Source organism: Terriglobia bacterium (assembly GCA_035712365.1).
Lineage (GTDB): Bacteria > Acidobacteriota > Terriglobia > UBA7540 > UBA7540 > SCRD01.
This window is the reverse complement of record DASTAW010000046.1, coordinates 1-85090: the sequence shown is the minus strand read 5'-3', so window position 1 is coordinate 85090 and position 85090 is coordinate 1. Positions and strand designations below refer to the sequence as shown.

Here is an 85090-nt window from a genome sequence, read left to right as displayed (position 1 = left end):
CCACTTCGGGCGGTCCCAGCCCACAACCGACGCAATCCGGAATTCAGGAAACACTACCAGAATCGTGTTGGCTCAGATGCCAGGGTAAAGCCGGAACTTGCATGGTTGACTTCCAGCCCATCCTGAAATGTACCCCCTGGCTGCCAATGAATGCAACTGTGATTCGGGCTTGCAGACCTCGTCGGTTCAGTTACGTCGGCAATGAAAGGCCGCGGACCCCAAAAGCGGGGACCGCACTACGAGCTTCGCTCAGGGCGGGCCTGGCCATGCCATGTGACCACAACACGGGCGAGAGCGCCCGTGCCACAATTGTGATAAACTGGTGCCACCGATGAAAAATGGGGCAAAAACAGACCGGAAATCCGCGGCTTCTTTTCCGGCGGGAAGCCTTGCGGCCTGGCCCTGCGGCCGCGATCAGCTCCCGGCCAGTCAGGAGCCGCCCTGGCACGACTCTGAGCTCAACCGGCGGGACTTCATCATGCTCACGGGCGGCCTCGGTTCGACAGGGGCTGCCCAATTCCGATTTTTGAAGGAGGTTTTCATGGGATCTTCACCTACCACAGCTAAAGGAGGCGCAATGCCTTTCACTCTTCCTGCTCTTCCATATGCAAGCGATGCATTGGAACCTTACATCGACAAAACGACAATGGAAATTCACCACGACAAACACCACGGGGGGTATGTCAACAACCTGAACAAGGCAATCGAATCCGTGTCCGATCTGTCCGGCAAGACCATCGAAGAACTTCTGGCCAACAACTGTGCGCTGGCGCCGGAGAATATCCGGACCGCCGTCCGCAACAACGGGGGCGGCCATGCCAACCACTCGATGTTCTGGACGATCATGGGGCCCAAGAAGGGCGGCCAGCCGAGTGGCGCGTTGGCGGAAGCCATCAAGAGCGCCTTTGGCGGGTTCGATCAGTTTAAGGAAAAATTCGGCGCCGCTGCCACCACGCGGTTTGGCTCGGGATGGGCATGGCTGGTGAAAAACAGCGCGGGCAAGCTGGACATCTATTCAACGGCCAACCAGGACAGCCCTCTTATGGAGGGAAAATTCCCCGTGATGGGACTCGATGTGTGGGAGCACGCCTACTACCTCAAATACCAGAACCGCCGGCCTGAGTATATTCAAAACTGGTGGAACGTGGTGGACTGGGCAGCCGTTGAAAAACGGTTCACCAGCGGAAGGTAATTCAGCATCGGGCGGCTCGGGTTACGGGGCAAAAGGCCCTGTAACCTGTTCGCCCTTCAAGATCGTCCAATTCAATTTGAAAGCCGCTGCTCGTCATCATGGCCAGGATTAACGAAATCCACGTGAACGGGAAGCGCCACGCGATTGACGCTGACGCGCAGGCCACTCTGCTGAGCGTGCTGCGTGACCACCTGGGGCTTACCGGGACCAAGTTTGGCTGCGGAGAAGGCCAGTGCCGCGCCTGTACGGTCCTGCTGGACGGAAAGCCCATCCACTCCTGCCTCACCCCGGTGGGCGACGCCGCCGGAAGACAGATCACCACCATTGAAGGGCTGGCGGAAAATGGCAACCTTCATCCCGTGCAGCAGGCATTTCTTGACGTGGAAGCCTTCCAGTGCGGCTATTGCACTTCCGGCATGATCGTGACGGCCGTGGCGCTTCTCCGCCAGGACCCCAACCCCAGCGAAAAAACCATTCGAGAATTTATGCAGGGCAACATCTGCCGTTGCGGAACCTATCCGCGGATTATGGAGGCCATCCGCAATGCCGCATCGGCCATGAAGAAGTCTCGCGCATGAGCACAAGGAAGGTTCCAGAAATCGCCATCGAGCCCGAGCGATACGAGCTGCGGGAGGCGCCGCTCCATCATTTTGAGCTTGACCGCCGCGACTTCTTCAAGCTCATAGGCGGCGGTGTCGCCGTCTTCCTGTTGTTGCCCAGGGGCCTGGCGCAGGAATCGGGCCGCAGAGGCTCTCGTTTTAGCGAGGCGCTGCCGGAGAACATCGGCGCCTGGCTGCACATCGGCGAAAACGGCGCGGTGACGGTTTATACCGGCAAGGCCGAAATGGGCCAGAACATTCGCACTTCGCTGACGCAGGCGGTGGCGGAAGAACTCCACGTGAAGGTGGGTTCCATCAGCATGGTGATGGGTGATACCGATCTCACGCCGTTTGACATGGGGACCTTCGGCAGCCGCACCACTCCCACCATGAACAAGCAGCTTCGCCGCGTGGCCAGCGTGGCGCGCGATACGCTGGTTGGGCTGGCCGCCAGGCAGTGGAACGTTCCGGCTTCGCAGTTGGTTGCGAAGGATGGCGAAATCCGTGAAAGCAACGGAGGCCGCTCTATCTCCTACGCCGAGCTTGCCCAGGGGCAGACGCTGGCCCGTGCGATTGTTGAAAACGATCCTCTGACTCCGCCGAGCGAGTGGACGGTGGCCGGGACGTCCGTTCCCAAAGTCGATGGCCGCGCGTTTGTGACGGGCGAGCACCAGTATGCTTCCGACATCCGGCGGCCCGGAATGATGTTCGGCAAGGTTGTGCGTCCGTCCGCCTACGGAGCGACGCTCGAATCGCTCGACGCTTCGAAAGCCCAGGCCATGCCCGGAGTCACGGTGGTGCATGACGGCGATTTTGTGGGAGTGGTTGCGCCAAGCGAATTCGAGGCCGGGCGCGCCGCCTCCGCCATCCGCGCAACCTGGAAAACTGTTCCGCAGCCTTCCAGCGCGGAACTGTTTGACTATTTGAAGTCACACGCCGAGCCGGGCGGCCGCGGTGAATATGAAGCCGGATCCATGCAGGCCGGGCTGGCCGCCGCCAAACACCGGCTGACAGCCACCTACACGATTGCCTACATCCAGCATGCGCCGCTTGAGCCGCGCGCCGGCGTGGCGGAATGGGAGAACGGCAAGCTGACCGCCTGGACCGGATCGCAGCGGCCGTTCGGAGTTCAGGAGCAGTTGGAAGAAGCTTTCCACCTTCCGAAAGGCAAATGCCGCGTGATTGTTCCGGACACCGGCGGGGCATACGGCGGCAAGCATACCGGCGAGGCGGCGATCGAGGCGGCACGGCTCGCGCGCGCGGCTGGCAAGCCCGTCAAGCTGGTGTGGACGCGCGAGGAAGAATTCACCTGGGCCTACTTCCGGCCGTCGGGCGTGATCGAAATCTCGAGCGGCGTGGACGGGCAAGGCCTGCTGACCGCCTGGGAGTTCCACAACTACAACTCGGGCGGCGCAGCTATCCGGACGCCCTACGACGTTCCCAACCAGCACATCCAGTTTCATGAAGTGGATGCGCCGTTGCGGCAGGGCTCCTACCGGTCGCTGGCCGCCACCGCCAACCACTTTGCGCGCGAATCCCACATGGACGATCTGGCGCACCGCGTGAAAATGGATCCGCTGGAATTCCGGCTGAAGAACCTGAAGAACCAGCGGCTGAAGTTTGCCTTCACGGCGGCCGCGGACGCCTTCGGCTGGAAGACCCGCAAGCCTCCAAAGGGGCACGGTTTTGGAATGGGCGGCGGAGTTGAGAAAGGCGGCTACGTCGCAACCTGCGCCGAAGTCGCCGTGGACCGTTCGAGCGGCAATGTTCGCGTGGTGCGCGTGACCAGCGCGTTCGATTGCGGCGCAGTGGTGAATCCCAACGGCTTGCGGAACCAGATAGAGGGAGCGAACATCATGGGCCTGGGCGGCGCACTGTTTGAGGCGATCGAGTTCAACGACGGCCGAATTACCAACGGCACGTTCACCCAGTACCGCGTCCCGCGATTCAGCGACGTTCCGGAAATTCAACCTGTCCTCATCGACCGCAAGGACCAGCCTTCCGCCGGCGCCGGCGAAACGCCCATCTGCGGGCTTGCTCCCGCCATCGGCAATGCCATCTTTCATGCCACCGGCAAGCGCATCCGCTCCCTGCCGATGGTCCCGCACGGGCTGAAGAAAGCTTAGGTCTGGCTCCCCGATCCACGACCCCGCAACGAAACGTCGCAGTCTTGGATGAAATTCGCGAGTCGTCATTCTGAGGTCGTCTTTTGACCGAAGAATCTGCTTCTTCGAACCGAAACGCGAAAAGATGCGGATTCCTCGCTGCGCTCGGAAAGACGTGGCCAACGAAACAGGCAAAGCAGGGTTGCCGAAGCTCTTAACCTTCCCTCAGGCTTGGGCCACGAGTTCCACGTCAATCGTGATCTTGACGTCGTCGCCGACCAGGATGCCGCCAGTCTCGAGCGCCTGGTTCCACGTCAGGCCGAAATCTTTGCGGTTGATCTTGGTGGTTGCGGAAGCGCCGATGCGGGTGTTGCCCCAGGGATCTTTCGTTGGCGGGGTCGGCCCCTCGACATCGAGCGTCACCTCGCGCGTGGTCCCGTGAATGGTGAGATTGCCCCGCAGTTTCAGGCCGTCCGGGCCGTTTTCTGCGCCCGTGGATTTGAAGGTGATAGTGGGATATTTCGCCACGTCGAAGAAGTCGGGACTCTTCAGGTGGTTATCGCGGTCGGGCTCCCGCGTGTTGATGGTGTTCACGTCAATGGCGGCTTCCACGGAGAGTCCTGCGCTGGGATTGTCCTTATCAAACAGGGCCTTGCCGCTCACCTTCGTAAACTCTCCTCTGATGTTTGAGATCATCATATGGCGCACGGAAAACTGCGCGTTGGAATGGGCAGGGTCGATATTCCACGTTGTGGTTCCCGGCTTCACCGCCGGAGCTTGCTGGGTCTGTGCCATTTTGCACCTCCTGAAGCGTAAGATGCACAGCAACGAATATCGTTACAACGAATATCAGACGAAAATAAAATTACTCTTCGGTCGATCGCAATTTGTCCAGCAGGGAGGAAAGCTTCCTGAGGTCCTGCTTCGGTATGTGCTTGAAAAGATTGCGGTGCAGCTCAGTGATGGGCTTGTCCAGCGAGCCCAGCAGGCGAAGCCCCCCAGGCGTTATTCTTGTCGTTACCACGCGACGATCACCTGTGCTCCGCGAGCGGGCAATCAGCTTCCGTTTTTCCAGCCGGTCGAGCAACCGGGTGATGTCGGGATCATGGGTCACCATGCGCTCCGCCGTCTCGCCGCAGGTGAGCCCCTGGCGGCCGGCCCCGCGCAGGATTCGCAGGACGTTATACTGCGTCGCGGAAAGGCCCGAAGCCCGCAGCAGCTTTTCAACGGGCTGCGAGAGGGCATCGCCGGTCTTCAGGAGATTGAGGTAGACCTCCTGCTCGATGCTGGTGAAAGGCGCCTTCTGCCTGATCTCGGCCTGGAGTTTCTTCGCCACAATTTCAATATAGTTGTTGCAACGAACATTTTCAAGAGATGTTGCGATGGCTGCGCGTTATTGGCGTGCGGTTCAGCGGTAATGGCGGTCAAGTTCGGAGGCGTAGCGGCGTCCGACGCGGGCGGCATTCTGCTCTAGCCACTGCGGGAGCGGCGTGGTCCCAAGCGGCGGCTGGTGAGAAATCAGGAGGTTCGCCATCAGCCCCTCGATCTCTTCCCGGGTCAGGATCACATCGCGGACCGCCAGGCCCAGCAAACGAGTCATCAAGTAGGCCAGCGTGGGATGGACATGAGCTATCCGCACGCGGCGCCCGATCGTCCTGGCGATAAGCTGAACGAGTTCGTTGAAGGAATAGGTCTCGGGACCGGCGGCGTCAACGGTGACATTTTCCAGCTTTTGGGCGGCGTCGGTCGCAATCTGCGCCAAGTCTTCCACAAACACTGGCTGCAGCTTGTAGTCGCCTGAACCCGGAACGCCGAAAACCGGCAAATGACGGACCATCCAGGCAATATTGTTGATTAGAATATCTTCCAGACCGAAGACGACTGTGGGCCGGATGATTGCCCAGGAAAGCGCCGACTGCGCGAGTGCCTCTTCCAGGATCGCCTTGCCGCGGTAATATGCGAGCGGGGAATCCGCGGAAGGATTGGCAATGCTGACGTGGACGAACTTGTCGACGCCGGCTTCCTCCGCCGCACGCATGAGCAGGCGGGTGTTGGCGACGGTATTTTCAAATGAATGGCGGCCATACGGAAACCTGACCCAGTAAGTGTTGTAGACCGTCGAAGCGCCTTCAAGCGATTTTCGCAGTTGATCGGGCTGGTCAAAATGGTAGGGCACGACTTCGATTCTATTGCCAAAAGGATTGGCCCGGCCGGGATGGTTCGTCAGCGTTCTTACCTGCCGGCCCGCGGCCAGCAGCCGGTGGGTGATGTACTTGCCGGAATAGCCGGTGGCGCCCGTGACTACGTCCAGTTCGCTCATAAATTTCACTCCCTAATCTTTCACAAGTTGACCGATCGCCCACCCGGCATGCTCGCGGACGGTGGGATCGCGATGGCGTGAAAGCTCCTCGATCCTCGGCAGAAAGCGGCGGTCGCCGGAATTTCCCATCACCACGCAGAGATTGCGCAGCCAGCCGCGATACTTGGGCCGCTTGATGGGCGAATGCGCGAAGGCCCGGCGGAAATCCTCCTCACTCACTTGCGCCAGCGCCGCGATCGGAGGGTTGAAAAGAGAAAAGCTCCGGGCTGAGGATGGCGATTGACGGTCCTCACAGGCCCTGTTGGGGGGAACGCCGCCGGTCCCTGCCTCGGCGCCGTCACAGGAAGATGAAAGGGTTACAGCAAGAGGCTGAAATTCGGGCAGGGTAGTTGTCGCTGCGCCGGCACGGCCAAGGCCCTTTTCCGCTGGCTGACGGCTAATCGCTGAACGCTGGCTGCCCGATTTCTGACTCCTGACTTCTGTCTCCTGTCTCCTATTCCAGGGACAGACATCCTGGCAGATGTCGCAGCCGAACATGTTGGCGCCAATCTTCTGCCGATACTGCTCTGGGATGGGGCCTTTCAGTTCAATGTTGAAATAGGCGATACAGCGCGAGGCGTCCATCACATAAGGTGTGGTCAGCGCTCCCGTCGGGCAGGCATCAAGGCAGCGCGTGCAGGAGCCGCAACGGTCCGGAGCGGGCAGGTCCGGTCCAATCGCCAGGCTGGTGAGCACCACGCCGAGGAAAAACCAGGAGCCCTTCACCGGGTTAATCAGGCAGGTGTTCTTGCCGGTCCAGCCAATGCCGGAATAGCGCGCGAATGCCCGCTCGACGATGGGCCCCGTGTCAACGTAGACGCGTGTTTCCGCGCCGGGCTCGAGGCTTTCGATCGCCTGCCGCAATTTTTCCAGCCTGAGGCGCATGGTCTCGTGATAGTCCTGTCCCCAGGCGTATCGGGAGATCCAAGCGCGGGGGCCGGCGGCGCCATCAAATGGCATTGATGACGCAGGCTTTATTTCATCCACCGAGGGACCTGCGGAGGCTTCTGTTGAATAGGGAAAGGCGGCATTATAGATGAGGCCCACGCAGAGTACCGATTGAGCGGTGGGTAAAACGAGCCGCGGGTCGTGGCGCCTGGGGTTTTCAAGATAGCGCATCTCGCCGCCGTAGCCCTGTTCCACCCACTGGCGGGCAAACTTCAAGTCCTCCCAGACACCCACGGGAGCGACGCCGACCAGGTCAAAGCCTGTTTCGAGAGCTTTTTGTTTCAGCAGATGTTTGAGCGCCATTCTTTGTTTATCTTATCCCATGAAAACGCATCCCGCCGCCAGCCTCTCTTGGGAAGCGCGGAACCGCCACTTGGCTTGAGAAGGCTTTCAGTCATCAATAGGGTTTCCTGGCGCCTTTGCGCCTCTGCGTGCCACGCCTTTGGTTTATGAGAGCTTTCTCTCGCAAAGACGCCAAGGCGCAAAGTAAGACTGCAATGGCCCTTCAGTGGTCAAAGCCGGACGCTGATGAGGCTGAGTGGCAGCTTCTGGAGAGTGCGCACCGGCATCAAAAACGCCGATAGTGGGTCCAAGGCATTGAAATTTAAGGGGATTTCTGCTTTCCGTTTAAGCTGCCATTATGGCCGTCCAACCCCTTTATGCCGCATTTCGGCACAAAGTGCTTAGCGGGAGCGCCGGTCCTTTCCTAGAATTCAAGCTGTGAGGCTTGGTATCGAGAATTGCAGGGTCGACGCGCGGGTTAGCTGAGAAACGTAGCAATGTGGTTTGTGCTGAGGCTTTGGAGGCCTTGGATCGATCAAGGCCGGATGAAGAATGCACCTGCGTCGGCCACCAGGCAGCGACGGATTTTGCGAGAGTTGTTTTCAACTGCGGGAACGGAATCTGCGGCTGGATGACCTCGCCGAACGTGAGAGGAAATTAACTCCCTGCCCAAGGTTTGGCGGGTGGGTAAATCAAAATAAAGGGGTGTTGCATTATGCCACGTATTCGAGGTCAACGAGCCATGAAGTATTTTGACCGGACAATCACTGCGACCGCCGGCGCTTTGTTCGATGGCATTCAGTTTTTCAATAAGTACAAGCCTGCTCCGGCTTTTACGCCCAAATGGTCGGACAAGCCGATGCTGAAATCCTGGCAAAAGACCAAACCGAAGCTAGGCTGGCCGCGGGAAACGGATTCACTTTGCCCCGGCTGCGTGAAGGAAGCTCGAGCGGCCATTATTTCAGGAGAAAAAGACTGGCACGACCTCCTGAACACCAAGGTCGGCGAGATTAAGGCGCAAATTATCGAGCGCGACGGCCAGGTTTGGATGATTAAAGATTGCCCCGTCCACGGCCATTTTGAAGACATCATGGCGCTCGACGTCAACTTCCTGAAGTGGATTGAGCAGAATTTCCCTGGGCGCGACATCCGGGCCCACAATGACAAGGACCTGCACAACCATGGCTCCAGCACCATCCGCCACGGGCGCGGTTCCGTCCTGACGGTTGACCTGACCAACCGCTGCAACATGATGTGCGATCCTTGCTTTATGGATGCGAATCAGGTCGGATTTGTCCACGAGTTGAGCTGGGAAGACATCAAGGAAATTCTGGATAACGCCACCAAGATCAAGCCGCGGCGGCAGATGTCCGTGCAGTTCTCAGGCGGCGAGCCGACCATGTCGCCCTACTTCGTTGATGCCGTGCGCTATGCGCGTAAAATTGGCTTCAACAGCGTCCAGGCGGCCACCAACGGCATCGAGTTCGCCAAGAACAAAGAATTTTGCCGTCAGGCGTTTGAAGCCGGACTCCGCTATGCCTACCTGCAGTTTGACGGCATCGGCAATGACGCCAACAGCCACCGCAAGGTGGGCAACCTGTTTGACGTCAAGCTGAAAGCCATTGACAACATGCACGAAGCGGGAATTGAAATCATCCTGGTCACCACGCTGGTGAACAACGTGAACAACGACCAGGTGGGCCCCATCATCAACTTTGCCCGCGAAAACCCCAAGAAAATTGCTTTTATCTCCTTCCAGCCGGTTTCTTTTACGGGGCGGGATGAAGACATAACGCCGGAGCGGCGGGCCCGGCAGCGATACACGCTGTCGCACATGGCGGCGGACGTTAAGAAGCAGGTTGGAATTACGGAACCGACCCGCGACTGGTTTCCGCTGTCGCTCATGGGTTCGTTCGCCGATTTTGCGGACCTCGTCCACGGTCCGGAGGCGCAGTGGGGCCAGGTCAGTTGCGGATGCCACCCCAACTGCGGCGTGGGAACGGCGCTGATGATCAACAAGGAAAACAAGGAATGGGCGCCGGTGCCGCAGTTCCTCAACATTCCGGGCCTGGTCAAAGACATGCAGAAAATCACCGATGCCGGCCGCGGCAAATGGCTTTCGAACCTCATGATGGGCCTGGCGCTGCTGAAGAATTACAAGCCCTTCGGAGCGCCTCCGAGCCTGGCGCTGGTGGACATCCTGAAGAAGTTTGACAAGTCGTTCGCTCTGACTGGCGAAAAGCGCGCCGACAAGGTTTACGGAGCTTCAAGCCCCAACCGCACCCTCGAGGACACGATGAAGCGCCGCTCCGATCCCTGGAACTTTCTCTTTATCGCCGGTATGTGGTTCCAGGACCTGTTCAACTACGACTTCCGCCGCACCGAAATGTGCATCATTCCTTACGCCACGCAGCAGGGTGAAATTTCCTTCTGCGCCTACAACACCGGAATCGGATGGCGGAACATCATCGAGAACATGCACAAGAACGCGACGGTGGCCGAGTGGTACAAGTCCCACGGCAAGCATGAAATCTACGCCGCGGGAAAGAAGGTCAGCCTGTCGGAGTTTGATCACTCTTTGACCATCAACGCCGAGGACGCTGCGCGGGTCCGTGAGCGCGACCATGACATCCCGATGACAGCGGCCGAGGAAGAGCGCGCGCGGCGCAAGGCCGAATGGGAAGCCAAACAGGCCCGGGCATACTACGAGGAGGTAGTCCTCAAGAAGCCCAAAGTCGACCTGGTACAGATTGGCAGCGCCAACCAAACCAAAGACACCGAAAAGGTTCCCGTGTAGTTTCTTTCCGTGGGGAGTTGAGGCCATCAAGGCCGCCTGCTCGGAGGACGACAGGCGGCCTTTTTGTTTTGATCCCACTTCCCGCCTGGAGCGAGGGCTGTTTTGCTGTTGATCCAGGTCCCGGCCTTGTTCACGTCGCAGAGTTGCGGTACCATAGAGTGGTTCTCCGAGCCTTTGGGAGCTAAAGAGCATCCAACAATCCATGCCCCTTAGGCCGGCAGGGTGCGCGGAGAAATCCGGGCGCCTCCCGTATTTGGAAAGGGGAACGGGCCTACGCCGAATACGGGTAGGCGTTTTTATTTCTGTAGGCTAGCTTACGAGTGCGCCTGGAGCCTTCGGCAAGCCTCGCAGAATTGATGGCGGAAGTTTATGCTGAAAGACAGTTACGGCCGCGACATCCACGACCTGAGAATTTCGGTGACGGACCGCTGCAACTTCCGGTGTGTTTACTGCAAGTCCGCCGACCCGAAGAACTATTTTCCCCACAAGGAGTTGCTGGACTGGGACGAGTTCCTGCGGCTGGCGCGCATCATGACCGGGCTGGGCATCCGTAAGGTTCGCATAACCGGCGGAGAGCCGCTGCTGCGCCCCGGCATCATCGGTTTTCTCTCACAGCTTGGCCAGATCGACGGCGTTCAGGACCTGGCGCTGACGACCAACGGATATCTGCTGGCCGAGATGGCTTCCGACCTGGTCCGTGCAGGCGTGCGCCGCGTGAACGTGAGCATGGATTCCTCTCATCCGGAACGGTTTGCCGCCATCACGCGGACTCCGGGTTCGTATGAACGGGTGATGAAAGGCATCGACGCTGCCGTGGAAGCTGGTCTCGATCCGGTGAAGGTGAATGTGGTGCTGGTGCGTGGATTCAACGAGGGCGAGGTCCTGGGTTTTGCGGAGCTTGCCAGGACCAGGGGCCTGATCGTGCGGTTCATCGAATTCATGCCGCTCGATGCCGATCACAAGTGGAACCGATCGCTGGTGGTGACGGCGCGCGAGATTTTTGAGACAATCCATCCCGTCTTTCCTCTGGCCGAGACGCCGCGCCACGAAGCGAGTGATACGGCCCTGCGTTACCGATTCAAGGATGGGAAAGGGGAAATCGGCGTTGTTGCTCCCGTTTCGATTCCGTTCTGCGGGCAGTGCAGCCGCATCCGCCTGACGGCTGATGGCAAACTGCGAACGTGCCTGTTTTCGCTGGAGGAGCATGACCTGGGAGGCATGCTGCGCGGCGGGGCAGGAGACCCCACTATCGAGGAATATATCAAGTCTGTTGTTTACCAGAAGGAGCGGGGCCATCGCATCAACGAGCCGGATTTTGTTCAGCCGTCGCGGACGATGGTTTACATCGGCGGATAAGTGCTGCAGTTGGCTCTGCGCCGCATCTTTACTGTGCGCTCGTTCAGCGGCGGCAGGGTGCTAAAATAGAGTTTCAGACGGGTCTCTTATGGCGACAAGCACCTTGAATTTATTACCGGAAAATTACGTGGAATTGTCCGATCTGGAGCTGGACGATCGCATCGCCCGGGCCAAGGCAGAGATGGGTCCGCGCGTGGTGATCCTCGGGCATCATTACCAGCGCGACGAAGTCATCAAGTTTGCGGATTATCGCGGCGATTCGCTGAAGCTTTCGCGCCTGGCCGCCAGTCGCAAGGACGCTGAATACATCGTGTTTTGCGGTGTTCACTTCATGGCGGAAAGCGCGGACATCCTGCGCAACGCGCACCAGATGGTGGTCCTGCCCGACCTCAAGGCCGGCTGCTCGATGGCGGACATGGCGGACCTCGAGCAGGTGGAAGTCTCGTGGGACGCGATTGCCAGCCAGACCCGCGGCAAGGTTGTTCCCGTCACCTACATCAACTCGACTGCCGCCATCAAGGGATTTGTGGGCCGTCAGGGCGGCGCCGTCTGCACTTCGTCGAACGCCCGAAAGGTTATGGCGTGGGCGCTCGAACGCGGCGAGAAGGGCCTTTTTATTCCAGATGAGCATCTGGGAAGGAACACCGCATATCGAATGGGCATTCCGCTCGACGAAATGGCGGTATGGAACCCGCATGAAGAAATGGGCAGGCTGACGGACCGGGAGATTCGGCATGCCCGCGTGATTTTGTGGAAAGGACATTGTTCTGTGCATCAGCGCTTCCTGCCGCAGCACGTCGATCGCGCGCGCAAAGATCATCCGGGCATCCGTGTGATTGTCCACCCGGAGTGTCGCTGGGACGTTTGCGAGGCGGCGGATGAAGTCGGCTCGACGGAGCTTATTATCAGGAAGATTGAAGAAGGCGGCCCGGGAAGCAAGTTCTCGGTAGGAACAGAAATCCACCTGGTGAAGCGGCTGGCGCAGGAATATCCTGACCGGTTTGTGATGTCACTGGACGACTGCGGATGCCTTTGCAGCACCATGTACCGCATTTCGCCGCAGCACCTGTGCTGGGTGCTCGAGAGCCTGATGGCCGGGCAGGTGGTGAATCGGGTTGAAGTGGACGAAGAAACCCGGCGCTGGGCGCATCTGGCTCTTGATCGAATGCTGGAAATTGTGTAGTGATTTCGTGGCTGTAATCATTGCGGGATTCAACGCGCAGACAGACCGGGAGGGGTTCACCGCCGATTGGAGCGGTGAGCATCAGGATACCATTCTATGTCAGAGAAGTATTTCAGCCGTCACGAGGCAGAACAGCTTCTGCCCATGATCCAGGAATTTCTGAAGGTGGCGCAAGACCACAAGCAAACCGTGGATGCCGCACAAGTGGAACTCACCAAGGCGGCGTCGCGAATCATGGTCCTTGGGGGATCGTATCCTCCTTATTCAGATCTTGTTAGGAAGAAAAATGAGCGCGACCATGCTTCCGAAAGAATCGTGGAGACGATCTCAAAAATTCAGGAAACCGGCTGCCTGGTTAAGGACATTGACGAAGGCTTGATCGATTTTCCCAGTATCATTGAGGGTCAGGAAGCTCTCCTGTGCTGGAAACAGGGAGAGGTGCGGATCGAATACTGGCACGGGTTGGAAGACGGGTTTGCAGGGCGCAAGCGCCTGGAATCGGGTTCTACTCAGGAACCGCCTTCAGGACCGACACGCGTCCAGTAGTCTGCGCCGTTTTTATCCACAGAGAAAGGGAGACTGGCATGCTGCAGCCATTGCGGAGTGAGTGGGTCAGGAAACGGACTGGCCCCATCGTGACCCAGATGCATTACGCGCGGCAGGGCGTGGTGACGGAAGAAATGGAATACGTGGCCAGGCGCGAAAATCTTTCGCCCGAGCTGGTCCGGTCGGAAGTCGCGCGCGGGCGCATGATAATCCCTGCCAACGTCCGGCACGTCGAGCTCGAGCCGATGTGCATCGGCATCGCGGCGAAATGCAAGATCAACGCCAACATCGGCAACTCTGCAACCACGTCGAATCTGGAAGAAGAACTCGAGAAACTCCACGCCTCCGTCCACTTCGGAGCCGACACGGCCATGGACCTCTCAACCGGCGGCGACATCCACGCCATCCGCGAATCCAACCTGCGGCACAGCCCCGTGCCCATCGGCACCGTGCCCATTTATGAGGCCCTTTCGCGAGTGAAGCAAGTGCGCGACCTCACGCCTGAGATCATGCTGGAGGTCATCGAGGAGCAGGCCGCGCAGGGCGTTGACTATATGACCATCCACGCCGGCGTTCTGCGGGAATTCATTCCGCTGACGCGCCACCGCATCACCGGCATCGTCAGCCGGGGCGGCGCCATCATGGCCCAGTGGAGCGCTGAGAACAATCAGGAAAACTTCCTCTACACGCGCTTCGAGGACATCTGCCGCATCTTCCAGAAGTATGACGTTTCGTTTTCGTTAGGCGATGGCTTGCGGCCCGGGTGCCTGGCGGACGCCAGCGATGAGGCGCAATTTGCGGAGCTCAAAGTTCTGGGCGAGCTGACGAAAAAAGCCTGGGAGCATGACGTCCAGGTGATGATCGAGGGGCCGGGGCACATCCCGATGGACCAGATCAAGCTCCAGGTGGACAAAGAAATGGCGCTTTGCCATGAGGCTCCGTTTTACACGCTGGGGCCGCTGGTTACCGACATCGCCCCCGGCTATGATCACATCACCTCCGCCATCGGAGCGGCCATGATCGGCTGGCACGGAGCTTCCATGCTCTGCTACGTGACCCCCAAAGAGCACCTGGGCCTGCCCAACAAGAATGACGTGCGCCAGGGCATTATCGCCTACAAGATTGCGGCCCATGCCGCTGACGTGGCCAGGAAACGGCCCGGCGCCCGTGATCGCGACGACGCTCTCTCCTACGCGCGTTTCCTTTTTGATTGGAACAAGCAGTTTGACCTGTCACTGGACCCCGAAATGGCGCGCTCCATGCACGACGAAACGCTGGGCGACGAATATTACAAGGATGCGGCTTTCTGCTCCATGTGCGGCCCCAAATTCTGCTCCATGAATACCACGCAGGTGATGGAGAAACACCTGGGCCTCGATCAGAAAGAACGCGAGCAGAAGTTTGCGGAACTGATGGCCAAGGTTGGACGTTGAAGTCATTCGGGATGTCCGTTTTCGCCTTGCGCGAGGAAGGCGTTCTATTGGTGACTCACGAGCTTGACATCTGATGAATTGGAAAGCATTATAAGTCGAGGGAGGAAGGCGATGGTTCTTAGTCCGAGCAGCTTGGCGTTGACTCTAGTCGAGGACGCGCCCGAAAAGATTCTTGAGGAGCGAGTCCGAGGCGAAGGTGACAACATCAGGAGGGAATTGGCGAAAGGGGAGAGTTACACGCTCAAAGACAACCAGGGGAATGTCTTTATTATCCAACCGAAACCAACAAAGGGTAAGCATTAGGCCCGTCTAAATGCTTGCACTGATAGCATCTTTCGCTATCATCACCTACTTTCTTATTCCCGGCGCCCTTTACCGGACACTAATCGCCTTATTCATTCCACCAAGGAATTTCCAGCGGAGCCGTACGGACGACATCCGCTTTGCTGTTCTCGCCGGTATTGTGCCACTCGGACTCTCAATTTTCCTGGTGACTACGATCCGATGGACTGCCTCCCACCCGTTCTCTTTCCCCGGTGATTCCGCAGTACAAAGGTTGGCTGATTACCGGACTGTCTTTGACGCCGCGTACAGCGAAAAGTTGTTTGATGCAGACCCCTACAGGTTCTGGCATGCTTTCAACCACGTCATTCGTCACCAGGCAAGGATACTGTCATGGTATTACCTGGCGCTCATTCTGGAGGCAATTGGTCTAGGGGTCTGCAGCAAACGACTATGGTTGTTTACCCGGGAATCCAGGGTTGACGTGGCACGGTGGAATCGATTCGGGAGATGGTGCGCACGCCATTTTGCTGACCATGTTCTCGTGCCCCAAATATCGGAGTGGTACCTGCTCCTGTCTACGGCAGCATTTGCGCCGGGTGTCGCTAAGCGTGTTCATCTCGACGTTTTGCTCCATGAAGACAAATTGTATCGGGGCACAGTCGCCAGCGGCTCATATTTTCTCGATAGGGACGGCAGCCTGTCGGGACTTATGCTTGTGAACGCCAGTAGATTTGATAGGCAGAAGTACCTGAGTGATGGACAGAAAGGCAGCCAGTCGAAGGTGGAAGCTTACTGGAAATCAATTCCGGGTGCGAAGTTATACGTTCCTTTCCGTGAGGTTTCGAACCTAAATATTCGCTACGAGTCTCCGGCACCTGACATCCTGAGAAGAATCATTGAGCGGGCGCTTTCGGACCGCGGCATTAAAGCCACAGTCGCGACAGAAATACCGTCTTCTCCGACGGAGACCGGGACAACCGCTGTTGACAGCAGCTCATAAATGCAGATCCAATTCTAGCTGATCGAAAAATACAGCGTAGGGGGAGAGCATCCTTCCTACCAGCCGCGGAAGTACAGCACGGCCACCACACTCGAAGCCGCCAGGCAGTAAATTCCAAACCAATACCAGCGCCCTTGCTCCAGCCAGCGTGAGAGCCATTTGAGCGCCACCAGGCCGGCGATGAAGGCGCAAACCATTCCCAGCAGGCTGGGAGCGAGGACCGAAACCAGACTGAGCTGTCCTCCCGCATGGGCGTCGGCGCGCATAAGCCGGTGAAATTCGCGTGCAATTGCCAGCGGCGTTATGGCCACGACAATGGCGAAGCTGAAAGACTCCACCGGTCTGCGGTCGCCGCCGGCCAGCAGGCCGCCCGAGATGGTGGATCCGGAGCGGGAAAATCCCCGAAAAGGTATGGCGATGCCCTGCAAAACGCCCATGATCGCAGCCTGAGTCCAATTGACTTCGCGCGCGCCTTCACCCGATTTGGCAACGGGGCCCCTCGCCTCGCGCAAGCCGGCCCAGAGGATCAGAATGCCGACGGCGGCAAGAGCGGGAGCAATCCAGTTCAGTTTATTAAACAGGGCTTCGATCTCCGCGGGTTGGGCGCCATGGCTCAGGATGTGCCCCACCAGGATCATCAGCGGGAACGCAACCACGCCGCTCAGGAAGCAAGCCACGAACACCATGCCCACGAATCGCCAAAAGGCCGCCCACGATGAAAAGAAGGTGTCAACCCACTGCCGCCAGAAATAGACGATGACGGCGAACATGGTGCCCGTATGCAGCATCACCAGCAGCAGGGAGTTGGCGGGAGTGGACATGTCTTCATGGAGCAGTTTGGCGACGACAATAACGTGGGCCGAACTGGACACTGGAAGGAGTTCCGCCAGCCCTTGAACAGCGGAGAGAATCACGACGTAAAGCCAATGCATGGAAGTGTGTCCTTCCGAGGATGCGCGCAGGAGAGGTTTTTAGGCCTGTTCGCCGGCCAGGGAGCCGGTCTTGCGGGGGCTGCCGCTTGCCCGGACCCGGAGGGCGCGCCGGTCTCGGAGCCTTTGGCTGCAGGTGAATACCCGCGCAGGCGGCAGGTTGCGCCAGATGGTGCGGGACTGGATGGAACCAAAATACTCCTGCAGGAACGGCAGAGAGGAATGCCGGAGCACCTTCCCGTTTTCCCAACGCACGCCATGCACGTACTGGTACTGAGTGTAGACGCTGCGTTCGTCCATGAAAGGGGCGAGGGCTTCTTGCAGGATGCGCTGGCGATGGTCTGGCATAAAGCGGAGTGAAAGTGAAGACACCACGGCATCGATTCGGGTCAAACCGCGCCGGCGCAACTCAACTCCAAGATTTTCTGCCGGCGCGTTCACCAGCACCAGCCGCGGATCCGGAAAGCGTTTTTCCAGATGGCTGATGAATTCGGGGTTAATCTCAAATGCCAGGAGTATGGCCTCTGGCGGAAGGGTTTCCAGCAGGACCCGTGTGATGGCCCCGGTGCCTGCCCCGAGTTCAACCACCGTCTTCGTGTCGTTCACCGGCAAGCCATCCAGCATGGCGCGGGCGAGGCGCCGCGAACTCGGAGCGACGGATGCGATGTTCTGAAAATCACCCGCGGCTTCCACAGCGAAGGTCTTGAAGCTTTGCACCCCCTTCACTGCCTCGGCAAGCAAACTCCTACAGCCCGCGATGTTTTTCATCATGACTTCAAGCATAGTTAACTCTTCCCGTGAGTTACCTCTTCCAGAAATCCGCCTTACGTTGGCGTTGCTTCTCCCAAGCTGAAACATGATACCACCTGATGGGGCCATAATGGCAAACGTGCAACAGAAACCGTTTTTTTGTGGTTCGGCTGGTGGTTATAATCGGCGTTCGGTCCTGGATGCGTGAGTTGCATACGCGACTTGTGCCATTCTAATGTCTGGGGACCCGGCGGACGGACGATCATCAAGTTCTAATCGCGCAAGGGCCTTCGGCCCCCGACATCACATACCTATACGTATGGCGGAAGGTGCTTATGACGAAAAACCCGGATGAAGCTCGAGTTCGAAACGAGTTTGACCAGTGGGCGGCAGCCGGCCGCGGTGAGGAGATGGAGGACCACCACCTTCCCATCACCGCCCCTGTGTTGCCGCTGATGGACCTGAAACCGAACGACCGCATACTGGATATTGGATGCGGCAGCGGCTGGCTGTGCCGATTGCTTGCGCGGCTGGTCCCGGAAGGTCGCGTTGTGGGAATTGATCTTGCCCCCGAGATGGTCCGTCGCGCCCACGCCTCCAGTGGTGAATACGCAAACCTCAATTTCATGGAGGGCGCTGCCGATAACATCCCATGTGGCGACGGTTCGTTCAGCAGGATTATTTCCATCGAGTCCGCTTATTACTGGCCGAATCCCGCGGCATGCGTCGGGGAACTGCATCGCGTGCTTGCTGATGGGGGCAGCGCCTGGATTCTCATCAATTATTACCTCGATAATCCGCACGCGCACCAGTGGGGCGCGATTCTCAATGTCCCGACGCACCTGCTTTCAGCCGAACAATGGATGGCCCTCTATCGCGATGCTGGATTCGTTGACGTTCGGTTTCGGCAGGTCCCTGACCCGACGCCCGTCCCCGACAACTATACCGGCCGATGGTTTCGGGACGCCGAGCAGATGAGGAGGTTCCATGAGCTCGGGGCCCTTCTGCTCCACGGCACGAAGCCGAAATCACCTGGCGCCGTGGGAGCCTGAGGTCCCGGCCGCGTCGTTCGCCGTCCGGCGGCCCTGTGATGCGCCGCCGGCAGGAGTTTTCCATTGCTGGAGAAATTGGGCGAGCGGACCGCTGCACATCGCCTCCTGACAGGCGCAATGCTGGCGACTGCCACCTATGCTGTTTTCTCGGGCTCGCTGGCCAATGGCTTTGTCTATGACGACAATCCACAAATTTTGCAGAATGCATTCATTCTGAATTCCAGCCTCTGGAAACAGATCTTTACGGGTTCGGTGTGGTCTTTTCAGGGCGGCAGGACAAATTTTTATCGTCCGCTGCAATTCGCCTGCTATTGGATTCTCTACCGTATTGGCGGGCCGAACCCAGCGGTGTTTCACCTTCTGAATCTACTGCTGTACGCCGCCTCAGTGTGGCTGGTGTACCGGCTGGGACGGTGGCTTCTTAATGATGAGGCCGGTGCGGTAGCCGGCGCTGCGCTCTGGGCGCTGCACCCTGTCCACGTGGAAGCCGTGGCGTGGATTTCCGCGCTTCCTGACGTGGGTTTTGCATTCTTTACCCTTCTTGCCCTCCTGAGTTTCCTGCAGGCTGAGCAGGGCGGCGAGAAACGCCGCCTCTATCATTTGTTCGCAGCTCTCTCCTTTTTCGTCGCCCTGTTCTTCAAGGAGATGGCGCTGACTTTCCCTCTTCTTCTGCTGGCTTACTGGTTCTTTCTCGGCAACTCGGAAAGCTGGATTCGCCGTGCGCGGCGCTGGGCTCCCTACTTCGCGGCCACCCTGGTCTATCTGGCGGTGCGCTATCTGGCGCTGGGCTACTTTACACAAGGCGGACATCTCTGGACCGTGCCTCTCCGCGTTGCCGAGTCTGCCGTTGGGCTGCTCGGGCAGAATACAAAAATCCTGTTCTGGCCCTCTCACCTGAACGTCTTCCGAATGTTTTACCTGGGTCCCAGCTTGCATTCACCCTGGCCCTGGATCACTTTACTGTGCCTGGGAGGGACCGTCTGGCTCCGCAAGCGCGAACCCGTCCTGGCTTTCCTGATCGCCTGGTGGCCAGTGACGCTGCTGCCGGTGCTGGACATCCGCCAGCTCAGCTTCCCTCTGCTGGCAGATCGCTTTCTCTACTTTCCATCAGTCGGTCCATGCCTGGCCGTGGCTTATTTGCTGCTCGGCTGGAATCCGCGCAAAATGCGGTGGAACATCCTCAATTGGGCCTCCAGTTGCGCCTTTGTTCTGGCAATGTTGTTCTGCACTTTCCAGACTATCCGCGCTATTCCGCGCTGGCGTGACAACAACACCCTCATCGGCTATTCGCTGGCCCAATCGCCCGATTCCCCGCTGCTGCACATGGCCCGAGGGGTCGTGCTCGAATACGAGCACGGCGACCTGAAGGGCGCGTTGAACGAATACAACTTCGCCAGGCAGTTGAATCGGAGGAGCTCCTGGCCCTTGAACCTGGACCATGATTACTACCTTGCGGTGGGGCGGATCGCCCTTCGGACGGGAAGCAGGAAGGAAGCGATTGAGGATTTCAGCAGGGCGCAGAATGCCGCGCCCGACAGTTCTCAACCGAGCGACGCTCTGGGCGCGGTTTATTTCCCTCTGGGCGATTATGCAGCCGCGGCGAAATATTTCGAGAGATCGGTGAGATCGAACCCTCAGGATGTCATGGCGCGCTTCTATCTGGGCGCCTGCTGGATGAAGCTTGGCAACTACCAGCAAGCCGCTGCGGAATTCCATGCCGCGCGCAGGATTGTGCCGGACTACTGGCAGGCCTATCAGGCTGAAGCTCGCGCGCTTGAAGCGGCTGGGCAGTCGGCCGCCGCCCGGCAGGTCCGCAACGCGATCAAGGGGATGTAGCCTCACAGGTACAGACGCGGCCCTCGTGTTCACGCGGATTCCCTTTACACGCTGGTGTAAGTTTTGTTTCCGGCAGTATAATGAGGGCCGAATTCGCTGGCCCAGGATGGCGGTGTGCAAGGGAAGCGGCCGGCTGGAGCGGTCCTTAAGGCAGGGACGGGCATAGTATCTTTGACGCAAGCTTCCGCAGAATTTTTTCAAGAATAAATCGACAACAGAAGCACACAGAGAGGACCTCTCTGGATTTCGAATATGGGGGGAGCTATGGCTGAGTTTGTGACCGTGGCGAAGTTGTCCGAGCTGGATCCTGGAATCGCGAAAGCTGTTGAGGTGAATGGTAAGGCGATCGCCGTCTTCAACGTGAACGGAACAATATTTGCCACAGACAACACCTGCCTTCACCAGGGCGGGCCGCTGGGAGAAGGGATGCTGGAGGGTAACGTGGTAACGTGTCCCTGGCACATGTGGCAGTATAATGTTTGCACAGGCGAAAATCTGGAAGACAGTCTGCTGAAGCTCGACACCTATCCCGTCCAGGTGGAAGGCGATGACATTAAGGTTGCTGTCTAGCGTGGCTCCCGCAGAATCCGAAATCCATCACTAAACGCATGCCTGAACTCCCGGAAGTTGAAACGGTCTTGCGGGGACTCCGCAAGCGCGCGCTGGGACGGCGTATTGTCGAGGTTGAGGTCCTGCACGCCGGTGTTATCGCCGGTGACGTTGAAGACTTCATTGCGAACATCAAAGGAAGGACCACGGTTGCCGTCCGGCGCAAAGGCAAGGTTCTGGCTGTGGAGCTGGCAGGCCCCGGCGCATCGGGAACGAATTATCTTGTTCTCAGGCTGGGGATGACCGGACAAGTCACGATTCAGCCGGTTGCGGCGCCGCTCGAGCCCCACACGCACGTCCGAATGCTTTTCCACGGCGGAACGGAAGAATTGCGTTTTCGCGACGTACGGCGCTTTGGCCGGCTGCGCTGTTCGACGCGCGAGGAACTGGATGCCCTGCTCAAGGGCCTTGGCCCGGACGCGCAGCAGGCGACGGAAGAGGAATTCCTCGCGGCCATGCGCGGCCGGCGCGGGGCCATCAAGAGCTGGCTGTTAAACCAGCAGGGCGTTTCCGGCCTGGGAAATATCTATGCGGATGAGGCCCTGTTTGAAGCCGGTATTCATCCTCTCGCCCAGCCGGATCGGGTTTCTCCGGCCTCGGGACGCCGGCTGTATCGCGCGATGCAAAAAGTTCTGAAGCGCGCCGTCAATCTTCAGGGGACCACCTTTCGCGACTACATCAACATCGAAGGCAGACCGGGAAATTATCTTCAGCGGCTGCGCGTGTACCAGAAAACCGGCGGACCTTGCCCTCGCTGCGGAACGACCATTCGGCGCATCGTGATCGCCGGACGCAGCAGCCACTTCTGTCCCCAATGCCAGCGGCGTCCCCGTTACACAGCGAAGATGCGCGGCCTGCGAGGCCCGGCCGGGAGCCGCTCTTGAGCAGCATTCACGCGGCATCTTGCGCTCCACGGGCAGTTTGGATGACGCGCTGCTTTGCGAGGCGCTGAAAAAATCCGGTTGCCATTCACGCGCACATCCGCTATGGTAGGCACCTCTGCCGGAGACCTTCGGGGGCGGGAATGCTGTTCAAAACTTTCAGCGCTGCAACATTTGGGATTGAGGCTTACCCGGTTGAAGTGGAAGTGGACATCTCCGCCGGCAAGCCGGAATTCACGACCGTCGGGCTGCCCGACGCCGCGATCCGTGAAAGCCGTGAGCGCATCAAGGCGGCCATCAAGAATTGCGGTCTCGAATACCCATTCCAGAGCATCACGGTGAACCTTGCCCCCGCAGACGTCAAGAAGGAAGGCTCGGGTTTTGATCTGCCGATTGCGCTGGGCATCCTGGGAGCAAACAGCGGCTCCCTGCTCAATAACCATCTGAAGAGTTACATTTTTCTCGGCGAACTCTCTCTCGACGGCGGCATTCGCCCCATCAAGGGCGCACTGTCAATTGCCGCCATGGCCAAACAGAAGGGCATCCGCACGCTGGTGGTGCCGGTGGAAAATGCTCCGGAGGCGGCAGTGGTGGGCGACGTTCAGGTATACGGCATGCGCTCACTGCCCGAAGTGATTGATCTCATCAACGGCGCACGCGAGTTCAAGCCCACCAAAGTCAATACCGCGGAGATGCTGGACCACGCCGGCAAGTACAACGTGGACTTCCACGACGTCAAGGGGCAGATGCACGCCAAGCGCGCCATCGAAGTCGCCACCGCCGGAGGTCACAACATTCTGATGATCGGGCCGCCGGGGGCAGGGAAAACGATGCTGGCCAAGCGCATCCCGACCATTCTGCCGCCACTCACCTTCAATGAGGCCATCCAGACCACCAAAATCCACAGCGTGGCCGGAGTGCTGGATTCCGGCATGGGCCTGGTGGGCGTGCGGCCGTTCCGCGCCCCGCACCACACCATTTCAGACGCCGGCCTGATTGGCGGCGGCGCCGTGCCACGCCCGGGCGAGGTGAGCCTGGCGCACAACGGGCTGCTGTTTCTCGACGAGCTTCCGGAATTTGCCCGCAACGTGCTCGAGGTGATGCGCCAGCCGCTTGAAGACGGCTCCGTCACCATTTCACGAGCGGCGATGTCGCTGACGTTTCCGTCGCGCTTTATGCTGGCCGCGGCTATGAATCCCTGCCCGTGCGGATTCTTCAATGATCCTTCGCGCGATTGCTCCTGCACGCCTCCCATGATCCAGCGATACGTCTCAAAAATTTCAGGCCCACTGCTCGATCGCATCGACATCCACATTGACATGCCGGCGGTGAAGTACAGCGAGCTGCGGCAGAGTTCGGGCGGCGAAAGCTCCGAGCAGATTCGTGAACGCGTCGTGCGCGCCCGCCAGCGGCAGTTGCAGCGCTTTGAAGGCGAGAAGATCTATTGCAACGCGCAAATGAGCCCCAGGCAGATCCGGAAATACTGCAGCCTCTCGGCCGATTGCGACCGCTTGCTCGAAAGCGCCATGACTCGCCTGGGGCTTTCCGCGCGCGCCCACGACCGCATCCTGAAAGTCTCCCGCACCATCGCCGACCTCGACGGCGCCGAATCCATCGGTTCCGCGCATGTTTCGGAAGCCATCCAATATCGCTCGCTCGACCGCAATTACTGGGCGTGAGACGAGGCCGTATCCGCGTCACTGCGTGCGCGCTTACGGTTCGGGCCTTCTCGACTTTGGAAACTCAGCGGTTTTACCCTTGCGCCTCTGCGCCTTTGCGAGAGGAGTTTTTGTGTTTTAGCAATCGCCATCCCTTTGATCGTGTGGCATTTCCTGTATAATGAATGGTTGATGTTCTCTTCTCTCCTGGGCGAAGCGGCCAGGAAAATCACTTTAGACGCGTTTTCAGACGGAGGCTTTTAATGGCGGAACACATGGTCCAATGCGTGAAATTCCAAAAGGAGTTGCCGGGCCTTGATGAGCCGCCCTGGCCGGGAGAACTGGGCCAGCGCATTTATGACAGCGTGTCTCAGGAAGCCTGGAAGCTCTGGCTGGAACACCTGAAGATGCTGATCAACGAATACCGGCTGGCTCCCGCCAACCCGGAATCGCAGGAGATTATCGCCCAGCAGATGGAGCAGTTTTTCTTTGGCGAAGGCGCCGCGCTGCCCCCGGGGTACGTCCCACCACGAACAAAGGCGTAATCAGGGAATTGTAGTAGCTTCGGCCTTAGCCCGGATCTGCCACTCTTGATTTTGCGCCTCCCTTCACATTACCGGGAGCGCGGAACTCATTACAAAACGCATTTTCTGATGGGCGTCGCGCAGCGCCCGCTCAACGAACTCGGGTGATGGACCGCGCGCAAAGATAAATCCGGGATAGCTCGTTCCCTCTGGAAGGGGTAGGAGCTTCTGGTTCGGCTGGGCCGTAATGATGATGTCTTCCACGCCTGGTGTCTTGCGCGCGTCTTCGATGCCTTCGACTTGCTGAAAAATACCTGTCCTGGGTACGGGAACCATCATCACTCCTGACGCAGCCTCCTCGCGCCGAATGGCCTCGACATCTTCTCCGAGTGACAACCGGATAATCAGTTCTTCCAGCGAAATATTCTCGTCGGCTCCGAGCGCGTGGAAACGCAGCGCGCGCGAGCACAACCCGCCGATGGAGCGCGCAGCCACTTCCAGAATCCACGGCCCGCGACGGTTGATGCGCAGTTCGGCGTGCAAGGGGCCGTGAGAGAGGCCCAGCGCCTCGACCGCGCGCCGCAACATTTCCGTGATCTCTGCCTGCGTTTCGAGCGAAAGCCGTGAGGGCGTCACGTAGATGCTCTCTTCAAAATAGGGGCCAACCAGCGGGTCCGGCTTGTCAAACATGGCCAGCACCTTCAGCCGGCCGCGATCGACAACGCCCTCGACGGCGATTTCTTCTCCCTCGATGTATTCCTCCACCTGCACATAGTTGCTGGTTTCTTCGCGCTTCACCTGGACGTCCGGCGAGTGCAGCAGTGTTTGAATCTGTTTGAATGCGCCGATGAATTCCCGCGCGTTGTTGGCGCGAATCACTCCGCGGCTTGCGGAGAGAGCCAGCGGCTTGAGGACGCAGGGGAAGCCAATGGGCGCGACTCCAGGCCTCACGATTTCTTCCGGGTCAGCGCCGATGGCGAAGCGGGTAAAACGCGGCACGCTGAGCCCGCCTTCCGCCAGGCGCTGGCGCGAACGGTATTTGTCGCGGCAAATGTCGGAGCTTTCGGGGCCGTGGAACGGCAGCCCCAGCGTCTCCGCAGCTCGAGCGGCGGTGGGAGGCGTCGCATCGCCCAGGGCCACAATGCCATCCAATCGGTGGCGGCCTGCATATTCGACAATCTTCGCGGCGGACTCGCCGGGATTTTCAAACTTCAATGCCAGCGCGCCGTCCTGCCACGGATCGGCCAGCACGTGGCAGCGGTCGCTTCCGAAGGCGACGGCGAGGCCCAGCTTTTCGGCCGCCTGGACGAACGCGCGGGTCTGGTAGCCCGTGGTCGTCGTCAGCAGCAGCAATCGCCGCTTTTCGCCGCCTGGCGCAGATCGGACGGGCCTGGAAGCGCGTTGATTCATGGCGCTAAACTGACGCAAAGTTTCGCTTGTGCCCGTCGTAGAATTTCTCCATCCCGACGTTGGCGTCCAGGACTACGGGCAGCCGGCTCTGGAGATCGACAAGTGCGCGGGCCGGAACTGAAATCAGCACTTCTTCATTCCTGATGTCTGCAAACGTCCGGGCGCCCATGCACGCCATACTAATGGTCGCGTCGTTGCTTTTCATTGACGCGGGAATCACCGCGCAGGCGGGCCTTCCGAGCATCCGGCTTTCATGTCCCATGCCCCACGATGCGACGCCGCTGGCTTCTGAAATCAGCATCGCCTGAAAAGGCGTGGCTATCAGAAGCGCGACGTCAGGCTGGATTTCGGCAAAATCTCTCAGCGGGCCGTAGACGACCACGTTGTGCTTCTTTTCCACTGCCGGAACGTTGCCGGCTTCGGCAGCTTCGAGATAGGAAATCTTTCCCATCATTCCGATCAGTTCCATGGCCTTTTCTGAAACCGGCTGCGGGACCTGGAATCCCTGCGTGATGGCGCCGATGGGGCAGTTATAATGGTCCGCCGCCGTGGCGTAGAACAGTTCGCGCTCGGCCGCCCTCCAGAAAGTGCATGCCGAAGGAACGGCCTGGTCATAGTGCTTGACTCCGCGGGGAGCCTGATCAAGAAACGCAATTCCAACAGGTGTGCGGCTCAGCTTCAACTTTTGTACGAGACTTTCTGCAAATTGTGCGTACGCCAATGGTCCTCTCTTTCGTGGTCCCTGCGTTTAATCCGGCAGGATTGTTAATTTGTTTGAAATCCATTTGTGTTGCGGGCCTTGTCAGATAACGCCTTCGCCGTGATGCAGGGAGGCCAACTGGTCTCCGGTCGGCTCGGCTCAGCAATACCAGGGCTCGGTGAGATACGGAATCGCGGCACGGTCCAGCCGATTCTCATCCGTCACGGCCGGCGGCGCGACCCCTGCGGCTGCGTAGGCCATTTCCGCAACGCGTTCAAAAATCTGCCGCCGGGCTGCCTTCTGCTTTCCGCCTTCGTGAACAACGCTCTGCACTTCTGCGCACAACTCATCCACCCGCGGATCAGCATTGGACCACGGATAGACCAGCATCTTTTCGTCGAACCGTCCGACCGTCTGGGCAATTTCCGGAAGCTCCAGCAGCCGCGAGCCCGCAGGAATCAGCAGGCGAATGCCAAGCTGGACGGGCGCGACGTGATCGGCCAGGCCGAGCTGGTGCAGGCCGGTAATAAAGCCGCAGTAGGTCTCGATCGTGGTCCAGGGCGTGAAGGCGACAAACGTGGGCGAGATCGCCAGGCCCGCCTGCCGGCACAACTCGAGCACGCAGACAAAATCCTGGTACGTATGCCCCTTCTCAAGCCTGACGAGAACTTCGTCATCGAAAGATTCCACGGCGGTGGTCACAAAGGCGCATCCCGTTTCCCGCAACTCGGGCAGGCACTCGGAGTGCTTCAGCAGATGCTCCACTTTGATGGTGACGTCGTAAGTGATCGCGGGGTGCTCCTCGTGCAATGCCGTGACGATCCGCATGGCGTGGCGGATGCCGTTGAAGAAATCGGGATCGCCAAAGGTGATGTGCTCGGCTCCCATCGCCACCTGCCGGCGAATATCTTCAAGCACCACCTCCGGCTGGACGATGCGAAAGATGCCGTTGTAAACCGGGACGATTGGACAGTGGCGGCAGCGATGTTTGCAGCCCCGGCTGGCTTCCGTATAGCCCGCGACCCGGGCTTTGCCGTCGGCTCCCACAAGTTTCGCGTAGCGGCTGAGCGGTGGAAGGGATTGCCGGTCCGGCGCCAGAAAATTCTGCCGTGCCAGAGAGATGATGGGTGGCTGTTCGTTCGTTTGCAGAATTTTCCCGCTTCGCAAACTCTCGAAAATTGCCACCAGGCCTTCTTCAAATTCACCGCCCAGAATGGTCTGCGCTCCGAGCTTCCGCAGCAATGCTTCATTGACAGGCGCATAGAGGCCGAAGCAGCAGATTTGGGCGCGCGGGTTAAGCTGTCGCAGCTTAGGGAGGACCTGCGCAGCCAATCGCGTCGCCGTGTGCATCGGCACATGGATCGCGACAAAATCGGCTGACCTGACCGCCGCTTCATCGAGCGACTGGCACGAGAGATCGAGACAAGCGACCTCCGAGCCGGCGCGCCGCAGCCAGGCGGCAGGCGACGCCAGCCCAAAAGGCTGACGGCCAAGCTCGTAGGTGGAGATCAGTACGCTCTTCAACGTCGTGAACCAACTTGATGATGCGATTCAGAGGATTTGCCCAAGAAATCATCTTATCAGTCGCTGCGACGATCCTCAAAGAACTCCGGATGGCGGGTAGTGTCTCAGTTTGAAAGATCCGCCTTGGGTGGAAAGCGGACCTCCGGTTATTGGTCACACCGACGATGCGACGCGCAGATCGTGTCCAACCTCATTGTGCGGAACGTCGGCGCAAGCTATTCTGAAGAATCTGGGGTGGAGATTTTGTACCATGGCAAAGCTCGTGTATGAATTGAACCAGTCCCTGGACGGCTACGTCGACCACATGAAAATGGGGCCGCCCCGTCCAACTCTCTTTCGTCATTTCATAGAGCGGGTGCGCGGTCTGACGGGCATGGTGTACGGTCGCCGCATGTACGAGGTAATGCGTTATTGGGACGATGACCTTCCGGATTGGGACGCGGAGGAACGCGACTACGCGGCGGCGTGGCGGAGCCAGCCGAAGTGGGTTGTGTCGCGCTCGTTGAAGTCGGTCGGCCCCAACGCCACACTTGTCGGGAATGACATCGAGGCGGTGATACGCGGGTTGAAGGCCCGGCTAGCTGGGGAGATTGAAGTTGCCGGGCCAAACTTGGCAGGAAGCCTAACCGACCTTGGTCTTATTGATGAGTATCGGCTCTACCTCCACCCCATCGTGCTTGGTCGTGGCAAGCCATTCTTTGCAGGCCCCCGGCCGCCGCTCCGCCTTGTGGCCAGTGATCTGATTGCCGAGGACGTGATTAGGTTGACGTACGTTCCTGCTTAATCGCGCGACTCGTCCGACGGACTGCGACGGCTCGTCAGGTCCGCTTTGGGTCGAAACCCGAATTTCAAACTGAGACACTACCGCATGGGGTGCAGCTTTGCGGAGCCATCAATGTCTCCTCAATGTCTCCTCCGCATCGGTCGACTTGTATCCGGTTTTGTGGTTGTGTTGATCGGACTTGATTTTTTTTCGTTCTGTCCATAGCATAAAAATGAGTGGCGCTTTGCGTCCACAATGTGCACGCAGGCGCTGATTTGGGTTATGCCTCAGGCGCCGTAAAGCCTGGGTCGCTTTGCAGTCTGCCCGAAAGGGCCATCTGATTTCCGTTTTCGTGGGCACGCCGATTTTTCTGAAGTCCGGCCCGGATGCGAAAATCCCTGAGATTGGGACGGTGATTCGAACCTGGCCCCATGGTGTGCTGGCACGCGGTGTTCCGGCGCAGACAGACAATTTTGGTCCTGCCTGCGTAAATGATGCCGGTTTCGCCGAATCATACTCGAAGTTGGAGAAAAAACTCATGACGCTTCTTCGTACACTTGCTGCCACTGTTTTAGTGTTTGGATCAATTGCGTATGCGGTTACGTTGTCGTTTGCTGCCAGCACTCCCAACGGCGGCGATATTTTCAGGGAAAAATGCTCGATGTGCCACGGGATTGACGGCACAGGCTACTCCGCCATCAAGACCCCCAATTTTACGGATGCCAAATGGCAGGCGGCGCATTCCGATAAGGAACTGATGAACGCCATCGAAAACGGCGTTAAGGGCACGGCGATGGTTTCCTTCAAGGACAAGCTCAGCCAGCAGGAAATGAAGGCTGTACTGAAGTATATCCGTTCGCTCGGCGCCGCAAAGAAGTAGCCAACAGCTTTAAGTTGCGCCGGAAATGGCGACCGGCCGGCGTCAATCTCCAAACCCCTCTCCGAGAGACGGGTGGATCGCCGATTCATAGCCATTCTTTGTGATCATCGCGCTGGGCGCCTGGTGGCTTTTTGATGTCGCCTGAATGGGGGTCCTCCAGAGTTCGCGGCCATCCTGCTGGCGCCGAGTGCGCAATAGTCCTATGATGAAGATAGTTGGCATCCTCAATATTTTTCTCGGACCCAGTAAAGAGGTTCTGTAATGGGAAGGAAGTACAAGCAGCAGGGCTACATGGACTCTTCTGATGGCGATCAGCGCGCGGGGCGGCCACAGCAGAAGAAGCCTGAAACATTCGGCCCACGGACCCCCAACATGCCGGGCCAGCGCTCTGTGTGGCGTTGCGCTTCCTGCGCGGCGCTGCTGCCGGCCGGGATTGACCCGCAGGACAAGTGCCCCAGTTGCGGCGTCGAACTTCACAGTTGCAGGCAATGTACGTTTTTCGATACGGGCAGCCGCTTCGAATGCACCAGGCCGATAACCGCGCGGATCCCGAAAAAGGAGGCCCGCAATGAATGCTCCTTTTTCGCCCCACGAACAACGATTGAACGAGAAACCTCTTCCTCAAAGCCGCTTGATGCCCGGGCAGCCTTCGAGAATCTCTTTCGGAAATAGAAGCCAGGAAATCGCGTTTTTGTCCCCGCCAACCGGAAGGCCGATGCGTCCGCCAAACACGAAGCGGTCCTGCCCAGAAATGCGCTGGCGTGCGGCCTCGATGATGGCAACCGCAGCACGATTTTGATTTTTCCTCCCATCGAAATTGCATAAACGCGCGAGCGGCCAGTGCTGGCGCGCCCGACGATTCGGAAGCCGTATTGCGCACCTCGGAATCCAGAATGGACGGAGCGGCGAAGGCGCGGCGTCCCGCCCCGGCATCCTCCAGGAGCAGCGAAAATTACAAAACCGGCGCCGCTCAGAGCAAAGCAGATGATGATCTTTGGTCCGTTTCAGGCGGCCCGCTGCATGAATAGGAAAAATCTATCAAATACGTCTAAACTTTCTACTTTTCTAATGGTGTGGAGCTTGTTACAACGTACATATGGGCGGCGCGCTTGCGGCCCATGGGAGAACATTCAACTTGGAGGATAAGCTTATGCGATTGACACTGCGCAGGATCGGTTGGGGAATCCTGGGGACCCTGTTTCTGATGACTCCGCTTTTTGCTTCCAGTGCAAAGGAGGAAGCGAAGGCCGGCAACACGCCGGCTTACAACTGGGCGTATGCTGAGGAAGCTTCCGGGCTGCTCCAGGAGATCCGGTCGCTTTCGTCCAAAGCGGCTGACAAGGCAGACCTGTTGAATTTCGCTTCGCGGCGAAATTCGCTCGACTGGAGAAGCCACGCTGGGCATCTCGGTGAGATCAGCACGCACATCAACGCGATGGGCGACAAGCTGGATCGCTTGCAGGAGATTCAGAGCATGATTGCGCCGTGGCAGCAAGAGGCCGTTGAGCGGGTGGTGCCAACTGCGGCGACCCTCGCCGGCCACACAGAAGAGGCCATTGCTTTCCTGAATGAGCACCAGATCAGGCTGTGGACGCCAACCTACACCGACAGCATCAAGGCGATGTCGGAACATGTGGAGGAGATCAACAGCACGGTCAGCTCGTTCCTGGACTATGGAAAAACCTCAGATCGGATGAAGGGCCTTGAAAACCACCTCGAATTCACCGGGGCGTAACCCGGATTTCATCGGGAACCACATCGCAGCGAATTGATACTGGCAGGCACGGGTCCGGCCAGAAGGGGCAAATCGGCAGAGGTCAAAGAATTACAGGTGATTTGCCGAAAAGTTGGCGATGTGGTTCCCGCAATTTTGACCTGGCAGTACGCTGTTCGGGGCGAAGCAGCTTTTCGTCAGATGCGAGTTCTTCCTTCCGACGGCAGCAACACGCGGTCGATTGGGAGGAAGGGATGGCGCGTGGCAGTTTCCTGAATTGACCCCGAATATTCCCGTGCGCTTGACCACGGCCAATCTTCCGCTCGCCGAACCAGCCCCGCCTTTACCGGATTCAGGTGAATGTACTCGACCTTCGCGTTGTATTCCCGCACGGCGCGTAAAGCGCGGTCGAAGAATCGCCCCTGCCAGAGTCGGCCCGTTCGCTTTCGGCTCCCGTTGACTCGCAGCGTCGAGCCGACCTTGATGGCTTCCATCACCCGCGAGATGGTCAGCGGATGACGCGGGAAAATGATCGCGTGCCAGTGGCCGGGAAGAAACACCCACGCCGTCAAAAGGAACCCGTGCTCGTTCCGGCGCTCACTCACCACTCGGGCCAGTTGCTCGAATTCAGGTTCGCTGAGCGGCCCGCAATCCCGGGCCAGCCGGCAAGAGACAAAGAAAAAGCGGTCCGACAATACCAGGCGGCCAAGACGCGACATGCCGCCCAGCGTAACGCGCCGCCCCATCCATTCACAACCCTAAAGCCGCAGAGTCTGAAACCCCACAGACTCTTCGCTACCCGCTGCACTGACCTACCTTCAGTCTTCGGGAAGCTGGATCAGCTCTTCCCAAGATGGCGCCAGCGCCATCATCGCCACTCCAAACAGCAGTCCTGGGCCTGCCATCATCTGGACTGCGGCGACCAACAAATGGATCGAATATGGCCTCGGCTCCATGCTCGTTGATGGGACAGTCTCCGGAGACGGCAGCGCATTCTCGGCGGTTGGTCAAAACAGCCCTGGTTTGCCACCCTCAATCAGTTTCCTTGACACGCAGGCAAACATTCTGGGGACAGTTGGCCTGCCGGATTTTGTGCAGGCGATGCTGCCTGCCGCTACCCCCGTCACCTCCACTTACCTGCCGGGCGCTCGCCTCAACAACTCCGGCAGCCTGGTCTATGTTCCCCTCGCTCATGGATTCGATATTTACGATGTCCATCATGGGAACCTGCGGGAACGCATTTCTCTAACTGAACAGATGTCCAACGGCGGAGGAACGCTGGGGGACCTCGTCAATAGAATTGTCCACAGCATGGCCATTGATGAGACAGGCGAACGACTATTTCTGATCACCCACAAGGGGCTCACCGTAGCCCAACTGGACTCGGCCCCTCTTTCGGTCGGGAGCGTAACGCCCTCGTCGGGCGCCGCAGGAACGCAGGTGACGGTTCGTGGAAGCGGCTTCGTTCAGGGAGCCACCACGAGCGCAAATGGAACGTCCGCTGCCGTCAGCTATGTGGATGGTAGCACTCTCAACCTCACACTGCCCTCGCTGCCGGCAGGAGCGGTCCAGATCAAGATCACGAACCCGGACGGACAGAGTTACACGCTCGACGACGCGTACACCGTCCAATGAGGCGGAATATTCATTCCGCCAGGGCGGCCGTGCAGCATCGCGGCGTTTCCGAAGCGTCCGGTAATCACTTATCCCATCGCCTTCATTCCCCGTTTGCTGGTCAGATCTCGCTGCTCTGCTGAGTAATGGGCGGCCAGCAGGAGTGAGCTCGGCTTCGTTTATGGTTGCTGGTCAGCTCTCCGCGTTTTGCTGATGGCCCGGGGGCCAGCAGGCGGACTCTGCCCGGGAAGCGGATCGCCGCCAGACTGCGGAGAATCCGGAGTCGCGCGCTGCACCCTGAGAACATACTTTTCCGAGCAAATCCGGGAAGCGAGCATCTCGCCGCTGGGCCTCGCATCGGGGCTGGCGGGCTTTGCAATCTAGCCTTGTTATATAGGCTATACAGATGGAATAAGGCCCCAGATGGGACGTATGGGATTTTAACCATCCAAAATCGAATTTTCGATAACTCGTTTATAATCCTCTATATAATAAAATATTTGCGGGTCCGAAATCGGTCCTGCCGGAATTTGTGTCTGATTCTGGCACACCGGGCAAAAATTGCACTGTATGCCCAGTCCCTGCGAGCGCATTTCGATTCCGGGTCAGGCCTCGTGTGTTCGACGCATTGGGAGGGCGGCAAATCCATCCCCAAGGTCAGCCGCACCCAGCAGATGAAACAGGATCATCGCTTGTTGGCGGGGATAGGATCGTTCATCTTTGAGTATCCCGTAATCTCCCGTGGAAAAACCAAAGCTCCCGTCGGCGCGTTGCCGCGCGAGCACTCGATCAAAACATCGTTGGGCTGATTCGTCGGTCGTGTCGAGTCCCAGGAGATGGGCCTGGTGAAGCGCCGCGCCGAGTGCCGCCGTGTAGTAATTGACCTCAGGGCCGCCACGTTCGGCGCACGCGCAGTCGTTCGCGCACGAGCCGTTCAGACACACACCGCGCCGCAGAAACTGGAACAGCCTGGCCAGAATGGGCATCGCCCCCATCCCTGGACGCAGCCGCTCGGAACGACACAGGTGCAGGAATTGGTGGGCGTTGTATTGAAAGCACAGGTAATGGTCTCGTCCCTTCTCGAGAGGACCATCCACAATGTACGGAATCTCTCCGTCCCGCAACTGGACTGCGCCGATGAACTGGAGAAGCGGCGGCACGTGCTCAAGAAATCGTTCATCCTGGGTGGAGTGCCACAAGCGCAGAAAAAACCAAACAGCAATGACTGAATTGTTGGGCACCTTGCCCCGCGGCTTATCGAAGTAATTGATGGCCTTTCCGGGGGTGTGAGGTTGGAAGCCAATCCTGCCCGCAATGAATTCGTAGGAGCGGATTGCGGCGTGGAGGAGTTCCGGCCGGGAGGTGCGAGAGTAAGTCGCAAGCAGCGCAGTCGAGCCCCAGATGCTCTCCAGCGCCGCGATCAAGTGGCGCCGCTCGGGCAGTGGATACGGCCAGTAACCTTCCGCTGATTGGAGCGCCAGGGTTGCCGTGGTGCTCTCAAGCGCAATGTCGCGGAAGCTGCGCATTCCGGTGGCCTCGTAAAGCATCCAGTTGGCGAGCACCCAATTTCCCTGGGACTGCGTGAAGATATAATCGTCCCCCCACGGAAAGTAGTCGAGGGCGCTCTTTGCAAAGCGCCAGAGGCGCAGGTTGAATCGCACGCCGGGGTCGGGGCCGTGCAGCAATCCATCGGTGTAATGTCTCTTAGCCAGGAATTGGTGGAGGCTTAGGGACGCCCCAAGTAGCTGATCACGAGTTGCCATATTTCGGAGTCAAGATGATGGATTTTGGGCTACCCGCCTTCGCCTTCCTTAAACTTGAAAGGGTCGATTATCTTCCCTGGAGTCTGCGGACTCTCATGCCTGCACATACTGTGCGAAAGGCTGCATTTCTCGCCCATATGGGACCCGCTTCTTAGTCGCCAGATCGAGCACTCGATGAAGGGGCTGCAACCTCCCAGGCATCTGTCCGGGCGAGGTTGTGGGTTCGCCTCCAGTTCACATGTGGCATGATGGCCTTCTCGTCAGCCCGGTCACGGTACTTGAGGGCGACCTGCAGCAGGGAGTCCAAGAGGGCTTTGGAGAGCAGATGCGGCCGAAGCCCAAGATCCATGAGCTTGGTGTGCCGGGCGTTGTAATAGTGTTGTTCTGCTTCTACCCTGGGATCTTCAAGATGCCGGATCTTCACCTCCAACCCCAGCTTTTCTCCGGCCTCCTTAACCAGTTGTGCCAGATCGAGGACCGAAAACTGCTCCGTAAACTGGTTAAACACACGATATTCGCCGGGCGCCGGCGAGTTCAGGCAGGCGATTTCAACGCAGCGGACCGTGTCACGAATATCAAGAAAACCGCGTGTCTGGCCACCCGCGCCATATACAGTCAGGGGATGCCCAATTGCGGCTTGCACGCAAAAACGGTTCAGGACGGTCCCGAAGACTTCGTCATAGTCGAAGCGGTTGATCAGCGCCTCATCACGATCGAGTTCTTCGGTCAGAGTCCCGTAGACCACGCCCTGGTTGAGGTCCGTCGAGCGCAGACCCCAGATCTTGCAGGCAAACATGATGTTGTGGCTATCGTGAACTTTGGAAAGATGATAAAAGGAACCGGGCTGTTTCGGATACGGCAGAAGGTCTTTGCGGCCGTTGTGATGAATCTCAAGAAAGCCTTCCTCGATATCAATATTGGGGGTCCCGTACTCGCCCATCGTCCCCAGTTTCACAAGGTGGCAGCCAGGGACATGGTCCTTCATCGCGAAGAGTACATTCAGTGTGCCGACAACATTATTAACCTGTGTAAAGACTGCGTGCTCCCGGTCGATCATCGAGTAGGGGGCAGACCGTTGCTCACCGAAATGGACGATGGCCTCGGGGTTAAACTCCTTTACCGCTTCGCTTAGGAAGCTGTAGTTTGTGAGGTCGCCCACAAATATCTGGATCGACTTTCCGGAAACATCTTTCCACGTCCGGGTACGCTCCTCAAGGGTACGGATGGGGGTAAGGGTAGGCGTGCCAAGCTCGTGGTCCCAAAGGCGACGAATAAAATTATCCACGATACCGACTTCGTGTCCCCGGCCCGATAAGTAGCACGAGGTCGGCCATCCGCAGTACCCGTCACCTCCCAGAACCAGTATTCGCATGTCTCCTCCTGACAACCTTAAGGCCCTGAAGGCCTTCCCGAGCTTTCTTAGATGAAGAGCGGAAGACCCCGCCAGGTGTCTCTAGATCGCCAGCTTATTGCTATTCGAATGGCGTCCTCCGGCCTGCCGCCGGAGAACATCGTCGAAAACGGCGACGACCTTCTCCGCCATACCCTGGATGGAATGTGGCGCCAGACGTTCCCGGCCGCGGCTGATGATCGAGTGGCGGCACACATGGACAAGCTTTTCAGCCACCGAAACCGCGTTTCGCGGCACGATGAAATTACCCTCGGCGTCTCCAATCGTCTTGACAACGTCCCCTACATCAACCGCGATGACAGGCAGGTTGACCGCCATCGCCTCCTTAACGGTATTCGGCCCGCTCTCGCATTCCGAAGCAATCACCAGCACATCCGCGGCATTGAAATAGAGGGGCATGCGCTCCTGGGGAACGCCGATAACTTGCAGGATTTCGATTTCCGGAACTTCAGGTCGCGCTCGCTGCACGGCTTCCTGGACCAGGTCGAAGCGCTTTCTCTCAATCTTTGGATCACAAGGGAATAGGACGTACTTTTTGGCTGGATTCAGATGCAGTGCTCTACGAGCTTCCATGCGGTCCATTGGCCTGAAAAGATCCAGATTTACTCCCACCCTGACAACTTGTGCGGCCTTAAGCCGCAGGCGGCGTTTCATCGCGTCGCTAATCACAATCACGCCCTCGACGAGGCGCCCCAGGATAAAGCTGGAGATTTGGAAGACCCGCCCCTTTAGCGTGATACGGCCATGCCGATCGAACTCGCCCAGGACATCGTCACCCATGAATTTCACCACGACCGGGACATCCCATTGGAACCGGGCGACCCAGCCTGACAGCCCGAAATGCGCGTAAATCAAGTCATAGGGTTCAGCCGCGACGCGACGCCGCACCTCGAAAATGCCTCGAATGTAATTGACTACGGACTCGCGGCCGTTGACGAAGAGCACGTCATAGTCCACGCCGAGACCACCCAAAGATTTCATCTGCGCCTGAATCGCCGCCCCGTAGCTTGGATCGGCATCGGTTGGCCAGAGGTTGGTTACGACCAGAACACGAAGATGGCGCGCGGCCTTGGCAAGGGCCTGCGGAACGCCTAAAGTTCCCGCTTGGAACATGCTCGTATTCTTACTTTAATACTCTTGAGGTGTCAAGGATTGGGGACCGGTATCGGCGCTCCCGACCCACAACGGCAGCGCGCATGAAAGGGAATTCGTCGTGACTGCCAGCCCGCCGGCATCGTATACTTGCGCTGCCCGGAATTGCAAAGCGCAGCCGCACGCTTGCCCCCGACTTGTGGCAAGTCATTTGAAGATGATCGTACCTCGCCTGATCAAAGCTATCGTTCCGTTACACGCCCGACAGGCCTTGCGCCGGATGGCCGTGCGTGCCCGCATCCGCGGAAAACCGTTTCCGTTTTCCGTTTCTCCCCCGCAATCCGAGACGGCTCTGGATTGCGTCGTCGCCTACAACAGATATGGCGCTTACTGCGTGCCGATTTCGGGCTTGCGCAGTTTCGCGGCCTTGCACGTGCTTGCTGGAGATGTGTGGGAGGCCGCCACACTCGATTTCATAGCAGCTCACAACGATGGCGGGGACATCGTACACGCGGGCGCATTCTTCGGCGATTTTCTGCCTGCCCTGGCCCGTGTAACGGGTCCCGGCGGCACGGTCTGGGCGTTTGAACCTCACCCTGAGAGTTATCGGTGCGCACAAATCACGATAGACCTCAACCAACTGACCAACGTCGAATTGGTCAATGCAGGACTGGGCGAGCAGCCGGGTGCGGCGGAACTTGTCACGCACGACCGGAGGGGGTCCGGGCTGGGGGGTACCAGCACGATGTTTCCTTCTGATTCAGACGCTCTCCATGCGGAAGGAATGCGCAGCCAGGAAGTCCGGATCGTAACCATCGACGGGACTGTTCCTGAGCATCAGCGAATTTCCGTGATCCACCTGGACGTGGAGGGTTATGAGGAGCGTGCTCTCACTGGCGCCTTGCGCACCATCCACCGATGCCGTCCGGTCCTTCTGGTGGAGACGCCCCCGTGCAATACCTGGGTGTCTGAACATTTGCGGCCGCTTGGCTACCGGATTTCAGACACGGTGCTGGGAAACACCATTCTGCGTTCCGACTGATTCAGCAACATCAACCTTATTCTTGTCAATCCCGGCGATGTTCCCTCATTAGCTTTCCGCCTGTTTCAGGAGCGAGCCAATCTGGGAAAGTTTAACGACTCGCAGGACGAGAAGTGTAACAAAGAAGGTCAGTACACCGGACCCGCACGCCTCGCACAAAAAAATGAAATTTCTTATCCCCGCCATCGGAGCGGCCAAACTGACGCGGAGGACCCACACAGGAAGCGCCGCCAGGGCAGAGGCTGTCAGAATCTTGAGCGCGTAGGCCGCAAGCGAGCTATCCAGGCTTTCCCTGACGCTTCCCAGGTTGCGCGCGTAGGCCATTGAGCAGCAGGCGGCGAGACTGGTCAACAGGGCCAGCGGTATCCCGGCCGTGGTCCAATGGAATACAACCACAAAGATAATGTCCAGCACCAGGTTCAGGCCAACCTGAACGGTCGCTATATAAAAAAAAGCCGTCGCTTCATTTCTTGCGAAGAGATAGAAATTCAGAATTCGGAGGCCCGCAAGAAACGGAAGGCTCAGACTGTAATAGAAAAGCACCTGGCCCATCAATATCGTTGCGTCGAGAGTGAAGTTGCCCCGCTCGAAGATCAGGCGGATGATGTTCGGAGAGAGTATCAAGCAGAGCACGACAGCGGGAGAAATCAACAGTAGCGTTATTTCAATAGCGTGGCGGAGTCCGCTGCGAACTTCCTCGCTCTCTTTGCGCGCAAACGCCCGGGAGAGCGTTGGAAGGGACGCCGTGCCCACGCTACCGGCCAGGAGGTCTGACAGGGTGGACATGATCTTTACGCCATAGCCGAGCGCGGTCAGCATTCCCGGCGGCAGGAATGAAGCGATTATCCGTTCGACCACTACCAGCCCTTGCCGTGCAAGCGCGGTCGTCATTTGCACCGTGCCGGCGCCGCGCAGGTTCCGAAACGACTCGCCCGAGCCCTTCAGCGTCAGCGAGTAACGCACGGGAAAGGCGGTGAGAAGGTAGGCCGCGAAAATCCCCAGTTGGATCAAATGGCCAGCCACGTACCCGAGTACGATGCTGTAAAACCCGTGGCGCCGAAAATCGAAAGCCACGAAGGCGATAACCGTGAGATTTCTGAAAAAGTTCCCCGAAGCCGCCACCACAAAACGGCGCTGACTGAAAAGGAGCGAGCGGATGACCTCCGCTATTCCAGCCGGAGCCAGAATCAGAAAAAGCCAACGGGACAACTGGATGGCGACAGAGGTTTCCTGCGGCGTGAAACCGGGCGCAATCCCCGTAATCAGCAATGGCGAAGCCAGCGCGCCAAGCGCGGAAATCCCGGCCAGGCCCAGAAGAACAACGTTTGTGGCGTAGCTGAATCCTCCCCATAGTTCCCGGGCGGAATGGCCGGTCGCAAGCGATGAAAAAAAAGGGACCAGCGAGAACTGCCCCGTCACCCGCAGCAGATTAGTGATGATGTACGGAATTGTGAAGGCAGCGTAAAACGTGTCAGAGCTTTTTGAAAGGCCCAGGTGGGCGGCGATGCTGGTTTCCACCAGGATGCCGGTCAGGCTGCCGAGGAAGGAAAAAACACCCACCACCACCGAACTGCGAAACATTTGGCGCTTGGCAGTCATGCACATCCAGATGGGACAGCCCGGCTTTGCGAGAGCGAAAGGTCAAACAGAGTGGACACCTCGCGTTCGCAATCAGTACACCGAAGGGTCTTCGCCGGCTGCGGTCTCGAGCTGTTCCACCACGAAAGGTGTTGAGACGACGAACAGAAAAACCATCAAGACGGGGGAAGTGCCGAAATTGAATTCAAAAAATCCTTCCACCACAAAAGCCACCCAGCCGGCGATTGCTCCGTCAATCAGCCACCGGCCGGCGCGGCATCGGCGACGGACTTTCCACATTTGCCAAAAGAGGGCCGCCATAAACCAAATCCATGCCGCGAGGCAAGGAAGTCCCCGTTCCGCCGCCAACTGGATGAAGTTGTCGTGCAGGTGGTCATGGAAACCCGCCGCGGGCGCCCGCCCGGGAGGAAGGTAGAGATCATACATCTGCGGAATGTTGTCCGGTCCCACGCCCACCCAGGGATGGGCCCTGATCATGTTCAGTCCGGCCTGCCACATCTCAAACCGGATGGAAAGCGCCGGATCGCGGGAGGGATGGAGAGCCAGCCAGAGACGCTGGTGCACCATGCGCGGGGCAAAAACGTAAATCACCACAGCAAGCGCGGGCAGGGCCAAGACCCACCAGGGCTTCCACCGCCACAGGAGATACACGAGGGCGAAGAAGCATCCCAGCCAGACTCCCCGCGTCAGGTTGAGGGCGATAGAAATGGCCACGATGATGGCTACCGCCCACCATCTTCGCCGCGCCCTCAAACCAAATAATAGAAAAGACGCCAGAACGATAAACACCAGCATCTGTTGACCGCCGAAGTTCATCCAGTCACCCATCAGCCCCGTAATGCGGTTCGAGATCATATAGGGGTAAACGTGATGCGGATGTTCCATTCGGACGGTGCGGTATTGATTGACGAACTGCCCCGCCGCAATCAGCGCGACGATCGCGGATTCAACAAATAGGCCCTTCCACAGCCAGACTATCTGCCGGCTGCTCGCGATCAGGTTCACCGCCAGCAGGATGATCAGGAACAAGACCAGCTTCCTGACCGCAAACCAGCCGACGGCCGTATTTGTGGCCCAGAAAACGGAGACCACGGTAAAAATGCAGAACAGCAGCATGGGCAGCTTGACGGGCGGAAAGGCGATGCGGGGGCGGGTGCGAAGCAGATGCACGGCATAAAGGAGCCCCGCAACGGCCAGAAAAGCCTGGGTGATGGCGATGGAAACCAGATAGGTGAGCACTGAAAGGCTGAAGAAGACCGATGCCCAGTGGGCGAGTCTGTTCCGCTGGGACTCGGCGCACACAGGACTGACAAGGCTGTTAATCTTTTCCACCCAAGAGTTGAGACTGTAGTCAAGTCGGGCGATAATTTCAAGAGGGAAAGCTGGTTAAGGCGCCTGAGGCCTGGGAAAACGCCTGTAACGAGGGGGGCGCTGCGTCGCCCTGGCGACTGGCCAAGTGGCTGAAAGTAAGTCCTTGTTTTGCCAGCGTTTCTTGACAGGCATCGGCTGCAAGCTATAATTGTAGTTTTGGACGAGTGAGGCCGAAGTGCTTATTAGTCTCCGCGAGCTGGAGCTTCACCGCGTAACGGTATCAGAGACCTACTTGCCGGGGGCCCTGGATTTTCAGGAGACTAAGTTCCGGCAGGCCGGGCCTTTGACGGTAAACGCCGAAGCCGAGCTCGCCGGGAAGGAAATTCGAGTTCGCGGGCATATCTCCGGAGCTCTGGAAGCCGCCTGCGACCGGTGCCTTGAGAAAATCCAGATACCTGTGGAAATCGATTTCGATCTGCCCTATCGGCCGATGGAAGAAATCGCGCGGGAAGAAGAGCTCGAAATTGGGGAAGACGAATTGAAGATCGGCTACTTTTCGGGCGACGGCGTCAATCTGGCCGAAGTGGTAAGGGAGCAGGCCCTCTTGTCTGTCCCTATGAAAGTGGTTTGCCGGCCTGACTGCCGTGGGATCTGTCCGGCGTGCGGCGTGAACCGCAATGCCAGGGAATGCGGTTGTTCTGCGCAGCACGAAGATTCACCCTTTGCTTTCTTGAAGAAAATACAGGTCAGCTAACTGCTGGCCGCGTGTCACCCGGCGTTGGCGTGTGGGCCGCCAACCGTTCCTGCCCGGAGCCCATGCGAAAATCGATCTAGCCTTGCAGCAAAGACACGACCGCAAGGCAACTTGATGTGAAGGAAATGGAAAGATGGCAAATCCGAAACGGCGACATTCAAAGGCGCGGCGCAACCGGCGGCGCGCCCATGACCACCTGAAGCGGCGGTCTCTTTCTGAGTGCCCCAACTGTCATGAATCGAAATTACCCCACCAGGCATGCCCGCGTTGCGGCCACTACAACGGACGGGAAGCAATGCTGGTGGACGAAGCGGCGTAACGGGGGGCCTGAGGCTGTTCCAGGCACCGCCTGGTCTCGCCGACTTGGACCTTTCATTCTGGTGGCCTCTATAGACCATGCGTGCGATTGCTGTTGATGCAATGGGATCGGACACGGCGCCTCTGCCTGAAGTCGAGGGTGCGATTCAGGCGGCGCAGGTCGGACAGGCGGAAGTCCTTCTGGTCGGCCCCCAGGATTTGCTGAATCAGGAACTGACGAAACGAGGGGCGAGCAATCTCAAAATCGAGGTCGTCCATGCCTCTGAGGCCGTCACCATGGAGGATGCGGCCGCCAAGGCTTTCCGTCGCAAACGGGACTCCTCGATCCGCGTAGCAGCGCGGCTGGTGCGTGATGGAAAGGCAGCCGGTCTGATCAGCGCCGGGAACACGGGCGCCGTGATGACCACGGCGAAAATCCTGCTGGGAACACTGGAAGGAGTGGACCGGCCCGCGCTGGCCCAGGTTTTCCCCTCTTCGAAAAATGGGAAGGCTTCCGTCCTGCTGGACGTGGGTGCGAATGTGGATTGCAAGCCGCTGCACCTTGAGCAGTTCGCCGTGATGGGTGAAATTTATTACCGCGTGATTTTCGGCGCTGAGCGGCCACGGGTGGGGCTGCTCTCAAACGGCTCGGAATCTCATAAGGGTAACGAAGTAACGCGCGAAGCGCTGGCGCGCCTGAACGAATTGAGTCTGAACTTCGTCGGCAACGTGGAGGGAAGGGACCTGTTTAACGGCCGCGTCGAGGTGATTGTTGCCGATGGTTTCATCGGCAATGTCGCGCTGAAAATCAGCGAAGGGATCGTCGATACGGTTTCAAGCCTTTTGAAAGAGTCGCTATCGAGCACCTTTTCGTCGAAAATGGGTTACCTGCTTTCGCGAAAGGCCTTCGGCCGGATGAAAAAGCGGCTGGATTACTCCGAATATGGAGGGGCGCCGCTGCTGGGTGTCAAGGGAGTTTGCATCATCTGCCACGGCGGGTCTAACGCCAACGCCATCAAGAACGCCATTCGCGTGGCTGCAGAATTTTCCGAAGGCCGCGTGAACGAAAAAATTGAGCGCGAACTGGCCCTCGCCTCGCTCAGCGGGAATTAAGAAGTTGTTTCAGGAGCCATAATGATTGCAACAGGGATCCTGGGCACCGGCTCAGCCTTGCCTAAGAAGGTGATCACGAACTCCGACCTGGAAAAGATGGTGGACACCTCCGACAAGTGGATCACCGAACGTACGGGCATCAAGGAGAGGCGCCAGGCCGCCCCCAGCGAGACCACTTCCAAGCTGTCGGTGAAGGCGGCGCGGAAAGCGCTGGATATGGCTGGCATCACTCCCGACAAGCTCGACCTCATTATCTGCTCAACCATTTCTCCCGACATGCCCCTGCCTGCCACCGCATCACTTATCCAGCGGGAACTCGGGGCTGCAACCTGCTGCGCCTTCGACCTGGCGGCGGCCTGCTCGGGTTTCCTTTTTGCGCTGACGGTGGTCGATCAATTCGTCAAAACAGGGAAAGCCAAATATGCGCTGGTGATCGGGGCCGAACTGCTTTCCCGGTACCTCGATTATCAGGATCGCGCCACCTGCGTGATCTTCGGAGACGGGGTGGCCGCAGGCGTGCTGGGCCCCGTCAATTCCTCTTCGGGGATTCTGGCTTCTGAGGTGCATACGAACGGCGCCTATGCGGACCATCTCTACATCCCCGCCGGCGGCACCGCCCGGCCGGCCAGTTGCGAAACGGTCCAGGCGCGGGAACACTTCATCAAGATGCGCGGCAACGAACTTTTCAAAGTGGCCGTTCGCAGCCTGGAAGAGGTTTCGCGCTGCGTGATGGAGCAGGCTGATGTTCAGCCCGGCGAGATCGATCTGTTTATCCCCCACCAGGCCAATCTCCGCATCACTGAAGCCGTGCGAGAGCGGCTGGGCGTGCCGGCTGAAAAGGTCTATTCAAACATCAATCGGGTGGGCAACACTTCATCGGCCTCCATCCCGATCTGCCTTGATGAATGCGTACGCAGCGGCCGCATTAAGAAGGGCGACCTGATTCTGATGTCTGCTTTCGGCGCCGGCGTAACGTGGGGATCGGTCCTGATGCGCTGGTAGCGGAGGCGGAAGCGGCAGGAACGGGCGGCGCAGGGGCGATTCACCAGGAACCGCCTGGCCCAGCAGGAGACTGGTTTTTGTCCGAAATAGCTTTTCTTTTCCCAGGGCAGGGTTCGCAGGCGCCTGGAATGGGCCTCGAACTGGCGCAACATTTCACCTCGGCCCGCCAAGTTTTTGAGGAGGCGGACGCCGCGCTGGGATTTCCGCTCTCGAAGCTGTGCTTTGAAGGTCCGGCCGAAGAATTGCAGTTGACGGCGAATACGCAGCCTGCCATTCTTGCCGTTTCGGTTGCGGCGGCGCGCGTATTGGAAGAAAAAGGCATCCGGCCTGGTTATGTCGCGGGGCACAGCCTGGGAGAATATTCGGCGCTGGTGGCGGCCCGCGCGCTGGACTTGACGGATGCGCTGCGGCTGGTGCGCAAGCGCGGCGAATATATGCAGGAAGCTGTTCCCATCGGCCAGGGAGCCATGGCGGCGCTGCTCGGCCTTGACTCGATCGCGGTGGATGCAGTTTGTCGCGAGGCGGCCGAAGACGAAGTTGTGGCCGCGGCCAATCTGAATTCACCGGCTCAGATTGTAATCGCCGGACATCGTGCCGCGGTGGAAAGGGCAATCGAGCTGGCAAAGGCCCGCGGAGCAAAACGCGCGGTGTTGCTGAACGTCAGCGCTCCGTTCCATTGCAGCCTGATGAAGCCAGCATCTGACCGGTTGGCCATGGATTTGGACGCCGTCGCCATCAGCGACCCGCGGGTCCCGCTGGTCAATAATGCCGATGCGGCCGTCGTTCGGAGTGCAGAGGCTGTTCGGGACGGACTCAAGCGGCAGGTAACTTCCCCTGTGAAGTGGACCGGCTCAATGCTGGCACTGAGACGGGAAGGCGCGGGGCTTTTTGTGGAGGCGGGTCCCGGTAAAGTGCTCTCGGGATTGATGCATCAGATTGACCGCGAAGCCCGGACCGCGCGTGCCGGTGACCTTGCGTCGCTTGAGGAAGCGGTTGGGGCAGTGCAGCCACAGTAAGGAATGCAAGGCCGGGCCGGAATGAACGTTCAGTCCCCCGGTTTTTCGCTAATGCCAGGCACGATGAACCTGAACGAGCGCATTGCCGTGGTGACAGGGGCTTCCCAGGGAATAGGACGGGCCTGTGCGCTGCTGCTGGCGGAAGCGGGCGCGGACGTCGCGCTGGCCAGCCGGAACATGGAAAAGCTGGACTCCGTGGCGCGGCAGATCGAATCAAAAGGGCGCAAAACGCTGGTGCTGAACATGGACGTTTCCAGCCCCGAATCCATCAAAGCCGGCATCAGCAAAGTTTTGGACACGTGGAAAAAGATCGATATTTTAGTGAATAATGCCGGCGTCGTGCGGGATAATTTACTTTTGCGGATGAAGGCGGAAGATTGGGACGCGGTGTTGCGAACAAACCTGGACGGGGCCTACCATTGCATTAAAGAGGCGCTGCCCGGCATGGTGCGGCAGCGATATGGCCGCATCATCAACATCACCTCAGTAGTGGCCCAGGCCGGAAATCCGGGCCAGGCGAATTACATCGCGTCGAAGGCGGGCCTGATTGGGCTCACCAAGGCCGTGGCGTCAGAAGTTGCGCGAAGGGGCATCACCGTCAACGCGGTTGCCCCGGGCTTTATCGCAACGCCGATGACGGACAAGCTGCCCGAAGAGGTCCGCCAAAAGCTGCTGGGCATTATTCCGGTGGGCCGAATGGGTACCGATATGGACGTTGCCTGCGGAGTGCGCTTCCTGGCATCTGAGGAAGCAGGATATATTACAGGCCACGTGCTGAACGTTAATGGCGGGATGTATATGGCCTGATGGCGGTCCGGGCCAGATCAGCGAGGAAGTGTTTTCGATAACGGTACGTGAGGGACGTTTTTGCTTGCCGCGCTGCGCCGTCGCCGTGCAGGCCCGGGAAGTGCAGAGCTTGACGCCCCTCCAGCCCAAAGTTAGAATAGCCAACCCCATGTAGGGTGAGGAGGATACATCAATGGCTTCGCCTGAAGAAAAGGTTAAGCAGATTATCGTTGAGCAGCTTGGAGTTGATGAAGCAGAGGTTACCCCCACAGCGCATTTCGTCGATGACCTTGGAGCCGATTCGCTGGATATCGTGGAGTTGGTGATGGCGTTCGAGGAGGCGTTCGAGATCGAGATTCCCGACGAAGACGCCGAAAAGATCCAGACCGTAAAAGATGCCGTCGATTACATCCAGGCCCATACCAAGCCAGCAAAGAACTGACGGCACAGGTCCACAGGAGGGCAAAACTTGGCGCGAAGAGTTGTAGTAACAGGGGTTGGCCTGGTTAGCGCGCTGGGGGTGGGGACCGAAGAAACGTGGCGGAATCTGCTCGCCGGGAAAAGCGGCGCCGCCACCATCACGCACTTCGACACCACAGGCTTTCCCGTCACATTCGCCGCAGAAGTCAAAGGGTTCGATCCGCTTCGCTTCATTGAAAAAAAAGAAGTGAAGAAGATGGGGCTGTTCATCCAGTTCGCCATGGCCGCCAGCGAGTTTGCCATGGAGCAGGCGGAACTGAAAATCACCCCGGACTTGGCGGAGCGGACGGGCGTCTATATTGGCTCAGGGATCGGGGGATTCGACGTCATCGAGCGCGAGCACACCGAGCTGATGAAGGGCGGTCCACGAAAAATATCTCCCTTCTTCATCCCCGCTTCCATCGTCAACCTTGCTTCCGGTTTTGTCTCCATCCGCTGGGGCGCCAAGGGACCAAATTCCGCAACCTGCACGGCTTGCTCGTCCAGCGCGCACGCGGTGGGCGATTCCTTCAAGTTGATCCAGCGCGGCGACGCGGATGTGATGATTTCCGGCGGCGCCGAAGCGGCCATCACTCCCATGGGCGTGGGTGGGTTCGCCTCCATGCGCGCGCTCTCGACACGAAACGACGAACCCGAAAAGGCCAGCCGTCCCTTTGACTGCAACCGCGACGGCTTCGTCATCGGAGAAGGAGCGGGCATCCTGGTCCTGGAAGAACTGGGTTTTGCCGTCAAGCGCGGAGCCAGAATCCTGGGCGAGATTGTTGGTTATGGAATGTCCGGCGACGCCTACCACATCACGCAGCCGTCGGAGAACGCTGACGGCGCCATTCGGGTGATGCGCAACACCCTGAAGGACGCCGGCGTAGAACCCCAGCAGGTGGACTACATCAACGCCCACGGGACCTCCACTCCTTTCAATGACAAGCTTGAAACCAAGGCCATCAAAGCCGTATTCGGAGAACGCGCCTACAGGTTCCCGGTCAGTTCCACCAAGTCGATGACCGGACATCTGCTGGGAGGAGCAGGAGGTCTCGAGGCTGGAATCTCGACGCTGATCCTGCGTGACCAGATTATTCCTCCAACCATCAATTACGAAACCCCGGACCCCGAATGCGACCTGGACTACGTTCCGAACCAGGCCCGGCGGGCGAAGGTCGATTTCGTGCTGTCAAACTCGTTCGGGTTCGGCGGCACCAATGCTGCTCTGCTTTTGAAGCGTTATTCTGAATAGCAGGACCGCACTCTCGCTGGATTGAAGTTTTCTCCGCGGAGAATTTTCCCCTCATGAAAATTGTTGTGTGCCTCAAGCAGGTCCCGTCCCGCGACGCTTTCCTCAAGGTGAATGCCGCCTCGACGTGGATCGAGGAAGCCGACATCAGCTACGAGGTGAACGAGCCTGACGTTTACGCGCTCGAAGAGGGACTGCGGCTGAAGGAGAAACTGGGAGGAGAGGTCATTGTCTGCACGCTCGGCCCCGCCCGCGCCGCGCAGGCCATCAAGGAGGCGCTGGCCAAGGGCGCCGACCGCGCCCTGCACCTCGATGACGCTGCTTTTGCCAACCTGGACGCGCACGGGACCGCCAAAGCGCTGGCCGCCGCCATCCGCAGGGATAATCCCGACCTGGTGCTCACCGGCCTCCAGTCTGACGATTTTGGGTATGCGCAGACCGGGGTCATCATGGCGGAAATGTTGAACCTGCCTCATTCAACCATCGTGATGGAGATCCAGGCGGAAGGCGAGCACCTGAAAATCAAACGCGAACTCGAGGGGGGCTGGTTCCAGTGGATTGAGATGCCGCTGCCTGCCGTGCTGACGATTCAATCAGGCATCAACAAGCCTCGATACGCCACGTTAAAAGGGATCATGGCGGCAAAGAACAAGCCGCTCCAAAAATTGACGGCGCAGGACCTGGGGCTCGATACTGACGCGCTCGAACCGCGCCAGATCATTTCCCGGGTCTACGTCCCACAGAAGACGGCGCAAACCGAATTTATCGAAGGCAGTCCGAAGGAAATTGCTGAGCGGCTGGTCGATAAATTGAAAAACGAAGCAAGAGTGATCTAACGTAGTGCGCCAGAAATCAGGGTGCATGCAGCGCCGTCCTTCAGGGCGGCACGTGCCGGTCCCGCTGGAGCGGGGCGGCGCTACATACGGAAGTGAATACGCCCGTGGCTGAAGAAATCATCGTCTACGCGGAACACCAGGATGGCAAGCTGGCGCGCCCCGCATGGGAGGCCGTGGCAGCGGCGCAACGGTTTTCCGCGGCGCTCGGGGCGAACTGCGTTGGCGCAGTCGTGGGGGAAAACGTCCGCAATCTCGCCGAAGAACTGGCCGGCGCCGGGCTGTCGGAGGTGTTGACTATCGAATCGCCGCAGCTTGCCCAGTACACGCCGGACGGCTACAGCGCGGCCCTCCGCCAGGTTGTCGAATTGCGACACCCTCGATTCGTTGTTTTCAGCCACACCTACCAGGTGCGCGACTTCGCTCCAAAACTGGCCGCTTCGCTCGATCGCGTCCTCATAGGCGACTCACTGGATTACCGCCTCGAAGGCGAAAGAATCATCTTTGTGCGGCAGGTATTTCAGGGCAAGTTTTCAGCCGACGTTGAGTTTCGAGGCGAACCGCCGTACTTCGTGTCATTCCAGGCGGGGGCTTTTCGAGAAGATTCCGTCCAGCAGGGTGTAGCCAGCGCAAAAATAACCTCGGTACCGATCGACATTCCCCCCGGGGCCGTTCGCACGCGGCCCCAGGAAAAATTCCGGGAGGCCAGGCAGGCGGTCGATCTGAGCCAGGCGGAAATTATCGTCGCTGTAGGGCGTGGCATCAAAAAGTCCGAAAATATGGTACTGGCCCGGAAGCTGGCGGAGGCTCTGGGAGCAGAAGTCGGCGCCTCGCGACCCATCTGCGATAGCGGCTGGCTACCCATGGACCGCCAGGTCGGGAGTTCCGGCCAGACCGTGGCTCCCAAGCTCTACCTTGCTCTGGGGATCTCAGGGGCCATTCAACACCAGGTGGGAATGAAAGGTTCACGGACCGTGGTCGCCATCAACAAAGACCGCGAAGCGCCCATCTTTGAGATCGCAACTTATGGAATTGCGGGAGACCTTTTTGAGATCGTTCCGCCGCTGATCGAAGAAATTAAGAAAGCAAAGGCGGGATGAATTTCCGCTACTTCGCCGGTACCCTTTCAAAATTTGTCCATCCAGCTTCGATCACTTTGCAGGCCCCGCAGTCGAATTTCCTCAACGACTGCCCGCGGCCGGTGATCAGGGGCGAGGACGCTCGTGGCACAACCCAAATGAATCACTATCGCTTTGCCGGCCCTTCTTCGCGTTTGTTCCAACCCTATGTTACGATGGAAAATTAGTTCTTACACAGGGCAGCGGTCAGTTTTTCCGCCCACTGGCGATCGAGACAGCCGGGACTCCATCGTATGGCAGAGCCGACGAACAAGCGGCCGCGTGTGCTGAGCGGCATGCGCCCCACTGGCAAGTTGCATCTGGGCAACCTGGTGGGAGCACTCCAGAACTGGATCAAGCTCCAGGACCAGTATGAAAGCTTCCATTTCGTGGCGGATTGGCACATGCTGACCACCGACTACGCCGACACCTCCGAGTTGCAGTCAAATATCCAGGAAATGGTGACCGATTGGCTGGCCGTGGGGCTCGATCCTGAGAAGGCAACCCTTTTTGTGCAATCGCGCCTGCTTGAGCATGCTGAGCTTTTTCTGATTTTCTCGATGCTGACTCCGCTTGGCTGGCTGGAGCGTGTGCCAACCTACAAAGAGCAGCTCGAAAACATTACCGATCGGGACATTCACACGTTTGGCTTTCTTGGCTACCCGGTCCTGCAAGCAGCAGACATACTGATGTACAAGGCCGATTGTGTTCCGGTAGGTGAAGACCAGGTACCGCACGTGGAACTGACGCGCGAAATTGCGCGGCGCTTCAACCACATTTACAGAGAAGTTTTCCCGGAACCGCAATTGCTGCTGACGGCGAGCCCGCGCTTGCGTGGGACCGACGGACGCAAGATGTCCAAGAGCTATGGCAACGCCATTTTCCTCTCCGATCCTCCGGATGTGGTCAACGAGAAGGTCCGGGGCATGATGACCGATCCTGCGCGCAAGCGGCGGTATGACAAAGGGAATCCTGACGTTTGTCCGGTGTTCGACCATCACAAACTCTTCTCACCGCCCGAAGTCATCGAGCGTGTGAATCGCGAATGCAGGACGGCTGAGCTCGGTTGCGTGGAGTGCAAGAAGCTGATGGCGCAATATCTGAACGAATACCTCGCTCCCATTCAGGAGCGTCGAAAAATTTACGAGCGCGACCCTCAAAAAGTCTGGGACGTGCTGGCCGCGGGCACCGATAAGGCCCGCCATGTGGCGCAGGAAACGATGGGCGAGGTGAGGGCCGCAACGAATCTGACCCATGAATGACAATCGTCCACCCAACCCGGATACTCCTGAAGAGCGCGCACAGGAAGATGCTCCGGAGGCCTCAAAGCGGACCACCCGCGCCGAGGTGCCCGCGCCTCCGGTGAAGCTGGAGGCTTATGAAGGTCCCCTGGACCTCCTCCTCGACCTTATCCGCAAGCAGAAGGTCAACATCTATGACATTCCCATCGCCAGGATCACGCGGCAGTATCTGGATTATCTTCGGCTGATGGAGGAATTGAACATTGACGTCGCCGGCGAGTTTGTCCTGATGGCGGCGACGCTGATCTACATTAAATCGCGGATGCTCTTGCCGCCGGACCCCACAGCTCCTGCCGAGGAGATGGAAGAGGACCCGCGCGCGGAACTCGTGCAGCGGCTGCTGGAACACGAGCAGTTCAAGAACGCCGCCGAGATGCTGAAATCGAAGCGGACGGTGGAGGAGGCCACGTGGTCGCGCCCCGGCATCGACGAGTTCACAGAAGCGGAAGATGAGCCGGGCCTCGCTGTCTCCGTCTTCGATCTGATTTCGGTTTTCAGAGAGATCCTTGAGCGGGCCAAAAAGCGTCCGCAAATCCACGTGCGGCGGGAACAGGTAACCGTTCGCGAAATGCTGGAGCACGTAAAGCAGGTGATGCGGGGCCGCTCCGGACCGGTCTCTATTGAAGACCTCGCGGCAGGATATGTGTGGCGGCAGGCGCTGATCGCGTTGTTGCTGGCGCTGCTCGAGTTGGTGCGGCTGCGGGCCATTCATCTTCGGCAGGACGAACTGTTTGCCCCCATCACCGCGGTGAAAAGTAAAAGATTTGAAGAGATCGTGGATTCGGTGAACGCCGCAGGCCTGGAAGAAAGTCTGGGCGAAATCTGAGACGGATAAAACATGCTGACGGACGAAACACTCAAAGCGTTGATCGAAGCCATCATCTACGTCGCGCCGGAGCCGGTGCCGCTGGACGCCATCGTCAAGTCTCTGGAAGGCGAGGAGCGCGAACGGGTGAAGGCGCAAATTGAACTCCTCATCCGGGAATATGGGCAGCCGGGCCACGGAATCGAGGTGCGCCACGTAGCCGGGGGCTACCGCTTCTCTTCCAAGCCCGAACACCACGAGGTGCTGAGGAAGTTTGTCAAAAGCCTGAAACCGCTCGTCCGGCTTTCCAGACCGGCGCTTGAAACCCTGGCGGTGATCGCCTATCGCCAGCCGATCACCGTGCCGGAAATCGAGGAAATCCGCGGCGTCGATTGCGGCGGAGTCATCCATACTCTACTGGAAAAAAAATTGATTGTCACCGCGGGGCGAAAGAACGTGGTGGGGCGGCCCATTCTCTACCGCTCCTCGAAGGAATTTCTGGTCCATTTTGGCCTGAAGGATACCAGCGAACTGCCAAGCCTGAAGGAGTTTGAAGAACTCGCCCGGCAGGCCCTGGGCCCTGACCTTTCAGAGGAACTGGGACCGCACGCCGGGACCGCTGCATCTGGCGCTGCCAACAGCGAAGAACCCGCTGAGAGCGACGAGGGCGCAGAGGCGAACAAGGCGGTGGGACCCGGACCGCCCACGGCTGGCGCGCCGGAGGAAGAAGTTACGCGCGCGGCCTCCGCCGACGCTCCGCCAGAAGATGACACAGCGGGTGAAGAGAACGCCTAGCCTGAGAAAATCATGTCCTGGCACAGATCAACCTATGCTTGAGCGGCTGCAGAAAATCGTTGCCGCGGCGGGCGTCACCTCTCGGCGCAAAGCCGAAGAACTGATCGTCCAGGGCCGCGTCAGTGTCAACGGGCACGTGGTGCGGGAACTGGGATCAAAGGCCGACGCTGGCCGCGACAAGATTCGAGTGGACGGCAAACCGCTGCCGAGGAGCCACGGCCACCTTGTGATTCTCCTCAATAAGCCCACCGGCGTGGTTTCAACCTTGCAGGATCCCCAGGGTCGCCCCACCGTCGTGAAGCTGCTCGAGGGCGTCAAGCAGCGCGTTTACCCCATCGGCCGGCTCGACTACAATTCTTCAGGCCTGCTGCTGCTGACCAACGATGGCGATCTCACCAATTTCCTCACCTCACGCGCCTCCAGGATTCCGCGCACCTATCACGTCAAACTGGAGGGCCAGCCGGCGCCGAAAGACCTCGCGCGCCTCGAGCGCGGAATCGTGCTGGACGGTCGCCCCACTGCGCCCTGCAAGATTCGCATGATTTCCGAACGCGAGAAGCCCTGGTATGAAATCACCCTGATGGAAGGCCGCTACCACCAGGTGCGTAGAATGTTTGAACGCGCGGGGCAGCGCGTGGCGAAGCTCAAGCGGGTGCGGCTGGCCTTCCTCACAGACCGCGGCCTCAAGCCCGGGCAGTTCCGGTATTTGAGCGCTTCGGAAGTTGAGCGCCTGAAGCGCTGGAAAACAGAAGCCGGCCGCGAGAGTGAATGCTAAAATTTCAGATGAAAGGACCGCTGCGGCTGGCGTCCTCACCCGCAAGGTCTGCGATCTTCTCCCGCTGTCATCCTTTATAATTGCTCTTCGCCGAACGACTGGCCATGCCACACCGATTTTCCATCAATGAACTGCTGCCTCCCTGGATCACGCGCCTTCGGCCTTATCCTCCCGGCAAGCCGATTGAGGAGGTGGAGCGCGAACTGGGCCACACAGCCATCAAGCTGGCCTCGAATGAGAACCCCTTGGGACCTTCCCCCAAGGCTTTGGAGGCCCTGCGCAATTCGCTTGACCTTGCCAATTTTTATCCCGACGGCGCGGGCTATTATCTGCGGCGGAAACTGGCGGAGTTCCAGCAGCTTGACATCTCTCAGATCATTCTGGGGGCAGGATCCACCGACCTGATTGAACTGGTGGCCAGGACGTTCCTGACGGCCGGCGACCAGGGCATTACCTCACAATCTGCGTTTTATATTTACCGGCTCGCCATCGAGGGGATGGGCGCCGGGCTTGTGCAAACTCCCCTGCGCGATAACGCCTTCGACCTGGCGGCCATCGCACGTGCAGTAACTCAGCGGACGAAAGTCATCTATATCGCCAACCCCAACAACCCCACCGGCCGCATGGTCACCGCGGATGACATGGACCGCTTTCTTGGATCGCTGCCGCCTCGCGTACTCGTCGTGCTGGACGAGGCCTACTACGAATACGTTCGCGGACCCGATTACTCCCACTCTCTCGATTACGTTCGCAACGGCAGAAACGTCCTGGTGCTGCGCACGTTTTCCAAAGTGTACGGGCTGGCGGGCCTGCGGCTCGGCTACGGCATGGGGAATCCCGAGCTGATCGAGGCCCTCAACCGCGTGCGCTCACCGTTCAATGCCAATAGCCTGGCGCAGGCAGCCGGACTGGCGGCCCTCGACGATCAGGAACACGTGGCGCATTCAGTGGAATCCAACGCCCATGAAATGAAGTTTGTGACTGAGGAACTGGCGCTTGCCGGCGTTCGTTACACGCCCTCCGTGGGAAACTTCCTGCTGATTGATACGGGCCGCGACTGCGAAGAGGATTTTATCCGTCTGCTGCATGAGGGCGTAATCGTCCGGCCGATGAAGCTTTACGGTTTCCCAACCTCGCTGCGGGTGACGATCGGCAGGCACGAAGACAACGAAAAATTCCTGGAGGGCCTTGCGCGTGTGGCCAAAACTTTTACGCTGAGGACGAAACGATAGATTTATGATGTAATGGCGGAGTTGCGGACGAACTAAAGGTTGCCCAGCGCAAGCTGGAGACTTGGCATGCCGGACACGATTCAGAACATTCTGGAAACCTGCAAGACGCTGGCCGTGGTCGGCCTGTCCTCCAGACCTTCGCGGCCCAGCTACGGCGTGAGCTTGTACATGCAGTCACACGGCTACCGCATCATTCCCGTCAACCCCAATGAAGATTCCGTGCTGGGCGACAAGTGCTATCCGGCGCTCGATGATGTTCCGGAAAGCTTCGACGCCGTTGTCATTTTCCGCCGCTCGGAATTTGTGCCGGAAATTGTGGAAAGCGCCATCCGCAAAGGCGCCCGGGTCATCTGGATGCAGGAAGGCGTGCAGCATGAAGAAGCCGCCCGGCGCGCCCGCGAAGCCGGTCTCGCAGTCGTCCAGGACCGCTGCATCTTGAAAGAACACGCCAAGCACTTTGTCAGCGAAGGAATTTAGGGCTGCCTGGCGAAAGCAATCTGCGGTCTCATTGCTTTGCAGCATCGGCGGAACACTCTCGCCGCCATCCGGCGGCTGTGCGGGGCATTACCGGTTCGCCAACACAGGAAACTGGTTTGCCTCGATCAGCCTCTTATCTGCCGTCACCAAGGTAAGTCCCAGTACGCGGGCCGTGGCGCCCAGAAGACGGTCGGCAGGATCGTGATGTGGCAAGCTAAGCTTGGCCGTCTCCAGAGCGATTTCGTGAGTGACCGGTGCTTCCCGAACGGGCATGGCGGATATCGCCTTCGGGACCCATTCCGTAACATCTTCATTCAGCGCAACACGCCCCTTGGCGGAAAGAACGGTGAGCTCCCACACACTCACCGGAGAAAGCCACAGCTCGTTCACACGGCCTCGCAGCGCACGTCGCACTCTTAGAGAAAGATGCTCCGGCGCAAGAATGCTCCACAGCCAGATGTGAGTGTCCAGCAGCAATCTCATCAGCGCAGAGCTTCCCAGTCACTCTCGTCGCTGGCAGGAGAAACGATGTCGCCCACAATGCGGCCAGTCCCGGCCAAAGAACCAAGCCAATCCTGAGATTTCCTTACTGGTGGCGGCGGGACAACCTCAGCAACGGGTTTGCCGAAGCGCGTAATCAAGACGGGTTTCTTCGTACGGCGGACGCGCTCAACCACGGCCAGGCAAGTTGCTTTGAATTTCGAGATGGCGATCTTTTCCATGCCAGAGTCCCTGCCGAAAGTGTACCATGGTCAATGACCATAGTCCAAATCATTTACCCTGCCGTTTCCGCTTCCACTCTTCAATCGCCTGCATTTTTTCTTTCAGCTTTTTTTCGAAGCCCTGATCGGTGGGCTGGTAGTAGCGGCGGCCTTTGAGATTTTCGGGCAGGCAATCCATGTCAGTAAGTTTTTCGTCGGCGTCGTGGGCATACTGGTAGCCCTTACCGTAGCCGATGTTGGCCATCAGCCCGGTGACGGCATTTCGCAGGTGCAGGGGGACAGGCTCGGCGACCGTCTTCTGCGCGTCGCTCTTCACCTCGCCGTAGGCCGTGTAGAGCGCGTTCGATTTCGGCGCAAGCGCCAGGTAGACCGCAGCCTCGGCCAGTGCCAGGTCGCCCTCCGGCAATCCCACAAAGTGCACGGCCTGCATGGCGGCAACGGCTACTTCCAGCGCCCTGGGATCCGCCATGCCCACGTCTTCCGACGCCATGCGGATCAGCCGCCGCGCAATGTAGAGCGGGTCCTCGCCCGCCTCGAGCATCCGCCCCAGCCAGTAGAGCGCCGCGTCAGCGTCGGAATTGCGCACCGATTTGTGCAGGGCGGAAATGATGTTGAAGTGTTCTTCGCCGGCGTTATCATAAAGCAGCACCTTGCGCTGGATGGCGTCTTCAATCAGCTTTTCAGTGATCGTGGGGCGTCCCTCGGCGTCGCGAGGCGCCGCGGCAACGGCAGCCTCAATGGTGTTATAGGCCGCGCGAGCGTCGCCGTTTGCGAACACGGCAATCTGCCGCAGCAATTCGTCGGAAATCACGACCTTCTGGCCGCCAAGCCCGCGCTCCTGATCGTGCAGGGCGCGCTGGAGCAAGGTCACGACCTCGCCGGTGGACAGCGCCGAGAGCATGTAGACCTTGGTGCGTGACAGCAACGCCGCGTTGACCTCAAACGACGGATTTTCCGTTGTGGCGCCGATCAGGACAATGTCGCCGCGCTCCACGTAGGGGAGGAAGGCGTCCTGCTGCGCCCTGTTGAAGCGATGGATCTCATCAACAAAAAGAATGGTCCGCCGCCCGTAGTGGCTGGTTTTCTCGGCGGCCGCCATCACATCCTTGATTTCTCGAATGCCGGAAAGCACAGCGCTGAAGCGCACAAAATCACTTTGGGTCTTGCGGGCCACAATCATCGCCAGAGTGGTCTTTCCTGATCCCGGCGGCCCCCAGAGGACCATGGACGCCAGCTCGTCGCGCTCGATCTGCTGCCGCAGCGGCTTGCCGGGCCCCAGGATGTGGAGCTGACCGGCGTATTCCTCCAGCTTTTCAGGGCGCATGCGGTCGGCCAGGGGGCGCCGGCCCTGCTCCTTGGTTTCCGAAGGCTGTGTTTCAAAGAGACTCATGGCTGATATTGGAATCTGCGTTGCCTCGCAACTTCATAAAGGAAAATCCCCGTTGCCATTGCGGCGTTCAGTGAATCGGCCTCGACGCGAATAGGAACGCGCAGGAGTTCGTCGGCCTCGCTGGAAATTTCTGCCGGCAACCCCGACGCTTCCTGCCCTACAAGCAGCGCAATCGAACCATGCAGGTTCGCGCTTGAGAGAGCAACCGTGCCGCGGGGGTCCGTGCCCAGAATGCGCACCCCGGAGTCCCGCAAAAGCTTCAAAGCGGGTCCCAGCTTCAGACCTGCGAATATTGGCATCCGAAAGATGGACCCAACGCACGACCGCACGGACTTGGGATTAAATGGATTCACTGTCCCCGCCATGGTGACGACGGCTGAAGCCCCAAGCGCGTCCGCGCTGCGGATGATGGTCCCCATGTTGCCCGGGTCCTGAAGTCCGCAGGCGACGATCAGAATTGTATTTCGGGACGCCGCCAACGCCTTGAGATCAACCGCGCCCAGCTCAACAATCGCCGCAACGCCCTGCGGCGTCCGGGTGCCGGCAATCTGACGGAAGAGCCGGTCGGGTATTTGGGCCAGCTCCGAATCTGCCGGAAGCAGGGCCAGCAACGCCGCGTACTTACTTGCCGCTTCGGCCGAAACCAGCACGCTGCGAACGGTGGCACGCGAACCCGGCTTGAGCGCCTCTTCAAGAAAATGTGGCCCTTCGCCGCAAAGCCAGCCATCGTGCGTAACCCCTTCTGCAAGCGCGCGGCGAAACACTTTGACCAGGGAATTGGTTGCGCTGGTCAGTTCCCGCAGTCTTTCGCGTACGGGTTGGTGCTGCGTTTTCATGGGTTTTTCAACAGAAGCTTCGCGCGCGGGGCGTCGCCTGGCCAAAATCTTCCCGCCGCATCCTGAATTGAGTATAAACCACCCGTCGAGACATGGAGCGGCCGGGGCCTCTGTCCAGCGTATCCTGTGATAGAATCGCGCGGCACTCATTTTCTGAACTTCGAGAACACCTGGAGGATCCGATGCGGAAAGCCGCGCCTTTGATCGTGATGCTCGTGCTGGCTGTGCCCGCCGTGGCCCAGAACTTCAGCGACTGGCTCGGACAGCTTCCTGAGCCGCACTCTTACGTCCTAAAGCGGGTATCGAGCTATGATCGGACAGGCGGAAATGAAGATTACCGCCACGTTAACCCGGGCCAGACGTTCACGGTGCTCGACGAACCCGGCCCCGGAGTCATCACCCACGCCTGGTTCACCATTGCGGACCCCGAACTCTATCATCTGAAGAAAATCGTCCTGCGCATGTACTGGGACGGCGAAACCAATCCCAGCGTGGAGACGCCCATCGGAGATTTCTTCGGCCTGGGGTTGGGTGACTACTTCACTTATCAATCCGTTCCGCTGGCCGTGGGAGAAGCCAAGGCGCTCAACAGCTTTTTTCCCATGCCGTTCAAAAGGCATGCTCGCATCACGGTCACCAATGAAGGCCACGAAGCCATTGACGCTCTCTACTTCAACATTGACTATCGCGCTTATTCAAATCCTTTGCCCGTAAGCACCCTCTATTTCCACGCGCGATACAACCAGTGCGCTCCGTGTACTGCTGTCGCGAGCAACGGGAAAAACCTCGAAGGCAAGGACAATTATCTGTGGGTGGATGCCAAAGGCCGCGGGCAGTTTGTGGGCGTCACCATGTCAATCCTGGAAAACAAGGACGGATGGTGGGGCGAGGGCGACGACATGTTCTTCATCGACGGCGAAAAGCGGCCATCCATTAACGGTACTGGGACGGAAGACTATTTCCTCGGAGCGTGGGATTTTGGCGGCCATCCTTTTGCTTACGGGCTATTCGGCGCGCCGGTCGTCGGCCCTGAGCGCCAGGGGGCCCGATGGTCCGTGTACCGCTTTCATCTCGATTCGCCGATACCTTTCACCAGGTCCCTGCGCGCAACCATCGAGCATGGCACGGCCAACAACCGCGGCGACAATTACTATTCCGTGGCGTATTGGTATCAGACCGAACCGCACGCTCCCCTGCCGCCGCTGCCGCCGGTGGAAGATCGCTTGCCGCGCATGCATTCCGCAAATCGGTAACCTGTTTTCGTGGTGGAATTCAGATAGAGGCATCCCACTCTGTGGGGCTGTGCCTGCGCGGCCCCTTGACAACGTTCAGCAGCGGTTTACCTGCAACCAGGCGATCAATATTTGCGGCCACCAATTCAAGGCGTTTTTGGCGCGTGCCCAGCATCCAGCCGGAAACATGGGGGGTCATCACCACGTTCGGCAGTTTGTGGAACGGGAAACGGGACGGGCGCGAAGGCCTGTCGGCTTTCGGGTAACGGTACCAGACGTCGATGGCGGCGCCCGCAATTCGGCGTTCTTTCAACGCGCGAAATAATGCTTCTTCCTGGACTACCGCGCCGCGCGCCACGTTGATGAGGAAAGCGCTGCGCTTTATCTGGCCGAACTCCCGCGGTCCAATCAGGCCGCGCGTCTCCTTGTTCAGCGGGCAGGCAAGAACGATGTAATCGGATTCCTCCAGAAGCTGCGGCAGGGCGGCCGGGCCTTTCCAGAAATCGACATCTCGCGGTTTTCGTTTGGGCGGATGGGCGCTAATCACCTTGATGGACATTCCCAACGCTCGGGCGCGCACGGCAACTTCGCGGCCGATGGTTCCGTAGCCGACCAGGCCGAGGCTCTTGCCAAGCACTTCCTCAGGGGGCAGTTCACCCTCTATCCATGAGCCGTTCCAGATACCCTTCCGAAATCGTGCATCGAGATTCAACAGGTCCCTGCGGAGTGCAAGGACCGTCATTACCACAAACTCTGCGATTGCGGGGCCGTGGAAATAAGCGTTCGCAACGGTGGTTTGAGGAGAAAGCAAATCCATCCGAAAAGCATCCACGCCGGCATTGGGCGCCTGCAACAGTTTCAGATTCCGGACGGCGCGCGCCATTTTTTCGGTGAAGAAGTGCCCCACCGCCACATCGGCGTTCGACAATTCCTTGAGCATCTGGGGACCGTCGCGATTGACCGGAAAGGCAACAATGGTTGAGGGGGCCTTTATGAGGGCCTTGAGTTGGTCCGCGGCTTTTGCGGCAACGTTGCCGACGAGGACCACCTTGAGACGGTGCTGCTTTATCTTTTGTCTTATGGCCATCTTGATTGCTGATCTTCCCGGCCCTGTCGATACCTGGGATTAACTCCGCGCGCCCTGCGCTTGCGTTCCTGGATTCCGCAGCCTGCACTGAGGCAGGTCCTTCACCCGGGAATTCACAAGGTGCCGGGGAAATTCACCGCGAAGGATCTGGGCCGCCTGTTCCGACACGCTGCGGCGCAAATCGGCATAAGCCTCAAAACTGCAGGAGCCGTAATGGCACGTCAACACAACATTGTCGAATTCGAGCAGCGGATGGGGAATATTGGGTGGCTCCGTTTCAAGAACATCGAGGCCTGCGCCGCCCAGCTCGCCGTCCGCCAGCGCCTCTTCCAGCGCGACTTCATCCACCACCGGGCCGCGCGCAGTGTTGATGAGGATGGCGCCTCGCTTCATCAGCGCGAAAGCGTCGGCGTTGATCAGCCCGCGAGTCTCAGAGGTTAGCGGGACGTGGAGAGACACAATATCGGCTTGGGGAAGCAGTTCCGCAAGCGGCATCAGGACCACCCTGGCGGCCTGGGCAATCTCCGGCGCCACGTAAGGGTCTGCAGCAATGACCCGCAGGCCTAAAGCTTGGGCCATGCCCGTGAGTCTTTGCGCAATCCGGCCGAATCCGACCATGCCCAGTGTTTGGCCCCTCAGCCGCCGCATGGGGAGCATCCTTTCTTGAATCCCAACAACCCACTTCCCCTGGCGCGTGAGGCGGTCGGCCAGAACGATCTTGCGCGTCACCGCCAGCAGCAACCCCAGGGCGTGCTCGGCCACCTCATCCTGGCAGAACACCGGCACATTCGCCACCACGATTCCCAGGTCGGTGGCGGCGTCGAGGTCAACCGAGTCCACTCCGATGCCGAGTCGTACGATCCCCTTCAACTGCGGGAGCTGCAGCAGAAATTCGCGCCGCATCGGGGCGGTGCTTGCGATCAGAACGTTGGCGGGCTTTGCCAGGGCGACGCGATCAGCCAGGCTACCCGCTCTGCCATAGTGAAGTGCGCCGCCAGCATCTCGGATCACTTTCTCATCGAGTCCGCAGACGGGGCCCTCTTCTCGCTCGGTGAAGACTACCAGACGCGGTGCTTTTGCGCTCACGCTCATACCTCATTGGATGAAAACAGTCATATAGAGTACGGGCAGGCAGCAGGTGATGGCAAGACAGAAATGACCTGGCAGACGGTTGGGCAGCAGATCGAGAAAGCCAAAATTATGGCAGGACGACGCCAGGGACCCGCGATTTCGGCGGCGCTATCCCGAAGCGCGTTTGCTCCCTGCAATCTGCTCTTCCAGGTCAGCCATGTTCAGCACAATCACCCTCCGTCGCTCCATTTTGATAATTTTGCGATCGACCAGGCGCCGCAGATTTCGGGAAACCAGATCGCGGACCGTGCCAATTTCAGCAGCGATCTGTTGGTTGGATTCCTCCAGCGGGAATTCGATGCCCCGCCGCGTCCGCGTTCCCGCAGTGAGCGCCCGGTCGCGCAGAAATCTCGCCAGCCTGTGGCTGACTTCCTTGAGCGACAACTCTTCCACCAGAGAGGCCATGTAGCGGAACCGCCACGCCAGCGAGCGTATGACAGCGAAAGCAACCTCGGAGTTCCGCCGGCACAGCTCAAGTAACTCCCGCTTAGGAAGAAAGAGCAGGCTGGAATCCTCGAGCGCCGCCGCGGAGGCCGGCAGGTTGCCACCATCAAAAACTGGAAGTTCCCCCACCGTCGAACCTGCTCGCTCGATCACCAAGACCTGTTCGCGCCCCGTGTCCGCCATTTTGAACAGCTTGATCGCCCCTGATTGCACGACGTACATGCCTTCGCAGGGGTCTCCCTCGGTGAACAGAAGTTCTTCCTTGTTGAGAAATCGGACGACGCAATGGCCGGCCAGACGGCGAAGTTCCTCTTCACCGAGAACGGCAAAGAAGGGGACACGCCGCAGCGTCGCGATGGCATCAAGCCCGGTCATAAGCACAATCACATCCTAATCTCGGCGTGCAAAAGCGGCAAGGTATTGTCCTGATCCGGGGTATAATGGCCAATTGGTTTGGGAGGGTGTATTCGCTCCTGCCCGGATGCCGACTTAAGTCGTCGCATTCTTCACGCGTGCCAACTAATTTAAATTAAGACGGGGTGCGAATCAGCGCCTCGGAAACAATTGCGGAGGAAGCTAGAATGGCTTATATAATCGCGGAGCCTTGCATCGGTACGAAAGACACCGCCTGCGTGGACGTTTGCCCGGTGGATTGCATCCACCCTCGCAAAGACGAGGCAAACTTTGAAGAATCGGAAATGCTCTATATCGACCCTGTGGAGTGTATCGATTGCGGGGCCTGCGTTCCGGTGTGTCCCGTTTCAGCAATTTTCCCTCAGGACGACCTGCCGGAAAAATGGCAAAGCTTTACGGCGAAGAACGCTGAATACTACAAGAAGTAGCAACGCACGGGCCCAGGCAACAAGGAGGGGCGCCATCGGGTGGCGTCCCTCCACCATCTTGATTCTCAGCGCAAATGCCCTCCTTCCAACGTCCAGCAACCCGCCAGCGACCTGGTTTCGATAGCGATTCTTGCCGTTTCAACCTATAATTGCCTCTGGGTTCGATTGCAGGCTCCCACGCTGCCCTTATCCTCGCATGTACCGACTGTACAGCATTTTGTTCAGCCTCGGCCTGGTCCTGATGGCGCCCTACTACATTTGGCGCCACAGGGGAAGAAAAGAGCTTGCAGCCTGGCGCGAGAGGCTGGGCAAGCTTCCCGCCGATTTCCGCCAGCAAGCCACGGGGGCAATCTGGATTCACGCCGTGTCGGTGGGCGAAACGCTGGCCGTCGCCGGCCTGGTGAAGCACCTTCTCGATCGCTATCCGGACCGGAAAATCTTTCTGAGCAGCGTGACGGCAGCCGGACGGGAAGCCGCCGAAAAAAAACTGCCACGCGTTGCCGGCCAGTTTTACCTGCCCTTTGACTGGAAGTGGGCCGTGCGCCGCGTGCTGCAGCAGATTCGCCCCTCGGTCCTTGTCATCGTTGAAACCGAACTGTGGCCCAACCTGCTGAAGACCGCCAGTGAGTCGGGGTGCAAGACGATTCTGGTGAACGCGCGTATCTCTGACCGGTCATTTCCCGGCTACCGGCTGGGCCGTCCTTTCATGCGCTGCGTGCTGGAGAACGTCACCCGAATCTGCGCCCAGACCGAGACCGACGCCGAACGTTTCAAGGCGCTGGGCGCCCATCCTGATCGCGTCGCCGTATCCGGTAATCTCAAATTTGATGCGAAGGCCCCGGAGTTCGGAAATTTTGGACTGAAAATGAGAAACGTTCTGGCGGGAGAGGATCGAAGCCCGATCATCGTGGCCGGCAGTACGATGCGCGGAGAAGAACCGCTGGTGCTCGAAGCCTGGCAGAGCATCCGCCGGAAGCACCCCCGCGCGCTCATGGTCCTGGCGCCGCGACATCCTGCGCGATTTGACGAGGTCGCTGCGCTGTTGCAGGCGCAGCAGGTGAATGCCGTTCGGCGGACGCACCTTCCAGAGAGTGATGAAGAAATTGGCCGTCGCGTCTCCCAGGCAGAGATCCTGCTGCTCGACACCATCGGAGAACTCGCAGAAATCGTGGGATTGGCAGACATTGTGTTTATCGGAGGCAGCCTGGTCCCAACCGGCGGCCACAACATCGTCGAGCCCGCCTTCTGGGGGAAGCCGATTCTGTTTGGCCCCCATATGCATAACTTTCGGGATGTGGCCAGCCTGTTTCTTAGCGCAGGCGGCGCCATGCAAGTGGCCGACTCCCATCAATTGGTCGAGGCTGTGCTTGGCCTGCTCGACCGCTCGGCCGACGCCCGCCGGATGGGCGAAAAAGCGAAAGAGGTGATTACCCAGCAGTCTGGCGCCGCCACGCGCATTCTGAACCAGATGGAGGATTGGCTTGGCCACCCGCAAACGACCGCTGCGCCGTTGTCCCGGGCCGCCCGATGAACCGTTCCCTCTTGCCGCTTGCCGGTCTCTATGGCGCCGGAGCGCGCTTACGCCGCCGGGCCTTCGAGCGGGGCTGGCTGAAGTCCAGGCGCCTTTCCCGTCCCGTCATCAGCGTGGGCAATCTCACTGTCGGAGGAAGCGGCAAGACTCCGCTGGTCGTGCTGATTTCTGAGATTCTACTTCGCCATGGCCACAAACCCGCCATCCTCACGCGAGGCTACCGCCGTGAACGGCAAGCCGAGCTCGTCGCTCTGGGGCCTCAATCGCAAAACGGTGCTGACGCGCGCGCCGTAGGCGATGAACCTGCGCTGCTGGCCCGCGCGCTCCCGCAGGTCTCCATCATTGTTTGTGCCGACCGTTTTCGCGCCGGGCAGTTTGCCGAAGAACGCTTTGCGGTGGGTGTCCATATCCTCGATGACGGGTTCCAGCACCTCTCTCTCTCGCGCGACGTCGATTTGGTGGCCATCGACGCGACTCAGAATGTTCTAGAGGACGCCGTGCTGCCTGCCGGACGCCTGCGCGAGCCGGTGGGGGCCCTGTCGCGCGCGGACCTCATCATCCTGACCCGGACGGAAATCCGTGATCCCGCTGCAATCGAGAAGCAGGTGAGGCAAGTCAACGCCAGTGCGCCGATTTTCGCCTGCGAGACGCGGCTGCACAGCCTGATTGAAGCGCCCAGCGGGCAGGCCGTCGAAGCTGAGAATTATCGCGGCAGGCCGGTCTGCGCTTTTTGCGCCATTGGCAACCCGGCGGCCTTCTTTGCTGATCTGCGGCGGTGGGGCTTCAATCCGGTTGCCGAAGTCGCGTTCCGTGACCATCACGTCTATACGCAGGAAGACATTCGGCGCATCAACCTGGCCGCCAGCAAAAAAAGTGCAACGGCTTTTCTCACCACCGAAAAGGACTTGATGAACCTTCCGGTCCAATTGGAGTTCGGTCTTCCGCTACTGGCTTGCGCAGTCCGGGCGGAAATCTCCGAGGCGGAAAAATTCGAACAAGTACTTCTGGCAGGCATCGAGCGAAACCGGGTAGGATCATAGGTCGTGCCCTGGGCCGAACGTTTGGTTTCGAGGCCGTCGATTTATGCGCAAGAGCAGGGTTCTGAATCCCGAAAAGATTCTGGTCCGAGCAACCAACTGGGTGGGGGATGGGGTGATGTCACTGCCCGCGCTGGAGGCCCTCCGTGAGCGGTTTCCGGCGGCTGAAATCGTGCTGGTGGTCAAGCCCTGGGTAGCGGACCTTTATCTCCATCATCCTGCCGTCAACCGGTCGATCGTGTACGATGCGGCGGGCGAAAATCACGGCCCGCGCGGCCTTTCGAAACTGGTGGAGCAGATTCGCGCCGAACGTTTTGACATGGCCGTTCTCTTCCAGAACGCTTTCCACGCCGCCTGGATGGCCTGGCGCTCGCGCATTCCCGTTCGCATCGGTTACGGACTTGAAGGCCGCGGCATTTTGCTCACCGATTCAGTTCCCGTTCCTTCGCCGGCGCTCTACGGCCACCAGAGCAACTATTATCTGCAACTGCTGTTCCGCGCGGGCCTGGTGGATCGAGTTGCACCGGTGGAAACCATCAGGCTGGACGTCGAGAACAGCGAGAAGACCTGGGCGGCAAGGCAGGTTAAAAGCCTCGGATTGGGCGGGCCGCGCTTTCTTGTGGGTCTCACGCCCGGCGCCGCCTTCGGTCCAGCCAAGCGCTGGCTGCTGGACCGCTACGCGAAATTGGCGGACCGGCTGATTGGAGCGCTCAACGCCGACGTGTTGATCTTCGGCTCGCCTGCTGAAAAGCCGCTGGCGGAAGAAATTGCTCATGGCATGGGCCACACGCCGGTGATCATGACGGGAGAAACCACCTTGCGCCAGTTGATGGCGCTGCTGGTACAATGCCGGCTGGTGATCACCAACGATTCCGGCCCCATGCACCTGGCGGCTGCGCTGGGATTGCCGGTGGTCGCCATCTTCGGATCGACGGACGAAAATGCCACCGGGCCGGTCAGCCCGCTGGCCAGGGTGGTTCGGCATCCGGTTGCCTGCAGCCCTTGTGGACTGCGCGAGTGCCCCATCGACTTTCGGTGCATGAAGGGCGTGACGGTTGATGAAGTCCATCGCACTGCCCTGGGATTGGTGAAGGAATTTGGAGTGACCCATGAACGGCCCGCAACTCTATCGTAAAGCAGCAGAGCGAAACACCGGGCCACGGGACTGCGGCATGGAACTCCGGCCGGCGATTTTTCTGGACCGTGACGGCGCCGTCACCGACGAGGTTGGTTATATCAACCATATCAGCCGCGCAAGGATTTACCCGTATGCCCCCGAGGCGGTCCGTCTGCTGAAATCCACCGGCCTTCCGGTGATCATCGTCACCAACCAGTCAGGCGTCGGTCGGGGTTACTTTACCGAGGAGATCGTACACCAGGTCCACCGGATGGTCCAGGAAGCGCTTCAGGCAGCCGGCACGAGTATGGACGCCTTCTATTTCTGCCCGCACCATCCCGGCGCGGCCATCGAAAAATACCGGCAGGAATGCCGCTGCCGCAAACCCGGGACCGGCATGCCTGAGCAAGCGGCGGAGCAATTTGGCATCGATCTCGGCGCCTCCTACGTGGTGGGCGATACCTGGCGCGACATGCAAATGGGATTCAACATTGGAGCGCGAACCGTTCTGCTGATGACGGGCTACGGTCGCGGGGAATATGAATACCGCCGCCAGAACTGGCCACGCATGCCGGACCTGATCGCCCAAGACCTGCTGGAAGCGGCAAGACTCGTTGTGAAGGAATTGAATGCTCCCGCAGCCGCCGGAAGCGCCACGCAATCAATCCGCTCATGAATCTCACTCGCAAATTCCGTTCGACCTTGCTGGCGACCATTGCGCGATTCTCTCGGCAGCACGTTCTCGTGCTTGGCGATATGGTCGCCGATGAATTCGTCTACGGGGAAATTGCGCGGGTGTCGCGCGAAGCGCCGGTCCTGATTCTGAAACAGCGCGATAGCCGGATTGTGCCCGGCGGCGGAGCCAATGCCGCGAATAACCTGGCCGACCTGGGCGCTCGAGTCACGCCGGTGGGACTGATCGGCGACGACCCTGCCGGCGAGGCGCTGTTCCAATACTTCAGAAACAGAGGCGTTCCGACGCGCGGCCTTCTGCGCGTCGAGGGCTATACCACGCCGACCAAGTCGCGCATTCTCGGCGGGCTCAGCCATTGGCAGCGCCAGCAGATTGTCCGTATCGATCGCGAGCCGTCCGAAGATAACCGAAACGAATTGCGAAGGCGCGTCAGCCGTCAGGCCGCGCGCCTGCTAAGTGGCAAGGCCGGAGTTCTGGTGGCCGATTACGGATATGGAGCGGCGGATGCATCCGCAGTTGCAGCACTCCAGCGCCGAATCGAGGCCGCGCGTGTGCCGGTGGTGGTGGATTCGCGCTACGCGCTCGGAGACTATGCGCAAGTCACTGCCGCGACTCCCAACGAGCCCGAAGTAGAGGCGGCGTTCGGCAGGAGCATCGGTAACAATCTCGACCTGCTCTTTGAACTGGGGCGCGCGATGCTCGAGCGGCAGTCCCTGAAGGCCCTTCTGATTACCCGCGGCCGCGACGGAATGGCGCTGTTTCAGCAGGGCCGAAAGCCACAACTGATTCCGGTTTTTGGGTCCGATCAGGCAGTCGATGTGACGGGAGCGGGCGATACCGTCGGGGCAACTTTTACTTTGGCGCTGGCGGCAGGCGCCGATTTTACGATTGCCGCCCTGCTGGCGAATTGCGCGGGCGGACTGGTGGTTATGAAGCGCGGGACTGCCACCGTCACCGCACGCGAACTGAAGGAGGCCATACGCAACGCATGACGGGCAAGATGGTTCCCCGCACGGAAGTTTCGGCGCTCGGCGAGCGCCTCCGACAGACCGGGCAAAAGGTCGTGTTCGCTAACGGCTGCTTTGACCTTCTGCACGTTGGGCATGTCCGGTATCTCGAAGGGGCGCGGCAGCAGGGCGACGCGCTGGTCGTGGGCGTCAACAGTGACCGCTCCGTGCGAGAACTGAAAGGCAAAGGCCGGCCGCTGCTGCCTGAAGAAGCGCGCGCCGAACTGCTGGCGGCGATGGAATGCGTTGATTACGTGGTCATCTTTGATGATGCGACCGCCGCGGGGATCTTGCGCGACCTGCGGCCCGATGTTCATTGCAAGGGGACCGACTACACGGAGGCGACCGTTCCGGAGCGCGAGGTGGTCCGGAGTTGGGGTGGGCGTGTGGTGATTGTGGGCGATCCCAAAAGCCATTCAACCCGCGATCTGCTGGCGCGCATCGCCCAACTCAACAAAGTGGAAAAATAACGCTCCGAAAAGGATGATCAAAGCCAGTCGCCATTCCGATTCGTCCACTTCGATCTGAATGAAAATGCCGGAATCCCGTCAGCGCTTCCTTGTGGTTCGCCTCAGCTCAATTGGAGATATTGTCCACACTCTGCCCGCCGTGGCGGCGCTGGGCCGCGCGCACCCGCAGGCGGAGATCCATTGGGCGGTGGAGGACCGCTTCGCAGAGCTTCTCACCGGAAATCCTTTCATCAGCCGCCTGATCAGGCTCGATACTCTCGGCTGGAGAAAAGACCCGGCTTCCGGCAGAGTGATGACGGAAATCATGCAGGGCTTCCAGGCGCTTCGTGAATGCCAATATGACGCCGTCATCGATTTTCAGGGCCTGATGAAGTCCGCCATCTTCGCGTGGCTGAGCCATTCAAGCAAGCGGTTTGGCCTGTCGCGGGCGTTTCTGCGCGAACCGCTGGCGGCATTACTCTACACGCAGCGAGTATCTCCAAAGGACCGCACGCACATCATCGAGATCAATCTGTCACTGGTGGAACCCCTCGGAGCGCGCACCTCCAGTTGGGAGTTTTCCCTGCCCGATCGGCCTGCGGACAGGGAGGGGGTCCGCGCAGAACTTCAGCGGCTCGGGACAAAAGATTACATCATCATCAATCCCGGCGGAGGATGGAAATCCAAGCGTTGGCCTCCAGAACACTATGCCGAGGCGGTCTCCGCGCTGGCCGGGCGGGTGGCGCTTGATTTTCTGATTACCGGCCCGCCCCAGGAAGAGGATGTGGCGCGCGAAATCATTGCACGCGCCCATACGCCGCGCGCGAAGTGGTTTCCCTCGACGCTTCTGCGGTTCATTGCGCTGGCGCGTGAAGCCAGGCTCCTGATTGGCGGAGATACCGGACCGCTGCACCTTGCCGCAGCGGCCGGGACACCCATCGTGGCCATCTTCAACGCCGCCGATACCCGCAACACTCCCGAGCGCAATGGCCCGTTCAACCCTTCAGACATCATCCTGTGCGGACCCAGGCCAGCCGGGCACGGGAACCAGTCCAAGGACTTGAACTTTCTCGAAGGAGTCAGCGTGGGGTCCGTTGTCAACGCGGCGCTGCAACGGTTGAGGACCGAAAATGGATCATGATTTCTCGGCCTTTGTGGCGCGCTGGCGCGTGCCGTTTGGATTTGCGCTGGGCATCGCGTATCTGGTTTTCGCCCAGCCGACGTTGCCGCTGCTGATCTCCGGGTCCCTGGTGGCCCTCGCAGGCCTGGGCATCCGCGCCTTCGCCGCAGGCCACGTGGAAAAAGATCAGAGCCTGGCCACCGGCGGGCCCTACGCCTATACGCGCAATCCTTTGTATTTAGGCAGCCTGCTGATCGGCCTCGGACTGGTCCTTGCCGGCGCTCAATGGGCGCTGGGCGTCGTGTTTCTCATCTTTTTCCTCGTGGTTTATGGTCCCGTGATGCGCCGCGAAGAGAGAAATCTGCGCCGGCGCTTTGGCCAGGAATTTGAGAATTACTCCGCTGCTGTTCCGCTATTTTTCCCCTTGCGCAGGCGCTTGAAGCCCTCGCGTACAAAGTTCGAATGGAAACGCTATCGCCGGAACCGTGAGTATGAAGCGGCGCTTGGCTATCTGGCCGGAGTTATTTTCCTGGCGGCAAAAATGCTGTTACGTTAGAGGGTGCAGGTTGCTCCTTTGGAGATGAGGCCCCTAACCCCGGTATGACACGCTTTCAGCCCCGCATTGCGCTTGCTCTCTTCCTCGCCCTGGTTGCGTTCGACAGCAGCGCGCAGCCTGTCGAAAAAAAGCCCCAGGCTTACGGCCCCGGTGAAAAATTGACCTTCGACGTAAGCTGGTCCGTCTTTCCCGCCGGAAAAGTCACGGCCACTCTCAGCCGCGAAAAAAACGGCGACGATTTCTACAGGGTCACGACCACCGCCGATTCGCAGGGATTCGCCTCGCTCCTGTACAAGGTCCAGGACAAATTTCAGTCCGTGTTTAATCCGGAAACGGTCTGTTCCATCGAGATCTCCAAACAGATCAACGAAGGCAGCCGTCACAAAATTACCAAGATCACGTTCGACAGCAAACGCGGGCTGGCAATTCTGGATGAACGCGATGCGGGAGGCGGGGACAGACCTCAAAAGCACGAAGAGCACCAGATTCCGCCCTGCGCCCAGGACATCATTACGGCCTTCTACTATGTTCGCAGCCAGCCTCTGCACGTGGGCCAGAACATCAAACTGGCTATCAACGACGGCTCAAAAACGAAGGTCGTGGTGGCGGCAGTAACGGGACGGAAGAAAATCCAGACTCCTCTGGGGGACCGTGAAGCCTTGCGCGTGGAACCTTCCGTTTTCGGAAATCTCTACGAGAACAGGAAGGGAAAGATTGTGATTTGGTTCAGTGACGACGAGTATCACTTTCCCCTGCGAATCAGGGCTTCGCTCAAAGTCGGCGCCATTACAGGGACGCTGACTTCCATTTCACCAGCGCCTCCCGGCTACGCCCCTGCCGACAAAGCTGAGAACGGCCAAAACGCAAAATGACTCAAACCACCTTGTATTTCTCGGCGAATATGCGTTGCAGCCGCGGCCGGTAGATAAGATCGAAGGTGTGGCCCTTGTCGGGGAAAAGGTTGAGGGCAAACTGGCGGGTGGCGGCAATCAGTTCAGAGGCCTGCTCAACCGGCATGTCCTCCTGCTGGAGCGTGCTCGTCACCAGGTCCATCACCAACTGAAGCCGCCGGACTTTCCTGGCCTCTTCCTGGATTTCCGCCTCGGTCGGCACCATCACCTCACTCGAAGAGCGCGCCCCACAACACCATTATAGGCCGGAAAAGTCCGCCGCACGGCCCTTCGGACGCGGCCAGTGGAATTCCCTGGCAGTGCCGTAGCATCGGACGGTGAGAGTTGACTTCTTCATGTCAATTGTAATGGCCCCCTCCCTGGCCGTTGTGAGCACAGGCACGTCAACCGAGCCGTGAGCGCCAATGTGCAAGACCCCTCTCGCCAGCCGGTCCTGATTACGACCACCGGCTTGCAACACAACCGCAGGTTTCACCAGCTCCACAAATTTCTTTTGAGAGAAGATTTCTGACAGCGGCCGTGAAGATTCCAGTACGTCGCTGGAAAGGTCGTTCACCGATTCTGCCAGAATCCGTCCCACCCGTCCGTCCGTCGCGCCCTGCAAGAGAAAGCTTCCGGCCGGCCCCGCAACGCGCAGCACGGGCGCCCTGTCGCGGAAGGGCAACAGCGAGCTGCCCGAAACAGCGCGGGGCCATAGGACCTGAATTGCTGTTGTGCCGGGGTCCTCGCCGGTATCCGGCGCCAGGTCCCGAATCTGAACGCCCCGTTCACGCGCGGCGTCAACCAGAGAGCGAGTGTCCGGACCAGAATTGCGAGGGCTGCGCCACAGTTCACGGACCTTGAAATTGTGGAGGATTGCCGTCATGGCCTGGATGTTTTCATCGCTCCCTTCGCCAAGGACTGCGATGTCGATTTTCTTAATGCCGCGCGACCAAAGGTAGGGAGAAACAATCTCTTCGCCCGGGTTCCAGCGCCCGGCCTCCGAACCAAACTGCTCCCGGCCTCCGGCATCTACCAGGAGCGTGGTCCCGTCAGGAAGCACGCTGAAAAGCGCTTCACCTCGTCCGCAATCAAGGGCCGTCACCTCAAGCTGATCTTTCGGCAGGTTCGAAGCAAACGGATACGAAACCACCAGCCCGGCAAAGGTTATGAACAGGCAGACGGAGACGAAGAAAGGACGCCGGCGTCGGCCCAATGTCAGTGCGGAGGCGATTGCCGCAAGCGCAAAGCCCAGGACAACCCAGAAAGGCGGTCCCGGAATCCGGTAAGACATCCACAGGGGTGCGCCGCGAAATTCGGTGAGGGCCAGCAGGCCGCTCGTGATCCAGAAAAGCAGCTTCCCTGGCAGCACGGCCAGCGCCGGCAGTGTCGCGGCAAGCGCCACCGTGGGCAACGCCAGCGCCAGCAGCACAGTCATCAGCGGAAATGCAATCGTGTTCAGGCCGATTCCAACAATGGTGATTCGATGGAAAGTCTCCGCCATGGGCATCATGAGCCCCACCTGAAGGACCGCCGAAAACAACACCAGGTCTGCCGCCCACAGAGCAATCCGGAGCGGCATGGTGACAGCGTTCTCGCAAAGCGCCGGATGCCTCTCGAGCCATGACGATTGCGCTTTGAGCCAGCCGATCATCATGCGAAGCTCCACCCGAAACCGAGCATGGCGCGGCGCTAAATTGATGTCACGGTCCAATTCTTTCAGCCCAAACAGTGCGTTTCGGTAAGGGACCGTCGTGCGCTGAAGGATGGGAAGCGCCAGCCCGGCAATCAGCAGTGCAGCGGAGAAAGAAAGCTCGAATCCTGCCTCAAAAAGCCATGCGGGCCGGTGAAACAGCAAGACCAACGCCGCAAGTCCGACCGCGTTCAATGCCGACCGGTCACGATAAACATAGCGGGCCAGCACGTAAGCCGCGATCATCAAGGTTGCACGCAGCGTGGGAGCACGCTGTTCGACCAGCAGTGAATAACCTCCCAGAAAAATGAGGAGGCATGCCGCCCTCCAGGATTCTCCCACTCGAAAACGGTAAAGAAAGAAGAGAATGATAGACGCCAGCAGGCCCACATGGAGTCCGGCAATCACCAGCAAGTGATATAACCCCGACTGCCTGAAATTCTCCACGGTATCGGAATCGAGCGATGATCGGTCACCCAGAAGTACAGCTTTCAGCACCGCGCCCACGCGCCCCTCAGGCGACCACGATGGGTACAGGCGGTCAATCCCTCGCAGCAGGCGCCGCCGGACATTCGCGACCAGCATGGCAAAACGAGACGCCTGTGCTGCGGAAAGTTTCTGCACGGCGCGCGGATTCCTGATGTTGCCTTCCCATGAAATGTCTTCGACCGCTTCCAGCCACCAGCGGAAATCAAAGCTCCCGGGGTTGCGGTAAACGTAGGGCTTTTCAAACCGGACGGGCGCCCGGACCAGGTCGCCGTATCGCAGATCCATCGCTTCGACCGTCGCCCAGCTTTGCGCATCGGCGGGTGTGAACAACCGGGCCTGGATTTTTCCCCGCACCCGCCGCCACTCGCCGCTGATTTCGACCCTCCGGCATTCCAGCTCAAACCTGTAACTGTTATCGCCGCGAATCGGGTTGCTGGCAATCACGCCCTCCGTTTCCACTTCCTTGTTGAGGTCCGCGCCCCAGCCGGCGAGGTTGTGAATGTCGTTGGGCAAAAACCGGTATTGAAACGCGGCGCCGGCCGCCATGCCCGCCAGCACAAAACCCGCGAGCGCCATGCAGACGGAGAGTGGAATCCAGTCCTGGCGAAGAGATACAAGGCCAATCAGAAGGCAGGCGGAAGCGGCGGCAAGCGGCAGCCAGATGTCATCAAAGCCGGGGGCCAGCGCGCGCGCGGCCAGGATGCCGAGCGCAAAGCAAACCGCCACGATCAGCAACGGACTCTTCATCAGGCCACAGGGTCCTGACAAACCAGACGCGCCAGGCACTCGATGTGATAGGTGTGCGGGAAGCAGTCGAACATTTCAACCCCTTCCAGCCGATAACCCATGCTGAGCAAGCAAGACAAGTCACGCGCCCAGGTGGGCGGATGACACGCAACATAATGAACACGTTGCGGCTGCAAATCAACCAGATATTTCAGAGTGGATTTTCCGGCGCCGCAGCGGGGCGGGTCAAGCACCACAAGGCCGGGCCGGGTCTGCGCAAACCGCCGAAGGAAATCTGCCGCCGGCTGCCCCACCGCGCGAACGTTTTCCAACCCGTAGTTTGCCGCATTCGCTTTGAGGTCGCTCGCCGCCGCAGGATGCGACTCCACGCCGATCACCTGCCGGAACCGCCGGGCAAGCGGAAGCGTAAACAAGCCTCCGCCCGCGTAAAGATCAATCGCCAGTTCTCCGCCAGGCACATCCGTCACAGCGTTCACCAGTTCCGGAAGCAGGTTTCTGGAAGGCTGAAAGAAAGCGCCGGCGCTGACCTGATATCCGAACTCGCCCACGTGGTAAATGAAGTCAGATGGCCCGAACACTTGCGGCTCTCTCCCGTCAAGAAAGGCCACGGCCACAACGCCGTCAAATTCCCCGATCAGGTCCTTCGCCAGCGATTCATGATCGCCTGCCTCGGGGTTTCCGTGGAAGGTGATGCGGACATGATTGTCCTGATCGTTGACTTGCAGCTCAACTTCCCGGCAGCCTCGCAGCCTCGTAGCCCACTCCGGCCGGCGAAGCTGGCCCAGCACCTGGTTCAGGCGCGGCGAGAGGATCAGGCATTCGTCAATCGGCACAAGCCGGTGCGACTCGCCCTCGAAAAATCCCACTTCAACTTCGCCGGATTCGTTTTCGCCCACCTTCAGTTGGGCCTGATTTCGATAATTCCAGGGACCCGCCTGATGGACGATGATGTCTCCGTCCCATGTGATTTTTCCGATTCGCTTCAGGGTCTCGCGCACAATCTCCGATTTCCACCGCACCTGGTGTTCAACCGCAAGATGCTGATAATGACACCCGCCGCATCGGCCAAAATACGGGCAGGGAGGACTGACGCGCTCGGCAGCACTCTCGAGGATGCGCAAGGGTCTGGCGTGGATAACGCCTTTGGCGACGCGCACGGTTTCCACTTCCAGCCGCTCGCCTGGCAGCGCGCGCGGCACAAGCACGGTGCGCCCTTCCGCGTGGCCAAGGGCCTCGCCGCCATACACCAGCTTTTGCGGGGAAAATTCAAATGACACGAATGATCCTTTAGCAGAAGACTTGAGGGCAAGCCGTTACTACAAATCGCAACCGGCTTTACATATAGAACAAACTCAGCCGCGGAAGGTTGTAATGTTCAAAAAGACCCTTCTTGATGAATTGTCGCTCCAAAGATTCCGTCTCGCCTCTTCCAAGGTTCCTGCGATAGGGCGCCATGGCGCGGTCCATCTCCGCCCGGAAGGCAGTGAGCAATTTGACCGGCGCGGCGCGCGTGAGAGAAGCAGAAAGCTTGTCTTCCAGCGCCGTCAGTTGCCGTTCAAGGCTTTCAGGATCGCGCCCCCAATCGGCATCGCTGGATGCAATCTCGCCGAGAGTTTTTGCTGCCTCGCGGAAGTCCAGGGCCAGAATGCTCTCGCCCCCGGCCTCCTGTGATGCCGCCGCACGCTCAAGGACCTCCCGGTTGCGGCTAAGAAAAGCGGCGACGTCATCCCTTACGAAGACCGGCTCGTCGCCCCCCGCCTTTGCTTGCGCAGCGCCGACCCCAGCCCTGTCGGCCTGTTCGGCGGCGCGCAGAACTTCCTGCGAGCAGTAAGCCAGGCTGTTGACTTTCTGGAACCGCTTCGGCCGCTTATGATACTTCTCAAAGGTGCGCTCAATCCCGGTCAGCACGGCCTCCAGTGGAATGTCCGCGTCCTTCCATGATTCGATGAGCGCCCAGTCCAGCGTGGAAAGCAAAGTCGTGGAGCCGCGCGCCCGCTGGAAGCACTCTTCAATTTCGGTGAAGTAGTTAAAGTAATTTTCCAATGTTATTTGCGATGAGCGGATGAAGCATTTCGTTCGTAGATGATCCGAAGCCCTTCGAGCGTCAGGAACGGGTCCACCGGAGGCTTGTGTTTCAAGGCAGAAGCCAGCAATTCGGCCTGGCCTCCCGTGGCAATCACGCGCGTTTTGGCGCCCATCACAGCGCACATGCGGTCAAGCACCCCGTCCACAAGGCCCACGGACCCGTAGAAGAGTCCCGACTGCATGCTGGAGACCGTGTTGGCGCCGATAACGCGTTCGGGCTCGCGAATCTCGACGCGCGGCAGGCGGGCGGCGCGTGCAAACAGTGCTTCGGCTGAAATACCGATTCCCGGCGCGATCACCCCGCCCAGATATTCGCCCTTTTCCGAGACGGCATCGAAAGTGATGGCTGTGCCGAAATCCACCACGATACACGGACCACCGCATTTTTCAAATGCCGCAACGGCGTTGGCAATGCGGTCGGCCCCCACCTCCAGCGGGTTGTCATAGTGGATGGCCATTCCGGTACGTACCCCTGGGCCCAGAAAATACGGCTTGACGTGAAAGTACCGCTCAGCCATCTCCTGAATCACCGGATTGAGCGTGGGGACCACGCTCGACACCATCACGGCTTTGATCTCGCCAGGCTGGATGCCGCCCAGCGTGAGAAGGTTCCGGCTGAGGATGCCGTATTCGTCGGCCGTCTGCTCACGATGGGTGGAAAGGCGCCACTGGGCGAACAGCTCGCGCTCTTTGAAAACCCCTAGACATGTATTCGTGTTGCCAGCATCAATGACGAGAAGCATGGTGTTCCTGCTCGGTACGAAAGCGTCCTGGACAGCAAGGGCGAAGGCGCGGCTATCTCAGTTCGGTGATCTCGCCTGCCACCAGCAGCCCCTGCCGGCCGTCATCGCGACGGACCTTCAGTGCGCCGCTCGCATCAAGGCCCGAAGTGACGCCGGAATATTCACACCCGCCGGCGTTCACGCGGACGCGCTTTCCATCGGCATAGCTCGAGGCCGCCGACCACTCCCGAACAATGGCCGGGTTGCCTTCATTCAAAAGCATATGATAGTAACGTTCGACGTCGCGAAGCAATTCCACCAGGATGTGCAGCCGCGAGTAGTGGCGCCCCCCTTCAAGCGCGAGCGATGTCGCGATTTCCCGAAGCTCTTCCGGCATCGAGCTCTGATTCACATTGATGCCGATGCCCAGTACCACCATGTGAAGGCGGTCAACTTCAGCCCTCATCTCCGTGAGAATTCCGCAAACTTTTTTGCCATTCACCAGCAGATCGTTGGGCCAGCGGATGTCGCCACCGAGGCCGGTGGCCGAACGCACAGCGCTGTGCACGGCAACGCCCGCCAGCAGGGTCAGGACAGGCGCAGCCGCTGGGGCGAGCGGCGGCCGCAAGATAATTGAAGCATAGATCCCGCTGGATTTTTCAGAATACCACTTCCGCCCCAGCCGCCCCCGCCCGGCTGTCTGCTCTTCGGCGATGACCACCGTGCCATGAGGCGCAGCCTGGGCGCCCAATTCGAGTGCTGCGCTGTTGGTCGAATCAGTGCGAAAGTAGTGGATGACCTTATGCCCGATTTCTGCGTTCGGGAGTTCAGCCCGCACCAGGCTCGGCACGAGAACATCGGGCAATTTCTCAAGCTGGTAGCCGTGGCTTGCATGTCCCTTGATGGCAACGCCCAGTTCGCGCAGTTTTTCGATCCACTCCCACACCGTGGACCTTGAAACGCCAATCTCAGAGGCGATCTTGGGCCCGGGCACCACCACGGTCGCGTTCTTGACCAGCAGGTGGACCAGTCGATCGATCTTGTGATCTGTGGTTCCGAGGCTCATGCCTGTTCCCCATGGCGCATGGACCGGGCGCCCTTGCCCAAAGCCGCTCGCGCGCCGGAGCGCGCCGGTTCCACTTAAAAAGGCTCAATCAGGAAATGGATATCAACGGCAGGCGCCGAGTGCGTCAGCGCGCCAACGGAAATTCTGTCAACGCCTGTCTCGGCGTAGGCATGCACGTTTTCAAGACTCACGCCGCCTGATACTTCCAGCAGCACGCGCCCTCGGGCCAGGCTGACGCACTCCGCCACTTCGCCGGGCGACATGTTGTCCAGCAGGGCAAGATCGGCGCCAGCGCCAATCGCTTCTTCAAGCTCCTGGGGAGTTCGGACCTCGACCTCAATCGGCATCCGGGCTGGACGTCCCGGCCGCACCCGCTGGATTGCGGCACCGATGCCGCCCGCAATCGCAATATGGTTGTTCTTGATCAGGATTCCGTCATCGAGCCCCATCCGGTGGTTCGTCCCGCCGCCCATGCTGACAGCGTACTTCTCAAGAATTCGCAGGCCCGGAGAGGTCTTGCGGGTGTCCAGCAATTCCGTCTTCAGCCCTCGCAGTTGGTCTTTGAATTTCCGTGTAAGGGTCGCGATTCCGCTCAAGCGTTGAAGAAAATTCAACGCCACGCGTTCGCCGGAGAGCAGTGTGGCGGCTTTTCCTTCCACCGTGGCCAATGGCTCACCCGCAAGCACGGCGGTGCCGTCCGATGTCACGGCCTTCCACTCGTAGTCCGGTTCCAGCATTCTAAAAACTTCTGCCGCCACGGGAAGCCCGGCCACCACCAAAGGCTGCTTGGAATAGAACGTCCCCCGCGCCTTGGCCGTCTCAGGGACAGTCAGGCTGGTGGTCAAATCGCCGTCGCCGAGGTCTTCAACCAGGGCGCGGGACACGACCCTGCGGACCTGCTGCACAGGAAGGCCTGACACCATCTCGTCGAGCGATGCAGAATGGCCTTGATTCATTCCCGCCACGCGGTCATCCCAGCCTTTCGAGAGACTCAACAACTTTCTGAAATTGAACTTCAAGCTCGGCGCGATGGTTTTCGGTCTTCCGAACAACATCCTCGGGCGCGCGATCCAGAAAGCTTCTGTTTTCGAGCTGCTTTTTCACGCGAAACAATGCCCCTTCCAACTTCTCCTTTTCCCTGCCGAGCCGCGCACGCTCGACGTCATCGTCAACCTGCTTGTGGTGGACAAGCTGAAATTCAAATGCGGAGGTCACGGGGATTCCCCCTTCAAGCCCCCCGGAAACGGTCTCCAGCGATTCAAGCCCGGCCAGCCTCAGAACGGTTTGCCGGTGAACATTGAAAAGGTCAAGAATCGCCGCATCTTCACTCGCCGTTCGCGCCCCGACATTTTCTTTCTGCAAACCTGATTCCGCTTTGGCGTTACGCGCCGCCACCACCAGGCTGCGGATGTTCTCAAAGTCTTTTTCCGCAACCGGATTCGCGGCCCGCGCACTCACCAGCGCAAAAGGCGTGAGGGAAATTGATACCTCATCGGCGCGATTGGGCAGGCGATGCCAGAGCTCTTCCGTGATAAACGGCATGAACGGGTGCAACAGGTGAAGCGCCGATTCGAAAATCAGCAGGAGGTTCGCCCAGGAGTTGCAGGAATCATCCGGGCCCAGCGTCCTGGCGATTTCCGGCTTAATCCATTCGAGATACCAGTCGCAGAACTCACCCCAAAAGAAGTGATAGACCTTGAAGGAAGCTTCGTGGAAGCGGTAGTCCGCCAGGGCCTCTTCAATTTCCTTTGTGATGGCCGCCAGCCGTGAAAACATCCATTGGTCCGCCAGCGCCAGGGTCGGCGCTGTTGGCAGAGGCCCAAACCCATTCTCTGGAGCCGCTTTTGTCGCGGCTGAGATGCGCGTGCGGACTTCCGGAGCAAGCTTCTCGAGGTTCATCAGAATAAAACGACTGGCGTTCCAGATTTTGTTGGCAAAAGCGCGGTACGATTTAATCTTGTCGTAGCTGAAAGCGATGTCGGTGCCCGGCGCGGCGCTAATGGCCAGCGCAAAGCGGACGGCATCTGTTCCGTATTGCTCCGTCACCTCGAGCGGGTCAATCACATTGCCCTTGGTCTTTGACATCTTCTGTCGTTCGGCGTCGCGGACCAGAGCATGGATGTAGAGCTCGCGAAACGGCACGTCATCCATGAACTTCAGGCCCATCATGATCATGCGCGCGCCCCAGAAGAACAGGATGTCAAAGCCCATGATCATCAGGTCGGTGGGATAGTAGCGGCGCAGGTCGGCCGTATCTTCCGGCCAGCCGAGCGTTGCGAACGGCCACAACGCCGAGCTGAACCAGGTGTCGAGAACATCGGTCTCAGGCTGAAGATCTCTGCCCGCGCACTTTGGGCAGGTCGCCGGCGACTCTTCCGAAACAATCACCTCGCCGCACTGCCTGCACGTCCAGACCGGGATGCGGTGGCCCCACCAGAGCTGGCGCGAAATGCACCAGTCGTGAATGTTGGACATCCAGTCCAGATAGATCTTGCGGTAGTTCTCGGGAACAATCCTGATGCGGCCTTCCTCCACCGCGCGGATGGCGGGTCCGGCCAGAGGCTGCATCTTCATGAACCATTGTTTTGACAGGATCGGCTCAACCACAGTTTTGCAGCGGCTGCAGATGCCCACGCTTAAAGCGTAGTCCTCTTCTCTCTCCAGGAGCCCGGCTAATCGAAGATCATCCAGGATGCGCTCCCGAGCTTTGTAGCGATCGAGTCCCTGGTAAGGGCCGGCGGCCTCCGTCATGCGCGCCTCTTCATCCAGAACCTTCAACTGCGGCAGGCTATGACGGCCGGCGATGGCAAAGTCGTTGGGATCGTGGGCGGGCGTGACTTTCACCGCGCCTGTCCCGAAGTTCGGATCGACAAATTCATCGGCAACAATGGGAATGACGCGTTTGAGCAGCGGAAGTGCCAGTCTCCGGCCCACGGCATGACGGTATCGCTCATCCTTGGGATTCACTGCCACGGCGGTATCGCCCAGCATGGTTTCCGGACGCGTTGTTGCGACAGTGATGTAGTCGCGACCGTCTTCAAACGGATACCGGATGTACCAGAGCTTGCCGGCACGCTCCTCGTGTGCCACTTCAAGATCACTCACCGCCGTTCCGCAACGCGGGCACCAGTTGACGATGTAGGTGCCCCGATAAATTAAACCATCGTTGTAGAGCCGGGCAAATACCTGGAAGACGGCACGCGAGTACTCGGCATCCATCGTGAAACGCTCGCGCGTCCAGTCAACCGAAGCGCCCAGCCGCTCCATCTGCTTCCTGATCCTCCCGCCGCTCTGTTCCTTCCATTGCCAGCAGCGCTCAAGGAACTTCGACCGGCCCATTTCAATCCGCAGACGGCGGCCCTCGCGCCTCCAGGAAGCTGTTGCCGACGCTTGACCCCCAAGTTCCGGCAGAGCTTCGCGTCCGATCTCCTGCTCCACCACCATTTGAGTGGCAATGGAAGCGTGGTCGGTCCCCGGTAGCCACAGAACGTCTTCTCCGCGCATGCGATGCCAACGCATCAGGATGTCAATCTCCGTGTGTTCCAGCATGTGCCCAATGTGGAGCGACCCGGTCACGTTGGGCGGCGGGATCACCAGGCTGAAACGCGGACAGGAAGGATCGTCCGCCGGGCGGTAGAGCTCCTTCTCAACCCATACCCGTGCCCAGTAAGGCTCAATGGATTCAGGGGAATAGACCTTGGGGATCTCGGTTTGCACTCTCGCTCCAATCCCCGTTGCACCCGATCTGCATCCCAGGCACTGAAAAGCCTCTCCGGAAGTGCGGATCGTTAACAGGTCACTGGTAAAGCTTAAGGTTAGATTACTATATCGTCAGGCCGCGAGCCGGTCAACTTGCGGGCACCGCATCTCTTATACCAAGGCGCCGAAGGAAGTTGTACCAAAATGGAGCACTCGTTGAGATGCGCCTTCGGCGGAGGCCTCTTGGCCAAGGCCCCAGACTTTGCCAGTGCGAGCCTAGAACCTGAACAGAGATTCTTCAGGGCCGGGGTGAAGCAGTAAGGATGGCTAAGCCACACGTTCAGAAAGGCTTAAGAACCATCTTAAACATGTGGAGGGGGCCTGATTTCTTCTTTGGGACTGTGGCTGTCTTTGCTTCGTCGTCGGGCTTGTCCGCAGCCTTATCCTTCGCTTTGGGATCGGGCGACGCCTTGGCGACCGCCGAATTGTCCGCAGAAGCAGCGGGATCAACGGCTTTGCCGCTCTTCAGGGCTTCCTCGCCCACCGGCTGGACAGCGATTGCAGTTCCTGAAGTCTCACCGGGCTGGGGATTCTTTGCCATCATCACCGGGTTGTTGGAGGGATTCGTAAGGACCACAGCTCCATGCCGGGTGGCAGCGAGGTTAGGCGCACTGGAGAAAGTCCCCATGACCTTCTCCACCAGGCTCAGACGAGAATCATGCAGAGCGTCGGCGTGGGCACGCGCCAGGGTCGCCCTACTCGCCCTGGGGACCGGTTGGTGCATTGCAACAAGCTGCTCCTTGGCGCCCGATACCATCGGGCTTAACGGATAGTCGGTCAGAATCCGAGCGTAATACGGAACAGCGTCATTCGGCTTTTTCAGACGTTCGTATGTCTGCGCCAGATACCAGCATGCCGTATCCGCCTCGCTGAACGAGGGATAATGGTCCACGATTTCCAGCAGGCGAGACTCAGCTGCCGGATTGGCATGCTTTTCGAAATAGAATCGCGCAATCTCAAATTCACCCTGAGCCAGGACTTCCTGGACCTCGCGCAATCGGGCCTTGGCGCGGGGCATCAGATCGCTGTCAGGATACTTCAGAAGAAATTCCTTAAACTCCGCCTCGGCCAGCCGGATCTGGGTCAGGTCGCGGTCGGGTTTCCCCATCAGCCGGAAGTGCGACATGGCCACTCGGTACTGGGCCATCGGCGCCTCGGGAGCTGTCGGGAAGAAGGTCTGGAAATCCTTGTACTCGGCCTCGGATTCGGTAAGTCCTGCGGTCCCACCCTGCTCAAAGTAGGAATCCGCAATCGCCAATTTGGCTTTAGCGAGGTATTCGCTGTCGGGATAAGTATTGAGCAGCGCCTGGAGTGTCAGCCGGCCAACGTCATAATGGCCGTGGTTTATGGCGTCAAGGGACTTTTCATAGAGAATCTTGTCGGGCTGCTGGCCGGTTGGGAGCAGGTTGTCCGTTGGCCCTCTGTGCACAAACAAAACGCAACCGGGCAGCGTCATGACGGCCACAGTCAATAGGGAAAGCAGCCCGATCCAGCGCGGTCGCGACCGAACTATCCCGCGCATGCAGGCACGCGCGGCCACCTCCTGGGTCGCGTCCTGTGCTCTAAGCCGCAAGCAATCTGTCATGATTTCCTTGTGAAAACCCGCAAACCTGGAAAATTTCGAGGTCCCGCACCAAGTGCAAAACTGTCAACCGGCAGCCAAGTTACTGGGCCCGGGACTTGATTCCCTGCCCGAAAGCTGGGGAACCACCGCTCAATGCCTGCGTTAGCGCGCGCATGGCTTCGCCACGCCCTTTTCTATCAAAGATGGCTGGACCCACCACAAGGATGTCTACACCCGCAAGTAATAATTGTTCCGCTTCGCCGGCGCCGACATCCCCCTCTGCCGCTACGGCGAATTTCAATCCAGCGCTCTCGCGCGCCCTAACGAAGGTTGCCACTCTTTTGAGGGACCGCTGCAAAAGGCTTCCACTCCCCGTCTCCACCACTACAAAATTGAGGTCTTCCAGGACTTCGAAGCAGCTTGCCACCGGCGTAGCAGCGTTCAGGGCCACGCCCACTTTCACTCCCAATTTTCGCGCCGCGCCAATGGCCAGGCTTATGTTCTGGGTTGTCTCAAGGTGGATTGCGAGGGAATCCGTGCCAGCTTCAACAAAGTCCTCGATATAACGCTCAGGGCGCTCAATCATCAGGTGAACGTCCACCTTCAAACGGGTCGCCTTTCGGATGCTGCGAACGACCGGTTGCCCGACAGAAATCTGGGGCCGGAAATGGCCATCCATGACGTCAATATGGACGGACGACACTCCCAGAGCCTCGATAAGTCCCAGTGATTCTCCCAGCCGGGCAAAGTCTCCTGCGAGCAGCGAAGGCACAATCGAGGCCATAAGCGATTGCGCAAGGGTGTGACCTCATAGCCAGCCCCGGCACAACCATCAGGCTAACACACTTCCTGCCGCCTTGAAAGGGTTGCGGCACTCGTTTCGTTACGGGCATCGGCCCCGGGGAAGGACTAGGCATGTGATCGGCCTGGCGTGCTCCACCCTGGTTCAGGCGATTCGGTGCGCAGGGTCCGCAAAGGCCGCAATCGTTCAGCAAAGCTGTCCAGTTTATCTATAACACCCCAGAAATGAGATCTCCGGAAAATTTCGACAATTTGCGCTTGGCGGATGACGTGACGAGCTATACAAACCCGGCGGGATTCATCGTGAACCAGGGAATCGACTGGGAATCGACGTGAACCAGCGGCCAACCAGCTTGACGTACGGCGCGAATATGGCCGTATCGAGCATCACCTATACGCCTTGGGGCGCCATCAGCACGATGTGCGGGGGCCAGGGCTGCGCGCAGTCGCAGGAAACGCGCCAGTATAACAGCCGGCTCCAGCCAGTACTGATGGAACTGGGCAATTCGAGCAACCTGTCAGCCGATTATTCCCTGACTTATACTTATGCGGGAAACTCCAACCCGCCGTGCACGATACCGCAAGGCGCGGGCGACAACGGCAGCATAACGGGTGAAACCTACACGGACAATGTGAATCCGGGTTACAGCCACACCTTCACTTATTGTTACGATGCCGTGAACCGGCTGACGCATGCGGTTGCTTCGGGGAGTCCGGCCTACGATCTGATGTACAGCTACGACCAGTACGGCAACGGAACGTGTGTTCCGGGCTCGGGGGGTGGTTTGTGCCCAGCGATGAGCTATAATTCAAGCACGAACCGACTCACGAGCATCGGAAGCACTGCCGTCAGTTACGACGCGGCCGGCAACCAGTTGAACGACATATGGTCCACCTACGAGTACGACGCCGAGGGGCGG

Annotated in this window: 80 protein-coding genes and 1 riboswitch; of the genes, 48 read left to right on the top strand and 32 right to left on the bottom strand. The window is 59.2% G+C overall.

The window, feature by feature from the left end; all coding sequences use genetic code 11:
- The first annotated feature begins 577 nt into the window (after positions 1 to 577).
- The 3 genes from VFQ24_14145 (at position 578) to VFQ24_14135 (ending at position 3917) form a co-directional block, all read left to right on the top strand.
- Positions 578 to 1192, top strand: a complete 615-nt coding sequence (locus VFQ24_14145) for a superoxide dismutase (GenBank protein HET9179495.1) — start codon at positions 578 to 580, stop codon at positions 1190 to 1192.
- Between the two features lie 98 nt (positions 1193 to 1290).
- Positions 1291 to 1770, top strand: coding sequence for a (2Fe-2S)-binding protein (locus tag VFQ24_14140; GenBank protein HET9179494.1), 480 nt, complete (start codon positions 1291 to 1293; stop codon positions 1768 to 1770).
- The gene (locus VFQ24_14135; GenBank protein HET9179493.1) at positions 1767 to 3917 is read left to right on the top strand and encodes a molybdopterin cofactor-binding domain-containing protein; all 2151 of its coding nucleotides are present in this window, start codon (positions 1767 to 1769) and stop codon (positions 3915 to 3917) included. The genes VFQ24_14140 and VFQ24_14135 overlap by 4 nt, the downstream gene beginning before the upstream one ends.
- 204 nt (positions 3918 to 4121) lie before the next feature.
- Here the strand turns inward: VFQ24_14135 and VFQ24_14130 are convergent, their stop codons facing one another.
- The 4 genes from VFQ24_14130 to queG form a co-directional block, all read right to left on the bottom strand.
- Entirely contained in the window at positions 4122 to 4691 is a 570-nt protein-coding gene (locus VFQ24_14130) for a YceI family protein (protein HET9179492.1), read from the bottom strand.
- 70 nt (positions 4692 to 4761) lie between these two features.
- Positions 4762 to 5232 carry a MarR family transcriptional regulator gene (locus tag VFQ24_14125; protein ID HET9179491.1) on the bottom strand — a complete coding sequence of 157 codons (471 nt, stop codon included), beginning with the start codon at positions 5230 to 5232 and terminating at the stop codon, positions 4762 to 4764.
- Positions 5233 to 5304: 72 nt separating this feature from the next.
- A complete protein-coding gene (locus VFQ24_14120) occupies positions 5305 to 6216 on the bottom strand; it encodes an NAD(P)H-binding protein (protein HET9179490.1) in 912 nt (303 codons plus the stop codon).
- Positions 6217 to 6228: 12 nt separating this feature from the next.
- A complete protein-coding gene (gene queG / locus VFQ24_14115; GenBank protein ID HET9179489.1) occupies positions 6229 to 7506 on the bottom strand; it encodes a tRNA epoxyqueuosine(34) reductase QueG in 1278 nt (425 codons plus the stop codon).
- A gap of 694 nt (positions 7507 to 8200) precedes the next feature.
- Between queG and VFQ24_14110 the strand changes: the two genes are divergently transcribed.
- The 6 genes from VFQ24_14110 to VFQ24_14085 all read left to right on the top strand — a co-directional run bounded on the left by VFQ24_14110 (position 8201) and on the right by VFQ24_14085 (position 16085).
- Positions 8201 to 10282: a radical SAM protein gene (locus VFQ24_14110; protein ID HET9179488.1), complete on the top strand. Its 2082-nt coding sequence runs from the start codon at positions 8201 to 8203 to the stop codon at positions 10280 to 10282.
- 152 nt (positions 10283 to 10434) lie between these two features.
- Positions 10435 to 10562: riboswitch (molybdenum cofactor riboswitch) on the top strand.
- A gap of 89 nt (positions 10563 to 10651) precedes the next feature.
- On the top strand, positions 10652 to 11638 hold the full coding sequence (moaA, locus tag VFQ24_14105; GenBank protein HET9179487.1) for a GTP 3',8-cyclase MoaA: 987 nt from the start codon (positions 10652 to 10654) through the stop codon (positions 11636 to 11638).
- 88 nt (positions 11639 to 11726) lie between these two features.
- Positions 11727 to 12821, top strand: a complete 1095-nt coding sequence (gene nadA, locus VFQ24_14100; protein HET9179486.1) for a quinolinate synthase NadA — start codon at positions 11727 to 11729, stop codon at positions 12819 to 12821.
- Between the two features lie 96 nt (positions 12822 to 12917).
- The gene (locus VFQ24_14095) at positions 12918 to 13367 is read left to right on the top strand and encodes a DUF2203 domain-containing protein (GenBank protein HET9179485.1); all 450 of its coding nucleotides are present in this window, start codon (positions 12918 to 12920) and stop codon (positions 13365 to 13367) included.
- Positions 13368 to 13405: 38 nt separating this feature from the next.
- The gene (gene thiC / locus VFQ24_14090; protein ID HET9179484.1) at positions 13406 to 14800 is read left to right on the top strand and encodes a phosphomethylpyrimidine synthase ThiC; all 1395 of its coding nucleotides are present in this window, start codon (positions 13406 to 13408) and stop codon (positions 14798 to 14800) included.
- Between the two features lie 556 nt (positions 14801 to 15356).
- The gene (locus VFQ24_14085; GenBank protein ID HET9179483.1) at positions 15357 to 16085 is read left to right on the top strand and encodes a hypothetical protein; all 729 of its coding nucleotides are present in this window, start codon (positions 15357 to 15359) and stop codon (positions 16083 to 16085) included.
- Positions 16086 to 16141: 56 nt separating this feature from the next.
- On the opposite strand, the gene VFQ24_14080 is transcribed toward VFQ24_14085, so the two are convergent.
- Both VFQ24_14080 and VFQ24_14075 read right to left on the bottom strand, forming a co-directional pair.
- A complete protein-coding gene (locus VFQ24_14080) occupies positions 16142 to 17017 on the bottom strand; it encodes an undecaprenyl-diphosphate phosphatase (protein ID HET9179482.1) in 876 nt (291 codons plus the stop codon).
- A 39-nt stretch (positions 17018 to 17056) separates the two neighbouring features.
- Complete coding sequence (locus VFQ24_14075) at positions 17057 to 17797, bottom strand: methyltransferase (protein HET9179481.1); 741 nt, start codon at positions 17795 to 17797, stop codon at positions 17057 to 17059.
- Positions 17798 to 18099: 302 nt separating this feature from the next.
- Between VFQ24_14075 and VFQ24_14070 the strand changes: the two genes are divergently transcribed.
- The 6 genes from VFQ24_14070 (at position 18100) to VFQ24_14045 (ending at position 24345) form a co-directional block, all read left to right on the top strand.
- A complete protein-coding gene (locus VFQ24_14070) occupies positions 18100 to 18816 on the top strand; it encodes a methyltransferase domain-containing protein (GenBank protein ID HET9179480.1) in 717 nt (238 codons plus the stop codon).
- 63 nt (positions 18817 to 18879) lie between these two features.
- Positions 18880 to 20652 (top strand): tetratricopeptide repeat protein, encoded by a 1773-nt coding sequence (locus tag VFQ24_14065; protein HET9179479.1) that lies wholly within the window; start codon positions 18880 to 18882, stop codon positions 20650 to 20652.
- A 264-nt stretch (positions 20653 to 20916) separates the two neighbouring features.
- Positions 20917 to 21222, top strand: coding sequence for a Rieske 2Fe-2S domain-containing protein (locus VFQ24_14060; GenBank protein ID HET9179478.1), 306 nt, complete (start codon positions 20917 to 20919; stop codon positions 21220 to 21222).
- Between the two features lie 38 nt (positions 21223 to 21260).
- The gene (gene mutM / locus VFQ24_14055; protein ID HET9179477.1) at positions 21261 to 22145 is read left to right on the top strand and encodes a bifunctional DNA-formamidopyrimidine glycosylase/DNA-(apurinic or apyrimidinic site) lyase; all 885 of its coding nucleotides are present in this window, start codon (positions 21261 to 21263) and stop codon (positions 22143 to 22145) included.
- Positions 22146 to 22285: 140 nt separating this feature from the next.
- Positions 22286 to 23821, top strand: coding sequence for a YifB family Mg chelatase-like AAA ATPase (locus VFQ24_14050; GenBank protein ID HET9179476.1), 1536 nt, complete (start codon positions 22286 to 22288; stop codon positions 23819 to 23821).
- Between the two features lie 242 nt (positions 23822 to 24063).
- Positions 24064 to 24345 carry an oxidative damage protection protein gene (locus VFQ24_14045; GenBank protein HET9179475.1) on the top strand — a complete coding sequence of 94 codons (282 nt, stop codon included), beginning with the start codon at positions 24064 to 24066 and terminating at the stop codon, positions 24343 to 24345.
- Between the two features lie 63 nt (positions 24346 to 24408).
- Here the strand turns inward: VFQ24_14045 and VFQ24_14040 are convergent, their stop codons facing one another.
- From VFQ24_14040 to VFQ24_14030, 3 genes are all read right to left on the bottom strand, one after another.
- Positions 24409 to 25734: an ATP-grasp domain-containing protein gene (locus VFQ24_14040; protein ID HET9179474.1), complete on the bottom strand. Its 1326-nt coding sequence runs from the start codon at positions 25732 to 25734 to the stop codon at positions 24409 to 24411.
- A gap of 4 nt (positions 25735 to 25738) precedes the next feature.
- On the bottom strand, positions 25739 to 26455 hold the full coding sequence (locus tag VFQ24_14035) for a DUF169 domain-containing protein (GenBank protein HET9179473.1): 717 nt from the start codon (positions 26453 to 26455) through the stop codon (positions 25739 to 25741).
- Positions 26456 to 26593: 138 nt separating this feature from the next.
- Positions 26594 to 27958, bottom strand: coding sequence for a CUAEP/CCAEP-tail radical SAM protein (locus VFQ24_14030; protein ID HET9179472.1), 1365 nt, complete (start codon positions 27956 to 27958; stop codon positions 26594 to 26596).
- Between the two features lie 250 nt (positions 27959 to 28208).
- Here VFQ24_14030 and VFQ24_14025 point away from each other — a divergent pair, with 250 nt between their 5' ends.
- The 3 genes from VFQ24_14025 (at position 28209) to VFQ24_14015 (ending at position 31336) form a co-directional block, all read left to right on the top strand.
- Positions 28209 to 28742, top strand: coding sequence for a dihydrofolate reductase family protein (locus VFQ24_14025; protein ID HET9179471.1), 534 nt, complete (start codon positions 28209 to 28211; stop codon positions 28740 to 28742).
- Positions 28743 to 29259: 517 nt separating this feature from the next.
- Positions 29260 to 29601 (top strand): c-type cytochrome, encoded by a 342-nt coding sequence (locus VFQ24_14020; protein ID HET9179470.1) that lies wholly within the window; start codon positions 29260 to 29262, stop codon positions 29599 to 29601.
- 1150 nt (positions 29602 to 30751) lie between these two features.
- Entirely contained in the window at positions 30752 to 31336 is a 585-nt protein-coding gene (locus tag VFQ24_14015; protein ID HET9179469.1) for a hypothetical protein, read from the top strand.
- A 176-nt stretch (positions 31337 to 31512) separates the two neighbouring features.
- On the opposite strand, the gene VFQ24_14010 is transcribed toward VFQ24_14015, so the two are convergent.
- A complete protein-coding gene (locus tag VFQ24_14010; protein HET9179468.1) occupies positions 31513 to 32061 on the bottom strand; it encodes a transposase in 549 nt (182 codons plus the stop codon).
- Between the two features lie 277 nt (positions 32062 to 32338).
- Between VFQ24_14010 and VFQ24_14005 the strand changes: the two genes are divergently transcribed.
- Positions 32339 to 32950 carry an IPT/TIG domain-containing protein gene (locus tag VFQ24_14005; protein HET9179467.1) on the top strand — a complete coding sequence of 204 codons (612 nt, stop codon included), beginning with the start codon at positions 32339 to 32341 and terminating at the stop codon, positions 32948 to 32950.
- Positions 32951 to 33534: 584 nt separating this feature from the next.
- Here the strand turns inward: VFQ24_14005 and VFQ24_14000 are convergent.
- The 3 genes from VFQ24_14000 to VFQ24_13990 all read right to left on the bottom strand — a co-directional run bounded on the left by VFQ24_14000 (position 33535) and on the right by VFQ24_13990 (position 37216).
- Entirely contained in the window at positions 33535 to 34692 is a 1158-nt protein-coding gene (locus tag VFQ24_14000; protein HET9179466.1) for a hypothetical protein, read from the bottom strand.
- Positions 34693 to 34843: 151 nt separating this feature from the next.
- Entirely contained in the window at positions 34844 to 36064 is a 1221-nt protein-coding gene (locus VFQ24_13995) for an NAD-dependent epimerase/dehydratase family protein (protein HET9179465.1), read from the bottom strand.
- A gap of 81 nt (positions 36065 to 36145) precedes the next feature.
- Positions 36146 to 37216: a glycosyltransferase gene (locus VFQ24_13990; protein HET9179464.1), complete on the bottom strand. Its 1071-nt coding sequence runs from the start codon at positions 37214 to 37216 to the stop codon at positions 36146 to 36148.
- A gap of 196 nt (positions 37217 to 37412) precedes the next feature.
- Between VFQ24_13990 and VFQ24_13985 the strand changes: the two genes are divergently transcribed.
- Positions 37413 to 38237: an FkbM family methyltransferase gene (locus VFQ24_13985; protein ID HET9179463.1), complete on the top strand. Its 825-nt coding sequence runs from the start codon at positions 37413 to 37415 to the stop codon at positions 38235 to 38237.
- A 48-nt stretch (positions 38238 to 38285) separates the two neighbouring features.
- Here VFQ24_13985 and VFQ24_13980 read toward each other — a convergent pair whose 3' ends face one another.
- Entirely contained in the window at positions 38286 to 39836 is a 1551-nt protein-coding gene (locus VFQ24_13980; protein HET9179462.1) for a lipid II flippase MurJ, read from the bottom strand.
- A 72-nt stretch (positions 39837 to 39908) separates the two neighbouring features.
- The gene (locus VFQ24_13975) at positions 39909 to 41168 is read right to left on the bottom strand and encodes an O-antigen ligase family protein (protein ID HET9179461.1); all 1260 of its coding nucleotides are present in this window, start codon (positions 41166 to 41168) and stop codon (positions 39909 to 39911) included.
- 214 nt (positions 41169 to 41382) lie between these two features.
- On the opposite strand from VFQ24_13975, the gene VFQ24_13970 reads away from it, so the two are divergent.
- The 16 genes from VFQ24_13970 to VFQ24_13895 all read left to right on the top strand — a co-directional run bounded on the left by VFQ24_13970 (position 41383) and on the right by VFQ24_13895 (position 55159).
- Complete coding sequence (locus VFQ24_13970) at positions 41383 to 41901, top strand: DUF177 domain-containing protein (protein HET9179460.1); 519 nt, start codon at positions 41383 to 41385, stop codon at positions 41899 to 41901.
- 133 nt (positions 41902 to 42034) lie between these two features.
- Complete coding sequence (gene rpmF, locus VFQ24_13965) at positions 42035 to 42220, top strand: 50S ribosomal protein L32 (GenBank protein HET9179459.1); 186 nt, start codon at positions 42035 to 42037, stop codon at positions 42218 to 42220.
- A gap of 77 nt (positions 42221 to 42297) precedes the next feature.
- Entirely contained in the window at positions 42298 to 43311 is a 1014-nt protein-coding gene (gene plsX / locus VFQ24_13960) for a phosphate acyltransferase PlsX (GenBank protein HET9179458.1), read from the top strand.
- A gap of 21 nt (positions 43312 to 43332) precedes the next feature.
- A complete protein-coding gene (locus VFQ24_13955) occupies positions 43333 to 44313 on the top strand; it encodes a beta-ketoacyl-ACP synthase III (protein ID HET9179457.1) in 981 nt (326 codons plus the stop codon).
- 77 nt (positions 44314 to 44390) lie between these two features.
- Positions 44391 to 45329 (top strand): ACP S-malonyltransferase, encoded by a 939-nt coding sequence (gene fabD / locus VFQ24_13950; protein HET9179456.1) that lies wholly within the window; start codon positions 44391 to 44393, stop codon positions 45327 to 45329.
- 51 nt (positions 45330 to 45380) lie between these two features.
- Entirely contained in the window at positions 45381 to 46136 is a 756-nt protein-coding gene (fabG, locus tag VFQ24_13945) for a 3-oxoacyl-[acyl-carrier-protein] reductase (GenBank protein HET9179455.1), read from the top strand.
- A gap of 172 nt (positions 46137 to 46308) precedes the next feature.
- Entirely contained in the window at positions 46309 to 46557 is a 249-nt protein-coding gene (acpP, locus tag VFQ24_13940) for an acyl carrier protein (GenBank protein HET9179454.1), read from the top strand.
- 27 nt (positions 46558 to 46584) lie between these two features.
- Positions 46585 to 47826, top strand: coding sequence for a beta-ketoacyl-ACP synthase II (gene fabF / locus VFQ24_13935; GenBank protein ID HET9179453.1), 1242 nt, complete (start codon positions 46585 to 46587; stop codon positions 47824 to 47826).
- A 53-nt stretch (positions 47827 to 47879) separates the two neighbouring features.
- Positions 47880 to 48659 carry an electron transfer flavoprotein subunit beta/FixA family protein gene (locus tag VFQ24_13930; GenBank protein ID HET9179452.1) on the top strand — a complete coding sequence of 260 codons (780 nt, stop codon included), beginning with the start codon at positions 47880 to 47882 and terminating at the stop codon, positions 48657 to 48659.
- Between the two features lie 104 nt (positions 48660 to 48763).
- Positions 48764 to 49756, top strand: a complete 993-nt coding sequence (locus tag VFQ24_13925) for an electron transfer flavoprotein subunit alpha/FixB family protein (GenBank protein ID HET9179451.1) — start codon at positions 48764 to 48766, stop codon at positions 49754 to 49756.
- A gap of 272 nt (positions 49757 to 50028) precedes the next feature.
- Positions 50029 to 51036 carry a tryptophan--tRNA ligase gene (trpS, locus tag VFQ24_13920; protein ID HET9179450.1) on the top strand — a complete coding sequence of 336 codons (1008 nt, stop codon included), beginning with the start codon at positions 50029 to 50031 and terminating at the stop codon, positions 51034 to 51036.
- Positions 51029 to 51901, top strand: a complete 873-nt coding sequence (locus tag VFQ24_13915; GenBank protein ID HET9179449.1) for a segregation/condensation protein A — start codon at positions 51029 to 51031, stop codon at positions 51899 to 51901. The genes trpS and VFQ24_13915 overlap by 8 nt, the downstream gene beginning before the upstream one ends.
- A 12-nt stretch (positions 51902 to 51913) precedes the next feature.
- Positions 51914 to 52675, top strand: coding sequence for an SMC-Scp complex subunit ScpB (scpB, locus tag VFQ24_13910; protein ID HET9179448.1), 762 nt, complete (start codon positions 51914 to 51916; stop codon positions 52673 to 52675).
- A gap of 34 nt (positions 52676 to 52709) precedes the next feature.
- Positions 52710 to 53450 (top strand): pseudouridine synthase, encoded by a 741-nt coding sequence (locus VFQ24_13905; GenBank protein HET9179447.1) that lies wholly within the window; start codon positions 52710 to 52712, stop codon positions 53448 to 53450.
- Positions 53451 to 53554: 104 nt separating this feature from the next.
- Positions 53555 to 54682: a histidinol-phosphate transaminase gene (gene hisC, locus VFQ24_13900; protein ID HET9179446.1), complete on the top strand. Its 1128-nt coding sequence runs from the start codon at positions 53555 to 53557 to the stop codon at positions 54680 to 54682.
- A gap of 66 nt (positions 54683 to 54748) precedes the next feature.
- On the top strand, positions 54749 to 55159 hold the full coding sequence (locus tag VFQ24_13895) for a CoA-binding protein (GenBank protein ID HET9179445.1): 411 nt from the start codon (positions 54749 to 54751) through the stop codon (positions 55157 to 55159).
- 87 nt (positions 55160 to 55246) lie between these two features.
- Here VFQ24_13895 and VFQ24_13890 read toward each other — a convergent pair whose 3' ends face one another.
- From VFQ24_13890 to VFQ24_13875, 4 genes are read right to left on the bottom strand one after another with little or no spacing between them, the layout of a single operon-like run.
- Entirely contained in the window at positions 55247 to 55642 is a 396-nt protein-coding gene (locus tag VFQ24_13890) for a type II toxin-antitoxin system VapC family toxin (GenBank protein HET9179444.1), read from the bottom strand.
- Positions 55642 to 55881 carry a type II toxin-antitoxin system prevent-host-death family antitoxin gene (locus VFQ24_13885; GenBank protein ID HET9179443.1) on the bottom strand — a complete coding sequence of 80 codons (240 nt, stop codon included), beginning with the start codon at positions 55879 to 55881 and terminating at the stop codon, positions 55642 to 55644. The genes VFQ24_13890 and VFQ24_13885 overlap by 1 nt, the downstream gene beginning before the upstream one ends.
- A 49-nt stretch (positions 55882 to 55930) precedes the next feature.
- On the bottom strand, positions 55931 to 57271 hold the full coding sequence (locus VFQ24_13880; GenBank protein HET9179442.1) for a replication-associated recombination protein A: 1341 nt from the start codon (positions 57269 to 57271) through the stop codon (positions 55931 to 55933).
- Positions 57268 to 58107: an RNA methyltransferase gene (locus VFQ24_13875; protein HET9179441.1), complete on the bottom strand. Its 840-nt coding sequence runs from the start codon at positions 58105 to 58107 to the stop codon at positions 57268 to 57270. Before VFQ24_13875 ends, VFQ24_13880 begins: the two co-directional genes overlap by 4 nt.
- 182 nt (positions 58108 to 58289) lie before the next feature.
- Here VFQ24_13875 and VFQ24_13870 point away from each other — a divergent pair, with 182 nt between their 5' ends.
- Positions 58290 to 59360, top strand: coding sequence for a glycoside hydrolase family 172 protein (locus VFQ24_13870; protein HET9179440.1), 1071 nt, complete (start codon positions 58290 to 58292; stop codon positions 59358 to 59360).
- A gap of 19 nt (positions 59361 to 59379) precedes the next feature.
- Here VFQ24_13870 and VFQ24_13865 read toward each other — a convergent pair whose 3' ends face one another.
- The 3 genes from VFQ24_13865 to VFQ24_13855 all read right to left on the bottom strand — a co-directional run bounded on the left by VFQ24_13865 (position 59380) and on the right by VFQ24_13855 (position 62376).
- Positions 59380 to 60426: a 2-hydroxyacid dehydrogenase gene (locus tag VFQ24_13865; GenBank protein HET9179439.1), complete on the bottom strand. Its 1047-nt coding sequence runs from the start codon at positions 60424 to 60426 to the stop codon at positions 59380 to 59382.
- Between the two features lie 39 nt (positions 60427 to 60465).
- Positions 60466 to 61512 carry a C-terminal binding protein gene (locus tag VFQ24_13860; GenBank protein ID HET9179438.1) on the bottom strand — a complete coding sequence of 349 codons (1047 nt, stop codon included), beginning with the start codon at positions 61510 to 61512 and terminating at the stop codon, positions 60466 to 60468.
- A 153-nt stretch (positions 61513 to 61665) separates the two neighbouring features.
- Complete coding sequence (locus VFQ24_13855; GenBank protein ID HET9179437.1) at positions 61666 to 62376, bottom strand: Crp/Fnr family transcriptional regulator; 711 nt, start codon at positions 62374 to 62376, stop codon at positions 61666 to 61668.
- A 206-nt stretch (positions 62377 to 62582) separates the two neighbouring features.
- Between VFQ24_13855 and VFQ24_13850 the strand changes: the two genes are divergently transcribed.
- The 10 genes from VFQ24_13850 (at position 62583) to VFQ24_13805 (ending at position 71226) form a co-directional block, all read left to right on the top strand.
- Positions 62583 to 62843, top strand: coding sequence for a ferredoxin family protein (locus VFQ24_13850; protein HET9179436.1), 261 nt, complete (start codon positions 62583 to 62585; stop codon positions 62841 to 62843).
- A gap of 196 nt (positions 62844 to 63039) precedes the next feature.
- Positions 63040 to 64374 (top strand): 3-deoxy-D-manno-octulosonic acid transferase, encoded by a 1335-nt coding sequence (locus tag VFQ24_13845; GenBank protein ID HET9179435.1) that lies wholly within the window; start codon positions 63040 to 63042, stop codon positions 64372 to 64374.
- A complete protein-coding gene (gene lpxK, locus VFQ24_13840) occupies positions 64371 to 65414 on the top strand; it encodes a tetraacyldisaccharide 4'-kinase (GenBank protein ID HET9179434.1) in 1044 nt (347 codons plus the stop codon). The genes VFQ24_13845 and lpxK overlap by 4 nt, the downstream gene beginning before the upstream one ends.
- Before the next feature lie 43 nt (positions 65415 to 65457).
- Positions 65458 to 66546, top strand: a complete 1089-nt coding sequence (gene waaF / locus VFQ24_13835; protein HET9179433.1) for a lipopolysaccharide heptosyltransferase II — start codon at positions 65458 to 65460, stop codon at positions 66544 to 66546.
- Entirely contained in the window at positions 66521 to 67204 is a 684-nt protein-coding gene (locus VFQ24_13830) for an HAD family hydrolase (protein HET9179432.1), read from the top strand. Before waaF ends, VFQ24_13830 begins: the two co-directional genes overlap by 26 nt.
- Positions 67201 to 68214, top strand: coding sequence for a bifunctional ADP-heptose synthase (locus tag VFQ24_13825; protein HET9179431.1), 1014 nt, complete (start codon positions 67201 to 67203; stop codon positions 68212 to 68214). The genes VFQ24_13830 and VFQ24_13825 overlap by 4 nt, the downstream gene beginning before the upstream one ends.
- Entirely contained in the window at positions 68211 to 68699 is a 489-nt protein-coding gene (gene rfaE2 / locus VFQ24_13820; GenBank protein ID HET9179430.1) for a D-glycero-beta-D-manno-heptose 1-phosphate adenylyltransferase, read from the top strand. Before VFQ24_13825 ends, rfaE2 begins: the two co-directional genes overlap by 4 nt.
- Positions 68700 to 68763: 64 nt before the next feature.
- Complete coding sequence (gene waaC / locus VFQ24_13815; GenBank protein HET9179429.1) at positions 68764 to 69819, top strand: lipopolysaccharide heptosyltransferase I; 1056 nt, start codon at positions 68764 to 68766, stop codon at positions 69817 to 69819.
- The gene (locus VFQ24_13810; GenBank protein HET9179428.1) at positions 69809 to 70354 is read left to right on the top strand and encodes a methyltransferase; all 546 of its coding nucleotides are present in this window, start codon (positions 69809 to 69811) and stop codon (positions 70352 to 70354) included. The genes waaC and VFQ24_13810 overlap by 11 nt, the downstream gene beginning before the upstream one ends.
- A 44-nt stretch (positions 70355 to 70398) precedes the next feature.
- Positions 70399 to 71226 (top strand): DUF3108 domain-containing protein, encoded by an 828-nt coding sequence (locus tag VFQ24_13805; GenBank protein ID HET9179427.1) that lies wholly within the window; start codon positions 70399 to 70401, stop codon positions 71224 to 71226.
- A gap of 1 nt (position 71227) precedes the next feature.
- On the opposite strand, the gene VFQ24_13800 is transcribed toward VFQ24_13805, so the two are convergent.
- The 10 genes from VFQ24_13800 to VFQ24_13755 all read right to left on the bottom strand — a co-directional run bounded on the left by VFQ24_13800 (position 71228) and on the right by VFQ24_13755 (position 84153).
- Positions 71228 to 71470, bottom strand: a complete 243-nt coding sequence (locus VFQ24_13800; GenBank protein HET9179426.1) for a hypothetical protein — start codon at positions 71468 to 71470, stop codon at positions 71228 to 71230.
- Between the two features lie 33 nt (positions 71471 to 71503).
- Positions 71504 to 74173, bottom strand: coding sequence for a ComEC/Rec2 family competence protein (locus tag VFQ24_13795; GenBank protein ID HET9179425.1), 2670 nt, complete (start codon positions 74171 to 74173; stop codon positions 71504 to 71506).
- Entirely contained in the window at positions 74173 to 75450 is a 1278-nt protein-coding gene (locus VFQ24_13790; GenBank protein HET9179424.1) for a class I SAM-dependent RNA methyltransferase, read from the bottom strand. The genes VFQ24_13795 and VFQ24_13790 overlap by 1 nt, the downstream gene beginning before the upstream one ends.
- 58 nt (positions 75451 to 75508) lie before the next feature.
- Positions 75509 to 76216 carry a hypothetical protein gene (locus tag VFQ24_13785; protein ID HET9179423.1) on the bottom strand — a complete coding sequence of 236 codons (708 nt, stop codon included), beginning with the start codon at positions 76214 to 76216 and terminating at the stop codon, positions 75509 to 75511.
- 2 nt (positions 76217 to 76218) lie between these two features.
- Entirely contained in the window at positions 76219 to 77001 is a 783-nt protein-coding gene (locus tag VFQ24_13780; protein HET9179422.1) for a type III pantothenate kinase, read from the bottom strand.
- A 52-nt stretch (positions 77002 to 77053) separates the two neighbouring features.
- Positions 77054 to 78046 carry a biotin--[acetyl-CoA-carboxylase] ligase gene (locus VFQ24_13775; protein HET9179421.1) on the bottom strand — a complete coding sequence of 331 codons (993 nt, stop codon included), beginning with the start codon at positions 78044 to 78046 and terminating at the stop codon, positions 77054 to 77056.
- A gap of 74 nt (positions 78047 to 78120) precedes the next feature.
- Positions 78121 to 79002 carry a carboxylating nicotinate-nucleotide diphosphorylase gene (gene nadC, locus VFQ24_13770; protein HET9179420.1) on the bottom strand — a complete coding sequence of 294 codons (882 nt, stop codon included), beginning with the start codon at positions 79000 to 79002 and terminating at the stop codon, positions 78121 to 78123.
- A gap of 13 nt (positions 79003 to 79015) precedes the next feature.
- Complete coding sequence (locus VFQ24_13765; protein ID HET9179419.1) at positions 79016 to 81763, bottom strand: valine--tRNA ligase; 2748 nt, start codon at positions 81761 to 81763, stop codon at positions 79016 to 79018.
- A gap of 322 nt (positions 81764 to 82085) precedes the next feature.
- Complete coding sequence (locus VFQ24_13760) at positions 82086 to 83327, bottom strand: outer membrane protein assembly factor BamD (GenBank protein HET9179418.1); 1242 nt, start codon at positions 83325 to 83327, stop codon at positions 82086 to 82088.
- A 142-nt stretch (positions 83328 to 83469) separates the two neighbouring features.
- The gene (locus VFQ24_13755) at positions 83470 to 84153 is read right to left on the bottom strand and encodes a ribulose-phosphate 3-epimerase (protein ID HET9179417.1); all 684 of its coding nucleotides are present in this window, start codon (positions 84151 to 84153) and stop codon (positions 83470 to 83472) included.
- A gap of 349 nt (positions 84154 to 84502) precedes the next feature.
- Here VFQ24_13755 and VFQ24_13750 point away from each other — a divergent pair.
- Positions 84503 to 85090, top strand: a 588-nt coding sequence (locus VFQ24_13750; protein HET9179416.1) for a hypothetical protein, incomplete at its 3' end; no start/stop codon positions are given.

Coding starts and splice junctions, on each gene's coding strand:
- VFQ24_14145 (HET9179495.1), top strand. CDS start 578: ATGCCTTTCACTCTTCCTGCTCTTCCATATGCAAGCGATGCATTGGAA.
- VFQ24_14140 (HET9179494.1), top strand. CDS start 1,291: ATGGCCAGGATTAACGAAATCCACGTGAACGGGAAGCGCCACGCGATT.
- VFQ24_14135 (HET9179493.1), top strand. CDS start 1,767: ATGAGCACAAGGAAGGTTCCAGAAATCGCCATCGAGCCCGAGCGATAC.
- VFQ24_14130 (HET9179492.1), bottom strand. CDS start 4,691: ATGGCACAGACCCAGCAAGCTCCGGCGGTGAAGCCGGGAACCACAACG.
- VFQ24_14120 (HET9179490.1), bottom strand. CDS start 6,216: ATGAGCGAACTGGACGTAGTCACGGGCGCCACCGGCTATTCCGGCAAG.
- queG (HET9179489.1), bottom strand. CDS start 7,506: ATGGCGCTCAAACATCTGCTGAAACAAAAAGCTCTCGAAACAGGCTTT.
- VFQ24_14110 (HET9179488.1), top strand. CDS start 8,201: ATGCCACGTATTCGAGGTCAACGAGCCATGAAGTATTTTGACCGGACA.
- moaA (HET9179487.1), top strand. CDS start 10,652: ATGCTGAAAGACAGTTACGGCCGCGACATCCACGACCTGAGAATTTCG.
- nadA (HET9179486.1), top strand. CDS start 11,727: ATGGCGACAAGCACCTTGAATTTATTACCGGAAAATTACGTGGAATTG.
- VFQ24_14095 (HET9179485.1), top strand. CDS start 12,918: ATGTCAGAGAAGTATTTCAGCCGTCACGAGGCAGAACAGCTTCTGCCC.
- thiC (HET9179484.1), top strand. CDS start 13,406: ATGCTGCAGCCATTGCGGAGTGAGTGGGTCAGGAAACGGACTGGCCCC.
- VFQ24_14080 (HET9179482.1), bottom strand. CDS start 17,017: ATGCATTGGCTTTACGTCGTGATTCTCTCCGCTGTTCAAGGGCTGGCG.
- VFQ24_14075 (HET9179481.1), bottom strand. CDS start 17,797: ATGCTTGAAGTCATGATGAAAAACATCGCGGGCTGTAGGAGTTTGCTT.
- VFQ24_14070 (HET9179480.1), top strand. CDS start 18,100: ATGACGAAAAACCCGGATGAAGCTCGAGTTCGAAACGAGTTTGACCAG.
- VFQ24_14060 (HET9179478.1), top strand. CDS start 20,917: ATGGCTGAGTTTGTGACCGTGGCGAAGTTGTCCGAGCTGGATCCTGGA.
- mutM (HET9179477.1), top strand. CDS start 21,261: ATGCCTGAACTCCCGGAAGTTGAAACGGTCTTGCGGGGACTCCGCAAG.
- VFQ24_14050 (HET9179476.1), top strand. CDS start 22,286: ATGCTGTTCAAAACTTTCAGCGCTGCAACATTTGGGATTGAGGCTTAC.
- VFQ24_14045 (HET9179475.1), top strand. CDS start 24,064: ATGGCGGAACACATGGTCCAATGCGTGAAATTCCAAAAGGAGTTGCCG.
- VFQ24_14040 (HET9179474.1), bottom strand. CDS start 25,734: ATGAATCAACGCGCTTCCAGGCCCGTCCGATCTGCGCCAGGCGGCGAA.
- VFQ24_14025 (HET9179471.1), top strand. CDS start 28,209: ATGGCAAAGCTCGTGTATGAATTGAACCAGTCCCTGGACGGCTACGTC.
- VFQ24_14020 (HET9179470.1), top strand. CDS start 29,260: ATGACGCTTCTTCGTACACTTGCTGCCACTGTTTTAGTGTTTGGATCA.
- VFQ24_14015 (HET9179469.1), top strand. CDS start 30,752: ATGCGATTGACACTGCGCAGGATCGGTTGGGGAATCCTGGGGACCCTG.
- VFQ24_14010 (HET9179468.1), bottom strand. CDS start 32,061: ATGGGGCGGCGCGTTACGCTGGGCGGCATGTCGCGTCTTGGCCGCCTG.
- VFQ24_14000 (HET9179466.1), bottom strand. CDS start 34,692: ATGGCAACTCGTGATCAGCTACTTGGGGCGTCCCTAAGCCTCCACCAA.
- VFQ24_13995 (HET9179465.1), bottom strand. CDS start 36,064: ATGCGAATACTGGTTCTGGGAGGTGACGGGTACTGCGGATGGCCGACC.
- VFQ24_13990 (HET9179464.1), bottom strand. CDS start 37,216: ATGTTCCAAGCGGGAACTTTAGGCGTTCCGCAGGCCCTTGCCAAGGCC.
- VFQ24_13985 (HET9179463.1), top strand. CDS start 37,413: ATGATCGTACCTCGCCTGATCAAAGCTATCGTTCCGTTACACGCCCGA.
- VFQ24_13980 (HET9179462.1), bottom strand. CDS start 39,836: ATGACTGCCAAGCGCCAAATGTTTCGCAGTTCGGTGGTGGTGGGTGTT.
- rpmF (HET9179459.1), top strand. CDS start 42,035: ATGGCAAATCCGAAACGGCGACATTCAAAGGCGCGGCGCAACCGGCGG.
- plsX (HET9179458.1), top strand. CDS start 42,298: ATGCGTGCGATTGCTGTTGATGCAATGGGATCGGACACGGCGCCTCTG.
- VFQ24_13955 (HET9179457.1), top strand. CDS start 43,333: ATGATTGCAACAGGGATCCTGGGCACCGGCTCAGCCTTGCCTAAGAAG.
- fabG (HET9179455.1), top strand. CDS start 45,381: ATGCCAGGCACGATGAACCTGAACGAGCGCATTGCCGTGGTGACAGGG.
- acpP (HET9179454.1), top strand. CDS start 46,309: ATGGCTTCGCCTGAAGAAAAGGTTAAGCAGATTATCGTTGAGCAGCTT.
- VFQ24_13930 (HET9179452.1), top strand. CDS start 47,880: ATGAAAATTGTTGTGTGCCTCAAGCAGGTCCCGTCCCGCGACGCTTTC.
- trpS (HET9179450.1), top strand. CDS start 50,029: ATGGCAGAGCCGACGAACAAGCGGCCGCGTGTGCTGAGCGGCATGCGC.
- VFQ24_13915 (HET9179449.1), top strand. CDS start 51,029: ATGAATGACAATCGTCCACCCAACCCGGATACTCCTGAAGAGCGCGCA.
- scpB (HET9179448.1), top strand. CDS start 51,914: ATGCTGACGGACGAAACACTCAAAGCGTTGATCGAAGCCATCATCTAC.
- VFQ24_13905 (HET9179447.1), top strand. CDS start 52,710: ATGCTTGAGCGGCTGCAGAAAATCGTTGCCGCGGCGGGCGTCACCTCT.
- hisC (HET9179446.1), top strand. CDS start 53,555: ATGCCACACCGATTTTCCATCAATGAACTGCTGCCTCCCTGGATCACG.
- VFQ24_13895 (HET9179445.1), top strand. CDS start 54,749: ATGCCGGACACGATTCAGAACATTCTGGAAACCTGCAAGACGCTGGCC.
- VFQ24_13890 (HET9179444.1), bottom strand. CDS start 55,642: ATGAGATTGCTGCTGGACACTCACATCTGGCTGTGGAGCATTCTTGCG.
- VFQ24_13885 (HET9179443.1), bottom strand. CDS start 55,881: ATGGAAAAGATCGCCATCTCGAAATTCAAAGCAACTTGCCTGGCCGTG.
- VFQ24_13880 (HET9179442.1), bottom strand. CDS start 57,271: ATGAGTCTCTTTGAAACACAGCCTTCGGAAACCAAGGAGCAGGGCCGG.
- VFQ24_13875 (HET9179441.1), bottom strand. CDS start 58,107: ATGAAAACGCAGCACCAACCCGTACGCGAAAGACTGCGGGAACTGACC.
- VFQ24_13870 (HET9179440.1), top strand. CDS start 58,290: ATGCGGAAAGCCGCGCCTTTGATCGTGATGCTCGTGCTGGCTGTGCCC.
- VFQ24_13865 (HET9179439.1), bottom strand. CDS start 60,426: ATGGCCATAAGACAAAAGATAAAGCAGCACCGTCTCAAGGTGGTCCTC.
- VFQ24_13855 (HET9179437.1), bottom strand. CDS start 62,376: ATGACCGGGCTTGATGCCATCGCGACGCTGCGGCGTGTCCCCTTCTTT.
- VFQ24_13850 (HET9179436.1), top strand. CDS start 62,583: ATGGCTTATATAATCGCGGAGCCTTGCATCGGTACGAAAGACACCGCC.
- VFQ24_13845 (HET9179435.1), top strand. CDS start 63,040: ATGTACCGACTGTACAGCATTTTGTTCAGCCTCGGCCTGGTCCTGATG.
- lpxK (HET9179434.1), top strand. CDS start 64,371: ATGAACCGTTCCCTCTTGCCGCTTGCCGGTCTCTATGGCGCCGGAGCG.
- waaF (HET9179433.1), top strand. CDS start 65,458: ATGCGCAAGAGCAGGGTTCTGAATCCCGAAAAGATTCTGGTCCGAGCA.
- VFQ24_13830 (HET9179432.1), top strand. CDS start 66,521: ATGAACGGCCCGCAACTCTATCGTAAAGCAGCAGAGCGAAACACCGGG.
- VFQ24_13825 (HET9179431.1), top strand. CDS start 67,201: ATGAATCTCACTCGCAAATTCCGTTCGACCTTGCTGGCGACCATTGCG.
- rfaE2 (HET9179430.1), top strand. CDS start 68,211: ATGACGGGCAAGATGGTTCCCCGCACGGAAGTTTCGGCGCTCGGCGAG.
- waaC (HET9179429.1), top strand. CDS start 68,764: ATGCCGGAATCCCGTCAGCGCTTCCTTGTGGTTCGCCTCAGCTCAATT.
- VFQ24_13810 (HET9179428.1), top strand. CDS start 69,809: ATGGATCATGATTTCTCGGCCTTTGTGGCGCGCTGGCGCGTGCCGTTT.
- VFQ24_13805 (HET9179427.1), top strand. CDS start 70,399: ATGACACGCTTTCAGCCCCGCATTGCGCTTGCTCTCTTCCTCGCCCTG.
- VFQ24_13800 (HET9179426.1), bottom strand. CDS start 71,470: ATGGTGCCGACCGAGGCGGAAATCCAGGAAGAGGCCAGGAAAGTCCGG.
- VFQ24_13795 (HET9179425.1), bottom strand. CDS start 74,173: ATGAAGAGTCCGTTGCTGATCGTGGCGGTTTGCTTTGCGCTCGGCATC.
- VFQ24_13780 (HET9179422.1), bottom strand. CDS start 77,001: ATGCTTCTCGTCATTGATGCTGGCAACACGAATACATGTCTAGGGGTT.
- VFQ24_13775 (HET9179421.1), bottom strand. CDS start 78,046: ATGAGCCTCGGAACCACAGATCACAAGATCGATCGACTGGTCCACCTG.
- nadC (HET9179420.1), bottom strand. CDS start 79,002: ATGAATCAAGGCCATTCTGCATCGCTCGACGAGATGGTGTCAGGCCTT.
- VFQ24_13760 (HET9179418.1), bottom strand. CDS start 83,327: ATGCGCGGGATAGTTCGGTCGCGACCGCGCTGGATCGGGCTGCTTTCC.
- VFQ24_13755 (HET9179417.1), bottom strand. CDS start 84,153: ATGGCCTCGATTGTGCCTTCGCTGCTCGCAGGAGACTTTGCCCGGCTG.